Below are 112,430 nucleotides of genomic sequence, written 5' to 3'. Positions count from 1 at the left end.
GACGCCGCCGCCGGGACGCCCAAGTAGCTCCGCTACGAGGGCGTCCCGGCCGCACGCCGATCGCACGCACCGGACGACCCGGCCTGATCCGACGCGAATTGTCAGACAGGCCCTAGTCCGCGCCCCCGCACGGGATTCCGGTCGCGGGCGCATTCTCCGTGGGGCGGAGGCGTACACACGCCTCCGCCCCACTTCCGTTCGCCCCTCCGGGAGGGGTCCGAAAGGTTTCGGCCGACAGGTCTCGGCCTGTCGTGCGAAGGGTGCTAGCAGATCGAGGCTCCCGGCGGGGTAAGTTTGCCAACTGCGCACCCCAGATGAACGGTTGACGACTAGAGTGGCTGCTCGGTGATCATCGGTAGGCTCATCACACCCACGTGGTTCTCCTTCCTCGGTCAGCCGCGTTCAGCCTCGTTCAGCCCCGTTCCCCCCTGTTCCGCCCGACCGTTCTTCCTGTAGCGCATCCCCCGTAGTACGCCGATTCTCGGGCACGTACCAAGGACACCCATGTCTCAACTTCGCGCACCCGCCCCGCGGTCCGAACGCCGCGAGGGCGGGCGCCACGGCCGGTCGGGCGCCCGCAACGCCGCCGGTCCGGCCGGCACCGGCTCCTCCCCCTCCCCCGTGCGGCTGCCCAGCGAGGCGCGCATACGGCCCCAGTTGCTGCGCACCTCCGTGCTCCCGGCCGTCGCCGTCGCGCTCGGCGGAGCCGCCGCCGTGCTCTTCACCATCCGCTCCACCGGGGCCGAGGTCACCCCGGGCCTCTGGGCCGCCCTCACCGGCGCCGCCGCGCTCACGGTGGCCTCGGTGACCGCCGCCGCGCTCGGCGCCGACCGGGCCGCCAAGTCGGTCCTCGACCGCGCCAACGCGCTGCGCCGCTCCAGCGCCCGGGCCCAGAGCGAACTGCGTACGGTCATCGAACAGTTGCGCAGGGGAGAGGTTCCGGAGGCCCGGCCCGTGCTCCCGCCCGGCACCGGATCGAGTGATGAGTTCGACCTGCTCGCCCACGAACTGACGCGCTCTCACGAGGCCGCCGTCAGCGCCGTGGTGCAGGCGTCCAAACTCTCCAGCAGCGTCGGAAACGAACAGAAGGTCGAGGTCTTCGTCAACCTCGCCCGCCGGCTCCAGTCCCTCGTCCACCGCGAGATCCAGCTCCTCGACGAGCTGGAGAACGAGGTCGAGGACCCCGAGCTGCTCAAGGGCCTGTTCACCGTCGACCACCTCGCCACCCGCATCCGCCGGCACGCGGAGAACCTCGCCGTCCTCGGCGGCGCCATCTCCCGCCGCCAGTGGTCCAACCCGGTCACCATGACCGAGGTGCTCCGCTCCTCCATCGCGGAGGTCGAGCAGTACCCGCGCGTGAAGCTGGTGCCGCCGATCGACGGTACGCTCCGGGGCCATGCCGTGGCCGACGTCATCCACCTGCTCGCCGAACTGGTCGAGAACGCCACCGTGTTCTCCGCCCCGCACACCACGGTGCTGCTGCGCGCCCAGTACGTCACCGCCGGCCTCGCCATCGAGGTCGAGGACCGCGGCCTGGGGATGCCCGTCACCGAGCAGAACAAGATGAACGCCCTGCTCGCCGACCCCGACCAGGTCAACGTCGCCCACCTGCTCCAGGACGGGCGGATCGGGCTCTTCGTGGTCTCCGCCCTCGCCCGGCGGCACGGCATCGCCGTCCGCCTCCAGTCCAACATCTACGGCGGCGTCCAGGCCGTCCTGGTCCTGCCGCAGGGACTCCTCGGCGCCGATCCCGAGGGCCTGGCCCGCACCGAGCACCGCGGCACGGCCGGGACCTCCCCGGCCCAGGCTCCGCAGGTCCAGCCCGCGCCCCCGGCGGCCGCCCCGGTCGCGGCCTCCGCCCCGGTCGCGGCCCCCGCCCCGGTCCGGGCCCCGGCCCCCGCGGCACCCCCCGTGTCCGTGCCCGCACCGGCGCACCTGTCGGCCCCGACGCACCTGTCCGCGCCGCCCCCCGCGGCCGTACCGGCGCACGTGACGGCGCACACGCACGTGACGGCGCACCTCCCGGGCCCCCCGCCCGTACCGCAGCCGCCCGTCCCGCACCGTCCGGTCTACGCCGATGCGGCCCCCGCCGCCCCCGGCCTGCCCGGAGTCCCGTCCCAGCCGAGCCACGCCGAGTCCGCCGCCCCCGGCGGGCCCGCCGGGCACGGCGGTGCCTACCCCGCCCCGGCGCCCGCGGTCCCCCCGGCCCCGCGCACCGGAGCGTCGAGCAGGCCCGTCCTCCCCAAGCGGCGCGCCCAGGAGCACCTCGTCCCGCAGCTACGCGACGAGCCCACGGCCCGCAAGCCCGAGGAGCACGCCCTGCACGACCCGGGTCTGATGGCCGCGTTCCAGCGCGGCATCGGACTCGCCGAATCCCAGCCCTCCCCCCGTGAACCGCTGCGTCCAGGCGACGCGCACAAGGAGTAGATGCACCATGGCGAGCAATGGGCCGCACGGCCATTCCTCGGATCTCGACTGGCTGCTGAGCGGACTGGTCCAGCGGGTCCCCTACACCCGCAACGCCGTTCTGCTCTCCTCCGACGGCCTGGTGAAATCCGTCCACGGCCTCGACCCCGACGCGGCCGACCACATGGCCGCGCTGGCCTCCGGGCTCTATTCACTCGGGCGCAGCGCCGGCGCACGCTTCGGCGACGGCGGCGAGGTGCGCCAGGTGGTGGTCGAGCTGGACTCCACCCTGCTCTTCGTCTCCACCGCCGGGTCCGGCACCTGTCTCGCCGTCCTGGCCGGCCGGGAGGCGGACGCCGCCGTGCTCGGCTACGAGATGGCGATGCTCGTCAAGAGCGTCCGTCCCTATCTGGTCACCCCGGCCAGACAGGCCGCCGGCGCGGCGGGCAGTGCGGGACAGTGACCATGGGGTCCCACCAGGAAGGACCCTGGCTCGACGACGCGGCCGGCCGCCTGATCCGCCCGTACACCGTCAGCGGTGGCCGGACGAAGCCGACCACGGCGCTCGACCTGCTCTCGATGGTGATGGCGACCGGCACCAGCCCCCAGCCGCACATGGGTCCGGAACACAGCCTCGCCCTCGGGCTGTGTGGCGGACCCACCTCGGTGGCGGAGATCGCGGCGCACTTACGGCTCCCGGCCGTCGTCACCAAGGTCCTGCTCTCCGATCTCGTGGACTGCGGGGCGATCACCGCCCGGGCGCCCCGGTTCCACGCCAACCCAACCGACCGTTCCTTGCTGGAGGCAGTGCTCGATGGCCTACGACAACGGCTCTGAGCGCCACGACAGTCTCGCCGCCGACCCCTTCCCCTCCGCGCTCAAGATCCTCGTGGCGGGCGGCTTCGGCGTCGGCAAGACCACCTTCGTGGGCGCGGTCAGCGAGATCGAACCGCTGAGCACCGAAGAGCTGCTGACCTCGGTCAGCGCGGCCACCGACAGCCTGGAGGGCGTGGAGTCCAAGACCACGACCACCGTCGCCATGGACTTCGGCCGCATCACCCTCGACGCGCGCAACGTGCTCTACCTGTTCGGCACCCCCGGCCAGGAGCGCTTCTGGTTCATGTGGGACGAGCTCTCCGAGGGCGCCCTCGGCGCGGTCGTCCTCGCCGACACCCGGCGCCTCCAGGACTGCTTCTCCGCCATCGACTTCTTCGAACGGCGGGGCATCGGATTCGTGGTCGCCGTGAACGAGTTCGACGGCGCCTTCCGCTACGACCCCGACGAGGTGCGGTCGGCCCTCGACCTCAAGCCCACGGTGCCGGTGCTGCTCTGCGACGCCCGGATCTCCAGCTCGGGGATCCGCACCCTGGTGACCCTCGTCCAGCATCTGCTCACCACCATCCCGGCCGCGGTGCCGAGCTACGGAGCCACGACATGACCTACGACCCCACCGGTCATCTGCTGCTCACGCCCATCGACAACGAGGCGCCCACCCGGGTCCGCCGACTGCGCGAGCTGGGCCTGGGCGAGCAGCCCGATCCGGCCTTCGACGAATTCGCCCATCGGCTCGCGGACGTGACCGGCGCCCCGTTCTCGATGGTCAACTTCATCGACGAGAACCGGCAGTTCTTCGCCGGACTGCACACCCCGGCCGGCACTCATTCCGGCTCCGACCTGGGCGCGGCGGCGGCCGGCGCCGGGGGCGTCGGACGGTTCATGGCCCGCGACCACGGCTACTGCCCGCACGTGGTGGTGCGCCGCAAGGCGCTGGTCCTGGAGGACGTCTGCGACTACCCGCGGTTCGCGGGCAACCCGGTCGTCGACGAGATCGGCATCCGCTCGTACATGGGCGCTCCGCTGATCGACCGCACCGGGATCGCGCTCGGCACCATCTGCGTGGTGGACACGGACGTACGTCCCTGGGGGCGGGCGGGCCTGGAGACGATCAAGGCGATGGCCGCCGAGCTGGTGGAGCAGATCCACCGCCGCGAGGACGGCATGATCTGACGGCGCCCGGCGCCCTTCCGTACGGCCGCGCGTGGCGCGTACGGGTGCCCCGGTGTTCGGCTTCTTCGCCGGACGCCGGGGCACGGTTTCTCGGGGGACCTCCTCAGCAGCCCGCGGGTTCCAGGCGGACTACGTCGGACAGGCGCTCCGACCAGCTTCCCTTGTCCTGGCCGAGGGCGACCTCGGCCAGGCGCAGGAGCTGGATGTCGGAGGTGCCGGCGGGGGCGAACATGTGGTGCGCGTCGCGCAGGTACCGCTCGATCGGGCGGTCCGTGAAGAGGCCCGCGGCGGCGTGGATCTCCATGGCGTTGCGGCCGGAGTCGATGGCGGACTCGACGTTCACCAGTTTGGCGTTCATGAGCTCGGTGTCGCAGGACATCCCCTGGTCGAGCAGATGGACGGCATGGTAGGCGGCGAGCCGGGCCGTCATCAGACGCGACTGCATCTGGCCCAACTTGAGCTTGACAGTAGGCAGTTCCGCGATCGGCTTGCCGTAGCGGATCCGCTCGGTGGCGAACTTGGTGGTCTCCTCCAGGATGGCCTGATGGATACCGAGCGACACGGCCGTCAGATTGGCCCTGCCGTACAGGACGCTGGAGGAGTACGCGACGGCGAGGCCGTCCCCCTCGTCGCCGAGCCGGTTGGCGGCCGGCACCCGGCAGTTCTCGAAGATGACCTCGCCGAAGCTGAAGCCGTGCAGCCCCATGGCCTCACGCTGCGGACCGGTCCGGAAGCCCGGACGGTCGGATTCGACCAGGAAGGCGGTGAGCCCCTTCGATCCCGGGCCGGTCCTGACCACGACCCCGTGGAGGTCGCCGACATGGCTGTTTCCGACGTAGACCTTGCTGCCGTTGAGGATGTAGTCGTCGCCGTCCCGCTCGGCGGTCGCGGACATCCCGAGGACATGGCCTCCGGACTCCGGTTCGGTGACCGCGATGGTCGGCAGGCACTCCCCGGCGGCGATGGCGGGAAGCCAGGTCTTGCGCTGTTCGTCGCTCCCGAAGTGCACGATCTTGGCCGTGCCGAGCTGCGAAGCCTGGACCATGGCGCCCATGGCTCCGCTGACCCGGGCGAGCTCCTCGATGATGATGGTCTTGGCGAGGTGTCCGGCGCCCATCCCGCCGTACTCGTGGCTGATTGTCGCGCCCAACCAGCCCTGCTCGGCGATGAGCCGGGACAGCTCGTGGTGGACCGAGCGTGACGCCTCCATCTCGGGTATCCGTGGCCGAACCTCACTCTCCGCGAACTCCCTCACAGTGTCGCGGAGTTGATGATGCAGTCGACTGCTGAAGTAGCCGTCCATCCGAGTCCCTCCCCTGCTTATGCCTGCTCGTCTAGTGGTCCGAGCAGGTGGTGCATCGGCAGTGGTCCCGTCCCGAACAGGCCGACCACTTCATGGTGTTGATCTTTCTTGGGTGGATCAATATCGCCACCAAGTTTGTCTGAAACAGGGACGGTTGACGTTTGTTTCCGACTGTGTTTGATGTGATGTTGGCCTGCTCAGTCCGACTGCAAGGACATTCCCCGAGGGCATCTTTCTGCCACATGCCAAAGGCAACGGTTTCTGAGGCATATGGCGCCGAGGCCGCCGAAGTCGCCTCAGAGGCCCCTTCTTCACCGCGTGAGCGCCATGTCGGAAAGGTCCCCGGAGGGGCGCACGGCCAGTAATCACGGGCTTCTTGGAGCTTCAGGACGCCGCCGCGGAGTGCGCGCGCGGCGTCAGGGGCGCACAGAGGCATTCACCGGCGCCGGGGCGCGATACAGAGCGTGAGGGGGCGTGGATGACGGTGCGTGCGCGGGCGCGCACGCCGTCGGTGCCGGGGGAGTCGGGGCGATCGCGATCACTGCTGATCGAATTCGATCGTGGACGATCACGAGCGCTTGCCGGTCGGTCGGCATCTGTCGGCTGTTCGGTCGATGAGCGGTCGGCAGTGATCGGCGGACCGGTCGGTGAGCGGTCGGCTGTCCGGTCGGCGGCCGGTCGGGAGCGGGTCGGGACTCGGTCTGGGACCCGGTCTGGGGCCGGTCGGCGGCGGTCGGGCTCCCTGCCCTCGCCGGGGCGGGCGGGCAGGCCGTACGGTCGGACCATGGTCACTTCCGACGACGTGCGCAGGATCGCCCTCTCCCTGCCCGGGGCGGTCGAGAAACCCGCCTGGGGGATGCCCACCTTCCGGGCGGGACCGGGCGGCCGGATGTTCGCCTCGCTCTCCGACGACGACCGGGTGATGGGCGTCAAGTGCCCGAAGGAGGAGCGGGCGGAGCTGATCGCCGCCGAACCCGGCAAGTTCTTCCTCCGCGAGGGGCACGACGACGGATACGCCTGGATCAGGGTCCGGCTCGCCGCCCTCGACGACGACGAGGAGCTCCGCGCGATCCTCGCCGACTCCTGGCGGCAGGCGGCCACGCGGACGCTCCTCGACCGGCACCCCGAGGTGGGGCGGCCCCCGGCGGGCGGCTGAGCCCCCGGGTCACGGTCACCCCAGGAACGCCTCGATCCGCGCCCGCAGCGCCGCCGGGTCGAGCCCCTGCCCGGCCAGGTGCTCCTCGATCGTGCCGTACCGGCGCAGCTCGCGGCGGCCGATGCCGAGGCCCAGGACCCGGTGGGGTACGGCGGCGAGGGCGTCGTTCGCGGCGGCCGTCGAGGTCCCTTCGAGGTAGGGCTCGACCAGCACGACGTCGGGCCGGGCCGCCGCGACCGCCCGGCGCAGGGTCTCGCCGTCGAAGGGGCGCACGGTCGTCGCGTACAGCACCCCCACGTCCAGCCCCTCCGTCGCCGCGAGCACGTTGTCCAGCATCGGCCCGACCGCGAGGACCACGCCTCGCGCCCCCTCGCGCAGCACGCTGAACCCGCTCCGCGCCCGGGGCCGGGCCGCCGCGTTCGCGTGGACGGACAGGCGCACGTACACCGAGCCCTCGGCCGCCACCGCCTCCCGGACCAGGGCCTCGGCCTCGTCGGGGTGGCCCGGCACGTGGACCGTCCAGCCGTCGAGGGTGTCCATCAGCGCCACGTCGCCGGGCGACATGTGGGTGAGGCCGCCGGCCGGCCAGTCGTACGAGCCGCCCGCGCTGACCAGCACCCCGTGCACGCCCTGGTGCCCGAAGTCCAGCTTCAGCTGCTCGAAGGGGCGCTCGACCAGGAAGCTGGCGAAGGTGTGCATGAGGGGACGCAGCCCGGTCAGGGCGATCCCGCCGCCCGCCCCGATGAGCAGCTGCTCCCGGATCCCGACGTTGATCACCCGGTCCGGGTGCCGCGCCAGGGCCTGCTGGAAGCCGTCCTTGCTGATCTCGGCGAGCACGACCGCGAGCCGGGGGTCCTCGTCGAGCAGCCGGCCGGTGGTGGCGATGAAACGGTCACGCATGGTGTCCATGGAAGGGGTCTCCTCGGGAGGTGGGCGCTCAGGCGCTCTTCGGCTCGACGCGGGCGACGACGGCGCGCGGCCGTCCGGGGTGCGGGGCGGTGAAGGCCGCGTACAGGGCTTCGTGATCACGCCCGTCCACGGTCGCGGCCGACCAGCCGGCGGCCTCGAAGCGGGAGGCGATGCCGCCGGGCCAGCCGTAGGTGGCGGAGCCGTTGTCGATCACCAGCGTGTGCAGCGCCTCCAGGCCGGCGGGCCCGGCGTAGCCGATGGCCTCGTGGTTGCTGCCCTCGTCCAGCTCGGCGTCCCCGATCAGCACCCACACCCGGGGCCCGGTCAGCCCCTGCGCCCGCAGCCCCAGGGCGGTGCCCACCGCGAGCGGCAGCCCGTGCCCGAGCGAGCCGCTGCCGATCTCGGCGCCCGGCACGAGCGTGCGGTCCGGGTGGTGCCCGAGCGGCGAGTCGTACGCCCCGAAGCCGGCCAGCAGCTCCTCGCCGAAGAAGCCCTTGGCGGCCAGCACGGCGTAGTACGCCATGGGCCCGTGCCCCTTCGACAGCAGGAAGCGGTCCCGCCCCGGGTCGGCCACGCGCCCGGGCGAGACCCGGAGCACCCGGTCGTAGAGGACCCAGAGCGCGTCCAGGGTGGAGGTGGCGGCGGTGGAGTGCTTCTCGTCCCCGGTCATCAGCGCCATCAGCCGGTGCAGCTCCCGGACGGCCTCGTCCGGCGGCGTCGGCGGCGTCGGCGGCGTGTGCGTCGTGTTCGTCATGCTCTACACCGTGCTACCTCAAGCGCGCTTGAGGTCAAGTGTCGAACTGGTTCGTGAGCACCGGGGGAAGTGCGGTATGGTTCTCATGCGCGTTCGGCCGGGGAAACCCCAGGTCAGACGGGCACCGGGACGTGGCGCAGCTTGGTAGCGCACTTGACTGGGGGTCAAGGGGTCGCAGGTTCAAATCCTGTCGTCCCGACTCGAGAGAGTCGTAGCCGAGGGGCCGTTTCAGAGCGATCTGAGACGGCCCCTCGGCCGTTTCCGGCGTTCCGCGGGGTGTCGTCAGCCCTCCCGGCGGTCGCCCAGCACCACCGGCGCGAGGCCCGCGTCCAGGAGCCGGGCCGGGGTGCCGGAGCCGTCGGCCGGGACGGTGTACAGGTCCGCGCCGTAGTCGCCCGGGAGCGAGTACGCCACGGTGCTGTTGTCCAGCCAGACCGCCTGGTCGTCCACGCTGCGGGGGTCGGCCAGCGGGGTCTCCCGCAGGCCGGCCAGGTCGAGGGCGTACAGCCGCCAGGGCGCGTCGGCGGGGGCGCCGGGGACCCGCTTCTTGTAGACGATCCGGGTCTCGTCGGGGGAGAGCGAGGGGCACTCGACGTTCCGGTGGAGCGTGGTGACCGTGCGCGCGGCCAGGTCGCCGCGGACGAGGTGGGTCTGCCCGCCGGTCGCCATGGTCGCGTAGAAGTGCCGGTCGTCGCGGGAGAAGGTGACGCCCCAGAAGTTGGTGTCGGCGGCGCGGTACGGCCGGCCGTCCTTGATCACCGCGAACTCCTCCAGGGAGGCCGTGAGCCGCCGCGTCCGGGTGTCCAGGACGGCGGTACGGGTGGAGAAGTCGGTGCCCGCGTACGAGTCGCCGCCCACGAACACCGTCCACGCCACGAAGCGGCCCGAGGGGGAGACCCGCGCCCGGGTCGGGATGCCCGGCAGCGGGTAGCGGGCCGTCTCCTTCAGGTCCGCGTCCAGGACCACCGCCCGGTACGAGTCCTCCACGGTGCCGCGCTCGGCCTGGAGGCAGATCCCGGTGCCCGCGGCGGAGTGGAAGCGCAGGCACTTCACCCCGGACGCGGTACGCGGGCCGCCCGGCGCGGCGGCGGGCACGGTGACCAGCTCGTCGCGGTGCGGGCCCCAGGCCAGGTTGCGGAAGACGAGCCGCCGGGCCGTGCCGGGCGCCAGCGAGACCGGTCCGGCGGCGACCGCCGGGCCGCCGGCCTGGGCCCGGTCCTTCTCGGCGGCCCGGTCCGAGGCGTGCAGCAGCGAGGCCGCGGCCACGCCGCCGAGCACGGCGAGCGCGGTGAGCAGGACGAGCAGTTTGGCGCGCAGGGTCATGCGGGGCTGTCCTTCCGGGTGTTCGGGGCGGCAGGGGCGGCCGGGGCGGCAGGGTCGGCCGGGCTGCTCGGGTCGAGCGGCCCGAGCGGATCGCTCGCGCCGAGCGGGTCGCCGGGGCCGTCGGGGCCGGCCAAGCCGCTCGGGCCACCAGGGCCGGTCAAGCCGCCGGGTCCGCCAGGGCCGGCCAAGCCGCCCGGGTCACCAGGGCCGGTCAGGCCGCCGGGTCCGCCCGGGCCGGCCGGGCCACCGGGGCCGGCCAAGTCGCCGCGTCCGCCCGCGCCGTCGGGGCCCCCGCGCGCGCCGGCCCGCCCGGCCCCGGGGAGGAGCGCGAACGCCGCCGCCGCGCACAGCGCGAGCGCGCCCGTCGCCGTGCCGAGCGCGGTGCGGTCGCCCCAGGCGCTCCACGCGGCACCGAAGGCGATCGAGCAGCCGAAGCGGGCGAGTGCCTGGCCGGTCTGCACCAGGGCGAGCCCCGAGGAGCGCAGTTCGGCGGGGACGCAGCCGGCCGCCGCGGCCATCAGGACCCCGTCGGTCGCCGCGTAGAAACCGCCGTGCAGCAGGAGGACCAGGTAGGGGAGCGCGGTGCCGTGCCAGCCGCTGAGCAGGGCCCCGTACGCGAGGAGCAGGGCGAGGTGGCCGCCGAGGAAGACCCGGTGGCCGCCGATCCGGTCGGCGAGCCGCCCGAGCGGCACGGCCAGCAGCAGGAAGGCGGCGGCGGTGCCCAGCGGCAGCAGCGCGAACCACTGGTCCGGGACGCCGAGGCGGCGCTGGAGCAGCAGGTAGACGAAGGAGTCGCTGACCGTGGCCAGGCCCAACAGGAGGGCGCAGAGGGCGAGTCGGCGGACCTCGTGGATCCGCAGCAGGGCGAGCGCCGCGCGGAGGGAGGCGCGCGGGGCCCCGGCCGGGGCGGCGGTGTCGTCGACAGGGCGACGGGGGCGGGACGGCACGAAGAGGACGAGCACGAGCACGCCCGCCGCGGCCACGCAGAAGCTCACGGTGAACACCGCGTCGTAGCCGTCGACGGCCTGACGCAGGATCAAGAAGGCGACGAGCGGGCCGATCAGGGCCCCCGCGGTGTCCATCGCCCGGTGCACGCCGAAGGCGCGGCCCCGGGACTCCGGCGCCGAGGCCAGCGAGATCAGCGCGTCGCGCGGCGCGGTCCGCAGCCCCTTGCCGGTGCGGTCGGCGGCCAGCACGGCGCCGATCAGCGGGAGCGAACCCGCCACCAGGAGCAGGGGTTTGCACAGCGCCGACAGGCCGTAGCCGAGGACGGCGACCGTCTTGTGGCGTCCGCCCCGGTCGGCGAGGTGGCCGCCGACGAGCCGGACCAGCGCGCTGAAGCCGTTGTAGACGCCGTCGAGCAGGCCGAAGCCGAGCGGTGAGAGGCCGAGCCCGGCGACCAGGTAGAGCGGGAGGACGGCCGTGACCATCTCCGAGGACACGTCCGTGACGAGGCTGACCGTGCCGAGGGCCAGCACGGTCGGGGCGACGGCGGCCCGCCGCCCGGGGCGGGTGCCCCGGGCGGCGGGCGCGGGCGTCGCGGGGGTGCTGCGACTGTCCGCTACGTACACGTCACGAGGTCCAGATGCCCGTGATCGGGGCCGCGTTGGCCGCCTGCCCGGCGTGCGAGGTGCCGTACATGTCCTCGATCGTGCGGAGCAGGTTGTAGTGGTTGTACGTGGTCGCGGAGGTCGATCCCGGGGTGACCTGCTGGCCGTAGAGCACGGTCGGGATCTTGTTGCCGGCGAGCCGGTTGTCCTCGTCGAAGGTGACGACGAGCAGGCTGTTGTGGGTCTTCGCCCAGGTCGCGTAGGCGCCGAGGTTGTTCTTCAGCCAGGTGTCACCGGTGCCGACCGAGCAGTCGTGCATGTCGCTGCACAGGTTCGGGACGACGAAGGAGACCTGGGGCAGCTTGGTGTAGTCGGTGGGGAACTGCGTGAAGGTGTACGCGGAGGAGGTCGGCACGTTCGAGAAGCCGAACCAGGGGTTGTGCTTGCGGGCGTACTTGCCGCTGCTGCAGGTGGTCGAACCCTGGCTGGGCAGCGTCTCGTTGTAGCTGGCCCAGGTCTTCCCCGCGGCGATCAGCTCGGAGGCCAGGTTCGGCGCGGACGAGAAGCCGGGGGTGTAGCAGCTGTCGTCGGTGATGCCCTGGGTGGAGCCGGAGAACAGCGCGAAGTAGTTCGGCTGGCTCGGGTGGGTCTCGCCGAACGACTGGGTCAGATTGGCCCCGCCGGTCTTCAACGAGTTGATGTACGGGGCGCTGGAGCTCCCGATGACCTGGCTGTAGGCGTGGTTCTCGAAGACCACGACCACCACGTGGTCCGGGGTCGGCACGGTGGCCGCGGCCTGGGCCGAGGACGTCCCGCCGAATCCGGCCCACAGGCCGAGCGAGGCGGCGGCGAGGCCGAGGGCGGACAGAAGGGCGGTGCGGCGTTGTCTGGGCGCGCCGGACACGGCTACCTCCGGTTGAGGGGGACGGCTGGGGGGCGGTGCACCCGAAGGGTAGGTGTGTCCATGCCAACCGGGAAGGTGCCGCACGTGAAGACCCGGGAAACGTCTCGTGGCGCGTACACGCATTCGGTGGGGCCGGTCCGGCCGGCCGCCGGGGAGGGCCCGCGCGGGCCGCGAGGGACCCTTTCTCCAGCCCCTCGCGCAACTCCAGTGCACGGGACTGCCGTTCGGGTGGGTGAAAGCCCGCTGTGCGCCCCTTGGCCGGAACTGGCGCATGACTCCGGGCGGTGCTTCCGGCATTTTCCGGACGCCGCATCGCCTCGGTGGCCTGGTCACCTCGCCGGGTGGCCGGAAAACCTAGGTTCACCCGGTTAAACCCCACGCGATACAAGATCACCGGTTCGAGGTAATGCCCCCGGTCTGACCGGGTGAGCGGCCCTTCCCGGCCGTTACTGTTCCCCGGGATCTGGGGCGATTCCCAGAGATTTCAACCACTGTCTTCCTCTTCCGGCGATCGGTAAAGGAATGTGCCGATCGCCGCCTTCGCGAAGGAGAGCTCGCCCGATGACCGTTGACACCGGCGCGGAAGCCCAGCTGGAGCAGCCGAACCGGCCGCAGTCCAGCCTGAGCACCGCGGCTGCCCGCAACCTCGCCACCACGACCAAGTCCGCCCCCCAGATGCAGGAGATCACCTCCCGCTGGCTGCTGCGGATGCTCCCCTGGGTGGAGACCAAGGGCGGCGCCTACCGGGTGAACCGCCGACTGAGCTACACCGTCGGCGACGGGCGCATCGAGTTCGTCCAGGACGGCGCCACCGTCCGGGTCATCCCGCAGGAGCTCGGCGAACTCGCCCTGCTGCGGGGCTTCGAGGACGTGGACGCGCTGACCGCCCTGGCCGACCGCTGCGAGCAGCGCGAGTTCCGGGCCGGCGAGGTGCTGGTCGAGCGCGGGACGCCGGCCGACCGGATCCACCTGATCGCCCACGGCCGGATCAGGCAGACCTCCACCGGCAAGTACGGCGACGAGGTCGCCGTCGCGGTCCTCGCCGACGGCGAGCCCTTCGGCGAGAACGCCCTCCTGGACGCCGACGCCAGGTGGGACTACACCGCCACCGCCGAGACCGCGGGCACCCTGCTCACCCTCTCCCGCGCGGACTTCGCCTCCGTGCTCGCCTCCGCGCCGAGCCTGGACGCCCACATCCGGGAGTTCAGCTCCCTGCCGCTGCAGCGCCAGAACAAGCACGGCGAGGCCGAGATCGCCATGTCGGCGGGCCACGTCGGCGAGTACGACCTGCCCGGCGCCTTCGTCGACTACGAGCTCAAGCCGCGCGAGTACGAGCTCTCCGTCGCCCAGACCGTGCTGAAGGTCCACACGAGGGTCGCCGACCTCTACAACGGCCCGATGAACCAGACCGAGGAACAGCTCCGCCTCACCATCGAGGCGCTCCGCGAGCGCCAGGAGTACGAGCTGATCAACAACCGCGAGTTCGGCCTGCTGCACAACGCCGACTTCAAGCAGCGCATCCAGACCCACTCCGGCCCGCCCACCCCGGACGACATGGACGAGCTGCTCAGCCGCCGCCGCGGCACGAAGTTCTTCCTCGCCCACCCGCGCACCATCGCCGCGATCGGGCGCGGCTTCAACGCCCACGGGCTCTACCCGGACCACGTCGACCTCGGCGGGCAGTCCGTCCCGGCCTGGCGCGGGGTGCCGATCCTGCCCTGCAGCAAGATCCCGATCAGCAAGGACAACACCAGCTCGATCATCGCCATGCGCACCGGCGAGGAGAACCAGGGCGTCATCGGCCTGCGCCAGACCGGCCTCCCGGAGGAGTACGAGCCCGGCCTGTCCGTCCGCTTCATGGGCATCAGCGAGCAGGCGATCATCTCGTACCTGGTCACCACCTACTACTCCGCCGCCGTCCTGGTGCCCGACGCCCTCGGCGTGCTGGAGAACGTGCAGATCGCCCGCCGCCGCGACTGAGCCGCGCGACGCGAGCGCCTTGCCGCGGGCGCGTGACCGCGGGCGCGACCGGAGGATCCGCCCGCGGTCCGCGTCACGGCCCGGACCCGCCCGGGCCGGGCGAGCCCGCCCGGGAGCCGGGGTCAGCCTCTTCACCTCAGCAAGGAGTCACGGATGCCCGACCCCGGGCCCTCCCCCCTTACCGACCAGCCCTCCGCCATCGAGCGGATCCTGCGCGGGCCCAGCGGTCTCGGCACGAGCACGCTGTCCCTGGCCCGCCGCCCACTCCCGGCCCCCACGCCGGAGGCGGCCCCAGCCCAGGAACCGGCCGTCGTGCCGGAGCCGGTCCCCGCGCCGGACCCGGCCGGGGTCCCGGTGTCCGAGCCTGCGCCGCCCGCGGACGCCCTGCACATCCCGGGCCTCTACTACCACCCGGTCGCCGAGCCCGACCCGGCCCGGGTCGCGGAGGTCAGCCGCCGGATCAAGGACTGGGCGGTCGACGAGGTCCAGCTGTTCCCCGACGACTGGGAGGGCCAGTTCGACGGCTTCTCCGTCGGGCGCTACATGGTGGCCTGCCACCCGGACGCCCCCACCATCGAGCACCTGATGGTGGCGACCCGCCTGATGGTCGCCGAGAACGCCGTGGACGACATCTACTGCGAGGACCACGGCGGTTCGCCCATCGGCCTCGGCGGGCGGCTGCTCCTCGCGCACACCGCCCTGGACCCGCTGCACACCACGGACGAGTACGCCCCGGCCTGGGCCGACTCGCTCCAGGCGGACTCGCCGCGGCGCTCCTACCGGTCCGCCATGGACTACTTCGTCCGGCAGGCCACCCCCTCCCAGGCCGACCGCTTCCGGCACGACATGGCCCGGCTGCACCTCGGCTACCTCGCAGAGGCGGCCTGGGCCGAGACGGACCACCTGCCCGAGGTGTGGGAGTACCTGGCGATGCGGCAGTTCAACAACTTCCGCCCCTGCCCCACCATCACGGACACCATCGGCGGCTACGAACTGCCGATGGACCTGCACGCCCAGCCGGCCATGCAACGGGTGCTCGCGCTCGCCGGGAACGCCAGCACCATCGTGAACGACCTGTACTCCTACACCAAGGAGCTGGACAGCCCCGGCAAGCACCTGAACCTGCCCGTGGTGCTCGCCGAACGCGAGGGCCTCGCGGAGAAGGACGCCTACCTCAAGGCGATCGAGGTCCACAACGACCTGATGCGCGCCTTCGAGGCGGAGAGCGCCGAACTGGCCGCCGCCTGCCCGGTGCCGACCCTGCTGCGCTTCCTGCGCGGGGTGGCCGTCTGGGTGGACGGCAACCACTACTGGCACCAGACCAACACCTATCGATACAGCCTGCCCGACTTCTGGTAAGCAAGAGAATGGATTCATCTGTGACCAGCACCGAGTTCACCACCCTCAACGGCGCCGCTCCCACCGCCTTCGTCCCCGGTCCGGCCTCGCCGTACCAGGGGGACATCGCGCGGTACTGGGACGCGGAGGCCCGACCGGTGAACCTGAAGCTCGGCGACGTCGACGGGCTCTACCACCACCACTACGGCATCGGCGACATCGACCACGCGGCCCTCGGCTCCACCGAGGACAGCGAGTACGAGAAGAAGCTGATCGCCGAGCTGCACCGGCTGGAGTCGGCCCAGGCCGACGTGCTGATGCACCACCTGGGGGCCATCGGGGGCGACGACACCCTCGTCGACGCCGGTTGCGGGCGCGGCGGCTCCATGGTCATGGCCCACCAGCGCTTCGGCGCCAAGGTCGAGGGTGTCACCCTCTCCGCGAAGCAGGCCGAGTTCGCCAACCGGCGCGCCGCCGAGCTCGGGATCGGGGACCACGTCCGGGCCCGGGTGTGCAACATGCTGAACACGCCCTTCGAGACCGGCAAGGCGGCCGGCTCCTGGAACAACGAGTCCAGCATGTACGTCGACCTGGACGACCTCTTCGCCGAGCACTCCCGGATCCTGAAGGTCGGCGGCCGGTACGTCACCATCACCGGCTGCTGGAACCCGCGCTACGGCCAGCCCTCGAAGTGGGTCTCCCAGATCAACGCGCACTTCGAGTGCAACATCCACTCGCGCCGCGAGTACCTGAAGGCGATGGCGGACAACCGCCTGGTCCCGCAGGCGGTCATCGACCTGACCCCGGAGACCCTGCCGTACTGGGAGCTGCGCGCCACCTCGTCCCTGGTCACGGGCATCGAGGAGGCGTTCATCAACTCGTACAAGGACGGCTCGTTCCAGTACGTCCTGATCGCGGCCGACCGCGTCTGACGTCCCCGGCGGCCCGCCGGGCCCGGCACGACGGTGCCGGACCCGGCGGGCTTCCCCGCGCCTCAGTCCTCCGGGTCCCCGGGCTCCGCCGGCTGGATCCCCGCGAGCAGGTTGAAGGCGCCGGTCAGCAGGTTGAGGGTCACCACCCCGACCACCTCCGCGATGATCCGGTCGCTCCACCCGTGCGCCCGCAGCTCCGCCACGTCCTCGTCGCCGAGGGCGCTCGGCTCGGCCAGCACCCGCAGCGCCACCGCGATCAGGGCCGCCTCGCGGGCGTCCGTGGAGGTGCCCTGGCGGGCCAGCTCGATGTCCGCCTCGGACAGCCCGGCGGCGCGGGCCGCCGCCACATGGGCCTCGCGGCAGGTGCCGCAGCCGATCCACTCCTGGACGGCGAGGGACAGCTTCTCGCTGAGCGCCCGGGGGATCTTCACCCGCTTCATGGCCCGGGACAGGCTCAGATAGCCCTCGATGAGCGCGGGCGAGTGGGCCATCGTGGACACCATCTCGCCGGCCGAGCCGTGCCGCTCGACGATGTCGGCGAGCAGTTCGCGCGCCCTGCCCGTGGCCTGCTCCGGTTCGAGCGCCGTGAGCCGCCGTGCCGGGCGGTCCGTCCGCGCCGTGCCTTCTGTTCGCACCGTGCCTCCTCCTCGGTACGCCGCTCGGCATACCCGTGGGGGGTATAACGCGAAGTGGGCTCCGGGAGTTCCCGGCCCGCCCCGGCCGACACGGAACCCCCTAGGATCGGGGGGTGATCAAAGGCGTGATGTTCGACTTCTCCGGCACCCTGCTGCGTGTCGAGTCCACCGCGCACTGGCTGGACGCCGTCCTCGCCGAGACGGACGTGCGGCTCTCCGGCGACGAGTTCGCCCACGCCGTCGAGCGCCTGACCGCGTACGGGGCGCTGCCCGGCGGCCCGTCCCCGCTGCGGGTGCCGGACGGGCTGCGCACGCTCTGGGACGAGCGGGACCTCGACACAGAGCGGCACCGCGCCGCCTACTCGGGCCTGACCGAGGCGGCCGGGATCACCGACCCCGCGCTGGTCCGCGCCCTCTACGACCGGCACATGAGCCCGGCGGCCTGGCAGCCGTACCCCGACACGGCCCGGACGCTCGGCGAGCTGAGCCGCGCCGGCGTGCGGGTCGCCGTCGTCAGCAACATCGGCTGGGACCTGCGGCCGGTGTTCCGCGCGCACGGGCTCGACGAGTGGGTCGACCTCTACGCGCTGTCCTTCGAGGTCGGCGTCCAGAAGCCGGACCCGGCCATCTTCCGCTACGCCTGCGACGGCCTCGGGCTCGCCCCGGCCGAGACGCTGATGGTCGGCGACGACCGCACCGCCGACGGCGGCGCCCTCGCCCTGGGCGCCCGCGTCCACTTCGTCGACCACCTCCCCGTCGACCGGCGACCCGAGGGGCTGCGCCCGGTGTTCGGGCTGCTGGGGGACCCGGGCGGCGCCTGAGGGGGCGCGTGTTGACCGTGTGACGGCGCGCCGGTGGAAGTGACGGTACGTCAGGTGTGCTGTGCGGGGCGGGATTCGGCTCCTCCCGGCGGCGTGCGCGCGCCCCCGCGCGCCGCCCCGTGCCCGCCCCGCGCGCTCCTCCGAAGGGGCGGGGGAGGGGGCGGGAAACACCCGGCGGAGCGCAATCGCCCGATCGGTTCCTCTTCTCCACCGCACGGAGTAGAAGCCCTTGTCGCGCCCCGTGCCGACGTGCGTCCCTGTCTCCTGCCGCCGCCCGGAGCCGCCCCCTCGCTCCACGGGTCCGCCGCGGCGTGAAAGGACGCGCGCATGGGTGTCATCCAGGACCGGGCCCTCGCCCGGCTCGCCGACCCGGAGGCACTCGGCGCGCTGCTCGGACCCCGGGCCCGCTTCCTCGTCGAGCACACCCACGACCTGACGTACGAGCGGATCGACTCGGTGGCCGCGCTGCGGGTCCGCACGGCCGCCGCGCAGTGGCCGCTCTTCCCGCCCGCCGCCCGCCGCGGCACCTGGCACCAGACCGTCCCCGGCATCACCCTCGCCGACTTCCGCTGGGAGGGCGAGCGGGCCGAGCCGGTCTGGATCGACGTGCTCGCCGAGCTGGAGGTCGACCTCGTCGCCGAGACCGACCCCGGCGGCCTCGACTCCCTCGTGGTCCGGGCCGTCGACGCGTACGCCACCCTCGACGAGTTCCGCGCGCGGTTCCGCTTCCTCGACCTCGACGCCTTCATGCGCCGCCACGGCCTCGTCACCGTCGAGGACCTGCGCGAGTCCGGCGAGTACCTGCGCGCCGAGGTGCGGCTGCGCCGCCCGCCCGTCTTCGACCCGGGCGATCCCGTCAACCGCCGCACCGTCGCGCTGGACGCCGCCGTGGTCGTCGGCGCGGGCGACGACGTCGCCTGGGCGGTGCGGGCGGCCCGCCTGGTCGCCGCCGCGGCCCGCGACCGGCCGCTGCCGCCCGGGACCTTCGGGACGCGCGTCGCGCCGTACGCGCTCGTGGCCGCGTTCCCCGCCCCCGTACCGTCCCCGTCGCCCGCCGGGGCGGGGCTCGAACCGGCGCGGATCGAGCGGCTGCTGGCGGACGCGGGCGTGGCGGCGGTGTTCCTGGACTGACCCGCCCGCCCGCCGTCGCTCCGCGGCCCCCGAATGGCCGTCCCCGAAGACCGTCCCCGTTCCGGAAGGCAGCAGGTCCCATGCCCGACACCCCCGACAGTCCCGTCCGCTACGTCCGCGTCAGGGTCGAGGGCGTCCCCTTCGCCCCCGCCACCCGCGCCTACGGCAACGTCGCCGTCGTCGGCGTCGCGAACCTGCCGGCCTCCGACCCGCCCGACGACTTCCTGCAGCCCAACGTCCCCCGTCTCTACACCGACGTCAACGAGGCCCGCAGGACGGCCGCGGGACCGCTCGGCGAGGCCATCGCGACCGCCCTCGTGCAGCAGCCGGGACCCAGCGAGGTCTGGGGCGTCCGGATGGCCCAGCCGAGCTCCTACGACGACGCGCTGGCCAAGGTGGGCACGCTCAACGTGCAGCTCGTCGTGGTCGCCGACACCGAACTCGCCCTCACCGCCCCGGCCGGCGGCCCGCCCGTGCCCAGCCCCGGCATCGTCAAGCTCGCCCAGCACGTCTCCGGCCCCGCCGCCGACGGCATGGAGCGGATGGGCGTCGCCATGCTCGCCAAGGGCGCCAGCGACCCCGCCGTGGTGACCGGCAGCCTCGCCACGGAGCGCATGGTGTACGTGGCGCACAAGAGCGACGAGGACGTCGCCGCCGCCGTCGCCGGGACCATCGCCGGCTACCCGCCGCACATCTCGCTGCTGCTCAAGCAGGTCAAGGTGAGCTCCGCCCCCTTCTCCGCCGAGGAGATCATCCGGCTGAACGGCTCCGAGGGGCCCGGCACCCGCGGCCCGCAAGGGAAGGGCGTCAACTGGCTGGTGGACCCGCCGCTCATCCCCGGCTCCGGCGTCTACCTCGGCGAGGGCTACACCGGTCTCCCCGCCACCAAGAAGTACATCGACATCGTCCGTACCGTCGACGACGTCACCTTCCGCCTCAAGGCCCGGCTCATCGGCACCATCGGCAACCTCCGCATCAGCCGCTCCGGCTTGCGCGGGCTCGTCGCCGAGATGGAGACCGTCCTCGAACCCCTGCGCAGGTCCGAGGTGATCGAGGGGTACGAGATCGTCGTCCCCCTCCTCGCCCTGCTCGACAAGCCGCAGCGCACCCCCGCCGAGGACGACCTCGTGCGGGCCGCGCAGACCGAACGGGCCGCCGAGGCCATGGTGCGGGTCGACTACGCCGGGGCGGTCCACCGCATCGACGTCTCCCTCATGTTCGACTGACCAGCCCTCCGACCAAGGAGCCGTCCCCATGTCCGACTGGAACACCCGGCTGGAAGTCAAACTCGCCGGCCGGACGATCTCGCCGATCACCAACTTCTCCCCGTCGTTCAACGTCCCGCACACGGTCATCCACAGCCTGGAGGCGGACGGCGTCGGCTTCGTGCGCCAGCCCTTCACCTTCACCTTCACGATGACCATCCCCGCGATCGCCTCCGCCGTCGCCGACCTCACCGAACTCGCCGTCAACGGGGCAGAGTTCGCCATCGCGGTGGCCGAGAAGCGGGGCGACGACTGGGCGTTCTCCGCGCTCAAGTTCAGCCGCTGCGTGGTCAGCGCCGCCCAGCCCAGCACCATCACCGTCGACGGCGTCCCGCAGGCCACCTTCACCTGCATGGCCCTCAACGTCGGCGTGGAGGGCTGAGGATGACCTTCCCCGAGGACCCCTCCCACGGCCCGGCGTACGACCCGTCCGGCGCCCCGCGAGAAGCGGACGGCGACCGCGTCGAACGCACCGGGATCGCCCTCGTCCACGAGGGCGAGTACATCCTGCCCGCCCCCGGGAGCGAGGCCCGGATCACCCACCGGAGCGACACCGGGCAGGTCGTGCACTACCACTTCCCCGTCGAGGTGGAGGTGGTCGGCACCCTCCAGGACCACCACGTCCGCCGGATCGCCGCGCACGTCTTCGAGGAACTCGACCGCGAACTCGGCAGCCGGGGATAGGGGACAGCCGGTGGCGGACCAGGTGCTCGTCGGCACGATCCCCCTGCTGTACGTGCAGAGCATCACCCTGACCGAGGGGTACCGGGTCGAACGGATCCTGGGCAGCCGCTTCTCCCAGGCCACCCAGCCGTCCACCAAAACCCTCGCCGTCGAGGCGGTGCTGCTCGGCCCCGAACGCTTCGCGACGAAGAAGGCCCTGGAGGTGCTGGCGCTCACCTCCCGGGCCCTGCTCGCCGCCGCGGGCCCGGCGCTCGCCGCCAGCGGCATCCCCGTCGTCTGCGGGCTCACCCTCAGCCTCGACATGCAGATCACCGACCTCCGCTTCACCCAGAGCGTGCAGAAACGGGACGCCTTCGACCTGTCCATGACCCTCCAGCACGTGCCCCGCTCCAGCCTCGGCGCGCTGGTCGGCGAGCTCGCCGACCTCGCGCTCGCCGCCGGGAGCGCCGCCGTCCCCTCCCCGCCCGCCCCCGCCGCCGTACCCCGCCACCCGGGGCCGCCGCTCCCCTGAGCGCCGCACCCGGCCGCCCCTGACCGTCCCCCCCCCCGAACCCCCGCACCGACCCGAGAGGAGCCCGATGCAGGCGAGTCTGCCCGTCGACGCCGACGAAGGCTTTCCCCAAAGCTTCCGGCTGCGCTTCGGCGAGCACGTCTACCGGATCGAGCTGTACGTCAACGCCGACGAGCCGACGGTCGACGCGACCGCCGCCGCCGACGGCTTCCTCGACCTGCTCGACGGCGGCCCCTTCCTCGTGGTCGCCGTCGCCCGCGAGGAGCCCGGCGGCCTCGTGCCGCTGCTGCGCCGCAAGGCCGTCCGCGCCCTGCCCTGCCCGGCCGGCGGACTCGCCCTCGTCTTCCGCGAGGCCCGCGTCCACGTCCGCAACCTCAACGGCACTGGCGCCCACGGCTCCCGGGTCCTCGCGGAGGTGACCGCCCGATGAGCTTCGCCATCCGCTACAGCCTCACCCTCGCCGAACAGCCGCCCCCCGCCGCGGCCGGTGCCGGGACCGCACGCGCCGCCGCCGCGGCCACCGGGGAGACCGGCCCCCTCGCCGGACTGCCGCTCAGCGTCTCCAACGACCTCTTCGGCGGCTCCCTCGTCCTCGACGCCGACATCACCGTCACCATGGCCGAGGGCGCCGTCGCGAGCACCTTCGAAGCCGTCCTCGTCAACCTGCCCGCCGAGACCGTCCAGGCGCTCCGGGCCACCCTCGCCGCCCGCCCGCTCGCCGCCACCCTCCGGCTCGGCTACTTCGACGTCCGCGCCGCCGACGAACTCCCCGTCATGGTCGGCCGCGTCACCAGACTGGCCTCCTGGGTCGCCGAGGACGGCCTCAGCCGGGTCCGCCTCACCGGCCAGGACGCCGGCGGCTACGCCCTGCGGACGACCGGCGCCGCCGCCCACCGCGCCGAGGCCGCCACCGCCCTGGAGTTCGCCGACCGGATCGTCACCGCCGCCGGGCTCACCCTCGCCAAGAGCTCCGCGCTCGACACCGAGCTCACCGACCACACCGTGCGCAACCCCACCGCCCTCGACGCCCTCCGCGAACTCGCCGGCACCGCCCGCGCCCCCGTCGTCATCCGCGACGGCACCGTCCTCGTAGGCCCCGCCGTCGGCGCCGACGACCCCGCCCCGGTCGCCTTCGACCCCGAGACCAACCTCGTGCGGTACGGCGACACCCAGGGCGAGGAGACCCTCGTGGTGGCCCCCGGAGAGGAACGCCCGCCCGTCCGCGACTCCGTGGACCTCACCGTCCTCGGCCACCCCGGCCTGCGGGTGGGCCAGACCGCCACGCTCCGCGGCCTCGACGACGCCCCGCCCGGACCGCTCCGCGTCAACCGGCTCGTCCACCGCTTCGGCGTCCGCACCGGCTACGTGTGCGAGGTCCAGCTCGTCGCCGCCGCCGCGGGGGAGTCCGTCGAGGCCGTCGACGGCGTCCGGGCCGTCGCCGACCGCCTCGACACCGGCGCCGAACGCGCCCTGCTCGCCCGCCCCGCCGTCGACGTCGGCGAGGTCAGCGGCTACCGCCCGGCCGGCCACCAGGTCTCCCTCCGCTACGGCCAGTCCCCGCCGCCCTCCCAGGCCCTGCCCAGCGTCACCGGGACCGTCGGCGACGAGGTCCTGCTCGACAAACCCGTCGCCGCGCCCTTCGCGTTCGGCCCCTGCGGGCTCATGACCCCCGTCTACCCCGGGATGCGCGCCCTGCTCGCCCACAACCGCAACCTCGTCAACGACGCCGCCGTCGTCGGCTGGCTCTGGCCCCGCACCCCCGGCGCCCGCGCCCCCGAACCCCGCCCCGGCGACTACTGGCTCGCCCTGCCCACCGGCACCGACGCGGAAGGACAGCCCACCGGTCCCGGCGTCAACGACCTCACCGACGCCCGCGGCGCCCGCACCGTCCAGGCCCGCGGCCTGCACATCCTCGTCGGCACCCCGAAACTCCCCCCGGTCGGCACCCGCCCCGAACCGCCCGCCGACGACACCGTCACCATCGAGCACCACACCGGCACCACCATCGAGATCGACCCCGCCGGAGCCGTCACCGTCCGCACCGCGGGCGCCGGGATCACCCTGACCAACGGGACGGTCGCGCTGTCCCTCGACGGCGCCTCCGTACGGGTGAGCTGATGCCCGAAGTCCTCACCACCGCCGCCGTCCTGAAGTGCGCCCACGGCGCCCCGCTGCTCGTCACCGCCTCCCAGCACGCGCTCACCGTCGACGGCGCCCCCGCCCTCCTCGTCACCGACCTGCTCGCCGCCACCGTCCCCGGCTGCCCCAACACCGACGCCTCCCGGGGCCAGGCGCCCTGCGTCAAGGTCACCACCGTCAGCACCGGCGCCAGCCGCCTGCTCACCGTCGACGGCGCCCCCGTCGCCCTCGCCACCGCCCGGGGCGCCACCCAGGCCAGCCCCGTCCTCCCCGTCGCCTGGCGGGTCGAGGACCCCGGCCAGACCCTGCTCCGTACGGACTGAGGAGCCGCCCGCCCATGCCCACCCCCGTCCCGCCCGACCCCCTCGGCCGCGGCCTGCTCCTCGACGACGGCGACCTCGTCCTGCGCGGCACCGGCCTCGCCGAGGTCCAGGGCCTCGCCAACCTCGTCCAGGCGCTCACGCTGCGGCTGCTCACCCCGTACGGCAGCGACCGCTGCGACCACCGCTACGGGCTCAGCGCCGGAGCCGCCTTCACCCACCCCGGCGGCACCCGCGTCCTGCGGGACCTGCTCCGCCTGGAGATCGTCCGTACCCTCGCCGCCGACCCCCGGGTGCGGGAGGTCGCCGACGTCTCCATCGACGAGGACCGCGTCGGCCGCGTCCTCACCGTCCGGGTCCTCGTCGAGGCCCTCGACGGCCGGACCACCGCCCTGACCGCCGACGTGGAGGCATGACCATGGAATACGGCGTGACCCCCGACGGCTTCGTCCTCAAGGGCCTCGACGTGATCCTCGCCGAGAGCAGGGCCCGCACCCGGGCCGCCCTCGGCGCCGACATCGACCTCTCGCCGACCAGCCCCCTCGGCAAGATCCTGGAAGTCGTCGCCCAGGAGGACGCCGAACTGTGGAAACGCATGGAGGCCCTCTACTACGGGCAGTTCACCGCCACCGCCGACGGCGCCGCCCTCGAACTCCTCGGCGCCGACGCGGGACTCGCCCGGCACGCCCCCCGCCGCGCCGGCACCGTCCGGCTCACCCTCGGCGGCGGCGTCCCCGGCCGGACCTACGCGGTCCCCGAGGCCACCGTCCTGCTCGGCGCCGGAGACCCCGCCCGCGCCTTCGCCACCACCGCCCCCGTCGAACTCACCGCCGCCTCCCCCGCCCGTACCGTCCGGGTCCTCGCCGTCGACCCCGGCGAGGACCCGGTGCCCGCCGGGACCGTCGACGACGTCCACCCGGCGCACCGCGCCCAGTACCTCGCCGACTGGCCGCCCGCCACCCTCGCCGTCACCAACCCGGCCCCCTTCGACGAACTCCTCCCCGAGGACGACGACACGTACCGGGCCAGGATCATCGCCCTCCCGCGCGCCCTGTGGACCGTGGAGAGCGTCCGGCAGGCCGCGCTCGGCGTGCCCGACGTCCTCGACGCCCGCGTCACCGACCCGCTCGGCGGCATCGACGTCTCCCAGGCGTACTTCGGCGGCTTCGACTTCGGCGGACGCACCTTCAGCGACGAACGCCGCGTCGGCGAGCCCTACTTCGCCGAGGTCGCCGTCGCCCACCGCGGCCTGCGCCCCTGGCGCACCCTGCCCGGCCCCGGCGCCGTCACCGGCGTGTACGAGCTCGTCCAGGCCGCCGTCGAGCGGGTCCGGCCCATCGGCGTCCACCTGAACATCGTCGAGGCCGACCACATCGACGTCGCCGTCCGCGCCGAGATCGTCCTCGCCGCCGGCTTCGACGGCCCCACCGTCACCGACCGCCTCCGGGCCCGCCTCACCGCCGACATCGGCCGGCTCCGGCTCGGCGACGACGTCCTGTACGCCCGCGTGATGTGCGCCCTCGCCGAACAGCCCGGCGTCGACGACGTCCGGCGGCTCCACCTGCGGCGCTGCCCGCCCGCCTTCGGCCGCTTCGGCTTCGGCGGCGTCGCCTACCAGCTCGGCACCGTCGAGGCGGCCGTCGGCGCGTCCCTCGCCATGGGCCCCACCGAGATGGCCGTCCTCGCCGCCGACCCCGCCCTCAGCAGCATCGAGGTGACCACCCGGTGAACCCCGCAAGCGTCTCCGGCGTCCTTGCCCCCGCCGCCCCGCCCCGGCTCGCCGCCGCCGACATGGCCGACCGGCTCACCGCGCCCTTCGCGCGCGGCGCCGACCGGCTCCCGCTCGACATCCGGGGCACCGCCGTCACCCCGTACGACTTCCGCGTCCACACCGACCGGTTCGGCGTCGTCCCCCGCCCGCTGTACGTCCTCCAGGCCCGCCGGGACGTCCCCGCCGGGACCACCGTCACCTTCGGGGTGCGCGGCGCCGCGCCGCTCGCCCTGCCGCTGCCCGACGGGCTCGCCGCCGGCGCCTCCGTCCCGCTGCCCGACGGCACCGGCCTCCTCACCGGCGTCCAGTCCGCCCTCCCCGGCGGCCAGGAGGACTGGTGGCTGCTCACCGCGCTCCTCGGCACCATGGGCCGGCTGCTGTGGGCCGTCGGCTGGGAACGCGACCAGCTCCGCGCCCAGCTCGCCAGGACCACCGCTCAGCGCTTCCCCGGCCACGCCGAAGGTGTCCAGCTCGACCGGCACGGCGCCGGACTCGGCCTCGTCCGCGCCCCCGGCGAGACCGACGCGTCCTACCGGCGCCGGCTCACCGTCGCCCGCCGCTGGACCCTGCCCACCCCCGCCGGACTCGCCGCCGCCCTCAACGACGCGGTCGGGCCCCTCGACGGCGTCGCCGCCCCGCTCCTCGTCGACGACACCGACGCCGAACTCCGGCGCGGCCTGCTGCCGTTGCGGGTCGCCCCGCTCGACCTGCCGCCCGGACTCAGCGTCGACCTGCTCGGCACCGTCGGCACCGACCCGCGCCGGCCCCCCGGCGACGAGGTCTTCCACCCCGGCCTCCTCACCGCCCTGTCCCCGCACGCCGCCGACTCCCGCCCGCTGCCCGGCACCCCCGAACCCCTCGTCGTCCAGCAGGTCGTCGTCGCGGCCATCGCCCGGCTCAACCTCTTCGCCTCCCGGTCCGTCGTCCACGCCGGCTACGACCCGGCCGCCCCCGACGCCCGCGCCACCGGCCGCGCCGTCCTCCTCAGCCACGACACCATCCCCGCCAGCCGGATCGCCGCCCTCGCCCACTGGTCCGGCTTCGACCTCGTCACCCACCGCCCCGACGGCCTCGTCTACGCCGAGTGCGCCCCCGGCGAACTCCTCGGCATGGAGACCGGCGACGGCACCCTCACCGTCGACGGCACCCGCACCCTCTCCGTACGGCCTCTCAACCCGCCCCCCGGCTCCCTCATCCGCTGGTACCTGCTGCGCGACGGCGCCGGCCGCTGCGCCTTCACCGGACCCGCCGAAGGCGCCTCTGTCGAACTGCGGGGCACCGCCCCCGGGCGGCTCGTCGTCGTCGCCGAACTCCGCCTCGCCGACCTCACCGTCTCCGCCACCCGCGAGCTCCTCGTCCGCCCCGTCACCGTCGCCGACTCCACCGCCATCGGCGCCGACGGTACCCCCGACCCCGCCCCGCCGCTCCCCATGCCGCCCGGCGAGGCCCTCGACCCCGTCTTCCTCGTCCGCCACGACGACCCCGCCCACGCCGAGTACGGCACCGACCTGGAGAACCACCGGATGCGCCGCGAGCTCGCCGAACACCTCGACGCGCTCATCGCCCTGCTGCCCCCGGGCACCACCGGACTCCTCGCCGTCCGCCGCGACCTCACCCCGACCGCGAGCCCCCTCGCCCGGGAGGCCCGTGAACTGCGCCTCGGCCACCCCGGGCTGCCCGCGGGCACCCTCGGCGCGCTCGCCCACACGGCGGGCTTCAGCTACGTCCGGGTCGACCAGGGAGTCGTCACGGTCGCCCAGGAACACCAGGACCCCGTCCGGGTCACCGCCCCCGGACTCTTCCGCGACGTGCTGCCCATCGGCACCACCGTCCCCCTCACCGTGACGCCCCCGCCCGCCGAGATCGGCGCCGCGGGCGTCCTCGGCTGGTCCACCGGCGACGGCGCCGCCGCCCTCCTCACCACCGCCCCCGGCACGATGTCCGTCCGCGGCGAACACGGCGGCCCCGCCTGGGTGCAGGCCGCCTACCGGACGGGCGACCGCACCGGCGGCTACCGCTTCACCGTCCGGCTGCGCCCCGAACTCGCGGGCCACACCCTGCCCCCCGCCACCCGCTCCCTGATCGTCGGCCTCCTCGACGCGCTGCGCCCGCTGGGCGTCGAGGTCGTCACCCGTCTGCTGCCCGGAGGGAATCCGTGACCGACATCGTCTTCAGCCCCACCTTCAAACACGTCGCCTGGGTCGACAACCGCGACCGCGTCGCCGCGAGCGGCCAGAACGGCTTCAACGTGCGCTTCGACGCCATCCAGCAGGACCTGGAGCGGCTCGGGACCGTCGTCGGCCAGATCGACACCGGCCTCAAGGCCGTGGGGCAACGCCCGCCCGTCGAACGGAAACTGAGCCTCGCCCCCGCCTTCGTACCGGTGTCGCCCGCCAAGGCGTGGGCCCTCGACCGCAACGGCGTCGCCACCCGGGAGTCCTCGCTCGACAACTCCGCCCAGGGCCTCCTCCTCGTCGCCCCGCCCGACGGGGCCCGGCTCACCAGGCTCCGCGCCTTCGGCGTCAACAGCGGCGCCGCCGCCCTCTCCGTCGTCCTCTTCCGCTCCCCGCTGGCCGACAGCGCCAACCGCGAGGCCCTGGCCCAGATCACCTGCACCGGCACCTTCGGCGACCCCCAGGACGTGTCGCCGGACAAGAACCGGGTCGACATGTCCCTCTACCGCTACTTCGTCACCGCCTCGCTCACCTCGGCCACCGACGCCGACACGATCCTCATCTCCAGCGTCCAGCTCAGCTACGTCACCGACTGAACGGAGCCCGCCCATGGCCGGCGACCTCTTCCTCCCCCTCGCCCCCGGCGTGACGATCCCGGTCGCCGAGTAGCCGAGGCGGCGCCCCGTGGAGACCCACGTCCACGTACCGGTCCGGATCGTCCTCACCGGCGAACCCGGGCCCGACGAACTCGCCGCGCTCACCGGCCGGCTGACCGCCCTCGTCGCCCGGCGCCTCGACCGCGCCGCCCGGGAGACCGCCCGCCGCCGCCCCGCCGGACCGGCGCCCGCCGCGGCCGGGGCCGCGATCCGGGAGGCCCACGAGCCGGACCGGGACGTCCCCGGGGGATACGCCCTGCCCTCGTACGCCGGAGCCGGGCGCCGCACCGCCGTCCCGTCGCGCGGCGAACCGCCCTGGACCGTCGTCGGCACCGCGCGGGCCCGGATCGAGGTCGGGCGCTACCTCCGCTACGTGGCGGAGGTGCTGGGCCGGGAATTCCCCGAGGCCGCGCTGTACCGCTCGCTCGGCGGCCAGGTCCGCGACGCGGACGTCTGGCTCGTCCGGCTCGGCCACGCCCACGCCCCGCACGCCCTGGGCGAGGAACTGGTCACCGCGAGCTCCGCCCGGGAGCACGGCGGAGCCACCGTGCCGGCCTGGGCGGTCGCCGGAACGGCCGCATCCCTGCGCCGCCTCACCGACGCCGACACCGGCGGCGCGGTCGCCGCCCGCATCCCCCGCGTACCGCCCCGGCACGTCGTCTTCACCACCATGCGGCTGCCCCGCGTCGCCCTCGGCGACGTCGCCGCCCTCGGCCCCGGCCTGGTCACCGCGCTGACCGTGCCCGACACCGGATTCTGCGTCGACCCCTTCGTCTTCGAACGCGCCACCGGCCTCCCCTGGAGCCGCTACGCCGAGGAGTACGCCCGCGAGACCATCCACGTCCGGATCCAGCCCGCCGTGCTCCGCGCCGCCTCCACCCCCGTGCGCACCCCCGCCGGGATCCAACGGGACGCGCTCTTCCTGCTGTTCGACCGGCACGCGGGCCCCGGGCCCGCGCACCACGAGCCCGCCGCCCGGCTCCTCCTCGCCGACGGCGACGCCTTCCCCGAGGTCCCCGCCGCCGCGCTCCGCGGCCTCGAATGGCCCGACGAGGAGGGCGAACGGGTGCTCTACTGCCGGGCCTCCCTCGACCTCGGCCCCGACCGCCTCGACGCCGCGCGCTTCCGCCCCGCCGCCCGCCGGATCGCCGCCGGGATCCTCCCGCTCATCGGGGACCCCGCCTTCGGCGAGGCCCTGCGCGCCCTGCTCGACGAGACCGCGCGGCACGCGCCCGGCCGCACCGGCGGCCTCTTCGGACACGTCCTGGACGATCTCGCGGGCCACGGCGCGCTCGCCGCCTTTCTCGACGCGGCCGACTCCACCGGCCGGTTCGCCCTGCGGCTGGAGCTCCTCCGCCAGTGCGAGACCACCCCGTACGCCGGACACGACCGGGTCCGCGCCCTGCGCGCCGCCCTCACCGGCGAACGCGCCGCCACCACCGCCCACACGTACACGCCCGGCGGCCCCGGACAGGGTGCCCTGCGGCTCGACCGCAGACCGGACGGGACGGTGCCCGCCGGAGGGCTCCTCGGCGCCGTGGACCTCCTGTACGAGAAGACCACGACGGTCCTGCGCCCCAAACCCGGCCGGGCCGAGGCGCTGCGCGCCGCACTCCTCGCCCAGCGGCTGCTGCTGGTCGAGGCCGTCCTCACCGGGAGCGACCCGCGCGAGTACACCGAGGAGGAGTTCGCCGCCGAGGCCGCCGCGCGCGCCGCGCGGGCCGCCGGGATCACCGCCGACGACTTCGAGGAGATCCGGGTCGCCCTCGGCATCCGGCTCCTGGAGGTCCTCGCCACCGAGGAGGGCGGCCTGCCCTCGTACGCGGTGCGGTTCGAGCTCGTGTCGCGCGCCGCGGACCGCGCGGAGCCGTGGACGCGCGCCGCCGGGCCGCTGCTCGAACCGGTCGGCCTCTTCGAGGCGCGGCTCGTCGAGTGGCGGCTCGGGCAGGCCGGGACCGCCTACCGCTGGGCCGGCTTCGCCGTGGTCGCCGTTGGCGGCGCCGCCCTCGCGTGGGAGGCCGGTGTCGTCGCCTCCCTCCTCCGGCTCGGTGGCGGGGCGCGCGCGGTGGGCGTCGGCGTCGGCCTCTCGGAGACCCTCCACCTGGTCAGGGTCCTGCTCCACGAGGAGGACGGCGTCGGCGGCTTCGCCACGGCCGCCGTCGACGGCTACCTCGGCTCCGTCGGCTTCCGGATCGGCGGCGGCCTCGGCGGACTCGCGGCGGGCCGCTTCGGCACTGCGGGACTGCGCGCCCGGATCGCCTCCTGGCTCGCCGGAAAGCTCGTCACCGGCGCGGTCGGCGGCGCCTCCTCGGCTGCCCTGGCGGCCCTCGCCCACGACGTCGTGGACGCGCGCTGGTCCGGTGTCGAGGCGTACGCGCGCACGATGGAGTTCGGCACCGTCGTCGGCGTGATCGGCGCCTTCACCGTCGAGCCGCTGCTCCACGCGCTCCTCACCCGCGCCGCGCCGACCCTCGTCAAGGCGGCCCTGCTCACCCGGCTGCTGAGCGCCGAGGGCGTCACCGCCGAACGCTGGGCCGAGGCCATGGCGCTGACCCGGCGCCGGATGGAGCACACCCTGGGCCAGGGCCTGCCGGCGGCGGAGGCCCGGGCCTGGGCCCAGGCCCTCGCCTCGCGCGCCGACGAGGCCGCGGAGGGCCTCGCCCACGCGTCGCCCGGGGCACGGGGCACGGCCGCCCGGATTTCGGGGCGGGTCGAGCCGGGGGTCGGGGCGGGGGCGGGGGGCGCGCTGCCGCCGGGGGCCGGGCCCGGGGCGGGGGGCGCGCTCGCGTACGGCCCGGAGTCCGCGTCCGGTCCCGTCGAGTCCGGTCCCTCCGCGTCCGCTCCCGGCTCCGTGGCGGGCCTCCGCTCCGCGTCCGGTCGCGCCGCCTTCGCGCCCGGCTCCATGGCGGGCCTCCGCTCCGCGTCCGGTCGCGCCGCCTCCGCTCCCGTCGCCGCGTCCGATCCCGTCGCCGTCCCGCTCCCGGTCCCCGCCGACGCCGCAGAGGCCGCGTCCGCCCGGTCCGGGCCCGCCGCCGCCTGGCCCGGCTGGGCGCAGCTCAAGCGGGCCTCGCTGACCGACCGGGAGGCCGCCCTGGACCGGTGGTGGTACGAGCGGGCGCGCCCCGAGGAGCTGCGGGCCCGCGAGGCCCGCGACCCCGTGGCCAAGGAGTTCCTGGACGAGGCGTGGGGCGGCGCGCGGCGCCCGCACCAGCCCGAGCGGCCGGGCGATCCCGCCGTACAGGACCTGCTCCGGGGGGACCTCGCGGCGGCCCGCGCCGCCGTCGAGGCCGAACGGCTGCGCCAGGTCGCGGCCGGGCTGCGGGCGCCGTCCGCCCGCGAGCGGGCCGGGTTCCAAGAACGCGCCACCCCGGCCGGGGCGCAGGAGGTGCCGCCGACCGCCAAGGCCGCCGCCGGGTACGAGGGTACGGTCGCCGTCGCCCGCTCCGACATCCCCGCCCTCGCCGGGGAGCTGTTCACCGGCGGCTCGCCGCGCGCCCTCGGCTCGTACGCCCCCGGGCATCCCGTCCGGCCGCCGGACGAGGTGGTCGTGCCGCAGGCCCACGGCCACGCCGAACAGGACCTCGGGCAGCGGCTCGACACCCGGCTCGCGCGCCTCACCGACGCGGAACGGGCCGCCGCGCGCGGCCGTACCGTCTTCATCCGGGTCGACCAGGAGGTCTGCTCGATCTGCGCCGCCGCGCTAGGCGGCGGGCCGCGCGCCGGGGTGCTGGCCCGGCTGAGCGCCCGGCACCCCGACATCGTCTTCGAGGTCACCGCCGACGACGTCAGCACCGTCTACCGGATCGTCGGCGGACGGCGGGTCCGATGACCGAGGGCCGTCCCGAGCTCCGCTTCCACCCGCCCGTGTTCCCGCCCCCGCCCGAGGGGCTCGCCCCGGAGACCGCCCGGCTGCTGGAGGCCGCCGTCCGGCGGGCCGTCGCCGACGCGGTGCGGGCGGCCGGGGGCCGGTTCGCGGAGCCGGGCGCGCCCGGCCCGCCGGCCGTGCCGCCCGAGCGGGCCCGCCCGGGGCCGCCGGAGGCGCCGGACCCCGGGAGCGACGGCTACCGGGTGCCCGGCTACGCCTCCGGGGGCCGCCCGGTGACCGTGCGGCTGCGCCGGGACCGGGGAGGCGCGGGGCCCGCCGGGCGGCCCGAGGGCGGGCTGGGCCTCGGGGCGCGGGCCGGGACCGGCGGGCGCAATCTGGGCGGCGGCGCCCGCACCGGGGCCCCGGCGCCCGCGCCCGAGCAGCCCTGGACGCCCGAGCGGCTCGCCGCGCTGCGGCGGCGGATGGGCCCGGAGTACCGGGAGGCGCTGCTCGGCCGGATCTCCGTGGACGACCTGCTGGTCGGCTCCCACCGGGTGCGGCTGGTGCCCGCGCTCGGCGGCACCGACCACGAGCGGACCGTCGCCGCCCGGCTCGGTCCCGGTGCCTTCCACCTGGCGCCGATCGAGGCCGAACGGAGCGGGCTGAGACTCGCCACCGTGCCCGGGGGGCGCTACGCCGTGCACCGCGTCGGCGCGAACGGGCGGCGCGAGGACACCGGGCTGCGGGTCACCACCTGGGACGCGCGACCGGTGCGGGACGGCATCCTCGCGTACACCTCCGACCTCACCACCCTCCGCGAGATCACCGTCGTCGGGCACGCCCGCCCGGACGCCCGGGCGGTCGCCGCGGCGGTCGCCGACGACCTGCGGCGCGGGCTGGCGTACGCGCCCGGCTCGGTCGTGGCGGCCACCATGAAGGACCGGCTCCAGGGCCTGGACGACACCGAACTCATGGCCTGCTGCGAGGAGTTGCGCACGCTCGGCAGGCTCGGGGAGACGCTGGCCCTGGTACGGGTGCGGGCGTTCCGGACCTTTCTGCGCGAGCGGCGGGTGCCCTGGTCGTACGTCTACTCCCACTGGGAGCCCAACGTGCTCGACGGGGCGCAGGTGCTCGCCGGGATCGTGTGGGGCGCGGGCGAGTACGAGTACCAGGTGCTCGAACTGCTCGGGACGCTCGCCGGGTCGTTCTTCTCCGCCCGCCTCGCCGAGGACCGGCACCGGCTGTGGACCGGGCTCGTCACCGCCGTCACGCATCCGCTGGTCACCGCCCGGGAGGGGCTGCGGGCGCTGCGCGACGCCTTCGTCGAGAAGCTGGACCAACTGGAGTTCTTCGACGCCGGACGGATCGTGGGCCAGATCCTGATGGCGCTGCTCACCCTGCCCGAGGCCGTCGCCTCGCTGCCCCGCGCCGGCCGGGGCGTGGTCCGCGCGGTGCTCGCCGTGAACCGGATCGGGGTGGCCGCCCTCGACCGGATCGGGCTGCGGCTGCTGGACGTCCTGCGGCTCCTGTTCGCCGAGCGGCCCGTGCTCGTCACCCGGGAGGGGGTGCTGCTCAGCGTGGGCGCGGGCGACGACATCCTCGCCTCCGGGGCCGAGGCCAAGGGCAGTTGGGTGATCTCCCGCACCGAGATCAGCAAGGAGCTCAACGCGGAGCAGGCGGCCGAGCGCCTCTTCACCCCGGAGGAGATCGAGGAACTGTCCGGGATGCTCGACAAGTTGAAGAGGAGGAAGCCTCCTCGCCGCGCCCCGGGCGCGGCGGTGCTCACCGTGGAGGTCCTGGAGGAGCTGGTGGCCGAGGCGATCGCGGAGGTCGGCGCGCAGCCGGGCAGTGCCGGGTTCACGGCCGCCAAGCGCGGCAGCAGACTGCACTCCGCCTTCTCCCGCCTGGTGACGGCCCGGTTCCCGGGCAGCGGCCTCACCCTCGTCAGCGAGACGGCGATCCGCGGCTTCGCGAAGCTCCCCGCCGCGCTCCTCGACACGCCCATCGAGGAGTTCGTGAAGGCCACCCCCGGGGTGGCCGAGCTGGAACAGCGGCTCAAACCCCTCTTCCTGAAGGACGGGAAGCCGCGCCTGATCGGCGACCTGACCCCCGACCTGATCGTCCGGGCCCCCGGCCGCCTCGTGGTCTTCGACCTGACCAGCGTCGAGCGCGAAGCGCACATGGCGAAGAACCTGCTGTACGCCGCGGTGCTCCGGGACGGGGGCGAGGCGGTCACCGTGGGGGAGACGTACTGGCGCCACTTCGGCGAGACCGCCGCCGAGATCGGCGAGCACTACCGCAAGGAGCTCCGCGCCGCCCGGATCCAGCAGGAGGCGGCGCGCGAGGTCATGCGGCGCCACCAGGGCGGCGGCACGCCCTGAGTACGCGCCCTGAGCAGGCCCTGAGTACGCCGTGAGCAGGTCGGGCTTCCTCGCGCGGGAGCCCCGGGCCGCCCGGTCACCGCCCCGTCAGCGTCCGAGCGCCGTCGCGAGCTGGGCGCGTGAGCGCACGTCCAGCTTCTGGTAGATGCGGGTCAGTCGTGCCTCCACCGTCTTCACGCTCAGGTACAGCTTCGCCGCCGCCTCCTGGTTGCTGGCTCCCTGCCCGACCAGCCGGGCCAGGCGCAGCTCCGCCTCGGTCAGGGCGGACCGCGCCGACAGCGCCTCCGGGCCCGCCGGGCCCGCCGGGCCCTCACCCGCCGGGCCGGCCGGTGTCTCGCTCGTCAGCACGAGCCACGGGGCCGCACCGGCCCGCTCGAAGACCCCCGCGGCCTCCTGGAGGGCCGCCTGCGCCGCCGAGCGGCGCCGCCGTCTGCGCTCCACCCGGGCCAGCGCCACCAGCGCCCGCCCCCGCTCCAGCGGCAGCCCCGCACGCCCGAACCGCTCCGCCGTCCCGCTCAGCAGCTCCGCAGCCCCGTCCGTACGGCCCTCCGCCGCCAGGCACAGCGCGTACGCCCGGTCGCAGCCCAGCAGCACCGACGCCCGCCCCAGCCGCTCCGCGACCGGCCGCACCTCCGCCAGCACCGCCATCGCCTCCTCGACCGCGTCGTGCGCCAGCAGCGCCTCCGCCAGCTCCTCGTGCCAGCGCAGCATCGACGGGTCGACCGTGGATTGGGCCCGCTCGTTCGCCTCCACCCGGCGCAGCGTCTCCAGCGCGGCGGCCACGTCCCCGTTGACCAACTGCACCCGCCCCAGCGCGTACAGGCTGCGGGACAGGAAGACCCGGTCGCCCTCCTCCTCCGACGCCTGCACGCTGCGCCGCGCGTAGCTCGCCGCCCGGCCGAAGCTGCCGCCCGCCGTCTCCGCCAGCGCCAGCGCGTACCACGCGGGCCCGGGGGAGAGCCCCGCCTCCAGCGTCAGCGCCAGCGACTGGCCCGCGTGCGCCAGCGCCGCCGAGCAGGGCCCGAGCCGCGACTCGATCTCCGCCAGGGTGCTGAGCAGCTCGATGGTGTCCTCGACGGAGCCGCGCCGCTGCACCAGCGGCAGCAGCGCGTTGAGCTGGTCCCGGGCATCCACCAGCCGCCCGTCGAACAGGGCGTGACGGATCGTCAGGATCTGAGCCGCGTTGCGGATCCCGGCCGGCCGCTCGGCCGTCTCCAGGGCGCGGGCCTGCGCGAGCACCGCGTCCGCGTCCGCCGAGCCCAGCGCCCGCTCCATCCGTGCCTGCACGGTCAGCGCCTGCGCCGCCAGCCGAGGGTCGCCCATCGAGGCGGCCAGCGCCGCCGACTCCACCGCGGCGGCCCGCGAACGCAGCGGATCCCCGTCCGCCAGCACGTACTTGACGGCCAGCCGGAGCTGTACGGCCGCCCGCAGCGCGGTGTCGTCCTCCGAGTCCTCCATGGCGTGCACGTACATCTCGTCGAGGCCCGTCAGCCCCTGCCCCGCCGTGTCCAGCACCGCGAGCCGGGCCCGCACCCGGTCGGCGGGCACCGCGTCGCGGGCCAGCAGGTCGGTCGCGGCACGCATGGCGAGATCGGCGCGGGCCGCGCGGGCGGCCTCCTCGGCGGCGTCCACGAGCCGGGCGATCCGCCGGTGCCCGTACTGTCCCGGTGTGGACTCGGCCGCCAGCAGGGCCAGTTCGGCCGCGAGCCCGCGATTGCCGCGCCCCCGGGCGAGGTCCGCCGCCGCGCCGACCTCGGCGGCCAGCTCCTCGTCGGGCGCGTCGGTGGCCAGCGCCCGGTGCCGCACCGCGTCCACCGGGTCGTCCACCACCTGCGCCAACGCCGCGTGCCCGGCGCTGCGTTCGGCCCAGCAGGCGTCGTGCACCAGGGTCGAGGGCAGCAGCCCGGCGGTGAACGCGACCGTGCCGTCCTCGGCCAGCGACACCAGCCCGGCCCGCTCGGCCGCCGCCAGGTCGGCCTCCGCGTTCGGCCGCCCGGCGCGCCGGACCAGCGCCGCCGAGGGGCGCAGCGCGAGCGCGGCGAGCAGCAGGGTCTCCCGCACGTCCGGCGGCGCGGCGCCGAGCAGCTGCCGGGCCAGGTCCCGGGCCCGCCCGGACAGGGTCAGCGCCTCGGCGTGGTGCACCGGGGTGCGGGCGTCGGCGAGCGAGCGCCCGACGGCCAGCGCGAGCCGCGGGTTGCCGCCGCTGGCCTTGTGGATCCGCCCGGCCATCCGGGACGGCAGCCGGTGGTGGATGAGGAGTTCGGCGATCTCGTCCGCGTGCAGCGGCGGCACCAGGAGCACGTCGGCCTCGGACGGCACCCACAGGTGCGTGTCGCGCGGGTCCTGCGTCCCGTACGCCTCGTAGGCCGCCGGTGTCTCCACGGAGACCACCCTGAGCGCGGGCGGCGCGAGGTGCAGCGCGAAGCGGAGCAGGTCGGCGCTGTCGGGGTCGATGTGCTGCACCCCGTCGACGACGAGCAGGGCGGGGCCGCGCGCGGTGAGCGCGCGCAGGATCCGGGCGATCCCGAGCCGCAGCGCGATCGGGTCCCAGCCGCCGTCGTGCAGCGGGGCCTCGCGGCAGAGCATGGCGACGGCGGTCCGCTGCGGCCCGGGGAGCGCGTCGAACACCCCGGTGGCCGAGACGCCGAGCGGCCCGTGCGCCCCGTCGGCCCCGTGGGCCCCGTGCGGCCCGGCGGGCGCGGTCCCGTACGCGGGGGTGGCGGCGTCCCGGCCGGTGAACGCCCGCTCCGGGCCGGGCCCGGAGCCCTCGGCGCCCGCCGGGACGGCGCCGGGCCCCTCGGGGCCGCCCGCTCCCTCGGGCCCGGGCGCCGGGACCGCCGTGGGGACGGGGGCATGCGTCGGCGTGGGGACCGGGGCGGGGCGGGTGACGGTGGCCGCGACCGAGGCGACCAGGGCCGCCGCGGTCGCGCCGGGTATCTCGCGGTCGGCGGGGAGCGTGGCCAGCCACAGCACGGTCTCGCCGCGGGCCTCCGCGCGCGCCGCCGCGGCCAGCGCGACCTCGGTCTTGCCGACCCCGGCCGGTCCCGTGAGCAGCGCCCGCCCGCGCGACTGCAGTACGCGTTCGAGGCGGGCGAGGAGTTCCTCGCGGCCCACCGGCGCCGGCGGCGCTGACGTCATGCTTCCACCACCCTCCGGCCCTCGGGGCCCGGCCCGTGAGCCCCGTTGCGCAGAGAATACGGAGCCTGTCGCCGGAGTCCAGGCCCGCTGTCCGGCATACGGACGGCACGCGCCGGTCGACGGTCCGTCACCGACGCCAGGAAGCGCCCGTGGTGTAGACCACGAGCGCTTCGCTGACCAGCGGTGATGCTGATGTGGGGGGTGATTCTGGGCGGAACCCTGGCGACCTAGAAGGTCAGGCTCCACGAGTCGATGTAGCCGGTGTCACCCGAGGCCACATCGCGGACCTGGAGCTTCCAGGTGCCGTTGGCGACCTCGCTGGACGCGTCGACCGTGTAGGTCGCGAGCACGTTGTCCGCGCTGTCCGACGAGGAGGACGCCTTCAGGTTGCGCACGGTCCCGTCGGGGGCGACCAGGTCGACGACCAGGTCCCCGCGCCAGGTGTGCTTGATGTCCACGTCGACCTTGAGGGCGGCCGGCGCGTTGCCGGTGCGGCCGGTGACGGCGATCGAGGAGGACACGGTGGCGTTGTCCGCGATGGCGACGTCGGTCGCGTTGGTGAAGACGGTGCCGGCGGGCGGGGTGGTGGTGACCGCGTCGACCGTCTTGGCGGCGTCGGCGATGCCGGTGCCGCAGCCGCCGGTGCAGGTGCCGGGCAGCGGGCGGGCGTTGGTCTTGATCGCCGACTCGATCTGGGCCGGGGTGAGGCTGCTCTTGGCCGACTTCAGGAGCGCGGCCAGACCGGCGATGTGCGGGGCCGCCATCGAGGTGCCCTGGTAGGGCTTGTAGCTCTCGGCCGACTGGACGGTGGTGCCGGAGTTCAGCGTGGAGTAGATGCCGTTCTCGGGCGTGGTCACGGTGCCGGGGGTGTCGGTCGCGCGGCGGGTCTCGCCGCCCGGGGCCGCCACGTCCACGAGGGAACCGTAGTTGGAGTAGAAGGAACGATTGCCCTCACGGCTGGTCGAGGCCACGGAGATGACGTTCGAGCAGTTCGCGGGGGTGAAGCCGGACACGTCCGCGTTGCTGTTGCCCGCGGCGACGACGACGGTGGTGCCGCGCGAGACGGCGCCGTTGATCGCGTTCTGGTAGACGCTCGGGCAGGTGGCGCTGGCGCCGCCCAGGCTCAGGTTGATGACCCTGGCCGGGGTCGCGTTGGCGGGGACACCGGGCACGGTGCCGCCGGAGGCCCAGGTGATCGCGTCGGCGATGTCGGAGGACGAGCCGCCGCACTTGCCGAGCACGCGCACGGGCTGGATCTTCGCGTTGTACGCGATGCCCGCGATGCCCTTGGTGTTGTTGGTGACCGCGGCGATGGTGCCGGCCACGTGGGTGCCGTGCCAGGAGGAGTTGGACGCCTTGGAGCCGGTGCCGCACTCGCCGTCGGTGGCGTTCCAGTCGCCCTCGTCCTTCGAGTCCGCGTCACGGCCGTTGCCGTCACGGGCGTCGGCGGACGCGGAGATGAAGTCGTAGCCGGAGACGACGTTGGTGGCGAGGTCCGAGTGGGCGGCGTAGCCGGTGTCGATGACGGCGACGGTGACGCCGGAACCGGTCGTCTTGTCCCAGGCGGTGGGCACGTTCATGCCGCCGGTGGGCTCGAAGAGGTCCCACTGCTTGGCGTAGTCGGTGTCGTTCGGGGTGACCGCCATGGCGTACGCGCGGATGTCCGGCTCCACGGAGGCGACCTGCGGGTCGGCGCGGAAGGCGTCCATCACCTCGGCGACGTCCTGCTTGGTGGCGGAACCGCCGAGGTCGACGAGGGCGGCGCCGCCGGCCAGGCGGCGCTCGAAGGAGAGCTTCTCGCCGGTGGCGGCGGCCTTGTCGGCCGCGTCGCTCTTGGCGGCGGTGTTCGAACCGGCCTCGGCCGCCGAGGACTTGTAGGTCACGATGACCTTGTCGACGGGGGCGCTGGGCAGCGCGGTCATCGACTGGGAAGCGGGGACGGGCTTCGGGCTGACAGCGCCCGGGACGGCGGCGAACGCCCCGGAGGTGGTGGCAGCGGCGCCGAGGATCGCGGCGCTCGCGACCACCACGGATATGACTCTCCGCCTGGAACCGTTCAAGGTGTGGCCCTTTCGAGTACGACGTGAGGGAGCAGTGGCGGCGGCGCGGGACACGCGGGGCGAAGTGGGGTCGCGTCCGTCGTCTCCCTGGGCGTGGGGGCCCGTGCGCCGCCACCGGCGCGACGGCCCGGGTCAAGGCCGTCCCCGGCGGACATGGCTCACCCTGCTCATGCACCTGACAGGTGGAGAGGAGGGGGGAGGGGATCCGCCGGTGCGGCAGACAGTAGGGAAACCCGAGGTGAACCCGATACGGGGAAAACCCTTGTCACCCCTCGGGGGAGGGAGGGGGAGGGGCGGGGGAACCCGCCGACGAGGAAGGGGGCCCGGGGAGGTTTACAGGGGAGGGGGGTTGCGGGGCGCGGGCGAGGAGGGCCCGGCGGGCGGGGCGGGGGGTGGCTCGCGGGGGCACCTGGTGGGGGTGCGGGGCGGCCGTCGGGGCGCGGGAACGGTGGGGGCGCGGGAGCGGTTTGGGCTGCGCGGATGGGGTGCGAGGGCCGCGCGGGCCGTGCGGCTGTGGGGCAGGGGCCGCGCGGGCCGCAGGGGGCGGTGGGGGGACCGCTCATGTCGTACGGGGGCGGCGCGGGGACGACTCGCGCGGCGCAGGGGCGTGGGGCGGGGGCTGTACGGCGGTGCGGCCGTCGGGCGGGGCTGCCTGTGCCGCAGGGTGGCCGCGCGCGGGCCGTTCGTGTCGTACGGGCGCGGCGCCGGACGCCGCGCCCGCGCACCGCCCGGACCGCCCGGACTGCTCGGCCCGCCCGCCCGAGCCCCGCCCGGCCTCCCCGCCCCCCCGCTCAGCCCAGTTCGAGCGTGGTCACGCCGAAGACGCGGTCGCCCGCGATCGGGCGGATCGGGCCCGTGTACATGCGGGCCGTCTCGAAGGTGGGCTCCAGGCCCCGTTCGGTGGCCAGGCGGGCCGCCGCCGGGTTGGCCTCCGGCATGTCGACGGCGATCCGGTCCGCGCCGAACGCGCGCGCCTCCGCTGCCAGCGCGTCCAGGAGGGCCGCCGCGTCGGCGGGGGAGTCGGCGAACAGCGGCCCGACCCGGGCCTCCTGCTCGGCGGGCCGGACCACCCCGTAGCCGGTGACCCGGCCGTCGACGAGCCGGACCAGCGCGCGGTGCCCGGGTGTCGTCAGCCAGGAGGCCAGGAAGCGCGGGCGCTCGGCGGGGTGGCAGGCGGCGTCGTACGCGGCGAGCGCCGCCGGGTCCACCCGCTCCGCGGGCAGCACCCCGGCCACCGGCCGCTCCGGCTCCGGGACCTCGCCGACGAACCGGGCGGACCGGTAGGCGGGGGCGAAGCCGGACCTGCGGTAGTTGTCCTGCTGCGCCGGCACCCCGTCGAGCCCGACGGTCCGCGCGCCCGCGTGGGCGAGCGCCGCCCGCCAGGTCGCCAGACCGTGGCCGAGACCGCGCAGCTCGGGCCGTACGAGATAGAACCCAAGGAAGGAATAGGAGTCGTCGTAGTTGACGACCGAGATCGCCGAGACCGGCTCCCCGTCGATCCGCCCCAGGAAGAAGCCCTCGGGGTCCTGCGCGAAGAACGCCTCGGCGTCGGACCGGCCGGGGTTCCACCCCTCCTCGGCCGCCCAGTCGCGCACCAGCGCCCAGTCCTGGAGTGACGCACGGGTGATCTGGAGGCTCATGGGGGTCCCTTCGGCGGACGGTGAGGCGGCGGGTGAGCGATGGCGGGGCGGCTGAGGGGCGGCGGCGGATCGATGGCGCGGCGACGGCGGGTCAACGGTGGCGCGACGCCGGGGTGATGGCGGGGCGATGGCGGAGAGCCGCCGAGCATAGCCGCGCCGCGCCCCCTCCCCGCCCGCCGCCGTCGCTTTCCGGCCGTCCTGCTCGCCGCACCCGCCGTTCCCCTGAGCGGGCCCAGCCACCCAGGGGAACGGGGCCCGTCACCCCACCAGCCGCAAGGCCGTCCCCGCCAGCCCCACCCGTACGGACTGGCCCCAGGTCAGTTCCAGGGCGTCCGTCTCCACGCCGTCGCCGAAGACCACCAGACGGTCCGACTCGACCGTCAGGCGGAGGGCGTCGCCGGGGCCGAGCAGGCCCTCCACGCGCCCGGTGCCGGAGGACGGGGAGGGCCACGCCTCCCGTACCGACCAGGCGAGGCCCGGGGCGGTCGGCGCGGGCAGCGGAACGGCGCTCGCGCGCTGGTGCCAGAGCGAGCGGAGCCAGCCGGTCGCCCCCGTGCCGGTGCCGACGAGGACGCCCGAGGACGCCTGGCGCTCGGCCGGGCCGGCGGGCGCCGCCAGGGTGTAGCGGGCGGTCTGGTGGCCGGGCGCGCCGACGTAGACCTCGTTGAGGGCGAGCAGCCGCTGCCCGTCGTCCGTGACCGCCTCCGCCATGGTGAGGGCGTCCACCGCCGTCCGCACCCCCGTGACGGACGGCAGCAGCCGGCGGGCATCGGCCGGGCGGTGGCGGACCAGGACCCCGGGACCGCGCCCCGGTTCGGGATCGATCCCGACGACGGGCTGGCCCGCCAGGTACTTGGCCGTGTTGGCCACCAGCCCGTCCTGCCCGACCACCACGACCACGTCCTCGGGCCCGAACAGGAAGCGGTCGAGGTCGGCCCGCTCGACCCGGGCCCGCCGCCACCGCAGCGGCACGGCGGCGGCGACCTCGGCGAGCGCCCGCCCGGCCCGCTCGTGGCGCTCGCGGACCTCCGTGACCGAACGCCCCCGCGAAGCCAGGAAGAACGCGGCCTGTCCGGGCGTCCCGTGCCGGGCCAGCAGCTCCTGGTACTCCGTGGTGCGGTGCACGAGCACCGCGCGCGGCGCCAGGCTCATCCGTCCGCACCGCGGCCCAGCCGTGCCAGCAGCCCGGTGAGGACGTCCGGGGACAGCGTCAGGTGCTCGATGCGCGGGAGTTGTTCGGCGGCGCGGGTGGCGGCGAGGGCGTGCAGGGTGGCCGCCGGGACGTCCGCGTGCGCCCGCAGCCAGGCGGTCTGCGCCTCCGCGCGCGCCGCGCCGACCTCGCGCGCCGCCTCCGCCTCCGCGCGGGCCAGCCGCACCGTGCGCGCGGCCTCGGCCTCGGCCCGTACGGCGTCGGCCGCGGCGCTCTCCTCGGCCTCGCGGCGCGCGTTGACACCCCGCTGCTCGACCAGCCGCTCCTCCTGCCGGGCCAGCTCGATTTTGCTGGCCAGCTCGTTCTCGGCGATGGTCCGCTCGCGTTCCACGGCGACGGCCCGGCGCTCGTAGGTGGCCCGGTCGGCCTCCTGCTGGACGCGTTCGCGGGCCGGGGTGCGCAGCGCGCGCTCGACCTCGGGCTCGGGGCGCAGGGCCACCACCCGGACGGCGACCACCTCGATGCCGGTGTCCGGCAGCCGGGGTTCGGCGGCGAGCCCGGCCGCCATCCGCTCCCGTACCGCCGCGACCCCGTCGACGAGCGCCTCGGCCAGCGGGATCCGGGCGAGCACGTCGAGCGCGTGCTGCTGGGCGCTCTCGGTGAGCAGCCCGGCGATCTGCTCCAGCGGCGTGCCGCGCCAGACGCCGGTGTCGGGGTCGACGGAGAAGTCGAGCCGTCCGGCGGCGGCGCCGGGGTCGGTGATCCGGTACGTGACGGTGGACTGCACGCTCACGTCCTGGAAGTCCGCGGTGCGGGCGTGGAAGGACATCGACAGCTCGCGGTCGTCCACGGGCACCTCGGAGAGGGCGGCGGAGAGCGCGCGGAACCAGAAGCTGAGCCCGGCGCCGTCGTGCACGATCCGGCCGCCGCGCTGGTGGCGGATGTGGACGGTGGGCGCGGAACGCAGATGGCGCCAGCCTGCGCGCCGGGTGATGTCGGCCATGGGTGACCTCCCCTTGTCGTCACTGTGACGATAGAGGTGTCCATCGATTGTCGTCAAGATGACGAGAGCTGGGGGAGCAGGGAAACGAGTGGACCCCCGCGCGGCGCGGGGGTCCATGGAGATGGAGAGGGAGGGGGAAGGGTCAGGGGTGATACGGGCTACGGCACGGGCGCGGGCACGGCCACGGGCCCGGTCGGCTGGGCGGGCACCCCGGCCACGGTGGCGACCCCGGCGACCCCGGCAACGCCGGTCAAGGAGGCCGCACCACCCATCTCGACCGTCACGGTCACCCCCGCCGCCTCCACCGGCCCGGCCGTCCCGTCGGCCTCCGGCCCCAGCCCCGCCGTCAGCAGGACGACCCCGCGCGCGGCGACGAGGGACGCGGCGGCGGCGACCGCCCAGCCCCAGGCGCCCGCGCGGAAGGTCTCGCCGAGGAGGGCCACGCCGATCACGGCGGCGGCGGCCGGGTTGGAGAGGTTGACGACGGCGAGCGGCGCCGCGAGCCCGCCCCGGTACGCGACCTGGGAGAGCAGCAGCCCGCCGACCGCGAAGGCGGCGATCAGGACGGCGAGCAGGGCCGTCTGCCACCAGCCGGTCGGCCCGCCGGGCAGGTCGCGGGCGAGCGCGGCGGTCAGCGTCTGGGTGAGCGCCGAACCCACCCCGGAGGCCATCCCGGACGCGGTCGCGTGGCCGAGGCCCCGGCGCCGCGAGGCCGTCCCCTCGTGGGCCCGCGCGCGGGAGGCGAGCAGCCCGATGAGGAGCAGCGTCGCGCCGGTCACGATCAGCGCCTCGCGCAGGCTCAGGGCCTCGCCCGGGGCGGCGGGCCCGGTCACGGCGACCAGGCCCATCAGGCCCACCAGGGTCCACAGCGCCCCGCGCCACTCCGCGCGGGTGACCCGGCGGTGCGCGCCGTAGGCGCCGATGGGGAGGGCGGCGACGAGGGTCAGCGCGCCCAGTGGCTGGACCAGGGTGAGCGGCCCGTAGTGCAGGGCGGCCACGTGCGCGAGGGCGCCGCCGGCGTTCAGGCCGACCGCCGACCACCACTGGGGGCGGGCGAGCAGCCGCCGCAGCGCCCCGGGGCCGCCGGCGGAGGCGGAGGCGAGCCGGGACTGGGCGACGGCGGCCAGGGCGTACCCGGCGGCCGAGACGAGCGAGAGGAGGATCGCGACGGCGGTCCCGGCGACGGGGCTCATCGCAGGGCTCCGGCGGTGGCGGTGGCGGTGGCTCCGGCGGGGGCGAGGGGCCCGGGCGCCGTGGTCCGCCGCGCCCGGCCGGGCGCGGGGAAGACGAGCAGGGCGAGCCCGAGGAGCACGGCGGCGGCGAGGGCGTCGAACCAGTAGTGGTTCGCGGTGCCGACGATCACGAGCAGGGTGAGCGCCGGGTGCAGCAGCCACAGCAGGCGCCACCGCGAGGACATCGCGGCGATCAGCCCGATCGCGACCATCAGGGCCCAGCCGAAGTGCAGCGACGGCATCGCGGCGAACTGGTTCGCCATCGAGTCGGCCTCCGGCGTCGCCCCGTACACCGAGGGTCCGTAGACCTGCGCGGTGTCGACGAGACCGGTCGCGGCGAGCATCCGGGGCGGCGCGAGCGGCAGCAGCAGGTGCAGGGCGAGCGCGGCGGCGGTCAGCAGGGCGAGCACCCGGCGGGACCACACGTAGTGGGCCGGGCGGCGCCAGTACAGCCAGGCCAGGAAGGCGAGGGTGACGGGGAAGTGCACGGCCGCGTAGTACGTGTTGGCGGCCCTGACCAGGCCCTCGCCGTGCAGGAGCAGGTCCTGGACCGCGCCCTCGCCGGGCAGGTGCAGCGCCCGCTCGGCGTCCCACAGCCGGTCGGCGTTGCGGAACGCGCGGGTCTCGTGCCCGTTGGCGAGGAGCCGGCCGAACTTGTAGACGAGGAAGAGCGCCGTGACCAGCAGCAGCTCACGGACGAGGGGCGGTCTGGGGGTAGCCGCCGTCCCCGGTCCGGCAGGACGTGATCTCCGTATCCCGCGTATCCCGGCAGCCATGACGCGGCCCCCTTTTTCCCTGCAATTCGGACAGCAAACGGAGGAACTCTAGATTCGAATTCATCGAGACGCAAGCGTATCGATACGTTTGCGTCTCGATTGTGCACCCCCTACTCTCGTATGTGCGGACAGATCGCGGAAACAGCCGTCCGCCGGCACCGCGCGCCGCCCGGGAGGAAACCGATGTCCACGCAGGCCGCCACCGCCGCCGCCAGGCGCGGCAAGCTCACCCCCGAGCGGGAGACGGAGCTCTACGAGGCCGTCATCTGCCTGCTCCGCGAGGGCGGCTACGACTCCGTCACCATGGAGGGCGTCGCGGCCCGCACCAAGTGCGGCAAGGCCACCCTCTACCGCCAGTGGGGCACCAAACCCCGGCTCGTCACCGCCGCCCTCGACAAGCGCCGCTGCGCCGTCTTCACCGGCATCGACACCGGCTCCCTCGTCGGCGACCTGCGCGCCGCCGCCGGCGTCGCCGCCTCCCGCCGGGACCGCGACACGGAGCTGATGGAGGCCGTCAGCCAGGCGTACATCCAGCACCCCGACCTGCGCGCGGCCCTGCGCGAGACCGTCATCGAACCCGAGGTCGCCGCCCTCGACGCGATGCTCGGCCGCGCCGTCGAACGCGGCGAGATCGACGCCGACAACCCCGCCATCGGCTTCGTCGCCCCCAGCTTCCTCGGGATGCTGCGCATCGAGCGCCTCTTCGAGGACCGCTTCGCCGACCCGGACACCCTGAGCGTCTTCGTGGACGCCGTCCTGCTGCCAGCCCTGCGCGTCCGCCCGGCGGCCGACGGCACCCCGGCCCCGGGCCCCGCCGAGGTGTGAGACCCCGGGAGTTCCGGCACCCTGAACCCATGCCTCCCGCACCGCCGCCCGCGCCCGCGCCCGGACCCGTACGCGTCCGGGTACGCCGGATCTACGAGCCCCCCGCCCCCGACGACGGACTGCGGGTCCTCGTCGACCGCCTCTGGCCGCGCGGGATCGCCAAGGCCGACGCCCACATCGACGAGTGGCCCAAGGCCCTCACCCCCTCCACCGAACTGCGCCGCTGGTACCACGGCCCCGACGGCGCGTACGAGGAGTTCCGCCGCCGCTACCGGCTCGAACTCGCCGAACCCGCCGCCGCCGAGGCGCTCGACGCCCTGCGCGCCCGCACCGCCGAAGGCCCCGTCACCCTCCTCACCGCCGCCAAGGACCCCGCGCTCAGCCACACCGCCGTGCTCACCGAACTCCTGGCACCGGACGGCGGCTGAACCCCGCCGGACACCCCCGCGCGCACGGCCCTTTCGGGCCACCTCCCCGCCCGCCCCTGTTCACCGGCGCACCACCCCCGGCACCATGGGAACGAGACCACCGCACGCCCGCCCCGTACGCCCACCCCCCGCCCCGCCCCGCCCCGCACCAGCGACCGCGAGGAGGCCCCGCGTGGAGCCGGACCAGGCCCAGCGGAAACGGCACGACGCGCACGACGTGCTCGACGCGTTCCAGCGCGACCCCTACCCCCTCTACGCCCGCGCCCGCCGCGCCGAGGGCCTCACCTACGTGCCCGCCCTCGACGCCTGGCTGGTCGCCCGCGACGCCGACATCCGGGAGGTCCTGCTGCGCACCGGGGACTTCTCCTCCGCCCAGGCCCTGCGCCCCGACGTGGTGCCCGCGCCCGCCGCCCTCGCGGTCCTCGCCCAGGGCTTCGCGCCCCGGCCCACCGTCGTCTCCACCGACGGCCCGGCCCACCGCCGCCACCGCGCCCCGCTCAACACCGGCCTCTCCGCCGCCCGCACGGCCGCCCTCACCCCGTACGTCCGCGAACAGGCCGACACGCTCGCCGAAGCCCTCGCCGCCGACGGCACCGCCGACCTCATGACCCACTACGCCCGCCGCCTGCCCGGCGCCGTCGTCGGCCGGCTCCTCGGCCTCGACCCGGCCGACGTGCCCGCCGCCGTCCACGGCTCGTACAGCGCCGAGAGGCTCCTGTTCCGCCCGCTGCCCGAAGCGGACCAGATCGCCGCCGCCGAGGACGTCCTCGCCCTCCAGCGGCTCCTCGACCGCTACGCCCGCGCCCGGCGCACCGCGCCCCGCGACGACCTGCTCACCGCCATGGTCCGCGCCCTCGCCCCCGACGCCGGACTCGGCCCAGGGCCCCGCGCCCTCACCGCCGACCAGCGCTGCGAACTGGTCGCCAACCTCCAGAACCTCCTCATCGCCGGGCACCTCACCACCACCGCCCTCATCGGCGGCACCGTCCTCCACCTGCTCCGCCACCCCGACCAGTGGCGCCTGCTGCGCACCCGCCCCGACCTCGTCCCCGCCGCCGTCGAGGAGGCCGCCCGCTACGACACGGCCGTCCAGGGCTTCCGCCGCACCACCACCCGTCCCGTCTCCATCGCCGGCACCGAACTGCCCGCCGGTGCGACCGTCTTCGTCGCCTACGGCTCCGGCAACCGCGACCCCGCCCGCCACCACGACCCCGACACCTTCGACATCACCCGGCCCCGGCCGGGGCCCCACCACCTCGCCTTCGGCCACGGACGGCACGGCTGCCCCGGCTCCCAGCTCGCCCGCGTCCAACTCCGCGCCACCCTGGAGGCCCTGACCCGCCGCCTCCCGGACCTCCGCCTCGCCGACGGCCCGCCGCCCGCGATGCTCCCCACCCTCATCCACCGCTCGCCCGAGGAACTCCGCGTCACCCGCTGAACGCAACCAGCCGAGGCGCCTCCGCCGAGGCGTCCGGCACCGGAGCCCCGGGCGCCGCCACCCGGGCGGCCAGCCCTCGCGCCCACGTCACAAGCCCGGCGACATCGACCCCGTACGTCACGGCCCCCGGCCCCGCCGCGTACCCCTCCACCCGCGCGGCCCCCCGCAGCAGCAGCCGCGCCCCGCCCCGCGCGTTCCCGCGCGCCGCGTGCGTCAGCCCCACCGCGAGCTGCGCCAGCCCCTGCCACAGCTCCCGCTCACCGCCCGGCCCCGACTTCCAGGCGTCCTCGAACACCTCGTGCGCGTGGAACGGCATCCCCGCGTCCAGCAGCCGCTGCGCCTCCCGCACGGTCTCCCCGGGCACCCGCACCACCCCCTCCGGCTGCCGCGGCACCCCCTCTGCCCCGTACGGCAACGGCCGCCCCAGCCCATCCCGCGGCCGCCCGCTCCGCGCCCGCCCTTCCCCGTCCCGATCCCTGTCCATCCACCCATTCTCCGCCGCGGGACCCCGGTGACGCCCCGTGTGCTGATCCACCCCGGGAAGTGAGGTAATGTTCTCTTGCACGCCGCCGCCGGAAACACCCCGGAGGCAGCAGGGCACCGGGACGTGGCGCAGCTTGGTAGCGCACTTGACTGGGGGTCAAGGGGTCGCAGGTTCAAATCCTGTCGTCCCGACTCGAAAGAGTCGTAGCCGAGGGGCCGCTTCAGAGACATCTGGAGCGGCCCCTCGGGCGTTGCCGGGACCTGTGGGCCCGGGCCCGGCTCACGGGCCGAAGTGCACCACCCCGATTGCCTGGAGCAGAGCACGGGGGTCGTCCCGCCGGAGCCGCCGCAGCGCCCCGTGCAGGGCGCGGGCCGCCCGGTCGGGGGTCGGCCCCAGACCCCGGTAGAAGGACGCGGCGACCTGTGCCCGCGCCAGGTCTCCCGTATGGCCCAGCCAGCCGATCACATGCCGGAAACCCGCCGCGCGCAGGGAGGTGGTCGTCGACCACGTGCCGCCTGCGGTAGCGGAGCCGGAGAGGTACGCGAGCGCCCCGTGCGGGGTGACGGCACGCGACAGGCCGAGGGCCTCGGCCGCGGAGGACAGGGAGTTGGCATCCCGCCAGCTCACGGGCCCGCAGTAGTGGAAGTAGGCGGTCTCCTGGAGGTATCCGACGATCGACTGCGAGGGGAACCCGTCCACCCGCCGGACCTGGGCATACGGATGGAGCCGTTCGACCCGCTCCGCCTCCTCCCGTGCCCTGGGCAGTGCTTCGGACGCCACGATGACGAGCATGCGCCGCTCGTCGGTCTCGTCCGGCCGCCGTTCGTGGGAGCGCGCCGAGGCGAGCGCGTGGAGACTCGGGGTGTACGAGTGGACCGCGTAGTCCACGGCCATGCGGTCGGGTCTGCCCGCCGCGTGCAGGGGCAGCCTGTCGAACGCGCCCGTGGGGTACCACCAGACGCGCGGCAGGAGCTCGTCCTCCTCGTGCGCCGAGGACGGCACGGTGTCCCGGTGCGCCGTGAAACCGAGCGCGTCCAGGACCGGCCATACGGTGCTCTTCGCCAGCCGGTCGAGTGTGTTCCAGCCCTCCGTCGAGTGGTGCTCCACATCCGGCCAGAAGTGCGCCGCCATTTCACGCACTTCGTGCTCTTTGACGGGCAACGGCAGTACGGACATCCTGTGGCGCGTCACCAGCAGGGCGTCGCAGCGAAGCCGGGCCGCGTTCAGGACCACCACCGGCCCCTCGTCGGCCACCGAGGAGGGCACCGGCGGGGCGCCGGAGCCGTGGAGACCGGAAGCCCCCGGGACGGCCTCGGCGAGCGCGACCGTCCGTCGCCGGATCCCGTCCAGCACCGGAACGGACGGTGTGACGTGCCCGATGCCGAGCCGGAGATACGCCCAGAGCCACCGCAGCTCCCCGGCGGCGCTCGACGGGGCCGGGTGGTCTCCGGCCGTCCCGTACGCGGCGAGGACGGCGGCGCGGTTCTCCAGGAGGGCCAGCGCCCGGCCCGGGGCGTCGGCCTCGAGCGCGTAGGCGGCGGCCTCGCGGCTCAGCCGCTCCCAGGTGTCGAGGATCTCCCGGTGCGCGGGGTCGTGGGGGAGCGCGAGCAGCGGGGGCAGCTCCCGGGTGATCTGTGCGAGGGTGCTCGTCACCGACTCCGGGGCCCCTAGTTCTACGGAGATCTCCGTCTGCCAGAGGAGGGCGTGAAGCCGCTGGAGGGGGCGCACCGCGTGGGTGACCGCGCGCCGTGCCAGGTCGGCGGCGTCCACCAGCAGAGAGCGTGAATGGTCGGCACGCCGGGCTCGGAAAGCGGCCTGGAGCAGCAGGAGGGACGAGAGGGACGACATACGGGCCGTGGAGTCGGGCGGCGCCGTCGACGTGCGCACCACCTCGTCCCAGCTGTTGATCAGTTCGGCCAGCGCCGCCCGCTCCGGTACGTCGGCCGTCCCCGGCAGCAGGGCGGAGACGATGTCGTCCGGGGGGCACCAGAGCGGCCGTTCGGTGCCGGCCGAGAGGGGCTGCCAGCTCATCCGCAGGCTGGTGACGGCGTCCCGCAGTGCCTCGGGGGCCCTGGAGGCGGCGTAGTCCAGCAGCAGGCACTCCCCTTCCAGGGCCTGCGCGGCCCGCTGGTGTGCGGGTGAGCGGGACTGACTGCGTGCGTCGGCTACGGCCACGGCGCACTGGGCGCGGGCTTCCCGCAGTTCCTCGGGCCGACCGCTCCGCCGGTAGGCGGCGACGAGACACCGGGCCAGTTCGAGCTGCGCCCTGCCGTGCCAGGGAGACGACACGGGCAGGGGCGCCGTCCCCAGGGCATGGAGGGCCTCGTCGAGGGCCTCGCGTTCGCGAGTCAGCGCGCACCGCAGTCGCAGTACACCCGCCAGCTGGAGGCGTGCGTGCGTGAACCGCAGCTCGCGGCCCGGCGGGGTGAGAGAGACGGCCGAGCGGGCGTGGTGCAGCGCCTGTGAGAAGGCGGCACGTGACCCTGCCTCGCCGAACCGCGCCAAGAAGAGCTTGGAGAGCAGTAGTTCGCGTTCGGATCGGGAGTCCGTGGGCTCGTCCTGCGGCCATTCGTCCATCCTGAGACGCTCGATCCGCCTGAGCGCCGTGGGGTCGCCCGTCGCCTCGTGCCAGGCGAGGAGGACGCCGGCCAAGGGCACCGCGCAGGACATCTCGTCCTCGGCCGTGACGACGGCCCGGTCGGCCAAGGTCAGCGCGTCCCGCAGAAGGGCTTCGCGACGCTCCTCCTCGTAGACGGTCGTGTAGGTGACGAGCAGCTCGGCGACGAGTCGCCGGTAGTCCGGCCCCGCGGTCGTCGGCAGGGCGGCGATGAGGGCCGTCTCCTCCAGGGCCCGGCTGAGCCGGACGGTGTCCCCGGTGTGCGCGAACGACGCCCGCAGGGCGGCCAGTCGCATGGCGTGGGTGCCGAGGTCCTTCGAGGAGCCGGGAGAGTCCAGCAGGAGCCCGGTGACGAGGAGGGCCTGTTCGATCGTGTGACGGTCGCCCCGGAGGAACCCGTACGTCAGATAGGTCTCCGCGACGACACGGCCCAAGGCGGCGGACCGCCGCAGGACGTGGTGCGCTTCCGACAGCCGGTCGCTGATCCTGACCGCGGCGGTCAGCTCCTCCATGCCGTCGCCCAGGCGCGCCCGCCCGATGATGGACGACATCCTGCCGATCAACCGCTCGACGTCTGCGGCGATCTCGCCGTCCAGGACCGGGCCGACCAGACTCTCCAGCGAAGGCTCGGCCCGGGACGGCGAGGGCCGCTCCCGCGCCGCCTCGATCCGGTAGCTCCGCCCCGCCCCCGTGCTCAGTTCCACCGGGCCCTCGCCCACCTGCACCCGTACGGCGGCCATGCCCTCGGGGACCCGCACCGGCAGCGTGCCGGAGGCGGTGATGAGCTCGACGAGGCGAGGGTCGGTGTCCGGGACGAGGACGGCCACGGCGTCCCGGCCCCGGACCCGGCCCAGGACGAGTGCGGTGCCCTCGCGCAGCACCCCGAGGCGGACCTCGTCCACGGTGTCGCCGAGGCGGGCGACGTCGGCGAGGGCCAGGTCCGGGGGGCGCCCCGCGTCGAAGGCGGGGACATGCCGCCGGGAGGCGTGCGCCAGGCTCCACGCGGGGCCGACCGACCGGGCTTCCTCCGGCAGCCGGTGCCACGCCTCCGCGAACCAGCCCGCGAGACCCGCGCGTTCCTCCCGGACCAGCCCGTGCAGGGCGCCGTCGAGAAGCCGGCCGACCTCCTCCAGGTCGCCGGTCAGCGTGTGCCAGGTGACCCGCTCCTCCAGCAGCAGCGCCGGAGACAGGTCGCGGTGGCAGGTCTCCACGACGCCCAGGAGCGCGTCCAGGCCCGGCTCGGACCGCAGCCGTTCGACCAGCCCGGCCCGCAGATACGGAAGGCAGTCCGGCAGCAGGGCGATGGCCTCCGAGGTGCGGGCGCCCACCCAGTCGCTGAACCACAGGTCGGCCTCGGCGCCCGCGTCCAGCCGCGGCAGGAACCGGAGCCGTACGGCCCGGATCAGCTCGGGTTCGACGCGGGTGGCGAAGCTGAGCAGCCGGGCCAGCTCCAGCGCGCCCTGCGGCGGCGCGGGCGGCAGGTGCCCGGGCGGGCCGCTCATGCCCGCCCCGTTCCGACGTGCCCGGGGCGGGTCGTCCGGTCCCAGCCGACCAGCGGCAGCACCCTCGGCATCCAATTCGCCCACCGGTCGCGGGCGTAGGGCGTCAGGGCCACGGCGCCGCACCCGGCCCGGCGCACCAGACAGGCGAAGTCCGTCCACTCCTCGCGGGTGCCCCGCCGTTGGTGGCCGGGCGGGCCGCCGAGTCCCAGGTCGGAGAGGACGAGGACCCGTCGGCCCGGCTGCGGCGGCCGGTACGCGGTGCGCGTCCAGCGGGGGCCCGGGCCCGTGCCGCGCTGGGGGGCGTCGGAGAAATAGCCCACCTCCACCAGTGCCGGACCGACCACGGCCCGTACCCGGCGCAGAAGTTCGTCCTGGTCCCGGCGGAACGGCTGCATCCCGGCGCCCCGGTCGACCAGCACCTGGACGCCGTGACGCAGCGTCGGCACGGGCAGCCGGGGCAGTGCGGTGACGGGGCGGCACCGGGCCAGCGCGTCGATCAGCGCGTCGAGGTCGACGGGGCCCTCGGGGACCGGGCGTGCGACCAGGGCGCGGATGACGGCGTCCGTCCAGCGGGGGACGAACAGCGGCTCGTACGGCGGCGGGCGGTACTCGCCGGACGGGCGGGCGAGCGGTTCCACCGGCGGCCGGCGCGCCGCCTCCTCGTCGGGGCCTTGGTCACCGCGTACGGGGCGCAGCAGCGGCAGCCCGGCGAGCACGTCCTCGGATTCCGGCGCCTCGCCGGGGGTGTCCGGCGTCCCGTGCGGCTCGTCCCCGGGACCGGCGGCCGGGTCGGGGAACGGGCGGGGGAAGGGGTCGTCCGCCGAGCGGGACGGGCCGGGCGGCGGGGCGGAGTGCTCCGCGACGGCGGCCGGCGCGAAGCCGAGCATCCGGGCGGCCTTCACCCGTGCCTCGTCCGTCTCCGCCACCTCCAGGGCGCGCAGGACGTCGGCGAGCCAGATCTCCCCGCGCACCGGTCACCGCCCGTCTTCCGCCGGCTTGGCCAGCGTGAGGTCGCGCAGCAGGGCCCAGCGGTGGTCGTCCGGGGTGATGCCCAGCGTCAGGCAGGCGCGCAGGGCGTCCAGGAACTCGGCCGTGCTGGGCAGCCGTTGGAGGCCGTGGCCCGTGCCCTCGCGGCGTACCCTCATCAGCTCGTCGGCGAGCGCGCCGATCAGTTCGGCGGTAGAGGCCGTGACGTTCCGGCCCTCGTGCCGCAGGTGCATTCCGGCGATGCGGACCAGACCCTCGTGGGTGGGGCCGGGCAGGGTGAAGGTGACGCAGCGCCGGACGAATGCCTGGGGCAGGTCGCGTTCGCCGTTGGTGGTGATGACGATCAGCTGCGGTCCGGCCCCGGCCTCGCGGCGCACGAGGGTGCCGGTGTCCCCGACGGTGAACTCGTGCGAGGCGAGCGGCACCAGGAGGCTGTTGGGCAGGTCCGGGTCCGCCTTGTCGATCTCGTCGATCAGGACGACGGCACCGCTCGGCCGCGCCCCGCGCGGGAAGCGCTCCGCGGGGTCGCGGTGCCGGGCGGGGGCGAGCAGACCGCCCCGGCTGCCCGCCGACTCGGGGGCGAGGGCCCACCACAGGACGCCGGGGACGACGTAGTCGCCGTCGTTCAGGCGCCCGTGGTGGGCCTGCGCGTCCGCCAGTCTGCGCACGCTGTCGAAGCGCCAGAGCAGGTCGGTGTCCTGGGTCCGGGCGGTGACCACGTGCTCGTAGTAGCGCAGACCGTGCCGACGGGCGTGGTACGGGGCGAGCGACGATTTACCCGATCCGGGGTCGCCGCTCAGGAGCAGCGGACGGTCGGCGGCCAAGGCGACGTCGACGGCCAGCTGCAGGTCGTCGGGCATGTGATACACGAAGCCGTCCCGCGGGTCGGGGCCGTGTGTGAGCTGCTCTGCCACGAGGGCTCCTAGTACGTTCCGGTGAGGCGTTCGGGCAGCCGGGCGAGGTTCTTGTTGCGCCGCCGGGCGCTCTGCTCCTGGGCCTGGGTGAGCAGGGGTTCCAGGAGCAGCGCGTTGGCGAAGCGCTCCCGGTCCTGCGGGCCGGCGGGTGTCGTGCCGGTCGTCACCAGCACGATCAGCCAGGAGAACATCTCGTGCAGCAGACCGACGGCGGCGGCGAAGTCCGCCTCGGGCACCTGCTGTTCGTCGATGATCAGGTAGTGCCTGCGGGCGTCCAGGTCGTCCGGGAGCCAGCGGTCGTCCTCGTCCTCGACGTAGAAGAACAGCTCCCACACGTTCTTCGTCCAGGAGCGCACCCGCTCGCCGACCCGGTCCTCGCCGATCGGCAGGCTCCGCCCGATCGACTTCACCTCGTAGTCCGTGTGATTGCAGCACGTCGCCCGCCGCACGTAGTCCTTGGCGGTCTCGGGGAAGTGGGCGTTCAGCAGCAGGGTCATCGCCTGGGGCGGGCCGCCCGGGGGCGGCAGCACGCTCCGCGCGGCCTCCTCGCTCACCCAGGTCGCGCCGAGCGCCCCGGCCAGCCGGGAGATCGCCTGGTCGGACAGGGAGGGGGCGAGGGCTTCGAGGGCCCGCTCCATGCGGTCGTGCGGCGCGACCAGGAACTGGTGGGCCAGGAACCGGCACCCCTCGTGCCCGCCGGTGACGGTGCCGAGGTGCTTGTCCTCCATCCTCAGCGCCTTCAGGGCCCTGGACAGGTGCGAGGGGGAGGCGAGGGCCTCGCGCAGATAGACGCTGAGGTTGGTGAGCCAGGCGCTCATCGGGTCGTCGTCCATCGGCCCGTCCGGTAAGGCGGCGAACCGCTCCAGCACCCGGTCCGCCAGGACACCGGCGTCCGCGGGCTCGCCCGACCGCATCCGGGCGAACTGCTGCGGTCCCAGCTCCTCCAGACCGGCGAGCTTCACGTCCCGGGTCCTGAGCTCGCCCAGGAGGACGGGGATCACCAGCAGGGGGACGCCGAGTGCCCGCCGCCACATCAGGATGTTCACCTCGCGCCGTACCCAGGTCGACGCCAGCGCCTTGTCGTTGATCAGCACGACGGCCGCGTCGCAGCGCACCAGGCGGTCCACGATCTCGGCCCGCCACTCCTCGCCGGGCGGGATCGCGTCCTGGTCGACGAACGGCCGGTGGCCCCGCTCCCTCAGCCCGCGCTCGATCCGGCCCAGGACGTCCAGGGCGTACGTGTCGCCCCGGGCGCTATGGCTGATGAAGACGTCCCCCACACCGCCGATTGTGATCCACCGTCCGCGGCCGGGAGGGGGTTTTCACAAACCGGCGTCGAATTCCGGCTTGGCCACCGTGATGCGCCAGCGGCGCGTCTCCTCGGTCAGGCTCGCCTCGGCGCGCAGCACCAGCGCCCGGAAGGCGGCGGCGAGTTCGGCGTTCCCGGGCCGGCCGAGCAGTCGCCGCAGGGCGTTCTCGTGTCCCAGCAGCTCCAGGCGGGTCTCCCGGTAGGACACGGCGAGCCGCTGCCCGGCGAGCAGGTTCTGCACGGCCAGCACCGTGTTGCACAGCGGCGGCAGCCCGGCGGCGAGCACCGCGACCAGGGCCGTCAGGAACGGCGGCCCGGCACCGTCGGGCACGGCGGCGAGCAGGATCGCGTACGAGACGGCGATCGCGACGGCCGAGAGGACCACACCCTTGGCGGTCCGGCCGAGCACCCCCTCGGAGCGCTCGCACTTCTCGGCGGCCAGCTCCATGAACAGCCGCTGGCGCCGGATCCGGTGGTCCAGGTACGTGCGCATCCGGTCGTCGAGGTCCCCGGGGACGGCGACGACCGGGTCGCCGGCGCGCCGCCACACCTCGTCCCGCCAGTCCCGCTGCCCGCCGTCCGGCTCCTCGTCGGCGAGGCGGGCGAAGCGGTCGAGCGCACCCGGGTCGGCGTCGGCGAGCAACGTCGTCCGCGCGTCCCGCACCAGCGCCGCATCCGCGTCGGAGCGGCCCAGGTAGGGGCCGACCCCCGCGAGGACGAGGAACATCTCCCGGCGGAACAGCTCGGCGCGCACCCGGGCGGTGACCCAGGGCCGGGACGGGTCCTGCTCCGTCCACACCGTCCACACCAGGGCCCCGAGGAGCAGGCATTCGGCGACGACGAACCCGACGGCGAGCCCGCCGCCCTCCGCCAGGAACACGGTGTGCGCGGTGAGGAAGAGGACCGCCAGCAGCGGCAGGACGGCCAGCCTGATCCCGGTGGCCCGGTACTGGCCCTGGGACCCCACCGGGACGTCGCCGGGCGGGCGCCGCAGGACGTTCGGGTAGTCGAGTGGCGGGCGGATCCCGGCGCCGGGCGCCCACGCCTCCCGCCGCTCGCGGCTGGCGCGGCGGCGGCGCCGGTGCGCCCACTCGCGCCCCAGGAGATAGCCGTGGTGCAGCAGAGTCAGCGCCCAGACCGCGGCGACCGAGGGCAGCGTCCCCACCCATGCCGAATCCGGGACGGAGACCGCCGCCAGGATCCACCCGGCCAGTACCGCACTCGCCCCGACGGCCGTCGCCACTCGCACCGCAGCCCGCATCGACATCCTCCCCCTTGGCCGTCCCCGGCCCTCCCCGCGCACGACTCTGGCATACCCCGGGGACCGGAGAGGGCAACGAGACGACAAGTAGGCGAGGGCGGACGCCTCGCCCCCCGCCCCCTCCGGCCACCGAGGGAGACGAGTGCCGGTTCGCGCCAAGTTGTCGGGTGGGCTGTCGGGTTGGGGCGGGCTGGCCTATCTTCTAGGGGCCCGCGGCGGTTCGCGGTTCGCGGTTCGCCCTGGAGGTCACCCTTGCCGTTCCGTCGCGTTCCCGCCCGGGTCCGGGCGCGCCGTGCACCGCTGCTCATAGGCTTCGGGCTCGGCTCGCTGCTGGTCGGGCTCACCCCGATGCTCGGTGTGGCCAGTCCCGGGCCGACGCCGCCGCCCGCCGGGTTCGACCAGCAGACGGCGCAGCAGTCGCCGCACCACGGGGTCGCGCCCGCGAACGCCATGGAGCCGACGGCGCCGGTGCTCGACCGGACCGGGTGGACGGCCGTCGCGAGCGACGAGGAGACCGCGAAGGAGGACGGGCGGGCGGCCAACGTCCTCGACGGGAACGCCGCCACCCTCTGGCACAGCCGCTGGTCCGTCACCCCCGCCCCGCTGCCGCACACCATCACGCTCGACATGCACCGCACCACCGTGGTCTCGGCGGTGATCTACCAGCCCCGCACCGACGGCAAGGCCAACGGGCGGATCGGCGAGTACAGCATCAGCGTGAGCTACGACGGGAAGAGCTGGGGGAGCCCGGTCGCCACCGGCACCCTCGCCGACGACGCCAGCGCCAAGACCCTCGGCTTCGCCCCGCAGGGGGCCCGCTTCGTGCGGCTCACCGCCACCGGCGAGGCCGGCAAGCGCGGACCCTGGAGCGCCGCCGCCGAGCTCAACCTGCTCGGCGACCCCGGCACCCCGCAGTCCACCGTCGACCTGCCCCGCACCGGCTGGACCGCCACCGCCAGCGACGAGGAGACCGCGAAGGAGAACGCCCGCGCGGCCAACGTCCTCGACGGCGACGCCGACACCCTCTGGCACAGCCGCTGGTCGGGCACCCCCGCCCCGTTCCCGCACACCATCACCCTGGACATGCACCGCACCGAGGCCGTCTCCGCCCTCGTCTACCAGCCCCGCACCGGCAACCTCAACGGCCGGATCGGCACGTACTCCGTCGCCACCAGCACCGACGGCACCACCTTCAAGGCACCGGTCGCCACCGGCACCTGGCGCGACGACGACACCGTCAAGACCGCCACCTTCACCCGCACCGAGAGCGCCCGCTACGTGCGGCTGACCGTGACCAGCGAGGCGGGCAACCGCGGCCCCTGGACCTCCGTCGCCGAGATCCGCCTCAGCGGACCCGCCGCCCCCGCCACGCACGGCTCCTGGAGCCGGATCACCGGCTTCCCGCTCGTCCCGGTGGCCACCGCCGTCCTCCCCGGCGACAAGCTGCTCGCCTGGTCCGCGTACGCGATCGACCGCTTCGGCGGCAGCAACGGCTACACCCAGACCGCGATCCTCGACCTCAAGACCGGCAAGGTCACCCAGCGCCGCATCGACAACACCGGCCACGACATGTTCTGCCCCGGCATAGCGATGCTCGCCGACGGCCGGGTCCTCGTCACCGGCGGCAGCAACGCCGAGAAGGCCAGCATCTACGACCCGGTCACCGACGACTGGTCGGCGACCAGCAGCATGAACATCGCCCGCGGCTACCAGGCCATGACCCTGCTCTCCACCGGCGAGGCGTTCGTCCTCGGCGGCTCCTGGAGCGGCGCCGCCGGCGACAAGGCCGGCGAGGTCTGGTCCCCGGACACCCGCAGCTGGCGCACGCTCCCCGGCGTCCCCGCCGCCCCCGCCCTGACCGCCGACCCGGCCGGCGCCTACCGCGCCGACAACCACATGTGGCTGTACGCCACCTCCGGCGGCAAGGTCCTCCAGCTCGGCCCCAGCAAGCAGATGAACTGGATCACCACCGAGGGCGCCGGCAGCATCACCCCCGCCGGCCCCCGGGCCGACAGCCAGGACGCCATGACCGGCAACGCCGTCCCGTACGACATCGGCAAGATCCTCACCCTCGGCGGCTCGCCCGCGTACGAGAAGTCGCAGGCCACCCGTCGCGCCTACACCGTCAGCGTCGACGGCGGCCAGGCCAGCGCCGCGCGGACCGGCGACATGGGCTACGCCCGCGCCTTCGGCAACAGCGTCGTCCTGCCCGACGGCAAGGTCGCCGTGTTCGGCGGGCAGACCTACCCCGTCCCGTTCAGCGACGCCACCTCCGTGCTCACCCCGGAGCTGTGGGACCCGGCGACCGGGAAGTTCACCCCGCTCGCCACCATGGCCATCCCGCGCAACTACCACAGCGTCGCCAACCTGCTGCCCGACGGACGGATCTTCTCCGGCGGCGGCGGGCTGTGCGGCGACTGCGCCACCAACCACTCCGACGGGGCCGTGTTCACCCCGCCGTACCTGCTCAACGCCGACGGCTCGGCCAAGCCCCGGCCCGTCATCACCGGCGGAGTACCGCCCCGGGCCGACGCGGGCAGCACCCTCACCGTCACCACCGAGGGCCAGGCGGCGTCCTTCGTCCTGATGCGGGCCGCCGCCGCGACCCACTCCACCGACAACGACCAGCGCCGCGTCCCGCTGGTGTCCGCACCCGCCGGCACCGGCACGCACACCGTGTCCATCCCGGCCGACAAGGGCGTGGTCCTGCCCGGCACCTACATGCTCTTCGCCCTGGACGCCCACGGGGTGCCGAGCACCGCCAAGTTCATCACCGTCAGCTGACGGCGCCGTCGGCCGGGTCCGCCAGGTCCTCCAGGTCCTTCTCCCGCAGCGTGAAGGACCTGGAGACCCCGCCCGGCTGCGGCTTCTCCGTCAGCAGGCCCACCTCGCGGTAACCGGCCCCCTCGTAGTACGCGTTGAGCGGGGCGTTCCCGGCCAGGCAGTCCAGCCGCACCCGGGACCGCCCGGCCGCCCGCACCCGCGCCTCCGCCGCCCGCAGCAGCAGCCGCCCGGTGCCCGGCGCGGCGGCCTCCCGGTCGACCATCAGCCGGTGCACATAGCCGGCCACCGGCGGCTGCGGCCCCCACGCCGCCTCGTCGCGCCACCACAGCTCCCAGGCCCCGACGACCCGCCCCGCGTCCTCCGCGAGCCACACCTCGTCCCGCTCCAGCACCCGCCGGAAGTGGTCCTCGCCCAGCTCCCCGGGGAGCCACTGGCCGGTGACGCCCCGTGCCAGCATCCAGCGGGCCGCCGCGTCACGCAGGCGCACCAGGGTGGTCAGATCGGCCTCGGCGGCCCGGCGTACCCGCAGCTCGTTCACGCCGGGATCCTCGCACGCCGCCGCCACCGGGCCGCCCGCGCCCCCGGCGCTCACCCGGCCACCGCGTGGGGGCTCCGGCGCAGCGCCGCCGGGGTGTGCCCGGTCCAGCGGACCACCGCCCGCCGCAGGGTGCGGGCGTCGGCGTAGCCGCTGCGCTCGGCGATGGCGGCCACCGAGAGGCCGGTGGTGCGCAGCAGGTGGGTGACCTCGGCCCGCCGTACGGACTCCAGCTCCGCCGACCAGGTCGTGCCGTGGTCGTCGAGGCGGCGCTGGAGCGTGCGCGGGCTGACGGACAGCCGGGCCGCGGCCGTGGGGAGCGCGGCGTCGCCGTCCAGCGCCGCGTCCCGGAGGGTGGCGCGGAACAGCGCGAGCCAGTCGTGCAGCGGGACGCTGGCGGCGAGGGTCAGCTCCGCGTGCCGCCGCAGCACCGCCGACAGGCCCGGCTGGGCGTGCGGCCGCCGCTCGCGCAGGTCGGCGGCGCGGAAGGTCATCGAGGTGACCGGACGCTCGAACTCGACCCGCGCGGTGCCGAACAGCTCCGTGAGGAGCCCGTGCCGACGGGGTGTCCTGGCCGCCAGAGTGGCGCGTACGGGCACGAGTTCGCGGTTCAGGGCGACGCCGAGGCGGTGCCGGACGAGCCCGAGTCCGTACGCGCGGATGGCGGAGGCTGCCTCGTAGGTGAGGTCGGCGGCGTTCACGTGCGAGACGGTGATCTCCCCGTCCTCCTCCTTGACGCGCATGGTCTCGGTGCCGGTGTCCGCGACACCGGCCAAGTACTCGACGGCGTCCCGGAGTCCTTCGAGCGGGGTGGGCGCCGAGGTGAACAGGTAGTCCCACACCCCCAGGTCGCCGAAGGCGCTCTGACGGGTCATCAGGGCGGACACCTCGGTCCAGTGGGCCTTGGCGACCATCAGCTCCCAGATGCGCACATTGGTGGCGGCGGGTGTCCGGTAGCGGTCGCCCGCCAGGTGCTCGGGGCCCATGCCCAGCAGATGGGTGTAGCGCTCGTCGGGAATGCCCAGGATGCCCGCGGCCCTGGCGTTGACGCGGGTGAAGGCGGACGGGGTCGTGCCGGGATGCGTATGCGAAGCCACGAGCGGCGACCCTAGGCGAGCGGTGCCCGTGGATCATCCCGGTGCCGCACAGTTCGTCACTGCGCCCGGCGCGAGATGTCCCCCCGGTGGCGCCGCCGGACCTGGGCCCGGTCACGCACCGCCATCTAGCGTCGCGTTCGGTGCCGGGGCGGGGACGAGCCGGGCGGGGCCGTGGCGGCGGCGGGGTCCGTTCGCCGCCGGGGGCGCTCCGTGCCCTTGCTCGGCCTCCTCTCCCCGGTCACCCGAGACGAATCCGTGCCGATGGGGAGGGAACGAGCAGTGAACGAGCGTGTGGAAGGGCCCGACGGATGGGGCGGGAGGGCGAGATGGCTGCGGCCCGGGGTGCTGCCCCGGGTGGCGGTGTCACTGGCCGGACTGATGGCCGTCGAGGCGGCCGTGGTCGTGGGGACGACCGGGCAGGCGGTGGCGCTGGCCTCGCGGGGGACCGCCGCCGCCGAGCGGCCCGCGTCCGCGACGGAGGCGGCGGACCTGCCGTCCGCCGTGGTCGCGGCGCGCCTGTCGGGCAGGCGGGTGGAGGCCCGTTCGGAGCGTACGGAGTCGTCGACGACCTGGGCGAATCCGGACGGTACGGTGACGACGGACGCCGCCTCGGGGCCGATCCGGTTCCGCGACGGGGCGTCCGGCGAGTGGCGTGACATCGACGTCGAGCTGACGAAGCGGGACGGTGTGGTCGCGGCGCGGTCGCACCCGCTGGGGCTGCGGCTGGGCGGGCGGACGCCGTCCGCGCAGGCGGCGAAGGTCCGGGCGTCGGGTGCGGCGGGCGGGGCGGACACGGCGGAGGTGCCGCTGGTGACGCTGGCGGCGGGCGAGGGCCGTGAGCTGGGCCTGTCGTGGCGCGGGGTGCTGCCGGAGCCGGTGGTGTCGGGGACGACGGCGCGCTATGTGGACGCGTTGGCGGCGACGGACCTGATCATCGAGTCGACGCGGACGGGTTTCGAGCAGTTCCTGGAGCTGAAGAATCGTTCCGCCGTGGCGGCGAACGGCTCGGTGACGCTGACGCTGAACGCGAAGGGCGTCAGGGCGCGGGCCAACGCCGACCGTTCGGTGACATTCCTCGACGTGAAGTCGGGCAAGCAGGTGGGCCTGCTGCCGGCGCCGGTGATGTGGGACGCGAGCGTCGACCCGAAGTCGGGCGAGCACACCCGGCGGGCGGACGTCGGCCTGAAGGTGACCCAGCGCGGCGGCCGGGTGGACCTCACGCTGACCCCGGACGCGAGGTTCCTCGCCGACCCGGCCACGGTGTTCCCGGTGACGGTGGACCCGGCGGTGAACATCGGGGCGAGCTTCGACACGTTCGTCCAGCAGGGCTACACGACGGACCAGTCGGCGTCGACGGAGCTGAAGCTGGGGAACAACGGCTCGGGCCAGATCGCCCGTTCGTTCCTGCACTTCCCGATGGCGGGCATCACGGGCAAGCAGATCCTCGGCGCGAAGCTGAACCTGTGGAACGCGCACTCCTGGTCCTGCGCCCCGGCTGGCTGGGAGGTCTGGGACACCCCGCACGCCTCCACGGCGAGCCGCTGGACCAACCAGCCGAACTGGAACACCAAGTGGGCCACCTCGACGTCCACGAAGGGCTACTCGTCGGCCTGCGGGGACGGCTGGGTGAGCCAGGACATCAAGAACCTGGCGGTGGCCTGGGCCGCCAACGGCAACGGCAGCAACTCGATGGGCATCAAGGCCGCCAACGAGACCGACCCGAGCGGCTGGAAGCGGTTCAACTCGGGCAACGCCGCCACCAACACCCCGTACATCTCGGTCACGTACAACACGATCCCGTTCGCCGGGAACCCGATGAAGGTCACCCCGGGCCGCGCCAACGGCGGCAAGAACTGGGTCACCACGACCACGCCCGACATGACGTACACGGCCAGCGACGCCGAGACCGGCTTCCTGCGCTCCAAGTGGGAGCTGTGGGAGGGCACGACCAACCTGGACGTGTACGACTCGGGGACGTACGACCCGGTGGTGAACAAGACGGTCACCTTCCAGGTGCCGCCGGGCAAGCTGGTCAACGGCAAGACCTACTGGTTCAAGGGCCGCGTCAACGACGAGAACGCCTGGTCGAACTGGACGCCGTCGGTGTACTTCACCGTCGACACCGCCAAGCCCGCCGCGAGCACGGTCGGTTCGGCCGACTTCCCGGCGAACACCTGGTCGGGCACGCCGGACGCGAACAACACGTTCTCGGGCGCCTTCACGCTCACGCCGCCCGCGAGCGACGTGGCGGCGGTGGAGTACAAGCTGGACTCCGGCGCCTGGAACTCCGCGACCACGACCGGCACGGCCGTCACGCAGACCCTGTCGTTCCCGGCGGGCAAGCACACGGTGACGGTCCGCACGAAGGACCCGGCTGGGAACGTGTCGGCGGAGTCGTCGCACGTCTTCTACGCGGGCTCGGGCGCCGCGCTGCTGACCCCCGGCCAGGGCGAGCGCCCGGCGCGCCGGGTGGGCCTGTCGGCGGAGGGCCTGGCCTCGTACACGGGGGTGACGTACCAGTACCGCCGCGGCGAGACGGACGCGTGGAAGAGCGTGCCGGCCGCCGACGTGCGGCAGGGTGCGAACCCGGTGTCCGGCTGGCCGGTCGCGGTGACGAACGGCAAGCCCGCGGGGCTGACGTGGAACGTCACGGACACGCTCGCTGAGGACGGCGCGATCGAGCTGCGCGCTGCGTTCACGGACGGGTCCGCGACCGTGTACTCGCCGGTGAACGAGATCACGGTGGATCGGAACGCGGGGACGGCGCCGTCGGAGACGGCGGGTCCGGGTTCGGTGAACCTGCTGACGGGCGACTACGGCCTGTCGGCCACGGACGCCTCGATGTTCGGCCTGTCGGTCTCGCGCACGGCGTCCTCGCGGCGTCCGGACGCGGGTGCGAAGCAGGAGGGGCAGGCCGCGATCTTCGGCCCGCAGTGGACCTCGGGCACCAGCGCGGAGCTGACGGAGTCGGACTGGTCGTTCCTGCGCAAGACCTCGACGACCTCGGTCGCGCTGGTCGACGCGGACGGCGAGGAGCTGGGCTTCACCGCGAAGAGCGGCGGCGGCTGGAAGCCGGAGCCGGGCTCGGAGGACCTGACGCTGACGGGCTCGCTGACGGGTTCGTTCACGCTGAAGGACACCGAGGGCACGGTCACCGTCTTCACGAAGCCCGACGCGGCGGCCACCACCTGGCAGGTCGCGTCCAGCACCATGGACGGCCTCGCGCAGTCCACGACCACGGTGATCTCCGAGACGGTCACGGTCGGCGCCAACAAGCTGGCCCGCCCCAAGCTGGTCATCGCCCCGACCTCCGCCGCCTCGGCCACGACGTGCACGGCGACGCCGTCCACGAAGGGCTGCCGCGCGCTGGAGTTCGTCTACGCGAGCACCACCACCGCCACGGGCAGCGCCCTGGGCGACTTCGCGGGCCAGGTCAAGGAGATCCGCGCCTGGTCGACCGAGCCCGGCGCCGCCGCGGCGACCGCGAAGACGGTGCAGAAGTACGCGTACGACGCGTCGGGCCGCCTGCGCGAGACGTACAACCCGCTGATCAGCCCGTCTCTCGTGACCGCGTACAGCTACGACAGCGTCGGCCGCGTCACCGGCCTCGCGCCGCCCGGCGAGCTGCCGTGGTCCTTCACCTACGGCAAGGCAGGCAACGCGGCCACCGCGGGCGAGGGGATGCTGACGAAGGCCAGCCGGAGCGGTCTGCAGCAGGGCAGCAAGGACGTGGTGTCTGGGACGGCGGCGACCAGCGTCGTCTACGACGTGCCGCTGACCGGCACCAACGCCCCGTACAAGATGGGTGTCAGCGATGTCGATGCCTGGGGGCAGAGCGACGCGCCGACCGACGCGACCGCCGTCTTCCCGGCCGACGCCGTCCCCGCGGCGCACTCCGGCGACGGACTGGCCGCGGGCGACTACCGCCGCGCGTCGATCACGTACACCAACGCCTCCGGGCGCCAGGTCAACACGATCGACCCCGGCGGCAACGTCACCACCACCGAGTACGACCGCTTCGGCAACTCCGTGCGTGAACTGACGCCCGGGAACCGTGCGTTGGCGCTCGGCGGCACGGACGCGGACAAGGCGGTGCTGACCGACCTCGGCATCATCGGCCTGCCCGCCAAGGACCGTGCCGACCTCCTCGCCACGGAGTCCGTGTACGACGCCAAGGGCCTGCGCGAGCTGGAGGAGTTCGGCCCGCTGCGGCGGATCACCCCGACCGGCGGCGCCGAGTCGGCCGTGGCCCGTTCCTGGACGGTGAACGAGTACGACGCGGGCCGTCCGGCCGACGCGAAGGTCGAGGACCAGGTCACCAAGGTCACCACCGGCGCCCAGGTCTACGGCTCCACCACCATGTCGGACGCCCGTGTCACCCAGACCGTGTACGACTGGGCGAAGGGCCTGCCGGTCAGGACGGTCAAGGACCCGGCCGGCCTCGCGATCACCGAGGCCACCGAGTACGACGACCAGGGCCGCATCACCAAGCAGCTCCTGCCCGAGGCGACCGGCACCGACGCCGGCACCCGCGTGACCACGTACTGGTCCGCGACCGGCACCGGCGCGTGCGCGGGGCGTCCGGAGTGGGCGGACCAGGTCTGCTCGACGGGCCCGGCGGGCGCGATCACCGGCGGCGGCACCCAGCCGAACCAGCTCCCGACGACGACCACCGAGTACGACTGGTGGGGCAACCCGGTCAAGGCCACCGAGACCGCGAACGGCGTCACCCGCACCACCGTTACCACCTACGACACCGCGGGCCGTCCGACGAAGAGCGTCATGACGGGCGGGCTCGGCCAGGCGGTCCCGGAGGCGACCACCGAGTACGACCCGGCGACCGGCCAGGCGGTCAAGGCGGTCTCGCCGACCGGCGGCACGATCACCAAGGAGTTCGACAAGCTCGGCCGCCAGGTCTCCTACACGGACGCCGACGGCGGGGTCACCCGCACCGAGTACGACCTGCTCAACCGCCCGGTCAAGACGACCGACTCGGCCCCGTCGACGGTGACGTACGCATACGACACCAACGCGGAGCCGCGCGGCCTGGCCACCTCCACCACCGACTCGGTCGCCGGAACCTTCGCCGCCACCTACGACGCCGACGGCTCCCTCGCCACCGAGAAGCTCCCCGGCGGCTACACCCTGACCGTCGCCGAGGACACCACCGGCGCCACCCAGTCCCGGGTCTACACCCGCGACAGCGACAAGCAGGTCGTCTACTCCGACACGGTCGAGGAGTCCGTCCACGGCCAGGTCACCGAGCACACCGGCTGGTCCGCGCAGAAGTACGCGTACGACGCCACGGGCCGCCTGACCGGCGTCAACGACACCGTCGGCGACGTCTGCACCACCCGGACGTACGCCTTCGGCAAGCGGACCAACCGCACGTCCCTGACCACCGCGGCGGGCGCCGCCGGTGCGGCCTGCCCGACCACCGGAGGCACCACCACCGCCTACACGTACGACAGCGCCGACCGGCTCGTCGACACGGGCTACGTCTACGACGCCTTCGGCCGCACCACCGCCCTGCCGGGCAGCCAGCTCGGCTACTACGCCAACGACCTCGTCCACCAGCAGACCAGCGGCACCCAGCGCCAGACCTGGCAGCTCGACGCGGGTCAGCGCCGCCGCTCCTGGACCGTGGAGGAGAACACCGACGGCACCTGGGCGACGACCGCGACCAAGGTCAGCCACTACGACAGCGACGGCGACAACCCCCGCTGGACCGTCGAGGACCCCTCGGACGGCACCCTGACCCGCAACGTCGAGTCCGCCTCCGGCGACCTCGCGGCCACCACCGGCGGCACCGGGAACACCGTCCTCCAGCTCACCAGCATCCACGGCGACGTCGCCCTCCAGCTCCCGCTGAACGCCGAGGACGCCCCGCTGGTCCTGGACAGCGACGAGTACGGCAACCCGCGCGCCGGCCAGCCGGCCGTCCGCTACAACTGGCTCGGCGCCAAGCAGCGCTCCAGCGAGACCCTCACCGGCCTCATGCTGATGGGCGTCCGCCTCTACAACCCGGCCACCGGCCGCTTCCTCTCGATCGACCCGGTCTACGGCGGCGGCGACAACCGCTACGGCTACCCCGGCGACCCGGTCAACCAGTACGACCTCGACGGCAAGTCCTGGTGGGGCCGGTTCAAGCGCCGGGCCCGCTCCTGGGGCGGCAGGGTCTACCGCGCCTACAACAGGGCCCAGGCGTCGGTGCTGGGCCGGGGCTCCGCGTACCTCAGCCGGGCCGCCGGATACCGCTGCAGCCGGCGCTACGGCATGCGCGTATGCTCGGGCGGCGCCGGGTTCCACGCGCGGGGCGGCACCACCATCGGGACCACGTTCTTCACCTCGAACCGGAACCCCTCCTACAACCTGATGCGGCACGAGAAGCGGCACCGCTCGCAGTGGCGGCGCTACGGGCTCTTCTTCGGCTACATGTACTTCCGGGCCGGGCGGAACCCCTGCCGCAACAGGTGGGAGCGCCGCGCGGGTTACAGGGATGGGGGATATTCATGCTAGACGGGCGGAACGGGCGGAGGACCTGGCCCTGGGTCGTGGGCATCGGGGGGCTGGCTCTCGCGCTGGTCGGCGGCGGCCTCGCGATGTGGGCGTTCGTCGTCAACACGATGTCCGACCCGGGGAGCCAGGGACACGTGGGGATCCGGGTGACCGGCGGCGAGGTCACCGTCAAGGTGGCGCAGTGCCCCGGTGACGCGCCCCGCAGGGTCGAGGTCTGGGACAGCGACACGGAGAAGCCGGTCTGGTCCGCCGACGGTCCGCTGACCGCCGACGGCCGGAGCGGGCAGCTGACCCTGTGGAAGGCGACCGACTACCGCACGGCCACGCGGACGCCCGCCAGCCCGCCCACGATGCTCGACGTGAGCGTCGACTACGGCTCCTCGGGCAGCACGGGCGAGGTCTTCGACATGTCAGTGGTGAAGACCGCCGGGATCCCCGAGGGCGCGTTCTGGACCGCCGACGGCATCAAGACCGCCCAGCAGATCGACGGCTCGCTGCGCTGCTCGGAACGGGCCGCCACGGCGCCCTGACGCCCTGCGCGGTCCCCGCACCACCGACGGGCCCGTCCGCCTCGCGCGGACGGGCCCGTTCGCTATGCCCGCCCTCCCGCCCGGTCCTCCCCCCGCCGCCGGGCCCGCATCGGCATCCGGCCCGAGGACAGGGAGAACAGGGGGGTCGGGGCGACCGGGGCGGGGTGCAGGGGGCGGAGGCGCCAGCGGGTGGCGAGGGTCGCCAGGGCGATCGTCATCTCCGTCCACGCGAAGCCCTCGCCCAGGCAGCCGTGCTGGCCGAGACCGAACGGGAGGAAGGCGTCCGGGGTGACCTCGCCCGCCCGCTCCGGCAGCCAGCGGTCCGGGCGGAAGGCGTCCGGAGCCCGGAACAGCCGCGGATCGCGGTGCAGCGCGTACGGGGAGAACAGCACCGTCGTCCCGGCCGCGACCGGGTACGCGCCGAGCTCCGTGTCCCGGCGGGCCGCCCGCGAGAGCAGATAGCCCGACGGGTAGAGGCGCAGGGTCTCCGTCAGCACCCTCCGGGTGTACGGGAGTTCCGCCAGGTCGTCGAAGCCCGCGGCCCGGCCGCCCAGCACCCGGTCCACCTCCGCGTGCAGGCGCTCCTCGGCGTCCGGGTTGCGCGCCAGCAGGTACAGGCACCAGGCCAGCGTGCGGGAGGTCGTCTCGGCGCCCGCCGTCAGCAGGGTCATCACCTCGTCGTGGACCTGCGCGTCCGACATCCGCTCGCCGGTCTCCGCGTCGGTCGTGCCGAGCAGCCAGGTCAGCACGTCGTCCGGCGGCTCGCCGGAGTCCGCGCGGCGCCGGGCGATCAGCGTGTCCACCAGCGTGTGCAGGCTGCGGGCGCTGCGGGCGAAGCGCCGGTTCACTTGGGTCGGCAGCCGGGACATCAGCGCCGGCAGCGGGTCCGCGCCGCGCGCCCCGACCCAGGCCATCACGTCCGTCATGGCCGTGACGACACCACCGGCGTCCGCGTCGGAGATCCCCTGGCCGAACAGGCTGCGCACCACGACGGTCGTGGCCAGACTCCCGAACTCCTCGTCCACGGCGACGACTTCGCCGTCCCGCAGCCCGTCCGTCCAGCCTTGGGCCAGCTCCGTCATCAGGTCCGCGTAGTGCCGCACCCGGGCGTGCCGGAAGGCGGGCCGGATGAGCCGGCGCTGGCGGCGGTGGAAGGCGCCCTCCGACAGCAGCAGTCCCGCGCCGGTGACCGGCTCCATCAGCCGGTACTGGGGGCTCGGGCCGAAGTCGTCCGCCCGCCGGACCAGCAGCTCCCGCACCAGCCGGTGGTCGGTCGCCACCAGCATCCGCGCGGCGCCCAGGCGCAGCGCCACCAGGCCGTCGCCGTCCAGGCCCTGCACCTCCTCCAGCAGCTCCAGCCGGCGCCGCCGCATCGCCAGGCCGTGGCCCAGCAGGGGCAGGGCGCCCGGGGCCTGCCGGGGGATCGGCACGCGGGCCGGCGCCTCGGCCGTCATCGCGCACCGCCCCACGGGCCCGCCGGGGCCGTCGCGTGCGCGAGGGCCAGCAGCACGAACACGTCGGCCAGCGCCGGCACGTCGTACAGCAGCGGCCTCGGCCCGGCCTGGTCGGGGCGGCTGAGGTAGCCGCCGTCCGGCCGCTGCCGGACCACCAGGTGGTCCAGGCCCCGGGCGAGCGGGCCGCCCGCCCGGTGGGCCGGGCCGCCGGAGGCCAGGGCGGTGACGGCGTACGCGGTGCTGATCGGGTCGCTCGGCTCGCCCTCGGCGTGCCCCCAGCCGCCGTCCGCGTGCTGGGTGCCCGCCAGGTGCGCCAGCGCCCGCCCGGTCGCCTCCGCGCGGGCGGCCCGCTCGGCGCCCCGCGCCCCGGGGCCGGTCAGGGCGAGCACGGCGCGGAAGACCGCGTTGCTCGCGTTGCGGCTCCAGCTCCGCTCGAAGGTGCCGTCCGGGCGCTGGTGGCGCACGACGTACCGGACCGCCCCCGCCACCACCTCCCGCAGGTCCGGGTGGGGCGCCAGGGCGCTCGCCGCCGCCGCCGTCATCGCGATCTCGGAGCTCGTGCCGCGCGCGAAGGTGGGGAAGCCGCCGTCGGGGTTGCGGATGCCGAGGAGGTAGCCCTCCGCCCCGGCGATCGCCGCCCGGTGCCGCTCGGGCGCGGCCCGGCGCAGGAACTCCAGGACGTAACAGGTGTCGTCGGCGTCGCTCTGTCCGACACCCGCGTGGAAGCCGTAGCCGCCGTCCCGGTTGGCGCGCAGCGCGAGGGCGTCCGCCATCGGCACGAGCGGGGCGGGCGGTTCGGGCAGCAGGGACAGGGCGAGTCCGGCGGCGGCCGTGGTGAAGACGTTCATGCCCTCGATGAACGGGATCCCGCCGTCCGCCCGCAGCCGCCCGGCCACGTGCTTCAGGACCTCCCGGAGCGCCGGGCGGTGCCGGGGGGAGTGGCGCAGGGCGAGCAGCGCGAGGAGCTGGGCGAGGTTGTTGCACTCCCAGGCGGGACCCGGTTCGAGGGCGGGCAGCAGGGCCCGCCAGTCCTCGGCGCGTACGGCGTCGGGGCGGCCGGTGCCGTGGGCGGCGAGCACCTTCAGCGCCTTCATCTCCACGTGCAGCCAGCTCTGTTGGGGCCGCGTGTCGTACGCCTCCCACGGGACGGCGGGGAACGCGCCCGCGCCGAGGGCTGCGAGCACCGTCCCGAACATCAGGCGCTTGCGCCCGGCGGTGAAGTGCTCGAACCCGTCGAGACCGGCCGTCAGCGCCCGTTCGGCGTCCCCGCCCCGCCCGGCGTCGCCGAGGACCGCGTGGGCGACGGCCCGCTGGAACGGGTCGGGCGGGTCGGTGCGCAGGGCGGTGCGCAGGTACGCGGTGAGCCGGGCGGCCGCCTCGGGCTCGGCCCGCTCCGCCGTCAGCAGCGCGAGCGCGAGGGCCGATTCCAGCACCCGGCTCTCGCACGGCGCGGGCAGCAGGCCGTCGGGGCCCGCCGAGCCCGCGACCCGCCGCGCCAGCCGGTCGCGACAGCGGACCAGGTCGGGCGCCGAGGCGGGCGGGGGGAGCGGGCCCGAGGGGGCGGGGATGGGGAGGGTGAGGGGGGATGGGGTGGGGGTGGCCGTGGGCGTCGGTGCAGCGTGCACGGTGTCCTTCTCACGTCGGACCGGTGGTGGGGGGTGGGGGTGGGGCGGGGACCGGGTGTCCGGGGTTACGGAGTCACGGGGGAGCGGGCGGTGGCGGTCAGGAACCCGGGGCGGGCAGCAGGCCCTCGTCGAGCAGCCGGGTCAGGATGCGGCGGCCCTCCGGGACGAAGGGCGTCGGCGGGTGGTCCAGCAGGTCCCGGGGGTGGGCGAAGAAGTGGTCCGCGACCTCGCGGGGGTCGGTCTCGCGCGGTGCGGTGACCTCGGCGACGTGCACCGCCAGCCAGCAGGGGCCGACCGGTGAGGGGCGGGGCTCGCGCAGCACCGGGCGGGGCGCGGCCGACAGGCCCAGTTCCTCGCGCAGTTCGCGGGCGGCGGCCGACTCGTAGCTCTCGCCGGCCCGGGGGCAGCCGCCGACCAGGATGTCGTGGTGGCCCGGGTAGACCGCGGCCCGCACCGGGCGCCGGTAGACGAGGAGGCGTCCGTCGGCGGCCACGCACACGGTCGCCGCGACCCGGTAGTGGAGGCCCAGGGCCGCGGCCCCGCCGCGCGGGCCGCGCGTCACCGGACGGTCGTCCGCGTCGACGTAGTCCACGGTCTCCTGGGTCTCCTGCGCCGTCACGCTGCCCCTCCCGTACCGGTGTTCCTGCCGCCGGTGGAGACTACCGTACGTAACCGCTCGCGCTCGCACGGTAATATCCGCTGGCCCGCACGAACCAGGCACGATCCAGGAGCGCCATGACCTTCGACGAGCTCAAGAGCACCCTCATCGGCATGGGAATGCCGCCGGAGCAGCTGGACCCGGACGCGCTGCGGGACGAGGCGGGCCTCGACTCGCTGTTCGCCGCCGAACTCGCCCTGGTCCTGCGGCAGGAGAAGGGCATCCGGATCCCCGAGGAGGAGATCCTGTCCGCCGCCACCCTGGCCGACGTCGCCGCCGCCGTCGGCCACCGCGCGGGAGCGGAACGGTGACCGACGCCGCCATCACCGGCGTCGGACTGCTGACGCCCGCGGGCGACGGCCGGGAGGCCACCTGGCGGCGGGTGTGCGCCGGGGAGCCCGCCGCCGCCCTGCACCGGGACGGCCACGGCACCTTCGTGGTCGGCCGGGTGCCCGCCTACGACCCCGCCCGGCTCGGCGACGCCCGGCGCTGGAAGCCGGACCGGGCCGGGCAGTTCGCGCTGCTCGCCGCGGGCGAGGCGCTCGACGACGCCGGGCTCGACCCGGCGCGGTGGGACGGCGCCCGGGTCGCCGTCCTCGTCGGCTCCGGCACCGCCGGGGCGGAGACCTACGAGCGCTACCGGCCCATGCTGGACACCGCGCCCGAGGACGTACCGCCGCTCGCGCTGCCCAGCAGCCTCGCCAACTCGCCCGCCGCGCTGGTGTCGATGGCCTTCGGCGCGCGCGGCACCACCGCCGTCGTCAACACCGCCTGCGCCTCCGGCGCGACCGCCCTCGCCATGGCCTGCGACCTGCTCGCGCTGGACCGCTGCGACATCGTCCTGGTCGGCGGCACGGAAGCCGGCCTCACCCCGTACCACCTGCGGGGCTTCGACCGGCTCGGCGCCCTCTCGCGGCGCTACGAGGACCCGCTGGGCGCCTCCCGGCCGTTCGACGCGCAGCGGGACGGCTTCCTCATCGCGGAGGGCGCCGGATTCCTCGTCGTGGAGCGGCCGGAGCACGCCGCCGCGCGCGGCGCGAGGGTCCGCGCCCGGGTCGTCGGGCACGGCTCCGCCTCCGACGCGCACCACGCCGTGGCGCCGCACCCGGAGGGCACCGGCATCGCCGCCGCCGTCGACGACGCGCTGCGGAACGCCGGGCTCCAGCGGCGCGACATCCAGCACGTCAACGCGCACGGCACCAGTACACCCCGCGGTGATGCGATCGAAAGCGAGGTGCTGGCACGGGCGTTCGCCCACCGGCCGGCCGTCACCTCCACCAAGGGCGTCACCGGGCACCTGATGGGGGCGGCGGGCGCCGTGGAGGCCGCGCTGACCGCGCTGTCGCTGCAGAACGGGATCGTGCCGCCGACGGCCAACCTCGGCACCCCGGGACCCGGCATCGAGGTGGACGTGTCCGGGACGGGCCGCTCGGCGCGCCTCGACACCGCCCTCTCGCTCTCCGTCGGGTTCGGCGGCCACAACGTGGCCCTCGTCCTCGCCGCCGCGTGACCGCCCGCGCCCGCGTCCTCGGCGCCCGGGTCCCGGGACCGCGCGGCGGCCCCGCACCCGCCCGGATCCCGTTCACCGAGCGGGACCGGATCACCCTCGAACTCTCCCGGCACGGCGGCGACATGATCCTCGGCGCCGTGCTGCGCCTGGACGGCCCGCCGCCGACGCCGGGGGAGCTCGCGGCGCACCTGCGGGCCCGGATCGGCCGGGTGCCGGAGCTGACGTACCGCCCGTACGGGCTGGCCGGCCGGCGCCCCTCCTGGGCGCCGGACCCCGACTTCGACGTCGCCCGGCACGTGTACGAGGAGGTGCGGCCCGCGCGCCCCGGCCCGGCCGCCGACGCCGATCTGGCGGCCGTGCTCGGCCTGCCGCTGCCCGAGGACCGGCCCCTCTGGGGGGTGTGGCTGGTCCGCCCCGCTGAGCCCGGGGCCACCGGCTACGCGCTCTGCTACCGGGTCCACCACGCCTTCCAGGACGGGCAGGCCGCGATGGCCGCCGTGGAGGCGCTGTTCGGACCCGCGCCGGGGGAGGCCCCGGCGCCCCTCGGAGACCCCGGGCCCGCCGCCGCGCCCGACCCCGGGCCGCCGGGCCCCGGCCCCGCGCACGCCGTCACCCTCCGGCTCGACACCGCCGTGCTGTTCCGCGCCGCCCGCGCCGCCGGGGTCTCGCTGCACCAGCTGTGCCTGGCCCTGGCCACCGCCACCGCCCGGACGTGGGGCCCGCTCGCGGACACCGCGCCGCTCCGCGCCAACCTCGGCATCAGCCTGCGCCCGCCCGCGACACCGGTCCGCCCGATCGGCAACGAGGTCGGGGTGCTCTGCGTCGAGCTTCCCGTCGACGAGCGGGACCCGCGGGCCCGGCTGCGGCGGCTGGCGCGGGCCGTGCCCGGCAGCCGGCTGGTCGGGCGGGGGCGCCGGGCGCACCGGCTGCGGGCCCGCTGGCCGGTGCTCGACCGGCTCGCCCTGCGGCGGGCCATCGACCCGCGCTCGGCCGCGCTGAGCGTCGCCGACGTGCGGGTGCGGCGGGTCCTGGAGTTCGCCGGGACGCCCGTCCGGCACGCGTACCCGATCCCCGTCCTCGTGCCCGGCCAGCGCCTCTTCATCGCCTGGACCTCGTACCGGGGTCAGCTCCACGTCAGCTTCCGCGCTGACCGGCCGATGCCCGACCCCGAGCTGCTGCCGCGGCTGTGGCGAGCGGCCGTCGAGGAGCTGCTGCGGGCGCTGGAGGGGTGAGCGGGGGTCCCTCCCTCGCGCCCCCGTCCGGTCTCGTAGGCCGTGCCCGTGCCCGACCTCGTATGTGCCGCTTGTCCCGCCCGTCCCCGTACGCACGCTCGTCCCGTCCGTCCCTCTCGTACCGCCTGTAAGGAAGCCATGTCCCCGTCCTCCCGCTCCGCCACCACAGCCGCCGTCCCCGGCCCCGCTCCGGCCCCCGAGGCCGCACCCGAGTCTGCTCCCGAGGGCGGTGTCGTCGGGCTGCTGCGGGAGGCCGCGCAGGCCGGGCCGGTCACCCCGCTCCGCATCGGCGACCGGTCGTTCGTCCTGGCGACCGGGCCCGAGCAGATGCTCCAGATCCTGGCCCGGCGGCCGGAGGTGTACGTCAAGCACGGGCACCGGGCCCGGCCGCTCCTCGGCGACGGGCTGATCTCCGCCTCGGGGGAGGCGTGGCAGCGGCAGCGCAGGCTGCTCCAGGGGCAGTTCACCGTCACCGGCACCCGCCGCTGGGCCCACCACATCGCGGGCGCGGCCGAGCGGATCGCGGACCGCTGGGCGGCGGCGCACGCCGGGGGCGCGCAGGTGGACATCGGGCGGGACATGCGCTTCTTCGCGCTGGACACCATCTGGCGCGCGCTCACCGGCACCGCCCTCGACGAGGCGACCGAGCGGGAGCTGGAGGCCGTGGACACGGTCGTCGCCTCGCTGCCCACGCTCGCCGGAGGCGCGCCCGACCCCGCGCTCGCCGTCGACGAGGCGCTGCAAGCGATCGACACCACCGCCCACCGGGTGATCGCCCTGGCCCGGGAGCGGCGCGCCGGGGCGGCGCGCGGGACGGGGCACGAGGCGGCGCACGGGGCCGCGCCCGGCGGGCAGCCGCACCTCCTGGACCTGCTCCTGGACACCGCCGAGACCCGGACGGAGTACACCGATCGGCTGATCCGCGACGAACTCGTCACGCTCCTCGTGGCCGGGCACGAGACGACCGCGCAGACCCTGTGCTGGCTCTTCGTCCTGCTCGACCGGCACCCGGAGGCCCACGACCGCTTCCTCGCCGCCCACGCCTCGGCCGCCGGGCCCGCCGAGCGCGACGCGCAGCTGAACGCGCTGGTCCAGGAGGCGCTCCGGCTCTACCCGGCGGTGTGGCTGGTGCCCCGGCACGCCGCCCGCGACGACGTCCTCGACGGGGTGGCGATCACCGCCGGGACCGGCGTCCTGGTCTGCCCGTACCTCACCCACCGCATCCCCGAACTGTGGCCGGATCCGGAGCACTTCGCGCCCGAGCGCTTCCTGCCGGGCGGCCGGCGGCCCCAGCACCCGGCCGCCTTCCAGCCCTTCGGCGTCGGCGCCCGCGCCTGCCTCGGGCAGCACTTCGCGCTCCAGGAGACGCTGGCCCTGCTGCGGCTGCTGCTCCCCGCGTACCGCCCGGTCCTGGCCGACCCGCCCCGGGGCGCCGTCTTCGGCGCCAACCTGCGCCCGGACGGACCCGTCCGGGGGACCCTCACCGCGCTGCGGCCGTGACCTTCTGAGGCGCTGTCAAGTCCCTTTTCCGCCGCGGGAAAACCCGTGGACGGGGCGGGGCGCCGCGCGGAACACTTCCCGGCCTGTCCACTGAGGTCCGACAAGGCAGGGTTGGGATGGATACGTCTGCGACACCCGAGGGCGCGCCCGAAGGTTCACCGGCCAGGGGGCCGGTGCTCCTGGCGCTCCGCTACTACGCCAGGGAGCTGGCCAGGCTCAAACGCCTGACCGTTCCCTCGATGCTGCTTCCGGCGCTGGGCAACATCGGCATCTACTACATCGCGCCGCTCCTGGTCGCCAAGCTGGTCGGCGGGCTCGCCGACGGGAGCGCGGGGCTCGGCGCGGGGCTCGGCCCGGCGCTGCCGTACGTCCTCGGCTTCGCCGGGGTGCTGCTGCTCTCCGAGGCGATGTGGCGGCTCGGGCTGCACTGCCTGAACCGGCTCGACGCGCACGGCATCGAGCACCTGTACGTCCTCGGCATGGACGAGCTCTTCGCCAAGGACGCCGCCTTCTTCCACGACAACTTCGCCGGGTCCCTGACCAAGCGGGTGCTGAGCTTCGCCTCCCGCTTCGAGGAGTTCGTCGACACGCTGGCCTTCTCGGTGGTCGGCAACCTGGTGCCGCTGCTCTTCGCCTCGGTGGTGCTCTGGACGTACGAACCGCTGCTCGTCCTCGGGCTGCTGGTGATGATCGTGTTCACGGCGGTGCTGGTGAGGCCGCTGATCCGACGCCGTCAGCAGCTCGTCAAGCACCGCGAGGCCGCCATCGCGCGGGTCTCCGGGCACGTCGCCGACAGCCTGACGAACATGGACACGGTCCGCGCCTTCGCCGCCGAGGACCGCGAGGCCGCCGAGCACCGCTCCCGGGTCGCCGAGTCGCGACGGCTCCAGCTGCGCTCCTGGGACTTCGGCAACCTGCGCATCGACACGCTGGTCGCGCCGCTGTCCGTGCTGACCAACGTGCTGGGCCTCGCGCTCGCCCTCTCGCTCGGCGCGGGGGAGCACGGCGTGGAGACGGTCGTCGTCGCCTTCACGTACTACACCAACGCCACCCGGATCATGTTCGAGTTCAACCAGATCTACCGCCGGCTGGAGAGCTCGATGACGGAGGCGGCGCAGTTCACCGAGCTGCTCCTGCAGCCGCCGACCGTGCGCGACCCGGAGGCGCCGGAGCCGCTGCGGAGCCAGGGCGCCGACGTGCGCTTCGAGCGGGTGACCTTCGCCCACTCGGGTGGCGACCCGCTCTTCGACGGCCTCGACCTGGCCGTGCCGAGCGGGGCGAAGATCGGCCTGGTGGGCCGTTCGGGCGGCGGCAAGACCACGCTCACCCGGCTGCTGCTGCGGATGACCGACATCGACGCGGGGCGGATCCTCGTCGGCGGGCAGGACATCAGCCGGATGCGCCAGTCGGACCTGCGCGGACTGATGGCGTACGTGCCGCAGGACCCGGCGATGTTCCACCGGACCCTGCGGGAGAACATCGCCTTCGCCCGGCCGGGCGCCACCGAGGCCGAGATCCGGCGGGCCGCCGAGGCCGCGCACGTCACGGAGTTCGCCGACGCGCTGCCCGAAGGCTTCGACACCATGGTGGGCGAGCGCGGGGTGAAGCTCTCCGGCGGGCAGCGCCAGCGGGTCGCGCTGGCGCGGGCGATCCTGCGCGACGCGCCGATCCTGCTGCTCGACGAGGCGACCAGCGCCCTGGACTCGGAGAGCGAGGTGCTGGTCCAGGACGCCCTGTGGCGCCTGATGGAGGGGCGGACGGCCTTCGTGGTCGCCCACCGGCTCAGCACCGTCGCGCACATGGACCGGCTCGTGGTCCTGGACCGGGGCCGGATCATCGAGCAGGGCTCGCACCAGGAGCTGCTGGCGGAGGACGGGGCCTACGCCCGGCTCTGGCAGCACCAGTCGGGCGGCTTCCTCGACGAGTCGGCGGAGGGGGCGGAGCGGGCGGCGGTGCGCTGAGGGCGGACCGCCCGGACTGCGGGCGGATCCGGGCCCGGCTACGCTGGGCCCGGATCTTCTGTCCGGTTGGTACCTATTTGTCGCTTCTCGTCGCCCGGGAGTCACGTGGTCACCCCGCAGCCCGTCCTCGCCCCTCCCACACAGGCCGCCGTCTTCCTCGTGGTCACCGTGAACCCCGGCGGCGAGGCCGCGGCACGGGACGCCCTGGAAGGGCTCGCCGGACTCGTCCGCACCGTCGGCTTCCGCGAGCCCGAGGCGGCCCTCAGCTGCGTCACCGGGATCGGGTCCGTGGCCTGGAGCCGCCTCTTCGCCGGCCCCGCCCCGCGCGAACTGCACCCCTTCGTCCCCCTGGAGGGCGCCCGCCACCGCGCCCCCGCCACCCCCGGGGACCTCCTCTTCCACATCCGCGCCCGGCGCATGGACCTCTGCTTCGAGCTGGCCCGGCTGGTCGTGGGCAGCCTCTCCGGTGCCGTGACCGTCGTCGACGAGGTGCACGGCTTCCGCTACTTCGACGACCGCGACCTGCTGGGCTTCGTCGACGGCAGCGAGAACCCCGAGGGCGGCGCCGCCGCCGAGGCCGTCTTCGTCGGCGCGGAGGACCCCGCATTCGCCGGCGGCAGCTACGTCGTCGTGCAGAAGTACCTCCACGACATGCCCGCCTGGCAGGGGCTGAGCGTCGAGGAGCAGGAGCGGGCCATCGGCCGCCACAAGGCCGACAACGTGGAGCTGCCCGAGGACGTCAAACCGGCGGACTCGCACGTCGCGCTCAACACCATCACCGACGAGAACGGCGAGGAGCGGCAGATCCTGCGCGCCAACATGCCGTTCGGGAGCGTCGGCAGCGGCGAGTACGGCACGTACTTCATCGGCTACGCCCGCACCCCCGCCGTGACCGAGCTGATGCTCTCCCACATGTTCCTCGGCGACCCGCCCGGCACCACCGACCGGATCCTCGACTTCTCCACCGCCGTGACGGGCTGCCTCTTCCACGTGCCGAGCGCCGACTTCCTCGACGACCTGCCCGCCCCGCCCGCCGCCGCGTCCACCGCCGCGTCCCCCGCGTCCGGCGCCGCGTCCGCCGACGGCGGGCTCGGCATCGGCATCGGCAGCCTGAAAGGAGCGTGAACCGCGATGGCCCCCACCGCCGACCCGGACCGCACCACCAACCTGCACCGCGAACTCGCCCCCGTGACCCCCGCCGCCTGGGAGCAGATCGAGGAGGAGGCCCGGCGCACCTTCCGGCGGCACGTCGCCGGACGCCGGGTCGTCGACGTCCCCGACCCGGCGGGACCCGGGCTCGCCGCCGTCGGCACCGGCCACCTCACCGGCATCGACCCGCCCGCCCCCGGCGTCACCGCCCGGCTGCGCGAGGCGAAGCCGCTGGTCGAACTGCGGGTGCCGTTCACCGTCAGCCGCTCCGCCGTGGACGACGTCGAGCGGGGCTCGGCCGACTCCGACTGGCAGCCCGTGAAGGACGCGGCGCGCGCCATGGCCTTCGCCGAGGACCGGGCGATCTTCGACGGCTATCCGGCGGCCGGCGTCCAGGGGCTGCGGGACCGCACCTCCAACCCGGTGCTCCGGCTGCCCGCCGAGCCCCGCGACTACCCCGACGCGGTCAGCCACGCCCTCACCGCGCTCCGGCTCGCCGGCGTGGACGGCCCGTACGCGCTGCTGCTCGGCGCCGACGAGTACAGCGCCGTCAGCGAGACCTCCGACCACGGCTACCCGATCGCCGCCCACCTGGCCCGGATGCTCGACGGCCCGCCGCTGTGGGCCCCCGCGCTCAGCGGCGCCTTCGTGCTGTCCACCCGGGGCGGCGACTTCGAACTGCGGCTCGGCCAGGACCTGGCCATCGGCTACACCGGGCACGACGCGCACGGTGTCGAGCTGTACTTCCAGGAGACCTTCGCCTTCCTCCCCTACACGGACGAGGCCATCGTCGTCCTGACCCACTGAGCACGTGCCGCACGTGCCGCCCCCGACCCGCCGCCGGCTCCTCGACCGGCTGCCGTCGGCGGCGGTGCCCCGGCTGGTGGGCTCGACCGTCGTGGGGGCGCTCACCGGACTGGCCGTCGGGACTCTCGTACGGGCCTCCCTGGGCGTGCTCTCCGGGATCGCCGCCGCCGAGACGGTCTTCGTGGTCAGCGGCTGGGCCGTGCTCTGGCCCATGGACGCCGCCGCCACCCACCGCAACGTGCGGCGCGAGGACTTCCGGCCGCTGCTCGCCGAGATCGCGGTGGTCTCGGCGGCGCTCTCCGGCCTGATCGCCATCGTGCTGCTGCTCACGGGCGCCGACCCCGGCACGGGCCACGCCGCCGCCGCGACGGCCCTCGCCGGGGTCTTCATGGCCTGGGCGGCGCTCCACCTGATGTACGCCACGCGCTACGCCGACCTGTACTACGGGGAGCCCGGCGGCGGGATCGACTTCCACTCCGAGGAGCCGCCCCGCTTCAGCGACTTCCTCTACTTCAGCTACAACCTCGGCATGACCTACCAGGTCTCCGACAACGACGTCGCCAGCTCCGCCGTCCGCGCGGTCGTGCTGCGGCACTGCCTGCTGTCGTACGTCTTCGGCGCCGGGATCCTGGCCACCACCGTCAACCTGGTGGCCACGCTCGTCTCGGGCTGAGCGCTCGTCACGGGCCGAGTGAGACCACCGTCGCCGTCGTGGCGCCCTCCGGCGTCCGGTACGTGACCGTGTCGCCCGCGCGGTGCCCGAGCAGCGCCCGGCCCAGCGGGCTGTCGGTGGTCACCAGGTTCAGGTCGGGGGCCTCGGCGAGCTCGCCGACCGTCACGGTCGACTCGGCGCCGTCGGCGAAGCGCACGGTGACCGTGCTGCCGAGTCCCACCACGTCCGTCGGCGGCGCCGCGACGGACGCCGTGCGCAGCCGCGCCTGGATCTCCTCGATGCGCTGGTCCAGCTTCCCGACGTCGTCGGCGCGGTCCAGCTCCTCGGCGGCGTCCGCCGCGTCGCCCACCATGTCGTCGTCGGGCAGGGTGGCCGCCACCTTCGCGCGTCGGTCGCGGAGCTCGGCGAGCTCGCGCTCCAGCTCGCGGAGGTCCGCGGCGCTGAGGGGCCCGGGGCCGTCGGTCATGGCTGCTCCCGCGTCACTGGTGGGGCGGATGGGATACGGCGTTCCCATTACCGCACCACCGGACGCACCCGGCAAACGGGGCCCGCGCGGCGACGGCGCGGACCCCTGCGGGGACCCCTGCACGGACCCCTGCGGGTCGCCCGGCCTGGCGACCCGGTCGGGTGACCCGGCCGGGCGGGTCAGGCGGGCGCCGGTCCGGTGGAGGCGCGGATCACCAGCTCCGGGTCGAACAGCAGCTCGCCCGTGGGGACCTCCCGGTTGCCGACCAGCGCCAGCACGCTCCGGGCCACCTCCAGGGCCAGCCGGTCGGCGGGCTGGCGGACCGTGGTGAGGGCCGGGTCGGTGAACTCGGTGACCGTCGAGCCGTCGTAGCCGACCACCGACACGTCGGCGGGCACCGAAAGGCCCAGCCGGCGGACGCCCCGGACCGCGCCGAGCGCCATGAAGTCGCTGGCCGCGACGATCCCGGTGGCGCCCAGGCCGACCAGCGAGGACGCCGCCGCCTGGCCGCCCTCCACGCTGTACGACTGGCGGACCACCCAGCGCTCCGCGTCCGCGAGGCCGCGCCGGGCCATCGCCGCCACGAAGCCCCGTACCCGCCGGTCGGCCGGGCGGTTGCCGGAGGGGCCCGAGGCCATGCCGATGCGCCGGTGCCCGAGGCGGTGCAGGTGGTCCACGGCCAGCTCGGCGGCGAGGGCGTCGTCGGTGGAGTACACGGGGACGGGCACGCCGTCCGCGAACTCGCCGTTGATCCCCACGTACGGCACCCGGCGCTGGCGCAGCAGCTCGTAGCCGTCGGTGTCGGCGCCCTCCACCGTGTTGGACGCGGAGAGGAAGACGACGGCGGCGATGCCCTTGTCGACGAGGGAGCTGAGGAAGTCCAGCTCCTGCACCCCGCCGGGGAAGACCGGGCAGAGCACGGTCTTCAGGCCGTGCGGGGCGAGCGCCGACTCGATCCGCTCGGCGACGTCCGCGAAGAACGGGTTCGACACGAACTCGGTGACCACCGCGACCAGTTGGCCCTGGGTCTGGCGCTCGTAGCCGAGCTCGGCCATGGCCCGCTCGACGGCCTCGCGGGTCTTCTTCGACACCCCCTGCCGCCGGTTGACGACCCGGCTGACGGTGGCCTCGCTGACCTGAGCCCGGGCTGCGACGTCGGTGATGCCGACCTTCATCGCGGTCCTTCCGTGAGTGCGTCCGTGAGGACGTCCGTCGGTACGTCCGTGAGGACGAGCGAAACCAGGCCGCCGCGCGGCACGGCCAGGAAGTGGGGCCCCTGGGGCGGGAGCGACGGCGGATCCTCCATCATACGGCCGTCCGGCCCGTGGACCAGGGCGGTCACCGGCCCTTCGGCGCCCCGGACCTCGACCGTCAGCCGGTCCCGGCCGGAGCCGTTGACGAGGTGGAAGCGCCGGTGCGCGGCGAAGTCGAGCGGCACCACCAGGTCGCCGTGCACGCTCACCACGCACTCCTCGCCCAGCTCCGCGCTCACCAGCGGGAACAGCTCGTCCGGGCGGCCCGGCTCGACGGTCCCGGCCAGCAGTGTCTCCCGGTGGCGCAGCCAGCGGCCGAGCCAGAACCGCACGGCGTCCAGGTGCGCGGCGGGCAGTTCGTCGAGGCGTACGGAGAGCTGGGGGACCGCGTGCAGCGCGCCGATCAGCTGCCGGGCCACCGCCTCGACCGGGGCGGTGCGCGACCACATCAGCATGTCGGAGTGGACCGCCCCGCCGACCGCGAGGAGCGCGGTGTCCAGGGCCCGCACCCGGTTGGCCGTCGCGTCGGCCGGGCAGTCGAAGGAGCGCAGCATGTTGCCGTACGGGGCCATCCCGGGCCCGGTGTACGGCTGGCGCAGTTCGAGCAGCACCCCGGGGCGCACGGCCTCCAGGGCGTCGCGCAGTTCGGCGAGCAGCCCGGTCATGGCCGCGCCGACGTCGGTGCCGCCGTCGCCCGCGTACACCGCCGCCTGGTCGAGGAAGTCGAGCTTCAGCCCGTCGAGTCCGTACTCCGTCACGAGCGAGACGCACAGGCCGACGACGTGCCGGCGGACCTCGGGGCGGCGCGGGTCGAGCACCCGGGCGCCCGGCACGGTCGCCGGGGCGGGGGCCGCCGCGCCCCACTCGCGGTAGGTGTCCGCCCCGGGGCCCAGCAGCAGCGGGGCGACCCACAGCAGATAGCGCAGCCCGGCGGCGCGCACGCGGGCCACGTGGCCGGCCAGGTCGGGGAACTTCGCGGGGTCGGGCACCCAGTCGCCGCAGCCCGCGTAGCCGCGCCCGTTGCCGTGCGCCTGCCAGCCGTCGTCGAGGATGAGCGCCCCGCAGCCGAGCCCGGCGGCGATCGCGGCCTGGGTCTCGACGGCGTCGGCGGTGACGTCCTGGTTGAAGGCGTACCAGGTGGAGTAGACGGGCACCCGGGCGCCGTCCGGGACGGGCATCGGCGGGCGGTCGGCGGCGAACCAGGCGCGCAGCGGGCGCAGCGCGGCGGCGACCGAGGGGGCGCGGGGGACGAGCAGCAGCCGGTGCGGCCCGTCGGCGGCGGGCAGGTGGAGGTGGACGACGTGGGTGTCGTTCTCCTCCGAGACGCCGAAGCGGAGGGTGGCCTCGGGCACCGGGTCGGCGGCGGCGAAGGTGAGCAGGGTGGCGCCGGAGTGCTCGTACAGGCAGCCCGCGGCGGCGCCGTCGACGAGGCTGACCCGGGCCTGGCCCTCCCAGTCGGCGACCAGGGTGCGGCGCCAGGCGCCCTTGGGGTGCCAGTAGCCCGCGGCGTCGCCGAGCGGCACCGAGAGCCGGATCTCGACGGGCGCGCCGCCGGTGTGGACGTCGAGGACGCGGACGCCGTGGGCGGTGGGCGGGCCGAGGGTCCAGCGGGGTGCGGGGTCGGGGTCTTCGGGCCGCCGGTCCGGGGTGAGCACCGCGATCGACACGGTGTCGAGGAGGGGGGTGGCGGTCGCGGGGGCCAGGTGGGCGGTGGTCACCGCGTCGCCGGGCGCGTGCGCGGGCGGGTGCGTGGGCGTCGGCGGGTGCGTGGGCACGGGCCTCGGCGCGGGCATGTGGGCGGGCTGGCTGGGCTTGCTGGGCTGGCTCATGTGGCTTGTCCGGTTCATTCCTTCACGGCGCCCGCGAGGAGGCCGGAGACGAAGTGCCGCTGGAGGGCGAGGAAGACGACCGCCATGGGGATGGCGGCGAGGGAGGTGCCGGCCAGGATCGCGCCGTAGTCGGTCTCGTCCAGGCCCTGGAGGGAGGCGAGGGCGACGGGGATGGTGAAGGAGCTCGCGTCGCGCAGCACGATCAGGGGCCAGACGAAGTCGTTCCACTGGTAGAGGAAGAGGAACAGCGCGAGGGCGGCGAGGGCGGGCCGCATCGGCGGCAGGGCGACCCGCCAGAACAGGCGCAGTTCGCCGCAGCCGTCCATCCGGCCGGAGTCGAGGAGCTCCTGGGGCAGGGTGCCCATGGACTGGCGCATGAGGAAGATGCCGAAGGGCAGCGCCAGGTTGGGGGCGATGACGGCCTGGTAGGTGTTGAGCCAGTGCAGCTCGGCCATCATCCGGAACAGCGGGACGAGGGTGATCTGCGCGGGGACGACGAGGCCGAGCATCAGCAGCCCGAACAGCGGCTCGCGGCCCCGGAAGCGGTAGGTGGCGAAGCCGTATCCGGCGAGGGTGCAGACGGCGCCCGCGAGCAGGGTGTAGACGAGCGCGATGCCGAGGGAGTTGAGGACGACCCGGCCGAAGTCGGCGGTGCTCTGGAGGGTGGCGAGGTTCTCGCCGAGGTGTCCGCCGGGGAGCAACGGCGGCGGGCTGGCGAAGAGTTCGGCCGAGCTGTGGGTGGCGCCGACGGCCAGCCAGTAGAAGGGGACCGCGACGACGGCGAGCGCGAGGGCGAGCGCGGAGGTGAGCAGGATGCTCCGCCCGGGGTTGCGGGCGCGGCGGGCGGTCACGTCTTCTCCCCGAGGAGGCGGAACTGGATCAGGCCGAGCAGCCCGACGAGGACGGTGAGGGCGTACGCGATGGCGGAGGCGTAGCCGAAGTCGAAGTAGGTGAAGGCGTTGCGGTAGAGGTACACGCCGATGGTGAGGGTCGCGTTGTCCGGGCCGCCGCCGGTGAGCACGTACGGCTCGTCGAAGAGCTGGAGGGTGCCGATGGTGGACAGCACCGTGGTGAGCAGCAGCGCGGGGCGCAGCCCGGGCAGGGTGACGTGCCGGAAGGCGGCGAGGGCCCCGCCGCCGTCCACGGCGACGGCGTCGTAGAGCTCGCGGGGCACGGTCTGGAGCCTGGCCAGCAGGATGACGGCGTTGTAGCCGGTGTAGTGCCAGGTGAGGGCGAGGCCGAGGGAGATCCGGGCCCACAGGGGGTCGGTCAGCCAGGGCACCGGGTCGGCGCCGAGGAGTCCGATGGCCCAGTTGACCAGGCCGTAGTCCTTGTTGAGCAGGACGGAGAAGACGATGCCGTACGCGACGAGGCCGGTGACCATCGGCAGGAAGAAGCCGAGCCGGAACACGGGCCGGCCGCGCAGCAGGGTCGAGTCGAGGGCGACGGCGAGTCCGGTGGCGAGCGCGAGCATCAGCGGGACCTGCACGGCGAGGATCAGCAGGGTGTTGCGCAGCGCGGTCCACAGCAGCGGGTCCTCGACGAGGCGCAGGTAGTTGTCGGCGCCGACGAAGGTCTCGGCGCCGCCGGCCGTGCGGTGCAGGCTGAGCAGGAAGGACGAGCCGATGGGGTAGAGCTTGAAGCCCGCGAAGAGCAGCAGGGCGGGCAGGACGAAGAGGTACGGGGCGGCCCGGCCGCGCCGCGGGGGGCGGGGTCCGGCGGTGCGGGGTCGGGCGGCGCGGCGCGTGGGGGTGCGGGATCCGGCGGTGGGGGGCCCGGCGGTCCGGGTTCCCGCCGTGGCCGGCGCGGGGCCGGCCGCCGGGGTGGACCGCGTCATCGGACGGCCTTCCGGCCCGTCTGCCGGGCGAGGTCACCGGCGGCCTCGGCGAGGGCCTTCGCCGGGTCGGCGCCCTTGAGGAGGACGCGGGTCTGGGCGTCGGTGACCGCCTTGAGGGCGCGGGCGTAGTCCGCGGTGTAGTTGACGGCGGGGCTGGGGGCCTTGAGGGCGGAGAGGAAGATCTCGCCTTTGCGCCGGCCGCTGAAGAACGCCGAGGGCTGGTGGAAGACCGGGTCGTCGTACGCCTTGAGCAGGGCGGGCGCGATGCCCTTGCCCCGGTAGGCGCTCACCTGGGAGGCGGGGCGGGTCAGCGCGTACTCGACGAAGGTCCAGGCGGCGGCCTGGTGCCTGCTGCTGCCCGCGACGGCGAGGTGGGTGGAGTTGACGGTGGCCGCGGTGGGGCCGCCCCGGCGGACGGCCGGGGGCAGCCGCACGCTCCACTTCCCGGCCTCGGCGGGGACCTGCTCCTCGATGATGCCGCCGAACCAGGTGGGCCAGGGCAGGACGGCGGCGGTGCCCTGCTTGAGGGAGCTCATCAGGGCGTTCCAGCCGCCGGCCAGGTCGCTGACCAGACCCGCGTCGTTCATGGTCTTGATCAGGGTCATGGCCCGGACGGCCTCGGGGGACTCCAGGGTGATGCGGCCCTCCAGGTCGAAGTAGAAGGCGCCCTGGAGCTGGAGCAGCATCTGGAAGAAGTTGGCGGCGTCCGGCTGCGAGGCGGGCTTGTCGATGCCGAGCAGGTGGGCGCCGGTGCGGGCCTTGAGGCGCTTGCCCGCCTCGATGGTCTCGTCCCAGGTCTGGAGGGCGTCGACGTCGATCCCGGCCCGCTCGAAGAGGTCGGCCCGGTAGTAGAAGCCGGCCGAGTTGGCCTCCCAGGGGAGGGCGTTCACGCGCTTGCCGTCGGGGCTGACGGTCCCCCAGAGGCCGGGCGCGAAGGCGTCCTTGTGGGCGGGTGCGCCCAGCGGGGCGAGGTCGGCGAGGCCGCCGGGGAAGCGCTCGACGTAGCCGGGGAGGTAGTCGACGCCGATGTGCAGCACGTCGGCCAGGCCCTGGCCGCCGGCGGCGAGACCCGCGGTGATCTTGTCCCAGATCGCGGGGTTGCCGATGTCCTCGACAGTGACCTCGATGCCGGGGAACTCCTTCTGGAACTTCGGTATCAGGGCCTTGAGTTCGGCCGCCGGACCCTGCCAGGACCAGACCGTGATCTTCCCCTTGCGGGGATCGCCCGCCGCGCCCGAGCCGCCCGCGTCGGCGCCGCTGCCGGTACAGGCGGCGAGCGCGAGGGCGAGGGCGCCGCCGCCGCCGAGCTGGAGGAGCCGGCGGCGGGAGAGGGGTCCTGCGGGGTGTCTGTCTGCTGCGAGGTCGGCCGTGGGATCTGCCGTGGGATCTGCTGTGCGGTCTGCCGTGAGGTCTGTCATGGGGCGGGACGGTACAAGCGGATCCGGGAAAGTTGCAAGCCGAGTTGCGTGATATCGATGAAAGCTTTCAGTTTGATCCGTCAGGGAATATTGCCTGATCCATTGCGTCCCTTCCGGCCGGTTGCTAGCGTGCCGCGCGCCGACCCGACCGATCCGGGAGACCACCCTCATGACGCGCACCCGCCTCACGCTGCTCGCCGCAGTCGCGCTGCTCAGCACCCTCGCGCCACTCGCCACCGCGCAGGCCACCCCCGCGCAGGCCGACCCCGCCCGCGCCACCCCCGCCCGGCCCGCCCGGCCGGCCGCCCCGGCGCTGCTCACCGTCGCCGACCCCGGCTTCGAACAGGGCGGCAAGGGATGGGACTTCACCCCCGGCACGGGCGTCGCGGGCAATTACCCGCACGCCGGCGGACGCCTCGCCTACCTCGACGCCGGCAGCGGCATGAAGGTCTCCCAGACCGTCACCGCCACCGGCCACGGCGGCTACCTGGTCTCCGCCTGGATCGCCACCGGCGGCCCCGGCGCCCGTTACGTGCTGCGCGTCAACGGCACCGAGGCCGCCGCGCAGGCCCTGCCCGACGGCGCCGCCTACCGCCGCCACACCCTCGGCACGGTCACCCTCGCCCCCGGCGACCGGCTGGAGATCGCCTTCGAATCGGGCCGCGGCTGGGTCAACGTCGACGACGTGATGGTCTCCCCGGCGGCCCCCGCGAACCCCCGGGTCACCTCCAGCGACCCCGAGATCGTCGCCATGTTCGACTGGGCCAGGAACAAGGCCAACAGCTGGGTCCACCTCCCCGGCACCCAGGGCCCGCTCGACGCCGACGAGCGCCAGACCGGCGGCACCGGCGACGGCGTCTACGGCCCCTCCTACTGGGCCGGCTACGCCAACCGCAGCGGCTACTACTCCCGCGACATGGCCCACCAGCTCGCCGGCGCCGGCATCCTCGGCCTGCACGGCGAGAACAAGTCGATGCTCCGCGCCTTCGCCGCCACCGCCACCCCCGAGCACGCCTACTACCCGGTGTGGGCGCTCAACTTCGACAACCGCAGCCCGCTCTCCATCGACTACCGCGGCCCCGAGCTCTTCGTCCGCGAGGTCCCCGCACCCTTCGAACTCGTCCAGAAGGCCGAGGAGGCGTACCGCTGGACCGGCGACCGCGGCTACCTGGACGACCCCGCCCTGTGGGACTTCTACCGGCACACCACCGAGGAGTTCGTGACCCTCCACGACGGCCGCAAGGACAACGGCCCCGTCCGCGTCGCCGAGGGCACCGGCCGCGGCATCTTCCAGGGTGTCGCCAGCTACAACGAGCAGAGCGACGAACCCCTCGCCGAGGCAGGCGACGCCATCGGCTCCCAGTACCAGGCGTACCGCGCGATGGCCTCCCTCGCCCGCGCCAAGGGCGACCGCGCCACCGCCGCCCGCTTCGACGACCGCGCCCGCGCGCTCCGGAGCTACTTCAACACCACCTGGAGCGGCGGCGGTTCGGGCGCCGACATGGTCCGCGGCTACACCACCGACGGGCGCGCGCTGACCGGCTGGGGCAAGGAGAACAGCTGGTTCATGCCCATGAAGGGGATCATCGACCCCGGGGCCCGGCGCGAGGCGTACCTCGACTACATCGACGCCCAGGCCGAGGGCGAGGGCCGCCCCGACAACATCGAGGCCCTCACGTACCTCCCCGACACCTTCCTCACCGACAACCGGGCCGACACCGCCTGGAAGTGGATGCGCCGCATCTACGCCGCGAAGGACGCCCAGCACGTCAACACCCGCCAGGGCACCAACGGCGACTACCCGGAGGTCTCCTTCACCCTCGTCGCCCAGACCGTCCAGGGCCTCATGGGCGTCACCCCCGACGCCCCCACCCGCACCCTCACCACCCAGCCCCGGCTGCCCTCCGGCATGGACTGGCTGGCCGTCTCAGACCTGCGCGTCGGCGACTCCGCGTTCGCCCTCCGGCACGACGGCGACCGCCGCTCCACCCTCACCCACACCACCGGCACCCGCCCCTACACCTGGGTCGCCCGCTTCCCCGGCGCCCGCGCCACCGTCCTCGTCGACGGGGTGAGGCGCCCCGCCCGCACCGAGGTCGTCGACGGCGTCACGTACACGACCGTCCGCACCCGCGTCGCGCCCGGCCGCACTGTCACGGTCGAGACCCGATGAGGGGCCAGTACGCGGCGGGTGGGCCGCATTCGACGAGCGGCCTGCGGCCGGCGGGCGGGCCGGGCCCGGCCGGCGCCGCGGACCCGGTGGGCGGCCCGCACTCGATGGGCGGCCCGCAGCCGGCGGGCGGCCTGGGCCCGGCGGGCGCCGTCCCGGACCGGGCGGGCGCCCCGCACCCGACAGGCGCCCCGCACCCGGCGGGCGGCCCGGCGGCGCCCCCCGCCCCCGCCCCCGGCGCCTTCCCCGGCGGGCCGGAGCTTTTCCGGCTCGACCCGGCGGTCGCCCACCTCAACCACGGCTCCTACGGCGCCGTCCCCGTCCCCGTCGCCCGCCTGCGCAGCGCCCTCGACGAGGAGTCCGCCGCCGACCCCGACCGCTTCTTCCGCGACGTCCCCGACCGGCTCGCCGAGGCGCGCGGCCGGATCGCCGCCCACCTCGGCACACCCGCCGAAGGGCTCGCCTTCGTCGCCAACGCCACCGAGGCGGCCAACCTCGCTCTCGACGCCCTGCGCCTGGAGACCGGCGACGAGATCCTGGTCACCGACCACGGCTACGGCACCGTCGTCACCGCCGCCGCCCGGCGCGCCCCGCTCACCACCGTCGCCCTCGACCCGGACCTCCCGGACGAGGACGCGGTGTGCGCCGCCGTGCTCGCCGGGATCACCCCTCGGACCCGGGTCGCGCTCCTCGACCAGATCAGCTCGCCCACCGCCCGCCCCCTCGCCACGCCCCGGCTGCTCGCCGAGCTGCGCGCCCGGGGGATCACCACCGTCGTCGACGGCGCCCACGCGCCGGGAATGCTCGCCGACCCGCTCGCCGGGACGCCCGACCTCTGGTTCGGCAACCTGCACAAATGGGCGTACGCGGCCCCCGGCACCGCCGTCCTCGCGGTCGCGCCCGGGTTTCGCCCCCGGATCCCCGCCCCGGTCCCGTCCTGGGAAGCGGAACGCGGCTTCCCGCGCGCCGTCGAGTTCCGGGCCACCGCCGACTACACGGGCTGGCTCTCGGCACCGGAGGGCCTGGACCTGATCGAACGACTCGGCGCGGCCCACGTGCGCGCCCACAACGCCGCCCTCGTCGCGCACGGCGCGGAACTCCTCGCCCGGCTCCCGGGCCTGCGCCCCCTCCCGTACGACGAGCGCCTCGCGATGCGCTCCCTGCGACTGCCGCCGACCGTGGCGAGGACCCAGGCGGAGGCGGCGGCGCTGCGCGAGGAGATCGCCGCCCGACTCGGCTGCCGCATCCTCGTCTGGCCCCGGCCCGACGGAGGCGGCGTCCGGATCAGCGGCCAGATCTACAACCGCCCCGAGGAGTACGAACACCTGACGACGGGCCTCGGGAAGCTGCTGGACCGGGGCTAGAGGAGCCCGCGCGGGGCTGGTCGGGACGGGTCGGGACTGCGCGGGACCGGCCTTCACTGGTGGGGACCGGCCGGGTCCGCGTGCGACCGGTGGGGACCAGCCCCGACCGGTGGGGACCGGTCGGGGCTGGTCACGGCCGCCCCCGCTCCCCGAGAATCGGCGCATGATGATCGAACTCGCCGCCGCCACCGGCGTGCTGGCCCTGCTGACCATGGTCCCCGGCCCGGACATGGCGATCGTGACCCGCAGGGCCGTGGCCGCCGGGCGGCGCGACGGGCTGCTGACCGTCGGCGGGATCGCCAGCGGGCTGCTGGTCTGGGGCGTGCTCGCGGTGGCAGGGCTCGCCGCCGTGCTGGCCGCGTCGGCCGTCGCGTACACCGTGGTCAAGCTGGCGGGCGCCGGCTACCTGGTGTTCCTCGGGGCGCAGACCCTGTGGCGCAGCCGACGCGGCGGCACGGCGGCGCCCACGGAGCCCCCGCCGCCCGCCGGCCACCCCTGGCGGACCGGCCTGGTCGGCAACGTCCTCAACCCGAAGATCGCGGTCTTCTACACGGGCCTGCTGCCGACCCTGGCCCCGCCCGGCCTTCCCCCGCACACCGGGATGGCCCTCCTGGTCCTGGTCCACGTACTGCTGACGGTCCTGTGGCTCTCCGGCTACGTCCTGCTCCTCGCCGGAGCCCGCTCCTTCTTCGCCCGCCCCGCCGTCCGCGGGGCGATGGAGCGGGCCACCGGCATCGTCCTGATCGCCTTCGGTGTGAAGGTGGCTACGGCGGCTTCCTAGCGGCGGGGGCTCACGAGCCCCAGGTCTCGAACTCGTAGATCCTGGCCGCCGGGTCGGTCGTCTGGGTCGGGGTCGTGACCACCAGGCGGACGTAGCGCGCGGTTGCCGTGACCGGGTGGGTCGTGGTCGCCGACGTGTTGCCGGTGACCGTGGTGGCCGTGGTCCAGGGGGCGGTGGGGGTGTCGCGGACCTCGATGCGGAAGTCGCGGGTGTTCCAGTTCGCGCTCTCGCCGCCCGCCGCCGCGTGCTTCACCACGAAGCGGGTCAGTGTGCGGGAGGAACCGAGGTCCACCTCAAGCCACTTGGCGGACGTGGTCGTGCACCACTTGTCGGTGGTGCCGCCGGAGACGCTGCCGTTGACCGCCTTCGCCGGGGTCTCCGAGGTGGTGCACTGGCCAGAGGCGGTCGCCGGGCGGTTCAGGGCCAGATTGGCCTCCGCGGTCCCGCCGGACCAGGTGACCGTGGTGCTCGCGGCGGGGGAGCGGCCGAACTCGGCGGAGACCGCCTCGACGTCCAGGGTCGTCGACGTCTCGGTGCCCGCCCGGTCCAGCCTCGGCACGAAGTACGTGTCGTTGGGCGTCGCGCCGAGGAAGGTGCGGCCCCCGCCGGCGTCGCGGCGGTACACCTCGTAGTGGTGCACGTCGCCGGCGGCCGAGGCGGTCCAGCCGAGCCGCAGTGACATGCTCGCGCCCGCCTCCGTCGTGCCGAGCACCGTGGGCGCCGTCGGGGCGGCAGGGGCGTCGGCGGCGCCGTCGTACAGGGCGAGCTGCCCCACCTTGATGTCGTACGAGGCGGCCGTCCCGGTGGTCTGGAGGCCGAGCTGCGCGACCGTCCGGCCCGCGTACGGGGAGAGGTCGAGCACCTTGCGCTCCCACCCGGTGCCCGTCGTGGAGCCGAGGTCCAGGGTGGTGAAGGCGGTCGGGGCGTCCGTGAAGGAGACCGCCGCCTTCAGTCGCGTGGGGCCGGCCGCCGGGGTCTTCACCACGACCGACAGCTTGCTGTCGGCGGCCACCGGCAGCCGCGTCTGGTAGAGGCGCACGGTGTTCACGGCGTCCAGGGCACCCGTCAGCCGCAGCGCCGAGCCGCCCTCGTAGGCGTCGGTGAAGTCGACGGACGGCTTCAGCTTCGTGCCCGTGGAGCTCACCAGCCAGCGGTAGGTCGGCGGCACGTCCTGGAGCGAGAGGTTGTTCCAGGGCGCGGCCGACACCCGGGTCCCGCCGGACGCGTAGAAGTCGCCCTGGCCGGCGTTGAAGTGGGTGACGAAGGGCTTGGACGTCACCGGTGAGGACTCTGCTACGTACTGCGCCAGGCCCTTCCACGACGAGGTGGTCGTGGTGTTCGACGGGTCGCCGTTGGCCCCGTCCCAGTAGCGCGCCTCGCGGGCCACGGCGTCGGCGCGCCCGGACGCGGACTTCCAGGTCCACTCGGGGCGGTACAGCCCCAGCGACGTGGTGTGCGGCTGCCCGGCGGGGAACAGCGTGTTCCAGTCGACGCCCGTGTCATATCCGTTGGACTCGGTGTCCACGCCGCTGAACAGCTCGTACTCGCTCCGCCCCAGGTTCCTGGCCAGCGAACGGGAGGAACTCAGGCCGCCGGAGCTCCAGTTGAAGTTGAGGAACATCGAGTCGCTGGTGCGCTGCGCGCCCTCCTGGAGGAAGGCGTCGTTCGCGGAGGTCAGCGCGTTCTGCCAGCTGACCGAGCCGGACTCGGTCATCGCGTCGTACCACATGAACTCGACCGGGCCGAGCGTACGGGCGTACCGCATCGTGTTGCGCACCTCGGTCGCGAGGGCCGTGTCGCCGCCCGCCGTCTCCTGGTTCACGAACCAGCCGTCGAAGCCGTAGTACCGCGCGACCTGGGCCAGCTTGTCGGCGACCGGGTAGCGGCTGCCGGACTTGCGCGTGAAGTCCTTCACCCACTGGAGCTGTCCGCCGTAGGCGCCGGGCGGGAAGAAGACCGTGCCGTAGACCTTGACGCCGTTGCGGTGGGCCGCGTCGATGACCGTCGGGTTGGGCGCCAGGATCAGGCCCTCGCCCGCCGAACCGCCCCAGAACACCAGCTTGTCGACGTACTGCCAGTGCCCGAACGCGTAGTAGTTCGCGTCCGCCGAGCCCTGGGAGGGGTTGTTCGAGGTGGGCGCGAAGGAGACGAGGGACGCGATCTTCCCCTCGCCCGCGCGGGCGTTGGCGTTCGCCTTCAGCGCCGGGTCGGAGACGCGCGGCCGGAGCGGGACCCGGGAGCGGTTGAAGGGCGCGTCCGGGTCGGTGGCCGGGTCCCAGTCCACGATCGTGCTCGGGTACCAGTACGAGGCGTAGGGCTGGTTGCCCGCGGCGGCTGCGACAACGTTGTCGGCGGCTCGCGGGGGCGGCGGCTGGGGCGTGGCGCCCGGCGCGGCGGCGCCCGGCGTGGCGGAGAGGCCGAGCGCGGCCAGCGACAGGGCCGCGCCCAGGAGGAGGTGCAGGGGTCGTCTCATCGGTGCTCCGGTCCAGCGTGAGGGGTAGGGGCTGGTGGTGCCGGTGGCGCGATGGTGCGGGGTTCGTCCGGTGCGGAGGCTAAACGGCTTTAGCGAGAGGGGTCAAGAGGGCGTTCCCGGTCACCCGGCGGGCGGCGCCGTGCTCTCGCGGACCGTGAGCCGGGGCGTCGGATTCCTGACGTCCCCGGTCGAGGACGGGTCGTCGATCTGGGCGAGCAGCGCCCGCGCGACCTGCTCGCCGAGCGCGAAGGTGTCCCGGGAGAGCGCGGTCAGCGACGGGTGCACGATCCGGGTGAGGGCCGAGTCGTCGAAGGAGACGACGGACAGCCCGCCGGGCACGGCGACGCCCATCTCGGTGGCGACGCCGAGGCCCGCGACCGCCATCACGTCGCTGTCGTAGACGATGGCGGTCGGCCGCCGCCCGCCCGGCCGGGCGAGCAGCGCGCGGGTGGCCGCCGCGCCCTCCGCGTCGCTGAAGTCGGTCGGCACGGACACCGCGTCGGCCAGGCCGAGCCGGCGCGCCGCGTCCCGCACGGCCCGGATCCGGCGCCGGGTGTGCTGGAAGGAGGGCAGCCCCGCGAGGTGGGCGATCCGCCGGTGGCCGAGGGCCGCCAGGTACTCGACGATCGAGGTCATCGCCTCCCGGTCGTCCGCCCAGACGGCGGACAGCCGCCCGTGGCTGCCGGGCCCGCCCAGCACCACGGTGGGGACGGCCAGCTCCTCCAGGACCGGGATCCGGGGGTCGCGGACCTGGAGGTCCACCAGCACGAAGCCGTCCACCCGGTGCTCGGAGGTCCAGCGGCGGTAGACCTCGATCTCGGCGGCCGTGTCCTCGACGACGAGGAGCTGGAGGGCGGTGCCCCGGCCGGAGAGCCCGGCCTGGAGCCCGGAGAGCAGCTCGCCGAAGAAGGGTTCGAGGCCGATCGTGCGCGCGGGGCGGGCGAGCACCAGGCCGACGGCTCCCGCGCGGGCGCCGCCGAGGGCGCGGGCGGCGCTGTGCGGGCGCCAGTTCATCCGCTCGGCGACCCGCAGGATCCGCTCCCGGGTCGTCTCGCTCACCCCCGGGCGCCCGTTGAGCGCGAAGGAGACCGCGCCCTTGGAGACGCCCGCCTCCCTGGCGATGTCGGCGATGGTCGGTCTGGCCACCTCGCGCCCCCTCTGATGCCCCGTCGCCAGGTGCCGTCACGATGCCCCGTCGCCACGCCCCGGCCCGCTCGCGCGGACGGCCGGATCCCGCGGGCTCCCTTGACACCGGAGTCTAGCCGCGACCATAGTCCCGCATCACTAGAGCGGTTTAGTAACGCCGGTTCGGTAGCACCGGTTCGGTAGCACCGGTTCGGCAACACCGGTTCGGCAAGGTCGGTCGATTAAGGCCGGTTCACGTACCTGCACCTCCGGAACTCCCTGCACCACCGATCAGCAACCGATCAGCAAGGAGACACCTCGTGAGAGTCATACGAAGGAGCCGCTGGGCGCGGTGGACGGCGGTCGCGGTGGCGGCGGTGACGCTCGCCGGCTGCGGACTCGGCGGCGCGGAGGACTCCGCCGCCCCCGCCCCGGCCGCCTCCGGCGGCGAGGTGAAGGGCACGGTCTCGCTCCAGACCTGGGCCCTGAAGCCGAAGTTCACCGCGTACATGGAAGGCGTCATCGCCGGCTTCGAGAAGAAGTACCCCGGCGTACGGGTCGACTGGCTCGACCAGCCCGGCGAGGGCTACGCCGAGAAGGTCCTCAGCCAGTCCGCCGGCGGCACCCTCCCCGACGTCGTCAACCTGCCCCCCGACTTCGCGCTCCCGCTCGTCAAGCAGAAGCTGCTGCTGGACGTCACCGGCGCCGACGCCTCCGCCGCCGCCGACTACGTCAAGGGCGGCCTCGACGCGTACCGGTTCCCCGGCCACCAGGGCACCTTCGGCTACCCCTGGTATCTCAACACCGACGTCAACTACTGGAACGCCGAACTCCTCACGAAGTACGGCCTCGACCCGAAGAAGCCGCCCGCCTCCCTCGACCAGCTCGTGGCGGCGGCCCGTACCGTCAAGGCGAAGTCCGGCGGCCAGGTCTACCTGATGAGCCGCAAGCCCAACCTGATCGACCTCGCGAACGCCGGGGTCCCGCTGATGTCGGCGGACGGGCGCACCTTCACCTTCAACACCCCCGAGGCCGCCGCCGTCCTCGACACCTACCGCGCCGCCTACAAGGAGGGGCTGCTGCCCAAGGACGTCCTGACGGAGACCTACGCGGGCAACACCAAGCTGTTCTCCTCCGGCACCGCCGCCTGGACCACGGCCGGCGCGAACTACATCACCAGCCTCGCCGTCGACAACCCGACGCTCGCCCCCAAGGTGGTCTCCTCCCCGGCCATGGGCACCCCGCCGCTCTACGTCCAGGGCCTGTCCATCCCCCGCACCAGCAAGAACCAGCCCGCCGCCGTCGCCCTGGCCCGCTGGGTGACCAGCGCCGCCAACCAGGCCGCCTTCGCCCGCGAGACCAGCATCTTCCCCTCCACCACCGCCTCCGCCGCCGACCCCTTCTTCAGCCGGAGCGACGGCACCAACGCCTCGGACGCCAAGGTGACCGCCTTCCGCTCGCTCGCCTCCGCCCGCGTCCTCGAACCCGTCCAGGCCAACGACGCCGTGAAGACCGTCGTCAACCAGCAGATCGCCCTCGCCGTCAGCGGTCAGGCGGGCTCCAAGGAGGCCCTGGACACGGCGGTCGCCCGCGCCAACCGCCTCATCAAGGACTGAGCCCCGCGATGCCGATGCCGACGCCGAAGCCGTCGTCGATTCCGCTGACGCACCGGCGGCGGATCACGCCCTGGCTGCTCGCCGCGCCCGCGCTGGTCTGGCTGGCCGTCTTCAACGTGTGGCCCGCCGTCAACACCGTGATCCTCTCCTTCACCAGCGCCCGCCCGCTCGGCGGCGGACGCTTCACGGGACTGGAGAACTACCAACGGGCCCTCGACGACGCACAGTTGACGGACGCCCTCGTCAACAGCGTCATCTACCTGCTGGTCTGCCTGCCCCTGCTCACCGTGCTGCCGCTGCTGCTCGCCCTCCTGGTGGAGCGCAAGCTCCCCGGCATCACCTTCTTCCGCACCGCCTTCTACACCCCGGTCGTCGCCTCGGCCGTCGTCGTCGGCCTGGTCTGGGGCTGGATGCTCGACGAGCGGGGACTGCTCAACGGCCTGCTGCACCAGCTCGGCCTCGCCGACCGCCCCGTCTCCTTCCTCACCGACCGCTGGCTGCTGCTGTTCAGCGCCATCGCCCTCACGGTGTGGAAGGGCCTCGGCTACTACATGGTCATCTACCTCTCCGCCCTCGGGAACGTCGGCCGCGAACTGCACGAGGCCGCCGCCGCCGACGGCGCGGGCGCCGTCCGCAGGTTCTGGCACGTCACCCTGCCCGGCGTACGCCCGGCGATGCTGCTGATCTCCGTCCTCGTCTCGGTCTCCGCGCTGCGCGTCTTCTCCGAGCTGTACGTGCTCTCCAACGGCACCGGCGGACCCGGCGGGCGCGACATGTCGGTCGTCATGCTCATCCAGATGTACAGCCGCGGCTTCACCGGGCACATCGGCTACGCCTCCGCCCTCAGCGTGCTGCTCTTCGTCCTCACCGTCGGCCCGATGCTGTTCCTGGCCCGGCTGCACCGGAAGGCGGACTGACCGATGTCCCTGAGCCGTACGCCGTCCGCCGCCGACCGGGCGGTCCGCTACCTGCTGCTCCTGCTCGTCCTCGCGCTCACCGTCGGCCCCTTCCTCTGGCAGCTCTCCACCTCGCTCAAGGGCCCCGGGGAGGACGTCTTCGCGCGCACCCCCGGCTTCCTGCCCGAGCACCCCACCCTCGCCAACTACGCCAAGGTCGCCGACACCGTCCCCGTCTGGACCTACGCGGCGAACTCGCTGACCGTGGCCGCCATCGCCGTCGTCGGCAACGTCGTCGGCGCCACCCTCGCCGGCTACGCCCTGGCCCGGCTCCGCTTCCGCGGCGCCCGGCTCGCGCTCGGCCTCTTCGTCGCCACCCTCGTGCTGCCCGGCGAGGTCACCATCGTCTCCCAGTACGTGACCGTCCGCAGCCTCGGTCTCACCGACACCCTCCTCGGGGTCGCCCTGCCCGGCGCCATCGCCATGCTCAACGTGTTGCTCATGTACACCGCCTTCCGGGCGGTGCCCGCCGAACTCGACGCGGCGGCCCTCGTCGACGGCGCCAACGTCCGGCAGCGGCTGTGGCACATCGGGCTGCCCAGCGTGCGCGGGATGCTGAGCGTCGTCGTGATCTTCACCTTCATCGGCGCCTGGGACGACTTCCTGTGGCCGCTGATCGTCCTCAACGACCCCGCCCGCTACACCCTCACCGTCGGACTCCAGTACCTCGACGGCACCTTCAGCGCCAATCCGCGGCAGATCGCCGCCGGAACCATGATCGCCTTCCTGCCGGTCGTCGCCGTCTTCGCGGCGCTCCAGCGCTTCTTCTTCAAGGGGGTCGAGGAGGGCGCGATCAAGGGATGACCGCCCGGGCCCGCTCGCCCCGATCCGCCCATTCCCGACCCGTCAGCAGCCCTCCCTCTCTCTCCCTCCCTACCTCCCTCCCTCGCGAAGGAACCGCAGCCCGCATGACCTCTCGTCAGCAGCCCACCGGTCCGCGCTTCGGCGTCAACTACACCCCCAGTCAGGGCTGGTTCCACCACTGGCTCGACTTCGACCTCGACGCCGTACGCGCCGACCTGGACTCCGTCGCCGCCCTCGGCCTCGACCACGTCCGGGTCTTCCCGCTGTGGCCGCTCTTCCAGCCCAACCGCACCCTGATCCGCCCCCGCGCCGTCGAGCAGCTCGGCCTCCTCGTCGACGCGGCCGGGGAGCGCGGCCTCGACGTCGCCGTCGACGGGCTCCAGGGACACCTCTCCAGCTTCGACTTCCTGCCCGCCTGGACCCGGACCTGGCACCGCCGCAACCTCTTCACCGACCCCGAGGTCACCGACGGGCAGGCCGTCTACCTGCGCACCCTCGCCGCCTCCCTCGCCGAACGGCCGAACTTCCTCGGCATGACGCTCGGCAACGAGATCAACCAGTTCTCCGGCGACCCCCACCCCGACCCCGACCGGGTCACCCCCGGGCAGGCCGGGGAGTGGCTGGCCCGGATGCTCGCCGCCTGCGAGGCGGGCGCCCCCGGCCGGCTCCACCTGCACGCCGCCTACGACGCCGCCTGGTACCAGGACGACCACCCCTTCACCCCGGCCCAGGCCGCCAGGCTCGGCGCCGTCACCGCCGTCCACTCCTGGGTCTTCAACGGCACCGCCCAGCGCTACGGCCCCGAGTCCACCGCCGTCGCCCAGCACGCCGCCTACCTGGTCGAACTCTCCAAGGCGTGGGCCACCGACCCCCGGCGCCCCGTCTGGCTCCAGGAGGTCGGCGCCCCCGCCCCGCACATCGCGCCCGACCGCGCGGCCGGATTCACCCGGACGACCGTCGCCGCCGCGCTCGACTGCCCCGACCTGTGGGGTATCACGTGGTGGTGCTCCCACGACGTCGACCGCGCGCTCGCCGACTTCCCGGAACTGGAATACGGCCTCGGTCTGTTGACCAACGACCGCCGGGTCAAGCCCGCCGGCCGGGCGCTCGCCGACGCCGTCGCGGAGGCGCGCGCCACCGCCACCGCCCCGGCGCCCCGCACCACCGCCCTCGTCGTCGACCTTCCCGCCGACGCGCCGAAGCGCTCCGGGTGCGCGCCCGGCGGCGCGTACTTCGAGGCGTTCATGCGGCTGGCGGCGGACGGCGCCCGCCCGGCCGTGGTCCTCGCCGAGCGTGCCGCCGACCCGGCGTACCTCGCCGCCCGAGGCATCACGGAGCTCGTCACCCCGGACGGGTCCGGCCCGCAGGGCCCCGGCCCCGCGGCGGCGGGTCGCTGAACCCGTACCGGCCGCGCTTCTCCGCCCCCTCCGCTGCCCTCCGCCCCCTCCGCCCCCTTCGCGATCCGGAGAGTCCCGCTCATGCATGACGACCGCACCCTCGTCGAGAACCGCCTCAAGCGGGTCCTCGACGAACGCGTCCGCCCCGCCGTGTACCCCGTCTCCGTGCCCCTGACCGCCGGGATCTGGACCGCCCCCGGCGAACCCGTGCCCGTCGCCGAGGGCCTCGCCGCGCCCCGTACCCCCGTCGCCGCCGGTGACGCCTGGGGCGCGCCCTGGGGCACCAGTTGGCTCACCGTCTCCGGCACGGTCCCCGCCGAGTGGGCCGGGCGGACCGTCGAGGCGCTGATCGACCTCGGCTTCGACGCCAACATGCCCGGTTTCCAGTGCGAGGGCCTGGTCTACCGCCCCGACGGCAGCCCGGTGAAGGGCCTCAACCCGCGCAACCAGTGGGTGCGGATCGCCGACTCCGCGCGCGGCGGAGAGGAGGTGCTGCTGCACGTCGAGGCCGCGTCCAACCCGGTCATCCTCGACTACCACCCTTTCCTGCCCACCGAGCTCGGCGACCGGGACACCGCGGGCGACACCACGCAGTACCGGCTGGCGCGCCTGGACCTCGCCGTCTTCGACGAGACCGTCTGGCAGCTCGTAGCCGACCTGGAGGTGCTCGGCGAGCTGATGGCCGAGCTGCCTGTCGAGGGCGCCCGCCGCTGGGAGGTGCTGCGCGCCGTCGAACGCGCCCTGGACGCCCTGGACCTCCAGGACGTGGGCGGTACGGCCGCCGCCGCCCGCGCCGAGCTGGCGGGTGTTCTCGCCTCGCCCGCCGAGCCCTCCGCGCACCGGATCAGCGCCGTCGGGCACGCGCACATCGACTCGGCGTGGCTGTGGCCGCTGCGCGAGACCGTCCGCAAGGTCGCCCGTACCACCGCCAACATGACCGCGCTCCTGGAGGACGAGCCCGACTTCGTCTACACGATGTCCCAGGCCCAGCAGTACGCCTGGATCAAGGAGCACCGGCCCGAGGTCTACGCCCGGGTGAAGAAGGCCGTGGCGGAGGGGCGGTTCGTCCCGGCCGGCGGCATGTGGGTGGAGTCCGACACCAACATGCCGTCCTCGGAGGCGATGGCCCGGCAGTTCGTCCACGGCAAGCGCTTCTTCCTGGACGAGTTCGGCGTCGAGAACGAGGAGGCGTGGCTGCCGGACACCTTCGGCTTCGCCGGCGGGCTCCCGCAGATCATCAAGGAGGCCGGCTCGAAGTGGCTGCTGACCCAGAAGATCTCCTGGAGCCAGGTCAACTCCTTCCCGCACCACACCTTCTGGTGGGAGGGCGTCGACGGCACCCGGATCTACACCCACTTCCCGCCCATCGACACGTACAACTGCTCGATGCAGGGCAAGGAGATCGCCCACGCCGTCCGCAACTTCAAGGACAAGGGGCGCGCCCGGCACTCCATCGCCCCCACCGGCTGGGGCGACGGGGGCGGCGGCACCACCCGCGAGATGATCGCCAAGGCGGCCCGGCTGCGTGACCTGGAGGGCTCCGCCCGGGTGCGCTGGGAGCCGCCCGCCGCGTTCTTCGCCCGGGCCCAGGCCGAGTACCCCGACCCGCCGGTGTGGGTGGGCGAGCTCTACCTGGAGCTGCACCGGGCGACCCTCACCAGCCAGGCCCGCACCAAGCAGGGCAACCGGGCCGCCGAGAACCTGCTGCGCGAGGCCGAGCTGTGGTGCGCCACCGCCGCCGTGCGGACCGGACTCCCGTACCCGTACGCCGAGTTGGACCGGATCTGGAAGACGGTGCTGCTGCACCAGTTCCACGACATCCTGCCCGGCTCCTCCATCGCCTGGGTGCACCGCGAGGCCGAGGCCACCTACGGGCGGATCGCCGGCGAGCTCACGGCCCTGATCGAGACGGCCCAGCGGGCGCTGGCCGGATCCGGTGACGCGGAGGTCGTCTTCAACAGCGCCCCGCACCCGCGCGGCGGCGTCCCGGCGGGCGGCGCCCGGCGCGCCGACGCGCTGTCCGCGCCGCCCGCCCCCTGCACCGTCACCGCCCGGCCCGGGGGCGGCTTCGTCCTCGCCGACGGGCTGCTGCGCGCCGAGGTGGACGCCCGGGGGCTGCTGGTCTCCGTCGTGGACCTCGCCACCGGTCGCGAGACGGTCGCGCCCGGCGCCGCCGCCAACCTGCTCCAGATCCACCCCGACTTCCCCAACATGTGGGACGCCTGGGACGTCGACCGCTTCTACCGCAACACCGTCACCGACCTCGACGGCACCGACGGGGTCGGCGGCGCCGACGAGCTGGCCGTGACCGCCGACTCGCCCGCCGAGGTCTCCGTCCGGGCTACCCGCTCCTTCGGCTCCTCCCGGGCCGTCCAGACCGTCCGGCTCACCGCCGGGACCGGGCGGCTCGACCTCGACACCGAGGTGGACTGGCACGAGACGGAGAAGTTCCTCAAGGTCGCCTTCCCCCTCGACGTGCACACCGACCGCTACGCCGCCGAGACCCAGTTCGGGCACCTCTACCGGCCGACCCACGCCAACACCAGCTGGGAAGCGGCCAAGTTCGAGGCGTGCAACCACAAGTTCGTCCACTTCGAGGAGCCCGGCTGGGGCGTCGCCCTCGTCACCGCCTCGACCTACGGCCACGACGTCACCCGCACGGTACGCGCCGCCGACGGGGGCACCACGACCACCGTCCGGGCCTCCCTGCTGCGCGCCCCGCGCTTCCCCGACCCGCGCACCGACCAGGGCGCGCACCGCTTTCGGCACGCGCTGGTGCCGGGCGCCGGGATCGGCGACGCCGTGCGCGAGGGGTACCTCGTCAACCAGCCCGAGAGGCGGGTGCCCGGCGGCCAGGGGACCGCGCCGCTGGTCACCGTGGCCGACCCGGCCGTGGTGCTCAGCGCCGTGAAGCTGGCCGACGACGGGAGCGGCGACGTCGTCGTCCGGCTCTACGAGTCCGGCGGCGGGCGCGTGCGCACCCGGCTGTCCGCGGGCTTCGCCCTCGCCGGGGCGAGGCTCTGCGACCTGCTGGAGCGGCCCCGGGAGGAGGCGGTGACCGTCGAGGGCGACGACGTCGTGCTCGCGCTGCGCCCGTTCCAGCTGCTCACCCTGCGCCTCGCCCGCGCCTGAACCGCCCCCGTACGTAAGGGTTACCCCTGGTCACCGGCCAGGGGCAACCCCTACTCTTGCGCCCTGATCCATCGGGGGCGCGAGGAGTGGCGAGACATGGCCGTACTGCCGGAAGGGCTCGGGGACGCGATACGCGGCACCGCGCGGGACATCGCGGACGTGCTGCGCGCCGCCCCCGACACCGGGCTGCCGGTGCCGCGGCTGACCTGGACCGTGGGGGAGACCGCGGCCCACCTGGGCCAGGCCAACCGGCTGATGGCCGAGCTCGCCGCCGGGCACGCCCGCCCGTACGCCGACGGCACCGCCGAGGGCATCGCCGCCGCCAACGAGGAGGCCCTGGCGGCCTTCCCCGAGCGGGGCGCGGGCCCGCTCGCCGACCTGATCGCCGACCAGGCTGAGGCGTTCCTGGACGCCGTGGCGGAACGCGACCAGGACGAGGTCGTCCGGACCCCGCTGGGCCCGCTCGACCCGGCGGGCCTCGGCGCCTACCTGCTCACCCACATGCTCGGGCACGGCTACGACCTGGCCCGCGCGCTGGGCCGCCCGCACATGGTGGACCGGGCCCGGGTGGAGCTGACCCTGCCGTTCATGGTCGCCGTGATGCCCCGGGTGGCCGACCCGGCGGCCGTCGCCGGGCTCCGCGCCCGCTACCGGGTGCGGCTGTGGGGCGGCGCCCAGTTCGGCGTGACCGTCGCGGACGGGACGGTCACCACCGCGCACGGCCCGGTGGACCGGCCGGACTGCACGGTGCTGACCGAGCCCGTCGCCTTCCTCCTGATGGCCCTCGGCCGCGTCGACCCGGTCCCCGTGATGGCCACCGGCCGCGCCCTCGCCTGGGGCCGCAGACCCTGGCTGGGGCCGCGCTTCCCGGGGCTGTTCACGGCGCCGTAGCCTCGCTGTTCCCCGCGTCCTGGTGTCGGCGGTCCGGCGCCCCGCCTCAGCCGCCGACGCGCGCCTGGTGGACCCGCAGGTGCAGGGTCGCCAGGTCGAGCAGCGGCGTCGGCACCGCCAGCGCGCGGGCCCGGGCCGTCAGGTCGCCGAAGACGTGCTCGACCTCGGTGGGCCGCCCGGCGGTCAGGTCCCGGTAGAGCGAGGGCACCATCGGCGAGCCCGTCGCCGTCACCACGTCCAGGGTCGCCCGCCGTTCCTCCTCCGGTACGGGGTGCCCGGCGGCGGCCGACACGGCGGAGATCTCGTCGAGCAGCGCCGTGCCCAGCTCCGTACCGCCCGGGACGGCGTTGACGTCGCCGACGGTGCCCCGCATCAGGCTGGTGACGGCGCCGAAGGTGCTGATGAACACCCACTTGTGCCACATCGCGGCCAGCACGTCCGCCGGTACGGACACGGTGACACCGGCCGAGGCCAGGACCTCCCGGGCGCGCGCCACGCGCGGGCTGACGGTCCCGTCCTGCTCGCCGAGCGTGAGGTGGGCCAGCGGGGCCAGCCGTCGGATGTCGCCGGTCGTGTCGTCCAGGGTGGTGACCACCTTGGCGACCCCGCCGAGCACCCGCCCGGCGCCGAAGCGGGCGTTGAGCGCGTCCAGGTGGGCCAGCCCGTTGAGCAGCGGCACGATCGCGGTGTCCGGGCCGACGGCCGGGGCCAGGTCGTCCAGCGCCGGGCCGAGCGCGGTCGACTTCACCGAGAGCAGCACCAGGTCGTACGGGGCGGGCGCGGCGGCCAGTTCGGCGGCCGTGACCAGGACCGGGTCCAGCCGCCACTCCTCCTCGCGGCCGACGACCCGCAGCCCTCGCTCGCGCAGCACGGCGGCCCGGCCCGGCCGCACCAGGAAGGTGACGTCCTGTCCGGAGCGGGCCAGCATGGCCCCGAAGTACCCGCCGGTGGCGCCGGCGCCGACGACCAGGATCCTCATCGCTGTTCGGCCTTTCTTGTGGTGGAGACGGTGGAGGGGAGCAGGGGGGTGAGCAGCCGGTGCGGCCGGGCGAGCGCCCGGCTCACCGGATCGGCGTCCGGGCCGGGGGCGGCGAGCCCGGGGCCGGGCGTGACCAGCAGGTCGGCGACCGGGACGGCCTCCCCGCAGCCGGAGCAGCGCCCGTCCTCGCCGACCGGCGCCTCGTCCCCGACGTGCCGGAAGACGCGGCGGGGGCCGCCGCCCGGGCCCGGATAGAACAGGTCGCCCCAGGAGGTCAGGGCCCGGACGGCGGGCCACAGCGCCACGCCCTTGCCGGTGAGCGCGTAGAACTCCCGGCGGCCGGTGTCCGGGCGCCGGTCCAGGACGCCCGCGGCGGTGAGCGTGGCCAGCCGGTCGGTGAGCACCGCGCGCGGCACCGAGAGGTGCCCGGCGAACTCGCCGAAGCGGCGCACCCCGTAGAAGGCGTCCCGCACGATCAGCAGCGTCCAGCGCTCGCCGACGATCTCCATCGAGCGGGCGAGGGCGCAGGTCTGGCCGCTGTAGTCGCGCGGAAGCGTCATGGACGGACCATACATCGAACAGTTCGGTGACCGAACTCTTTTCCGGGTGTCCGGTCGGCCCGGGTCCGTTCCCGCGCCCTCCGGCTAGGCTCGGCGCACGATGAACAGCCCCCACCAGCCCGCGGAACCCAAGGCCGACAAGGCGGGCGTGCGCCGGCACAACCTGAGCCTCGTGCTGCGCACCGTGCACGAGGCCGGGGAGACGACCCGCGCGGCCGTCGCCGCCCGGGTGGGCCTCACCCGCGCCGCCGTCTCCTCGCTGACCGAACAGCTCCTGGAACGCGGGCTGCTCGTCGAGTCCGGCAAGACCTTCAGCGGCCAGGCGGGCCGCCCCGGCACCGTCCTCACCCCCGCCCCCACCGGCCCCGCCGGGCTCGGCGTCGAGATCAACGTCGACTACGTGAGCGTCTGCGTCGCCGACCTCGCCGGCGCCGACCGGGTCCGCCGCTCCGAACCGCTCGAAGCCCGCGACCGCGCCCCCGCCGAGGTGCTGGGCCGGGCCGCCGCGCTCGCCGCCGCCGTCCTGGCCGAGGCGGCGGCCCGGGACCTACGCCCGATCGGCGTCCGCCTCGCGCTGCCCGGCCTGGTCTCCGGCGGCACCGTCCGCCAGGCCCCCAACCTCGGCTGGAACCGCGTCGACGCGGACGCCCTGTTCGGCGCGGCCCTCGCCGCCGCCCGCCCGCCCGGCGCCCCCGCCCTGCCGGTCGCCTCCGACAACGAGGCCAACATCGCCGCGCTGGCCGAGCTGTGGTTCGGCGCGCTCGACGGCATCCGCAGCTTCCTGCACGTCACCGGCGAGATCGGGGTCGGCGGCGCGATCGTCCTGGACGGCCGGCTGCTGCGCGGCGCGCACGGCTACGCGGGCGAGCTCGGCCACCTGACCGTCGCCCCCGACGGGCCCCGCTGCCGCTGCGGCGCGCACGGCTGCCTGGAGCGGTACGCGGGCCAGAGCGCCCTGCTGCGCGCCGCCGGGGCCCGCTCCCTCGACACCCTCGCCGAGCGGGCCGCCGCCGCCGAACCCCGTACCCTCGCCGCCCTCGACGAGGCCGGGCGGATGCTCGGCGTCGCCCTCGCCGGGGCCGTCAACCTGCTGGACCCGCAGGCCGTGGTGCTCGGCGGGATCTACCCGCGCCTGATGCCCTGGCTCGGGCCCGCCGCCGGGGCCGAGCTCGCCGACCGGGTCGTCTCCGGCCTCTGGCCGCCCGACGCCGGCCGGCTGCGCCCGTCCTCCGGCACCGCCACCACGGCCAGGGGCGCGGCGGCGCTCGTGGTCCGCGACGTCCTGGCGGACCCGCTCGCGTACGGAGGGTGAGCGGGTCCGCTGCGCGGCGGGTGAGTGCTAGACGCGCACGCCGTGCGCCCGCAGATACGTCAGCGGGTTGACGTCCGAGCCGAAGTACGGCGTGGTGCGCACCTCGAAGTGCAGGTGCGGGCCGGTGACCCGGCCGGTCGCCCCGGACAGCGCGATCCGCTGCCCGCCCGACACGCTCCGGCCCGCCGACACGTCGATGCGCGAGAGGTGCGCGTACTGGCTGTAGCGCCCGTCCGCGTGCCGGATCACCACCTCGTAGCCGTAACTGCGGTTGTAGCCGGCGTGCACCACGCGGCCGGGCCCGATCGCCCGGACCGTGGTGCCCGTCGGCACCGCGAAGTCCTGGCCCGTGTGATAGCCCTTCGACCAGGAGCCGCGCTGCCCGTAGTAGCCGGTGAAGTGGTACGAGGAGACCGGCGCCGTCCAGCCGCGCGCGCTGCCCTGGGGCGCGGAGCCCGGGGAACTCCCGGCCGAGCCGCCGCCCTTGGCGCCGGTGCGCCGCTCGTACTTCTCCTGGTGGCTCGTCCAGTACCAGTGGCCGCCGTTCTTGAACCAGTACACCCGGTACGCCGGGTCCCAGCCCTGCCGCCCGGGGAACACCGGCTCGCCGGCCGGGCGCCGGGGCTGCTGGGCCTTATGGGACTTCTGGGGCTGTTGGGCCTTCTGGGCCGTGCCGCCCGTCCGCTGGGCGTACGTGGAGTGGTGGCTGGTCCAGCGCCACTGGCCGGCCTCGTTCTTGAACCAGTAGCGCGAGCCGTCCCAGCCCGCGTGCGAGGGGGCGGGCTGGGCCGCCGCCGTGCCCGCGCCGGTGCCCGCGAGGGCCACCGCGCCGACGGTCGCGACGACCGCGCAGCGCACCCCGCGCAGGGCCCCGGCGCCGCCGCCGCGCTCCGCGCGGGCGGCCGTCCGGGCCGCCGCGCAGCCCGCGCACGCGCAGGCGGAGTCCGCTATCTCGTCGGTGAAATCGGGGGGCCGCAGCTCCATGGTGTGCTCGCTCTCTTCGGTGGGGTCGCCGAGATCGGTGGGGGGATACGGGGATGGAAGGGGAGGGGGGAGTGCCGTCACTCCCGGCCCGCGTCGGCCGCGCCGCCGCCGCGCCGGGTGTAGAAGGCCACGGTCAGGTCCTTGACGAGCGCCTGGCGTTCGAAGTCGTCGAGCTCGACGAGGCCCCGGGAGGTCAGCCGGGACACCGTGTCGTCCACGGCGTCGATCACGCTGGTCAGCACGGAGTCGCGGTGCTTGGCGTCGAGCGCGGCGATCTGCCGCCGCTGCATCGCCGCCGCCACCTCGGGGGCGTACTCGATCCGGGTCGGCTGGGCCGAGAAGACGGCGATGCCGACCGGGCGGCACTCGGCCGCGAGCAGCCGGGTCAGCGTCCCGCCGACCGCCTCCGCGTCCCGCAGCGTGGGCCCGTCGCCCCGGAAGGCGTCCGCGGGGAGCTGCGACAGCACCCGCGCGGACGCCGCCTCCACCTGTTCGCGCAGGTAGTCGAGGTGGTCGTCCACCGCGAGCAGCGCCCGCGCGGTGTCCTTCACCGACCACACCACCAGGATCACCACCCGTAGCGCCGAACCCTCCGCGTCCACCACGGAGATCGGCTCGCTGCGCCAGTGCCGCAGCCGCACGTCGATCCGGCGGCGCAGCACGAACGGGCTGATCCAGACCAGGCCGGTGCGCCGCACGCTGCCCCGGTAGCGGCCGAACAGCGAGAGCACCCAGGCGGAGCCGGTCCGGCCGCGGGTCAGCCCGCCGAAGGCGAGCACCGCGAGGGCGACGCAGCCGCCGAACGCGGCCCACTCCCACGGCGGCAGCTGGATCGAACCCAGCGGCCGGGCCCGCCACAGCAGGGTCCCGGCGCAGCCGAGCGCGCCCAGGCCGACGAGGACCGCGAGCCAGCCGGGGGCCGCCGGGCCGCGGCGCTCCACGAGTTCGGGGTCGTCCGGCGGCGGGCGGAGGGGGAGGCCCGAGGGGGCGTCCCGGGTGTCCTTAGGCTCCGGACGCGCGGGGCGGGCCTGGGCGCGGGCCGGCTGGGGGAGCGCGGGGAGCGTCGCGGTCGGCGCCGCGGGGTCGGCCCGGAAGAGGTCGTCCATCGGTATGCCGTCCGCGTGCCAGCGCGCGCGTACGGGCAGGGGCCGCTTCTGTCGCTCGGTCATGTGGCCCTTCCGGCCGTCCCCCCGTGGAGGTGACGACGTGTCTGATGATCTTCAGAACCATGGTCACAGGGGTTAATGTCCGAATTGCGGTGACCAAGGTCCCGAATCGGACGGACTTTGGTCCCGGGACCCGCTTCCGGACCCGGTCCGGGGGCCGTTGTCAGTGGTCGCCCCTACCGTTCTCGACATGACGACGAAGACCTATCTGGAGCTGTCGCAGGACGGCGGCGGCGCGCACAAGTTCTACGAAGTGACGGTCGACGGCACGGTGGTGTCGGTCCGTTACGGACGGATCGGCGCGGCCGGCCAGACGCAGACCTCGGCCTTCCCGACCGCCGAGAAGGCGCGGGCCGCCGCGGCGAAGAAGATAGGGGAGAAGGTCCGCAAGGGGTACGCCCCGGCGGTCCGGGGAGAGCGCGCCGCCCGCGCGGTCAGCCGCCGCGCCGTGAGCTCGGCGCCCTCCACCGCGCGCGCCGTCGCCCCGGTCCTGTGGCGCTTCCGCACCGGCTCCGCCGCCTTCGGTATCCACGTGGACGACGAGCGCTGCTGGGTGGGCAACCAGGCGGGCGAGGTCTTCACCCTGGGCCACGGCGGCGAGGTGCACGCCCGCTTCAGCCTCCCCGACGGCGTCAAGTGCCTGGTCGCCGACGACTTCTGGATCTACGCGGGCTGCGACGACGGCCGGGTCTACGACCTGTCCTCCAAGCTGCCCTTCGCCGCCTACGAGATCGCCGCCGACGTCGACATCTTCTGGCTGGACATCCACGAGGGCGTCGTCGACGTCGCCGACCGCTCCGGCCGGCTCACCGTCATCGACCACGAGGACGAGCACCAGTGGTCCCGCGCGGGCCGCGGCGAGCACGCCTGGATGGTGCGCGCCGACTCCGCAGGCGTCTACTACGGCGACAGCGCCGGTGTCACGGCCTACGCCCCCGACGGCGGCGGCGAGCTGTGGCACACCCCCGCCGACGGCGGGGTGCTCTTCGGCTGGCAGGAGCAGGACGCGGTCTACGCGGGCACCGCCCGCCGCAAGGTGCACCGGCTCGCCAAGAAGGACGGCCGCACCGAGGCGGTGTACGGCTGCGACAGCCCGGTCTACTCGTGCGCGACCTCGCCCGGCGGCCGCTTCGTCTTCGCCGGGGACAACGCGTCCTCCGTCTACTGCTTCGCCGAGGACGGAACCCGGCTGTGGAAGCTGGGCACCGGCGGCGGCTCGGCCCTCTCCATGCAGTACCGCGACGAGCGCCTCTACCTGGTGACCACGGACGGCTCGCTGCTGTGCGTGGACGCGAGCGAGGCGGCCATCGCCGCCGCCCAGGAGGGCACCGTCCCGGTCGCCCAGGACATCAAGCTGGCCGCCGCCCTGCCCACGTACGCCCCGGCGACCACCGTCGCCGCCGTCGACGCGGTCCGCTCGGCGCCCGCCGGATCGGTCGTCGTCGAGTGCGTCCAGGAGGGCGGCAGGACCCGGGTCCACGTCGTTACCGAAGGCTTCGAGCCCGGGTGGAACGTGCAGTTCCCCCGCGCGATCCGGGAGCCCGGCGCGCGGTACGTCGTGGACGCCCTGCACCCGGCCTCGGGCGGCTTCTACCGGGTCCGCGGCGACATCCGGCGCCTGCTGTGAGCACCTTCGAGGCCGCCACGGGGGACGGGCCCGCGCCGTCCGGGCGGGATCCGGACCAGCGCTCGCGCGAGGTGCGGACCGCCTTCGACGGGCTGCTCCAGATCCGGCGGCTGGCCAACCGCGGGGGCGGCGACCCGGCGGCGAGCCCCGCCGACTGGGAGCGCAGCCGCCCGGTGCGGGCCGTCGCGATCGCCCTGGAGGCCGCCGGGCAGCCGCCCTCGGAGGTCGACGGCACCGGCGCCCGCACCGCCACCGGCTACCGGGTCACGCCCGGCGAGCGGCCCGGCACCGCCGTGGTCGAGTGGCTGGGCCCGCCCGGCTCCGGCGCCGCCCGCGCGGAGGAGACCGCGCTCACCGCCTGCGCCGCCGTCCTCGACCGCCTCGGCTGGGACGCCCTGCTCTACCGGGGCCCGCGCCGCCGCCACTTCCTGGAGGTGGAGCCGGGCCACCGTGACGGGCCCTAGGCCCTGTCGTCACACTCCCGTCTGCCTCGCGGCGCCATGCACGCACTCTCGGCGCACCGGGCGCAAGCCCGAGTACGTCCAGTACGAGGGCGTGCGCCCGGCACGCCGAGAGCACGCGCCTGACGCCGCGAGTGCACGCCTTCTACGAAGCCGAGATCTTATCCACCGGCGCC

86 protein-coding genes, 2 tRNA genes and 1 pseudogene are annotated in these 112,430 nt (G+C 74.8%); 52 read left to right on the top strand and 37 right to left on the bottom strand.

The genetic code is table 11. From position 1 onward, the window contains the following. The first annotated feature begins 504 nt into the window (after nt 1–504). Genes AB0C99_RS20600 through AB0C99_RS20580 form a run of 5 tightly spaced genes read left to right on the top strand, consistent with a single transcriptional unit; the run spans nt 505 to nt 4,413 of the window. A complete protein-coding gene (locus AB0C99_RS20600) occupies nt 505–2,427 on the top strand; it encodes an ATP-binding protein (RefSeq protein WP_362476827.1) in 1,923 nt (640 codons plus the stop codon). Nucleotides 2,428–2,434: 7 nt separating this feature from the next. Then, nucleotides 2,435–2,869: a roadblock/LC7 domain-containing protein gene (locus tag AB0C99_RS20595; RefSeq protein ID WP_046911062.1), complete on the top strand. Its 435-nt coding sequence runs from the start codon at nt 2,435–2,437 to the stop codon at nt 2,867–2,869. Between the two features lie 2 nt (nt 2,870–2,871). Beyond that, entirely contained in the window at nt 2,872–3,243 is a 372-nt protein-coding gene (locus tag AB0C99_RS20590; protein WP_362476825.1) for a DUF742 domain-containing protein, read from the top strand. Further along, complete coding sequence (locus tag AB0C99_RS20585; RefSeq protein ID WP_362476823.1) at nt 3,221–3,844, top strand: ATP/GTP-binding protein; 624 nt, start codon at nt 3,221–3,223, stop codon at nt 3,842–3,844. Before AB0C99_RS20590 ends, AB0C99_RS20585 begins: the two co-directional genes overlap by 23 nt. Further along, the gene (locus tag AB0C99_RS20580) at nt 3,841–4,413 is read left to right on the top strand and encodes a GAF domain-containing protein (protein WP_362476821.1); all 573 of its coding nucleotides are present in this window, start codon (nt 3,841–3,843) and stop codon (nt 4,411–4,413) included. Before AB0C99_RS20585 ends, AB0C99_RS20580 begins: the two co-directional genes overlap by 4 nt. 103 nt (nt 4,414–4,516) lie before the next feature. Here AB0C99_RS20580 and AB0C99_RS20575 read toward each other — a convergent pair whose 3' ends face one another. Further along, complete coding sequence (locus AB0C99_RS20575) at nt 4,517–5,716, bottom strand: acyl-CoA dehydrogenase family protein (protein ID WP_362476819.1); 1,200 nt, start codon at nt 5,714–5,716, stop codon at nt 4,517–4,519. 784 nt (nt 5,717–6,500) lie between these two features. Between AB0C99_RS20575 and AB0C99_RS20570 the strand changes: the two genes are divergently transcribed. Beyond that, on the top strand, nt 6,501–6,872 hold the full coding sequence (locus AB0C99_RS20570; RefSeq protein WP_362476817.1) for an MmcQ/YjbR family DNA-binding protein: 372 nt from the start codon (nt 6,501–6,503) through the stop codon (nt 6,870–6,872). A 15-nt stretch (nt 6,873–6,887) separates the two neighbouring features. Here AB0C99_RS20570 and AB0C99_RS20565 read toward each other — a convergent pair whose 3' ends face one another. Beyond that, nucleotides 6,888–7,781, bottom strand: a complete 894-nt coding sequence (locus tag AB0C99_RS20565; protein ID WP_362476815.1) for a transketolase C-terminal domain-containing protein — start codon at nt 7,779–7,781, stop codon at nt 6,888–6,890. 28 nt (nt 7,782–7,809) lie between these two features. Next, complete coding sequence (locus AB0C99_RS20560; protein WP_362476833.1) at nt 7,810–8,460, bottom strand: transketolase; 651 nt, start codon at nt 8,458–8,460, stop codon at nt 7,810–7,812. A gap of 200 nt (nt 8,461–8,660) precedes the next feature. Between AB0C99_RS20560 and AB0C99_RS20555 the strand changes: the two genes are divergently transcribed. Continuing rightward, nucleotides 8,661–8,734 (top strand) — tRNA-Pro (locus AB0C99_RS20555). Nucleotides 8,735–8,817: 83 nt separating this feature from the next. Here AB0C99_RS20555 and AB0C99_RS20550 read toward each other — a convergent pair. From AB0C99_RS20550 to AB0C99_RS20540, 3 genes and pseudogenes are all read right to left on the bottom strand, one after another. Further along, nucleotides 8,818–9,858, bottom strand: coding sequence for a TolB-like translocation protein (locus AB0C99_RS20550; protein ID WP_362476813.1), 1,041 nt, complete (start codon nt 9,856–9,858; stop codon nt 8,818–8,820). Between the two features lie 341 nt (nt 9,859–10,199). Continuing rightward, nucleotides 10,200–11,429: pseudogene (locus AB0C99_RS20545) on the bottom strand (MFS transporter); the annotation flags it as partial. A 1-nt stretch (nt 11,430) separates the two neighbouring features. Continuing rightward, nucleotides 11,431–12,312, bottom strand: a complete 882-nt coding sequence (locus AB0C99_RS20540) for an alkaline phosphatase family protein (RefSeq protein ID WP_362476811.1) — start codon at nt 12,310–12,312, stop codon at nt 11,431–11,433. Between the two features lie 561 nt (nt 12,313–12,873). On the opposite strand from AB0C99_RS20540, the gene AB0C99_RS20535 reads away from it, so the two are divergent. From AB0C99_RS20535 to AB0C99_RS20525, 3 genes are all read left to right on the top strand, one after another. Beyond that, nucleotides 12,874–14,292, top strand: coding sequence for a family 2B encapsulin nanocompartment shell protein (locus AB0C99_RS20535; protein ID WP_362476809.1), 1,419 nt, complete (start codon nt 12,874–12,876; stop codon nt 14,290–14,292). 153 nt (nt 14,293–14,445) lie between these two features. Beyond that, nucleotides 14,446–15,651, top strand: coding sequence for a family 2 encapsulin nanocompartment cargo protein terpene cyclase (locus AB0C99_RS20530; RefSeq protein ID WP_362476807.1), 1,206 nt, complete (start codon nt 14,446–14,448; stop codon nt 15,649–15,651). Between the two features lie 20 nt (nt 15,652–15,671). Then, a complete protein-coding gene (locus tag AB0C99_RS20525; RefSeq protein ID WP_362476805.1) occupies nt 15,672–16,562 on the top strand; it encodes a geranyl diphosphate 2-C-methyltransferase in 891 nt (296 codons plus the stop codon). Between the two features lie 62 nt (nt 16,563–16,624). On the opposite strand, the gene AB0C99_RS20520 is transcribed toward AB0C99_RS20525, so the two are convergent. Next, on the bottom strand, nt 16,625–17,197 hold the full coding sequence (locus AB0C99_RS20520; protein WP_362476803.1) for a carboxymuconolactone decarboxylase family protein: 573 nt from the start codon (nt 17,195–17,197) through the stop codon (nt 16,625–16,627). 116 nt (nt 17,198–17,313) lie between these two features. Between AB0C99_RS20520 and AB0C99_RS20515 the strand changes: the two genes are divergently transcribed. The 15 genes from AB0C99_RS20515 (at nt 17,314) to AB0C99_RS20445 (ending at nt 34,855) form a co-directional block, all read left to right on the top strand. Beyond that, on the top strand, nt 17,314–18,018 hold the full coding sequence (locus tag AB0C99_RS20515) for an HAD-IA family hydrolase (RefSeq protein WP_362476831.1): 705 nt from the start codon (nt 17,314–17,316) through the stop codon (nt 18,016–18,018). A gap of 327 nt (nt 18,019–18,345) precedes the next feature. Further along, complete coding sequence (locus AB0C99_RS20510) at nt 18,346–19,149, top strand: hypothetical protein (protein ID WP_362476801.1); 804 nt, start codon at nt 18,346–18,348, stop codon at nt 19,147–19,149. Nucleotides 19,150–19,229: 80 nt separating this feature from the next. Beyond that, nucleotides 19,230–20,375 (top strand): hypothetical protein, encoded by a 1,146-nt coding sequence (locus AB0C99_RS20505; protein ID WP_362476799.1) that lies wholly within the window; start codon nt 19,230–19,232, stop codon nt 20,373–20,375. A gap of 28 nt (nt 20,376–20,403) precedes the next feature. Continuing rightward, complete coding sequence (locus AB0C99_RS20500) at nt 20,404–20,796, top strand: hypothetical protein (protein ID WP_362476797.1); 393 nt, start codon at nt 20,404–20,406, stop codon at nt 20,794–20,796. Between the two features lie 2 nt (nt 20,797–20,798). Further along, nucleotides 20,799–21,098, top strand: coding sequence for a hypothetical protein (locus AB0C99_RS20495; protein ID WP_362476795.1), 300 nt, complete (start codon nt 20,799–20,801; stop codon nt 21,096–21,098). Between the two features lie 10 nt (nt 21,099–21,108). Next, nucleotides 21,109–21,609 (top strand): hypothetical protein, encoded by a 501-nt coding sequence (locus tag AB0C99_RS20490; protein WP_362476793.1) that lies wholly within the window; start codon nt 21,109–21,111, stop codon nt 21,607–21,609. Between the two features lie 67 nt (nt 21,610–21,676). After that, nucleotides 21,677–22,039, top strand: a complete 363-nt coding sequence (locus AB0C99_RS20485) for a hypothetical protein (RefSeq protein ID WP_362476791.1) — start codon at nt 21,677–21,679, stop codon at nt 22,037–22,039. Next, nucleotides 22,036–23,727, top strand: coding sequence for a hypothetical protein (locus AB0C99_RS20480; protein WP_362476789.1), 1,692 nt, complete (start codon nt 22,036–22,038; stop codon nt 23,725–23,727). The genes AB0C99_RS20485 and AB0C99_RS20480 overlap by 4 nt, the downstream gene beginning before the upstream one ends. Further along, nucleotides 23,727–24,071 (top strand): hypothetical protein, encoded by a 345-nt coding sequence (locus AB0C99_RS20475; protein WP_362476787.1) that lies wholly within the window; start codon nt 23,727–23,729, stop codon nt 24,069–24,071. The genes AB0C99_RS20480 and AB0C99_RS20475 overlap by 1 nt, the downstream gene beginning before the upstream one ends. 14 nt (nt 24,072–24,085) lie before the next feature. Continuing rightward, a complete protein-coding gene (locus tag AB0C99_RS20470; protein WP_362476785.1) occupies nt 24,086–24,484 on the top strand; it encodes a hypothetical protein in 399 nt (132 codons plus the stop codon). Then, nucleotides 24,481–25,797 carry a baseplate J/gp47 family protein gene (locus AB0C99_RS20465; RefSeq protein ID WP_362476783.1) on the top strand — a complete coding sequence of 439 codons (1,317 nt, stop codon included), beginning with the start codon at nt 24,481–24,483 and terminating at the stop codon, nt 25,795–25,797. The genes AB0C99_RS20470 and AB0C99_RS20465 overlap by 4 nt, the downstream gene beginning before the upstream one ends. Further along, nucleotides 25,794–27,998, top strand: a complete 2,205-nt coding sequence (locus AB0C99_RS20460; RefSeq protein WP_362476781.1) for a hypothetical protein — start codon at nt 25,794–25,796, stop codon at nt 27,996–27,998. Before AB0C99_RS20465 ends, AB0C99_RS20460 begins: the two co-directional genes overlap by 4 nt. After that, entirely contained in the window at nt 27,995–28,609 is a 615-nt protein-coding gene (locus AB0C99_RS20455) for a hypothetical protein (RefSeq protein WP_362476780.1), read from the top strand. Before AB0C99_RS20460 ends, AB0C99_RS20455 begins: the two co-directional genes overlap by 4 nt. An 88-nt stretch (nt 28,610–28,697) precedes the next feature. Continuing rightward, on the top strand, nt 28,698–32,498 hold the full coding sequence (locus AB0C99_RS20450) for a hypothetical protein (RefSeq protein ID WP_362476778.1): 3,801 nt from the start codon (nt 28,698–28,700) through the stop codon (nt 32,496–32,498). Beyond that, entirely contained in the window at nt 32,495–34,855 is a 2,361-nt protein-coding gene (locus tag AB0C99_RS20445; protein ID WP_362476776.1) for a hypothetical protein, read from the top strand. Before AB0C99_RS20450 ends, AB0C99_RS20445 begins: the two co-directional genes overlap by 4 nt. An 87-nt stretch (nt 34,856–34,942) precedes the next feature. Here the strand turns inward: AB0C99_RS20445 and AB0C99_RS20440 are convergent, their stop codons facing one another. From AB0C99_RS20440 to AB0C99_RS20410, 7 genes are all read right to left on the bottom strand, one after another. After that, nucleotides 34,943–37,993, bottom strand: a complete 3,051-nt coding sequence (locus tag AB0C99_RS20440; RefSeq protein WP_362476774.1) for a helix-turn-helix transcriptional regulator — start codon at nt 37,991–37,993, stop codon at nt 34,943–34,945. A gap of 227 nt (nt 37,994–38,220) precedes the next feature. Next, a complete protein-coding gene (locus tag AB0C99_RS20435) occupies nt 38,221–39,915 on the bottom strand; it encodes a S8 family serine peptidase (RefSeq protein ID WP_362476829.1) in 1,695 nt (564 codons plus the stop codon). A gap of 929 nt (nt 39,916–40,844) precedes the next feature. Then, on the bottom strand, nt 40,845–41,693 hold the full coding sequence (locus tag AB0C99_RS20430; protein ID WP_362476772.1) for a GNAT family N-acetyltransferase: 849 nt from the start codon (nt 41,691–41,693) through the stop codon (nt 40,845–40,847). A 258-nt stretch (nt 41,694–41,951) separates the two neighbouring features. After that, nucleotides 41,952–42,845 (bottom strand): hypothetical protein, encoded by an 894-nt coding sequence (locus AB0C99_RS20425; protein WP_362476770.1) that lies wholly within the window; start codon nt 42,843–42,845, stop codon nt 41,952–41,954. After that, on the bottom strand, nt 42,842–43,846 hold the full coding sequence (locus tag AB0C99_RS20420; RefSeq protein WP_362476768.1) for an SPFH domain-containing protein: 1,005 nt from the start codon (nt 43,844–43,846) through the stop codon (nt 42,842–42,844). Before AB0C99_RS20420 ends, AB0C99_RS20425 begins: the two co-directional genes overlap by 4 nt. Before the next feature lie 158 nt (nt 43,847–44,004). Further along, the gene (locus tag AB0C99_RS20415; RefSeq protein WP_362476767.1) at nt 44,005–45,039 is read right to left on the bottom strand and encodes a DMT family transporter; all 1,035 of its coding nucleotides are present in this window, start codon (nt 45,037–45,039) and stop codon (nt 44,005–44,007) included. After that, entirely contained in the window at nt 45,036–45,854 is an 819-nt protein-coding gene (locus AB0C99_RS20410) for a phosphatase PAP2 family protein (RefSeq protein WP_362476765.1), read from the bottom strand. Before AB0C99_RS20410 ends, AB0C99_RS20415 begins: the two co-directional genes overlap by 4 nt. Nucleotides 45,855–46,037: 183 nt before the next feature. On the opposite strand from AB0C99_RS20410, the gene AB0C99_RS20405 reads away from it, so the two are divergent. The 3 genes from AB0C99_RS20405 to AB0C99_RS20395 all read left to right on the top strand — a co-directional run bounded on the left by AB0C99_RS20405 (nt 46,038) and on the right by AB0C99_RS20395 (nt 48,545). Next, nucleotides 46,038–46,679: a TetR/AcrR family transcriptional regulator gene (locus tag AB0C99_RS20405; protein WP_362476763.1), complete on the top strand. Its 642-nt coding sequence runs from the start codon at nt 46,038–46,040 to the stop codon at nt 46,677–46,679. 29 nt (nt 46,680–46,708) lie between these two features. Continuing rightward, nucleotides 46,709–47,107 (top strand): DUF488 family protein, encoded by a 399-nt coding sequence (locus tag AB0C99_RS20400; RefSeq protein ID WP_362476761.1) that lies wholly within the window; start codon nt 46,709–46,711, stop codon nt 47,105–47,107. A gap of 172 nt (nt 47,108–47,279) precedes the next feature. Further along, entirely contained in the window at nt 47,280–48,545 is a 1,266-nt protein-coding gene (locus AB0C99_RS20395; protein ID WP_362476759.1) for a cytochrome P450, read from the top strand. Here AB0C99_RS20395 and AB0C99_RS20390 read toward each other — a convergent pair. Then, nucleotides 48,535–49,029, bottom strand: a complete 495-nt coding sequence (locus AB0C99_RS20390) for a DUF309 domain-containing protein (protein ID WP_362476757.1) — start codon at nt 49,027–49,029, stop codon at nt 48,535–48,537. The genes AB0C99_RS20395 and AB0C99_RS20390 overlap by 11 nt on opposite strands. A 117-nt stretch (nt 49,030–49,146) precedes the next feature. On the opposite strand from AB0C99_RS20390, the gene AB0C99_RS20385 reads away from it, so the two are divergent. Continuing rightward, nucleotides 49,147–49,220, top strand: a tRNA-Pro gene (locus tag AB0C99_RS20385). 88 nt (nt 49,221–49,308) lie between these two features. On the opposite strand, the gene AB0C99_RS20380 is transcribed toward AB0C99_RS20385, so the two are convergent. From AB0C99_RS20380 to AB0C99_RS20360, 5 genes are read right to left on the bottom strand one after another with little or no spacing between them, the layout of a single operon-like run. Beyond that, nucleotides 49,309–53,148, bottom strand: coding sequence for a hypothetical protein (locus AB0C99_RS20380; RefSeq protein WP_362476755.1), 3,840 nt, complete (start codon nt 53,146–53,148; stop codon nt 49,309–49,311). Continuing rightward, on the bottom strand, nt 53,145–54,119 hold the full coding sequence (locus tag AB0C99_RS20375) for a hypothetical protein (RefSeq protein ID WP_362476754.1): 975 nt from the start codon (nt 54,117–54,119) through the stop codon (nt 53,145–53,147). Before AB0C99_RS20375 ends, AB0C99_RS20380 begins: the two co-directional genes overlap by 4 nt. Before the next feature lie 3 nt (nt 54,120–54,122). After that, complete coding sequence (locus AB0C99_RS20370) at nt 54,123–55,049, bottom strand: MoxR family ATPase (protein WP_362476752.1); 927 nt, start codon at nt 55,047–55,049, stop codon at nt 54,123–54,125. Nucleotides 55,050–55,057: 8 nt separating this feature from the next. Further along, complete coding sequence (locus AB0C99_RS20365; protein ID WP_362476751.1) at nt 55,058–56,329, bottom strand: toll/interleukin-1 receptor domain-containing protein; 1,272 nt, start codon at nt 56,327–56,329, stop codon at nt 55,058–55,060. Nucleotides 56,330–56,371: 42 nt separating this feature from the next. Continuing rightward, entirely contained in the window at nt 56,372–57,619 is a 1,248-nt protein-coding gene (locus AB0C99_RS20360; protein WP_362476749.1) for a hypothetical protein, read from the bottom strand. A gap of 252 nt (nt 57,620–57,871) precedes the next feature. On the opposite strand from AB0C99_RS20360, the gene AB0C99_RS20355 reads away from it, so the two are divergent. After that, a complete protein-coding gene (locus AB0C99_RS20355) occupies nt 57,872–60,403 on the top strand; it encodes a discoidin domain-containing protein (RefSeq protein ID WP_362476747.1) in 2,532 nt (843 codons plus the stop codon). On the opposite strand, the gene AB0C99_RS20350 is transcribed toward AB0C99_RS20355, so the two are convergent. Beyond that, nucleotides 60,396–60,941, bottom strand: a complete 546-nt coding sequence (locus tag AB0C99_RS20350) for a GNAT family N-acetyltransferase (protein ID WP_362476745.1) — start codon at nt 60,939–60,941, stop codon at nt 60,396–60,398. The two genes, AB0C99_RS20355 and AB0C99_RS20350, sit on opposite strands and share 8 nt — an antisense overlap. A gap of 50 nt (nt 60,942–60,991) precedes the next feature. Then, on the bottom strand, nt 60,992–62,035 hold the full coding sequence (locus AB0C99_RS20345; protein WP_362476743.1) for a helix-turn-helix domain-containing protein: 1,044 nt from the start codon (nt 62,033–62,035) through the stop codon (nt 60,992–60,994). A 279-nt stretch (nt 62,036–62,314) separates the two neighbouring features. Between AB0C99_RS20345 and AB0C99_RS20340 the strand changes: the two genes are divergently transcribed. Both AB0C99_RS20340 and AB0C99_RS20335 read left to right on the top strand, forming a co-directional pair. Beyond that, complete coding sequence (locus tag AB0C99_RS20340) at nt 62,315–68,554, top strand: DNRLRE domain-containing protein (protein ID WP_362476741.1); 6,240 nt, start codon at nt 62,315–62,317, stop codon at nt 68,552–68,554. Beyond that, nucleotides 68,548–69,084: a hypothetical protein gene (locus AB0C99_RS20335; protein ID WP_362476739.1), complete on the top strand. Its 537-nt coding sequence runs from the start codon at nt 68,548–68,550 to the stop codon at nt 69,082–69,084. The genes AB0C99_RS20340 and AB0C99_RS20335 overlap by 7 nt, the downstream gene beginning before the upstream one ends. A 62-nt stretch (nt 69,085–69,146) precedes the next feature. Here AB0C99_RS20335 and AB0C99_RS20330 read toward each other — a convergent pair whose 3' ends face one another. The 3 genes from AB0C99_RS20330 to AB0C99_RS20320 form a co-directional block, all read right to left on the bottom strand. Then, complete coding sequence (locus tag AB0C99_RS20330; RefSeq protein WP_362476737.1) at nt 69,147–70,538, bottom strand: cytochrome P450; 1,392 nt, start codon at nt 70,536–70,538, stop codon at nt 69,147–69,149. Beyond that, the gene (locus AB0C99_RS20325; protein WP_362476735.1) at nt 70,535–72,163 is read right to left on the bottom strand and encodes a prenyltransferase/squalene oxidase repeat-containing protein; all 1,629 of its coding nucleotides are present in this window, start codon (nt 72,161–72,163) and stop codon (nt 70,535–70,537) included. The genes AB0C99_RS20330 and AB0C99_RS20325 overlap by 4 nt, the downstream gene beginning before the upstream one ends. A 97-nt stretch (nt 72,164–72,260) precedes the next feature. Further along, the gene (locus AB0C99_RS20320; RefSeq protein ID WP_362476734.1) at nt 72,261–72,782 is read right to left on the bottom strand and encodes an NUDIX domain-containing protein; all 522 of its coding nucleotides are present in this window, start codon (nt 72,780–72,782) and stop codon (nt 72,261–72,263) included. A 116-nt stretch (nt 72,783–72,898) separates the two neighbouring features. On the opposite strand from AB0C99_RS20320, the gene AB0C99_RS20315 reads away from it, so the two are divergent. The 8 genes from AB0C99_RS20315 to AB0C99_RS20280 all read left to right on the top strand — a co-directional run bounded on the left by AB0C99_RS20315 (nt 72,899) and on the right by AB0C99_RS20280 (nt 81,653). Then, nucleotides 72,899–73,132 carry an acyl carrier protein gene (locus tag AB0C99_RS20315; RefSeq protein WP_362476732.1) on the top strand — a complete coding sequence of 78 codons (234 nt, stop codon included), beginning with the start codon at nt 72,899–72,901 and terminating at the stop codon, nt 73,130–73,132. After that, the gene (locus AB0C99_RS20310) at nt 73,129–74,331 is read left to right on the top strand and encodes a beta-ketoacyl-[acyl-carrier-protein] synthase family protein (RefSeq protein ID WP_362476730.1); all 1,203 of its coding nucleotides are present in this window, start codon (nt 73,129–73,131) and stop codon (nt 74,329–74,331) included. Before AB0C99_RS20315 ends, AB0C99_RS20310 begins: the two co-directional genes overlap by 4 nt. After that, the gene (locus AB0C99_RS20305) at nt 74,328–75,563 is read left to right on the top strand and encodes a wax ester/triacylglycerol synthase domain-containing protein (protein ID WP_362476728.1); all 1,236 of its coding nucleotides are present in this window, start codon (nt 74,328–74,330) and stop codon (nt 75,561–75,563) included. The genes AB0C99_RS20310 and AB0C99_RS20305 overlap by 4 nt, the downstream gene beginning before the upstream one ends. A 138-nt stretch (nt 75,564–75,701) precedes the next feature. Then, nucleotides 75,702–77,063 (top strand): cytochrome P450, encoded by a 1,362-nt coding sequence (locus AB0C99_RS20300; RefSeq protein WP_362476727.1) that lies wholly within the window; start codon nt 75,702–75,704, stop codon nt 77,061–77,063. Nucleotides 77,064–77,179: 116 nt separating this feature from the next. Next, nucleotides 77,180–79,024 (top strand): ABC transporter ATP-binding protein, encoded by a 1,845-nt coding sequence (locus AB0C99_RS20295; protein ID WP_362476725.1) that lies wholly within the window; start codon nt 77,180–77,182, stop codon nt 79,022–79,024. Between the two features lie 105 nt (nt 79,025–79,129). Beyond that, entirely contained in the window at nt 79,130–80,149 is a 1,020-nt protein-coding gene (locus AB0C99_RS20290; RefSeq protein WP_362476723.1) for a Dyp-type peroxidase, read from the top strand. Between the two features lie 6 nt (nt 80,150–80,155). Then, nucleotides 80,156–80,980 (top strand): family 1 encapsulin nanocompartment shell protein, encoded by an 825-nt coding sequence (locus AB0C99_RS20285; RefSeq protein ID WP_362476721.1) that lies wholly within the window; start codon nt 80,156–80,158, stop codon nt 80,978–80,980. A 4-nt stretch (nt 80,981–80,984) separates the two neighbouring features. After that, nucleotides 80,985–81,653 carry a DUF1345 domain-containing protein gene (locus AB0C99_RS20280; RefSeq protein WP_362476719.1) on the top strand — a complete coding sequence of 223 codons (669 nt, stop codon included), beginning with the start codon at nt 80,985–80,987 and terminating at the stop codon, nt 81,651–81,653. A gap of 7 nt (nt 81,654–81,660) precedes the next feature. Here the strand turns inward: AB0C99_RS20280 and AB0C99_RS20275 are convergent, their stop codons facing one another. From AB0C99_RS20275 to AB0C99_RS20250, 6 genes are all read right to left on the bottom strand, one after another. Further along, complete coding sequence (locus AB0C99_RS20275; RefSeq protein WP_362476717.1) at nt 81,661–82,119, bottom strand: GreA/GreB family elongation factor; 459 nt, start codon at nt 82,117–82,119, stop codon at nt 81,661–81,663. A 179-nt stretch (nt 82,120–82,298) separates the two neighbouring features. Beyond that, on the bottom strand, nt 82,299–83,294 hold the full coding sequence (locus AB0C99_RS20270) for a LacI family DNA-binding transcriptional regulator (protein WP_362476715.1): 996 nt from the start codon (nt 83,292–83,294) through the stop codon (nt 82,299–82,301). Beyond that, a complete protein-coding gene (locus AB0C99_RS20265) occupies nt 83,291–85,201 on the bottom strand; it encodes a glycoside hydrolase family 36 protein (RefSeq protein WP_362476713.1) in 1,911 nt (636 codons plus the stop codon). Before AB0C99_RS20265 ends, AB0C99_RS20270 begins: the two co-directional genes overlap by 4 nt. 14 nt (nt 85,202–85,215) lie before the next feature. After that, nucleotides 85,216–86,052 (bottom strand): carbohydrate ABC transporter permease, encoded by an 837-nt coding sequence (locus AB0C99_RS20260; RefSeq protein ID WP_362476712.1) that lies wholly within the window; start codon nt 86,050–86,052, stop codon nt 85,216–85,218. Then, nucleotides 86,049–87,038, bottom strand: coding sequence for a sugar ABC transporter permease (locus AB0C99_RS20255; protein WP_362476710.1), 990 nt, complete (start codon nt 87,036–87,038; stop codon nt 86,049–86,051). The genes AB0C99_RS20260 and AB0C99_RS20255 overlap by 4 nt, the downstream gene beginning before the upstream one ends. Continuing rightward, a complete protein-coding gene (locus AB0C99_RS20250) occupies nt 87,035–88,456 on the bottom strand; it encodes a sugar ABC transporter substrate-binding protein (RefSeq protein WP_362476708.1) in 1,422 nt (473 codons plus the stop codon). Before AB0C99_RS20250 ends, AB0C99_RS20255 begins: the two co-directional genes overlap by 4 nt. A 169-nt stretch (nt 88,457–88,625) precedes the next feature. Here AB0C99_RS20250 and AB0C99_RS20245 point away from each other — a divergent pair, with 169 nt between their 5' ends. From AB0C99_RS20245 to AB0C99_RS20235, 3 genes are all read left to right on the top strand, one after another. Then, nucleotides 88,626–90,629 carry a hypothetical protein gene (locus tag AB0C99_RS20245; RefSeq protein WP_362476706.1) on the top strand — a complete coding sequence of 668 codons (2,004 nt, stop codon included), beginning with the start codon at nt 88,626–88,628 and terminating at the stop codon, nt 90,627–90,629. After that, nucleotides 90,626–91,990 (top strand): aminotransferase class V-fold PLP-dependent enzyme, encoded by a 1,365-nt coding sequence (locus tag AB0C99_RS20240; protein ID WP_362476704.1) that lies wholly within the window; start codon nt 90,626–90,628, stop codon nt 91,988–91,990. Before AB0C99_RS20245 ends, AB0C99_RS20240 begins: the two co-directional genes overlap by 4 nt. A gap of 163 nt (nt 91,991–92,153) precedes the next feature. Beyond that, entirely contained in the window at nt 92,154–92,771 is a 618-nt protein-coding gene (locus AB0C99_RS20235) for a LysE family translocator (protein ID WP_362476702.1), read from the top strand. Nucleotides 92,772–92,781: 10 nt separating this feature from the next. On the opposite strand, the gene AB0C99_RS20230 is transcribed toward AB0C99_RS20235, so the two are convergent. Then, nucleotides 92,782–95,244: a discoidin domain-containing protein gene (locus AB0C99_RS20230; RefSeq protein ID WP_362476700.1), complete on the bottom strand. Its 2,463-nt coding sequence runs from the start codon at nt 95,242–95,244 to the stop codon at nt 92,782–92,784. Between the two features lie 120 nt (nt 95,245–95,364). After that, nucleotides 95,365–96,390: a LacI family DNA-binding transcriptional regulator gene (locus tag AB0C99_RS20225; protein ID WP_362476698.1), complete on the bottom strand. Its 1,026-nt coding sequence runs from the start codon at nt 96,388–96,390 to the stop codon at nt 95,365–95,367. A 299-nt stretch (nt 96,391–96,689) separates the two neighbouring features. Between AB0C99_RS20225 and AB0C99_RS20220 the strand changes: the two genes are divergently transcribed. The 6 genes from AB0C99_RS20220 to AB0C99_RS20195 all read left to right on the top strand — a co-directional run bounded on the left by AB0C99_RS20220 (nt 96,690) and on the right by AB0C99_RS20195 (nt 105,165). Beyond that, complete coding sequence (locus AB0C99_RS20220) at nt 96,690–97,985, top strand: sugar ABC transporter substrate-binding protein (protein ID WP_362476696.1); 1,296 nt, start codon at nt 96,690–96,692, stop codon at nt 97,983–97,985. A gap of 8 nt (nt 97,986–97,993) precedes the next feature. Next, entirely contained in the window at nt 97,994–98,902 is a 909-nt protein-coding gene (locus AB0C99_RS20215; protein ID WP_362476694.1) for a sugar ABC transporter permease, read from the top strand. 3 nt (nt 98,903–98,905) lie between these two features. Beyond that, complete coding sequence (locus tag AB0C99_RS20210; protein WP_362476692.1) at nt 98,906–99,745, top strand: carbohydrate ABC transporter permease; 840 nt, start codon at nt 98,906–98,908, stop codon at nt 99,743–99,745. Between the two features lie 104 nt (nt 99,746–99,849). Next, entirely contained in the window at nt 99,850–101,142 is a 1,293-nt protein-coding gene (locus AB0C99_RS20205) for a glycosyl hydrolase (RefSeq protein WP_362476690.1), read from the top strand. Nucleotides 101,143–101,223: 81 nt separating this feature from the next. Then, entirely contained in the window at nt 101,224–104,274 is a 3,051-nt protein-coding gene (locus AB0C99_RS20200; RefSeq protein WP_362476688.1) for a glycoside hydrolase family 38 C-terminal domain-containing protein, read from the top strand. A gap of 96 nt (nt 104,275–104,370) precedes the next feature. Next, the gene (locus AB0C99_RS20195) at nt 104,371–105,165 is read left to right on the top strand and encodes a maleylpyruvate isomerase family mycothiol-dependent enzyme (protein WP_362476686.1); all 795 of its coding nucleotides are present in this window, start codon (nt 104,371–104,373) and stop codon (nt 105,163–105,165) included. Nucleotides 105,166–105,211: 46 nt separating this feature from the next. Here AB0C99_RS20195 and AB0C99_RS20190 read toward each other — a convergent pair whose 3' ends face one another. Beyond that, entirely contained in the window at nt 105,212–106,144 is a 933-nt protein-coding gene (locus AB0C99_RS20190) for a ketopantoate reductase family protein (protein WP_362476684.1), read from the bottom strand. Then, nucleotides 106,141–106,704 carry a helix-turn-helix domain-containing protein gene (locus AB0C99_RS20185; protein WP_362476682.1) on the bottom strand — a complete coding sequence of 188 codons (564 nt, stop codon included), beginning with the start codon at nt 106,702–106,704 and terminating at the stop codon, nt 106,141–106,143. The genes AB0C99_RS20190 and AB0C99_RS20185 overlap by 4 nt, the downstream gene beginning before the upstream one ends. Nucleotides 106,705–106,804: 100 nt before the next feature. Between AB0C99_RS20185 and AB0C99_RS20180 the strand changes: the two genes are divergently transcribed. After that, nucleotides 106,805–108,016 carry an ROK family protein gene (locus AB0C99_RS20180; protein WP_362476680.1) on the top strand — a complete coding sequence of 404 codons (1,212 nt, stop codon included), beginning with the start codon at nt 106,805–106,807 and terminating at the stop codon, nt 108,014–108,016. Nucleotides 108,017–108,043: 27 nt separating this feature from the next. Here the strand turns inward: AB0C99_RS20180 and AB0C99_RS20175 are convergent, their stop codons facing one another. Continuing rightward, complete coding sequence (locus AB0C99_RS20175; protein ID WP_362476679.1) at nt 108,044–109,000, bottom strand: M23 family metallopeptidase; 957 nt, start codon at nt 108,998–109,000, stop codon at nt 108,044–108,046. Nucleotides 109,001–109,077: 77 nt separating this feature from the next. Further along, nucleotides 109,078–110,169 carry an SPFH domain-containing protein gene (locus AB0C99_RS20170; protein ID WP_362476677.1) on the bottom strand — a complete coding sequence of 364 codons (1,092 nt, stop codon included), beginning with the start codon at nt 110,167–110,169 and terminating at the stop codon, nt 109,078–109,080. 187 nt (nt 110,170–110,356) lie between these two features. Here AB0C99_RS20170 and AB0C99_RS20165 point away from each other — a divergent pair, with 187 nt between their 5' ends. After that, entirely contained in the window at nt 110,357–111,793 is a 1,437-nt protein-coding gene (locus AB0C99_RS20165) for a WGR domain-containing protein (protein ID WP_362476675.1), read from the top strand. Beyond that, complete coding sequence (locus AB0C99_RS20160; protein WP_362476673.1) at nt 111,790–112,257, top strand: hypothetical protein; 468 nt, start codon at nt 111,790–111,792, stop codon at nt 112,255–112,257. The genes AB0C99_RS20165 and AB0C99_RS20160 overlap by 4 nt, the downstream gene beginning before the upstream one ends. Nucleotides 112,258–112,430: the final 173 nt, after the last annotated feature.

The sequence above is a fragment of the Streptomyces sp. NPDC048659 genome, assembly GCF_040650575.1.
In the GTDB taxonomy this organism is placed as follows: domain Bacteria; phylum Actinomycetota; class Actinomycetes; order Streptomycetales; family Streptomycetaceae; genus Streptomyces.
This window is presented reverse-complemented; position numbering and strand designations above follow the sequence as displayed.

Coding starts and splice junctions, on each gene's coding strand:
- AB0C99_RS20245 (WP_362476706.1), top strand. CDS start 88,626: ATGACGCGCACCCGCCTCACGCTGCTCGCCGCAGTCGCGCTGCTCAGC.
- AB0C99_RS20475 (WP_362476787.1), top strand. CDS start 23,727: ATGCCCGAAGTCCTCACCACCGCCGCCGTCCTGAAGTGCGCCCACGGC.
- AB0C99_RS20585 (WP_362476823.1), top strand. CDS start 3,221: ATGGCCTACGACAACGGCTCTGAGCGCCACGACAGTCTCGCCGCCGAC.
- AB0C99_RS20315 (WP_362476732.1), top strand. CDS start 72,899: ATGACCTTCGACGAGCTCAAGAGCACCCTCATCGGCATGGGAATGCCG.
- AB0C99_RS20575 (WP_362476819.1), bottom strand. CDS start 5,716: ATGGACGGCTACTTCAGCAGTCGACTGCATCATCAACTCCGCGACACT.
- AB0C99_RS20210 (WP_362476692.1), top strand. CDS start 98,906: ATGTCCCTGAGCCGTACGCCGTCCGCCGCCGACCGGGCGGTCCGCTAC.
- AB0C99_RS20480 (WP_362476789.1), top strand. CDS start 22,036: ATGAGCTTCGCCATCCGCTACAGCCTCACCCTCGCCGAACAGCCGCCC.
- AB0C99_RS20495 (WP_362476795.1), top strand. CDS start 20,799: ATGACCTTCCCCGAGGACCCCTCCCACGGCCCGGCGTACGACCCGTCC.
- AB0C99_RS20200 (WP_362476688.1), top strand. CDS start 101,224: ATGCATGACGACCGCACCCTCGTCGAGAACCGCCTCAAGCGGGTCCTC.
- AB0C99_RS20425 (WP_362476770.1), bottom strand. CDS start 42,845: ATGAGCCTGGCGCCGCGCGCGGTGCTCGTGCACCGCACCACGGAGTAC.
- AB0C99_RS20175 (WP_362476679.1), bottom strand. CDS start 109,000: ATGGAGCTGCGGCCCCCCGATTTCACCGACGAGATAGCGGACTCCGCC.
- AB0C99_RS20420 (WP_362476768.1), bottom strand. CDS start 43,846: ATGGCCGACATCACCCGGCGCGCAGGCTGGCGCCATCTGCGTTCCGCG.
- AB0C99_RS20300 (WP_362476727.1), top strand. CDS start 75,702: ATGTCCCCGTCCTCCCGCTCCGCCACCACAGCCGCCGTCCCCGGCCCC.
- AB0C99_RS20380 (WP_362476755.1), bottom strand. CDS start 53,148: ATGAGCGGCCCGCCCGGGCACCTGCCGCCCGCGCCGCCGCAGGGCGCG.
- AB0C99_RS20440 (WP_362476774.1), bottom strand. CDS start 37,993: ATGACGTCAGCGCCGCCGGCGCCGGTGGGCCGCGAGGAACTCCTCGCC.
- AB0C99_RS20550 (WP_362476813.1), bottom strand. CDS start 9,858: ATGACCCTGCGCGCCAAACTGCTCGTCCTGCTCACCGCGCTCGCCGTG.
- AB0C99_RS20235 (WP_362476702.1), top strand. CDS start 92,154: ATGATGATCGAACTCGCCGCCGCCACCGGCGTGCTGGCCCTGCTGACC.
- AB0C99_RS20390 (WP_362476757.1), bottom strand. CDS start 49,029: ATGGACAGGGATCGGGACGGGGAAGGGCGGGCGCGGAGCGGGCGGCCG.
- AB0C99_RS20565 (WP_362476815.1), bottom strand. CDS start 7,781: ATGGACACCATGCGTGACCGTTTCATCGCCACCACCGGCCGGCTGCTC.
- AB0C99_RS20485 (WP_362476791.1), top strand. CDS start 21,677: ATGCAGGCGAGTCTGCCCGTCGACGCCGACGAAGGCTTTCCCCAAAGC.
- AB0C99_RS20165 (WP_362476675.1), top strand. CDS start 110,357: ATGACGACGAAGACCTATCTGGAGCTGTCGCAGGACGGCGGCGGCGCG.
- AB0C99_RS20250 (WP_362476708.1), bottom strand. CDS start 88,456: ATGACAGACCTCACGGCAGACCGCACAGCAGATCCCACGGCAGATCCC.
- AB0C99_RS20170 (WP_362476677.1), bottom strand. CDS start 110,169: ATGACCGAGCGACAGAAGCGGCCCCTGCCCGTACGCGCGCGCTGGCAC.
- AB0C99_RS20500 (WP_362476797.1), top strand. CDS start 20,404: ATGTCCGACTGGAACACCCGGCTGGAAGTCAAACTCGCCGGCCGGACG.
- AB0C99_RS20505 (WP_362476799.1), top strand. CDS start 19,230: ATGCCCGACACCCCCGACAGTCCCGTCCGCTACGTCCGCGTCAGGGTC.
- AB0C99_RS20580 (WP_362476821.1), top strand. CDS start 3,841: ATGACCTACGACCCCACCGGTCATCTGCTGCTCACGCCCATCGACAAC.
- AB0C99_RS20600 (WP_362476827.1), top strand. CDS start 505: ATGTCTCAACTTCGCGCACCCGCCCCGCGGTCCGAACGCCGCGAGGGC.
- AB0C99_RS20275 (WP_362476717.1), bottom strand. CDS start 82,119: ATGACCGACGGCCCCGGGCCCCTCAGCGCCGCGGACCTCCGCGAGCTG.
- AB0C99_RS20410 (WP_362476765.1), bottom strand. CDS start 45,854: ATGGCTGCCGGGATACGCGGGATACGGAGATCACGTCCTGCCGGACCG.
- AB0C99_RS20435 (WP_362476829.1), bottom strand. CDS start 39,915: ATGACCGCGCTGCCCAGCGCCCCCGTCGACAAGGTCATCGTGACCTAC.
- AB0C99_RS20215 (WP_362476694.1), top strand. CDS start 97,994: ATGCCGATGCCGACGCCGAAGCCGTCGTCGATTCCGCTGACGCACCGG.
- AB0C99_RS20530 (WP_362476807.1), top strand. CDS start 14,446: ATGCCCGACCCCGGGCCCTCCCCCCTTACCGACCAGCCCTCCGCCATC.
- AB0C99_RS20195 (WP_362476686.1), top strand. CDS start 104,371: ATGGCCGTACTGCCGGAAGGGCTCGGGGACGCGATACGCGGCACCGCG.
- AB0C99_RS20285 (WP_362476721.1), top strand. CDS start 80,156: ATGGCCCCCACCGCCGACCCGGACCGCACCACCAACCTGCACCGCGAA.
- AB0C99_RS20430 (WP_362476772.1), bottom strand. CDS start 41,693: ATGAGCCTCCAGATCACCCGTGCGTCACTCCAGGACTGGGCGCTGGTG.
- AB0C99_RS20295 (WP_362476725.1), top strand. CDS start 77,180: ATGGATACGTCTGCGACACCCGAGGGCGCGCCCGAAGGTTCACCGGCC.
- AB0C99_RS20510 (WP_362476801.1), top strand. CDS start 18,346: ATGGGTGTCATCCAGGACCGGGCCCTCGCCCGGCTCGCCGACCCGGAG.
- AB0C99_RS20265 (WP_362476713.1), bottom strand. CDS start 85,201: ATGAGCCAGCCCAGCAAGCCCAGCCAGCCCGCCCACATGCCCGCGCCG.
- AB0C99_RS20230 (WP_362476700.1), bottom strand. CDS start 95,244: ATGAGACGACCCCTGCACCTCCTCCTGGGCGCGGCCCTGTCGCTGGCC.
- AB0C99_RS20470 (WP_362476785.1), top strand. CDS start 24,086: ATGCCCACCCCCGTCCCGCCCGACCCCCTCGGCCGCGGCCTGCTCCTC.
- AB0C99_RS20570 (WP_362476817.1), top strand. CDS start 6,501: ATGGTCACTTCCGACGACGTGCGCAGGATCGCCCTCTCCCTGCCCGGG.
- AB0C99_RS20595 (WP_046911062.1), top strand. CDS start 2,435: ATGGCGAGCAATGGGCCGCACGGCCATTCCTCGGATCTCGACTGGCTG.
- AB0C99_RS20185 (WP_362476682.1), bottom strand. CDS start 106,704: ATGACGCTTCCGCGCGACTACAGCGGCCAGACCTGCGCCCTCGCCCGC.
- AB0C99_RS20330 (WP_362476737.1), bottom strand. CDS start 70,538: ATGACGGCCGAGGCGCCGGCCCGCGTGCCGATCCCCCGGCAGGCCCCG.
- AB0C99_RS20465 (WP_362476783.1), top strand. CDS start 24,481: ATGACCATGGAATACGGCGTGACCCCCGACGGCTTCGTCCTCAAGGGC.
- AB0C99_RS20255 (WP_362476710.1), bottom strand. CDS start 87,038: ATGACGCGGTCCACCCCGGCGGCCGGCCCCGCGCCGGCCACGGCGGGA.
- AB0C99_RS20560 (WP_362476833.1), bottom strand. CDS start 8,460: ATGGCGCTGATGACCGGGGACGAGAAGCACTCCACCGCCGCCACCTCC.
- AB0C99_RS20400 (WP_362476761.1), top strand. CDS start 46,709: ATGCCTCCCGCACCGCCGCCCGCGCCCGCGCCCGGACCCGTACGCGTC.
- AB0C99_RS20270 (WP_362476715.1), bottom strand. CDS start 83,294: ATGAAGGTCGGCATCACCGACGTCGCAGCCCGGGCTCAGGTCAGCGAG.
- AB0C99_RS20405 (WP_362476763.1), top strand. CDS start 46,038: ATGTCCACGCAGGCCGCCACCGCCGCCGCCAGGCGCGGCAAGCTCACC.
- AB0C99_RS20535 (WP_362476809.1), top strand. CDS start 12,874: ATGACCGTTGACACCGGCGCGGAAGCCCAGCTGGAGCAGCCGAACCGG.
- AB0C99_RS20590 (WP_362476825.1), top strand. CDS start 2,872: ATGGGGTCCCACCAGGAAGGACCCTGGCTCGACGACGCGGCCGGCCGC.
- AB0C99_RS20205 (WP_362476690.1), top strand. CDS start 99,850: ATGACCTCTCGTCAGCAGCCCACCGGTCCGCGCTTCGGCGTCAACTAC.
- AB0C99_RS20180 (WP_362476680.1), top strand. CDS start 106,805: ATGAACAGCCCCCACCAGCCCGCGGAACCCAAGGCCGACAAGGCGGGC.
- AB0C99_RS20190 (WP_362476684.1), bottom strand. CDS start 106,144: ATGAGGATCCTGGTCGTCGGCGCCGGCGCCACCGGCGGGTACTTCGGG.
- AB0C99_RS20240 (WP_362476704.1), top strand. CDS start 90,626: ATGAGGGGCCAGTACGCGGCGGGTGGGCCGCATTCGACGAGCGGCCTG.
- AB0C99_RS20360 (WP_362476749.1), bottom strand. CDS start 57,619: ATGCGGGCTGCGGTGCGAGTGGCGACGGCCGTCGGGGCGAGTGCGGTA.
- AB0C99_RS20415 (WP_362476767.1), bottom strand. CDS start 45,039: ATGAGCCCCGTCGCCGGGACCGCCGTCGCGATCCTCCTCTCGCTCGTC.
- AB0C99_RS20445 (WP_362476776.1), top strand. CDS start 32,495: ATGACCGAGGGCCGTCCCGAGCTCCGCTTCCACCCGCCCGTGTTCCCG.
- AB0C99_RS20335 (WP_362476739.1), top strand. CDS start 68,548: ATGCTAGACGGGCGGAACGGGCGGAGGACCTGGCCCTGGGTCGTGGGC.